96 protein-coding genes, 3 tRNA genes and 1 pseudogene (1 of these 100 running past the window's edge) are annotated in these 113,897 nt (G+C 75.4%); 25 read left to right on the top strand and 75 right to left on the bottom strand.

Going from position 1 to position 113,897, the window contains the following annotated elements:
- On the bottom strand, positions 1-687 hold the 5' end (the start) of the coding sequence (locus IPO09_07270; protein MBK9517146.1) for an N-acetylmuramoyl-L-alanine amidase. 1,137 nt of this gene lie to the left of the window's left edge; 687 of the gene's 1,824 nt are visible here — the first part of the coding sequence; it begins with the start codon at positions 685-687; its stop codon lies beyond the left edge, outside the window.
- A gap of 89 nt (positions 688-776) precedes the next feature.
- On the opposite strand from IPO09_07270, the gene elbB reads away from it, so the two are divergent.
- Together elbB and IPO09_07260 are read left to right on the top strand one after the other, a co-directional pair.
- On the top strand, positions 777-1,442 hold the full coding sequence (gene elbB / locus IPO09_07265; GenBank protein MBK9517145.1) for an isoprenoid biosynthesis glyoxalase ElbB: 666 nt from the start codon (positions 777-779) through the stop codon (positions 1,440-1,442).
- A gap of 138 nt (positions 1,443-1,580) precedes the next feature.
- Positions 1,581-1,934: a cytochrome c3 family protein gene (locus IPO09_07260; GenBank protein ID MBK9517144.1), complete on the top strand. Its 354-nt coding sequence runs from the start codon at positions 1,581-1,583 to the stop codon at positions 1,932-1,934.
- Between the two features lie 65 nt (positions 1,935-1,999).
- Here IPO09_07260 and mutS read toward each other — a convergent pair whose 3' ends face one another.
- Entirely contained in the window at positions 2,000-4,654 is a 2,655-nt protein-coding gene (gene mutS / locus IPO09_07255; protein MBK9517143.1) for a DNA mismatch repair protein MutS, read from the bottom strand.
- 51 nt (positions 4,655-4,705) lie between these two features.
- On the opposite strand from mutS, the gene IPO09_07250 reads away from it, so the two are divergent.
- Positions 4,706-6,454, top strand: coding sequence for an AarF/ABC1/UbiB kinase family protein (locus IPO09_07250; GenBank protein MBK9517142.1), 1,749 nt, complete (start codon positions 4,706-4,708; stop codon positions 6,452-6,454).
- Here the strand turns inward: IPO09_07250 and IPO09_07245 are convergent.
- A complete protein-coding gene (locus tag IPO09_07245; GenBank protein MBK9517141.1) occupies positions 6,348-7,271 on the bottom strand; it encodes a hypothetical protein in 924 nt (307 codons plus the stop codon). The two genes, IPO09_07250 and IPO09_07245, sit on opposite strands and share 107 nt — an antisense overlap.
- Before the next feature lie 106 nt (positions 7,272-7,377).
- Between IPO09_07245 and lexA the strand changes: the two genes are divergently transcribed.
- Positions 7,378-8,073 carry a transcriptional repressor LexA gene (gene lexA / locus IPO09_07240; GenBank protein ID MBK9517140.1) on the top strand — a complete coding sequence of 232 codons (696 nt, stop codon included), beginning with the start codon at positions 7,378-7,380 and terminating at the stop codon, positions 8,071-8,073.
- A gap of 39 nt (positions 8,074-8,112) precedes the next feature.
- On the opposite strand, the gene IPO09_07235 is transcribed toward lexA, so the two are convergent.
- Genes IPO09_07235 through IPO09_07225 form a run of 3 tightly spaced genes read right to left on the bottom strand, consistent with a single transcriptional unit; the run spans position 8,113 to position 11,491 of the window.
- Positions 8,113-9,657 carry a hypothetical protein gene (locus IPO09_07235; protein MBK9517139.1) on the bottom strand — a complete coding sequence of 515 codons (1,545 nt, stop codon included), beginning with the start codon at positions 9,655-9,657 and terminating at the stop codon, positions 8,113-8,115.
- Positions 9,658-9,701: 44 nt separating this feature from the next.
- The gene (locus tag IPO09_07230; protein ID MBK9517138.1) at positions 9,702-10,613 is read right to left on the bottom strand and encodes a hypothetical protein; all 912 of its coding nucleotides are present in this window, start codon (positions 10,611-10,613) and stop codon (positions 9,702-9,704) included.
- 38 nt (positions 10,614-10,651) lie between these two features.
- Positions 10,652-11,491, bottom strand: a complete 840-nt coding sequence (locus IPO09_07225) for a metallophosphoesterase (GenBank protein ID MBK9517137.1) — start codon at positions 11,489-11,491, stop codon at positions 10,652-10,654.
- Between the two features lie 209 nt (positions 11,492-11,700).
- On the opposite strand from IPO09_07225, the gene lon reads away from it, so the two are divergent.
- The 6 genes from lon (at position 11,701) to IPO09_07195 (ending at position 20,592) form a co-directional block, all read left to right on the top strand.
- Positions 11,701-14,175 carry an endopeptidase La gene (gene lon, locus IPO09_07220; GenBank protein MBK9517136.1) on the top strand — a complete coding sequence of 825 codons (2,475 nt, stop codon included), beginning with the start codon at positions 11,701-11,703 and terminating at the stop codon, positions 14,173-14,175.
- A 21-nt stretch (positions 14,176-14,196) separates the two neighbouring features.
- A complete protein-coding gene (locus tag IPO09_07215) occupies positions 14,197-15,273 on the top strand; it encodes an NAD(P)-dependent oxidoreductase (GenBank protein ID MBK9517135.1) in 1,077 nt (358 codons plus the stop codon).
- Between the two features lie 205 nt (positions 15,274-15,478).
- A complete protein-coding gene (locus IPO09_07210; protein MBK9517134.1) occupies positions 15,479-17,275 on the top strand; it encodes a serine/threonine protein kinase in 1,797 nt (598 codons plus the stop codon).
- Between the two features lie 8 nt (positions 17,276-17,283).
- Positions 17,284-18,129, top strand: coding sequence for a tetratricopeptide repeat protein (locus IPO09_07205; GenBank protein ID MBK9517133.1), 846 nt, complete (start codon positions 17,284-17,286; stop codon positions 18,127-18,129).
- A 1-nt stretch (position 18,130) separates the two neighbouring features.
- A complete protein-coding gene (locus tag IPO09_07200; GenBank protein ID MBK9517132.1) occupies positions 18,131-19,954 on the top strand; it encodes a sigma 54-interacting transcriptional regulator in 1,824 nt (607 codons plus the stop codon).
- Positions 19,951-20,592 (top strand): hypothetical protein, encoded by a 642-nt coding sequence (locus IPO09_07195; GenBank protein MBK9517131.1) that lies wholly within the window; start codon positions 19,951-19,953, stop codon positions 20,590-20,592. The genes IPO09_07200 and IPO09_07195 overlap by 4 nt, the downstream gene beginning before the upstream one ends.
- Positions 20,593-20,655: 63 nt before the next feature.
- Here IPO09_07195 and IPO09_07190 read toward each other — a convergent pair whose 3' ends face one another.
- Positions 20,656-21,180: a hypothetical protein gene (locus IPO09_07190; protein MBK9517130.1), complete on the bottom strand. Its 525-nt coding sequence runs from the start codon at positions 21,178-21,180 to the stop codon at positions 20,656-20,658.
- 127 nt (positions 21,181-21,307) lie between these two features.
- Entirely contained in the window at positions 21,308-23,134 is a 1,827-nt protein-coding gene (gene mutL, locus IPO09_07185; GenBank protein MBK9517129.1) for a DNA mismatch repair endonuclease MutL, read from the bottom strand.
- An 88-nt stretch (positions 23,135-23,222) separates the two neighbouring features.
- Between mutL and IPO09_07180 the strand changes: the two genes are divergently transcribed.
- Complete coding sequence (locus IPO09_07180; protein ID MBK9517128.1) at positions 23,223-24,461, top strand: acyltransferase family protein; 1,239 nt, start codon at positions 23,223-23,225, stop codon at positions 24,459-24,461.
- A 39-nt stretch (positions 24,462-24,500) separates the two neighbouring features.
- On the opposite strand, the gene IPO09_07175 is transcribed toward IPO09_07180, so the two are convergent.
- Positions 24,501-25,427: a fatty acid desaturase gene (locus IPO09_07175; protein MBK9517127.1), complete on the bottom strand. Its 927-nt coding sequence runs from the start codon at positions 25,425-25,427 to the stop codon at positions 24,501-24,503.
- Between the two features lie 81 nt (positions 25,428-25,508).
- Here IPO09_07175 and IPO09_07170 point away from each other — a divergent pair, with 81 nt between their 5' ends.
- On the top strand, positions 25,509-25,937 hold the full coding sequence (locus tag IPO09_07170; protein ID MBK9517126.1) for a DUF309 domain-containing protein: 429 nt from the start codon (positions 25,509-25,511) through the stop codon (positions 25,935-25,937).
- On the opposite strand, the gene IPO09_07165 is transcribed toward IPO09_07170, so the two are convergent.
- Positions 25,888-26,736 carry a hypothetical protein gene (locus tag IPO09_07165; GenBank protein MBK9517125.1) on the bottom strand — a complete coding sequence of 283 codons (849 nt, stop codon included), beginning with the start codon at positions 26,734-26,736 and terminating at the stop codon, positions 25,888-25,890. The two genes, IPO09_07170 and IPO09_07165, sit on opposite strands and share 50 nt — an antisense overlap.
- Before the next feature lie 56 nt (positions 26,737-26,792).
- Between IPO09_07165 and IPO09_07160 the strand changes: the two genes are divergently transcribed.
- Together IPO09_07160 and IPO09_07155 are read left to right on the top strand one after the other, a co-directional pair.
- Positions 26,793-27,002 (top strand): hypothetical protein, encoded by a 210-nt coding sequence (locus IPO09_07160; protein MBK9517124.1) that lies wholly within the window; start codon positions 26,793-26,795, stop codon positions 27,000-27,002.
- Between the two features lie 54 nt (positions 27,003-27,056).
- Complete coding sequence (locus tag IPO09_07155) at positions 27,057-31,799, top strand: hypothetical protein (protein MBK9517123.1); 4,743 nt, start codon at positions 27,057-27,059, stop codon at positions 31,797-31,799.
- Between the two features lie 14 nt (positions 31,800-31,813).
- On the opposite strand, the gene IPO09_07150 is transcribed toward IPO09_07155, so the two are convergent.
- The 13 genes from IPO09_07150 to IPO09_07090 form a co-directional block, all read right to left on the bottom strand.
- Complete coding sequence (locus IPO09_07150) at positions 31,814-32,560, bottom strand: competence/damage-inducible protein A (GenBank protein MBK9517122.1); 747 nt, start codon at positions 32,558-32,560, stop codon at positions 31,814-31,816.
- A 14-nt stretch (positions 32,561-32,574) separates the two neighbouring features.
- Positions 32,575-33,213 carry a dTMP kinase gene (gene tmk / locus IPO09_07145; GenBank protein MBK9517121.1) on the bottom strand — a complete coding sequence of 213 codons (639 nt, stop codon included), beginning with the start codon at positions 33,211-33,213 and terminating at the stop codon, positions 32,575-32,577.
- Positions 33,210-33,575: a hypothetical protein gene (locus tag IPO09_07140; protein ID MBK9517120.1), complete on the bottom strand. Its 366-nt coding sequence runs from the start codon at positions 33,573-33,575 to the stop codon at positions 33,210-33,212. Before IPO09_07140 ends, tmk begins: the two co-directional genes overlap by 4 nt.
- A gap of 92 nt (positions 33,576-33,667) precedes the next feature.
- On the bottom strand, positions 33,668-35,017 hold the full coding sequence (gene thrC / locus IPO09_07135) for a threonine synthase (GenBank protein ID MBK9517119.1): 1,350 nt from the start codon (positions 35,015-35,017) through the stop codon (positions 33,668-33,670).
- Between the two features lie 180 nt (positions 35,018-35,197).
- A complete protein-coding gene (locus IPO09_07130; protein ID MBK9517118.1) occupies positions 35,198-35,737 on the bottom strand; it encodes a hypothetical protein in 540 nt (179 codons plus the stop codon).
- A 179-nt stretch (positions 35,738-35,916) separates the two neighbouring features.
- Positions 35,917-38,625 (bottom strand): ATP-dependent DNA helicase RecG, encoded by a 2,709-nt coding sequence (gene recG, locus IPO09_07125; protein MBK9517117.1) that lies wholly within the window; start codon positions 38,623-38,625, stop codon positions 35,917-35,919.
- Between the two features lie 78 nt (positions 38,626-38,703).
- Positions 38,704-39,186, bottom strand: coding sequence for a transcription elongation factor GreA (greA, locus tag IPO09_07120; protein ID MBK9517116.1), 483 nt, complete (start codon positions 39,184-39,186; stop codon positions 38,704-38,706).
- 111 nt (positions 39,187-39,297) lie between these two features.
- Complete coding sequence (gene carB / locus IPO09_07115; protein ID MBK9517115.1) at positions 39,298-42,543, bottom strand: carbamoyl-phosphate synthase large subunit; 3,246 nt, start codon at positions 42,541-42,543, stop codon at positions 39,298-39,300.
- Between the two features lie 107 nt (positions 42,544-42,650).
- Positions 42,651-43,103: a cyclic nucleotide-binding domain-containing protein gene (locus tag IPO09_07110; protein MBK9517114.1), complete on the bottom strand. Its 453-nt coding sequence runs from the start codon at positions 43,101-43,103 to the stop codon at positions 42,651-42,653.
- 61 nt (positions 43,104-43,164) lie between these two features.
- Positions 43,165-43,650 carry a pantetheine-phosphate adenylyltransferase gene (coaD, locus tag IPO09_07105; protein ID MBK9517113.1) on the bottom strand — a complete coding sequence of 162 codons (486 nt, stop codon included), beginning with the start codon at positions 43,648-43,650 and terminating at the stop codon, positions 43,165-43,167.
- Between the two features lie 20 nt (positions 43,651-43,670).
- A complete protein-coding gene (gene rsmD / locus IPO09_07100; protein MBK9517112.1) occupies positions 43,671-44,207 on the bottom strand; it encodes a 16S rRNA (guanine(966)-N(2))-methyltransferase RsmD in 537 nt (178 codons plus the stop codon).
- Complete coding sequence (locus IPO09_07095; protein ID MBK9517111.1) at positions 44,204-45,181, bottom strand: hypothetical protein; 978 nt, start codon at positions 45,179-45,181, stop codon at positions 44,204-44,206. The genes rsmD and IPO09_07095 overlap by 4 nt, the downstream gene beginning before the upstream one ends.
- Before the next feature lie 64 nt (positions 45,182-45,245).
- Entirely contained in the window at positions 45,246-46,199 is a 954-nt protein-coding gene (locus tag IPO09_07090) for a cation transporter (GenBank protein MBK9517110.1), read from the bottom strand.
- A gap of 97 nt (positions 46,200-46,296) precedes the next feature.
- On the opposite strand from IPO09_07090, the gene IPO09_07085 reads away from it, so the two are divergent.
- From IPO09_07085 to IPO09_07070, 4 genes are all read left to right on the top strand, one after another.
- Entirely contained in the window at positions 46,297-47,232 is a 936-nt protein-coding gene (locus IPO09_07085; protein ID MBK9517109.1) for an alpha/beta hydrolase, read from the top strand.
- Positions 47,229-50,402 (top strand): PD40 domain-containing protein, encoded by a 3,174-nt coding sequence (locus IPO09_07080; GenBank protein MBK9517108.1) that lies wholly within the window; start codon positions 47,229-47,231, stop codon positions 50,400-50,402. Before IPO09_07085 ends, IPO09_07080 begins: the two co-directional genes overlap by 4 nt.
- Before the next feature lie 101 nt (positions 50,403-50,503).
- Positions 50,504-50,576, top strand: a tRNA-Thr gene (locus IPO09_07075).
- Positions 50,577-50,824: 248 nt separating this feature from the next.
- Positions 50,825-52,351 carry a Glu/Leu/Phe/Val dehydrogenase gene (locus IPO09_07070; GenBank protein MBK9517107.1) on the top strand — a complete coding sequence of 509 codons (1,527 nt, stop codon included), beginning with the start codon at positions 50,825-50,827 and terminating at the stop codon, positions 52,349-52,351.
- Positions 52,352-52,384: 33 nt separating this feature from the next.
- Here the strand turns inward: IPO09_07070 and IPO09_07065 are convergent, their stop codons facing one another.
- The 5 genes from IPO09_07065 to IPO09_07045 all read right to left on the bottom strand — a co-directional run bounded on the left by IPO09_07065 (position 52,385) and on the right by IPO09_07045 (position 57,436).
- A complete protein-coding gene (locus tag IPO09_07065) occupies positions 52,385-54,016 on the bottom strand; it encodes a hypothetical protein (protein ID MBK9517106.1) in 1,632 nt (543 codons plus the stop codon).
- A 4-nt stretch (positions 54,017-54,020) separates the two neighbouring features.
- Positions 54,021-54,794 carry an ABC transporter ATP-binding protein gene (locus tag IPO09_07060; protein ID MBK9517105.1) on the bottom strand — a complete coding sequence of 258 codons (774 nt, stop codon included), beginning with the start codon at positions 54,792-54,794 and terminating at the stop codon, positions 54,021-54,023.
- A 72-nt stretch (positions 54,795-54,866) separates the two neighbouring features.
- Positions 54,867-55,253, bottom strand: a complete 387-nt coding sequence (locus IPO09_07055) for a PilZ domain-containing protein (GenBank protein ID MBK9517104.1) — start codon at positions 55,251-55,253, stop codon at positions 54,867-54,869.
- 173 nt (positions 55,254-55,426) lie between these two features.
- Positions 55,427-56,938 carry a trypsin-like peptidase domain-containing protein gene (locus tag IPO09_07050; GenBank protein ID MBK9517103.1) on the bottom strand — a complete coding sequence of 504 codons (1,512 nt, stop codon included), beginning with the start codon at positions 56,936-56,938 and terminating at the stop codon, positions 55,427-55,429.
- Between the two features lie 108 nt (positions 56,939-57,046).
- The gene (locus IPO09_07045; protein ID MBK9517102.1) at positions 57,047-57,436 is read right to left on the bottom strand and encodes a (deoxy)nucleoside triphosphate pyrophosphohydrolase; all 390 of its coding nucleotides are present in this window, start codon (positions 57,434-57,436) and stop codon (positions 57,047-57,049) included.
- A 95-nt stretch (positions 57,437-57,531) separates the two neighbouring features.
- On the opposite strand from IPO09_07045, the gene IPO09_07040 reads away from it, so the two are divergent.
- Both IPO09_07040 and IPO09_07035 read left to right on the top strand, forming a co-directional pair.
- The gene (locus IPO09_07040) at positions 57,532-58,923 is read left to right on the top strand and encodes an MBL fold metallo-hydrolase (protein MBK9517101.1); all 1,392 of its coding nucleotides are present in this window, start codon (positions 57,532-57,534) and stop codon (positions 58,921-58,923) included.
- Positions 58,878-59,810: a homocysteine S-methyltransferase family protein gene (locus tag IPO09_07035; protein MBK9517100.1), complete on the top strand. Its 933-nt coding sequence runs from the start codon at positions 58,878-58,880 to the stop codon at positions 59,808-59,810. The genes IPO09_07040 and IPO09_07035 overlap by 46 nt, the downstream gene beginning before the upstream one ends.
- 18 nt (positions 59,811-59,828) lie before the next feature.
- On the opposite strand, the gene IPO09_07030 is transcribed toward IPO09_07035, so the two are convergent.
- The 24 genes from IPO09_07030 to psd form a co-directional block, all read right to left on the bottom strand.
- Positions 59,829-61,430, bottom strand: coding sequence for an OmpA family protein (locus IPO09_07030; protein ID MBK9517099.1), 1,602 nt, complete (start codon positions 61,428-61,430; stop codon positions 59,829-59,831).
- Positions 61,431-61,598: 168 nt separating this feature from the next.
- Entirely contained in the window at positions 61,599-62,423 is an 825-nt protein-coding gene (gene pheA, locus IPO09_07025; GenBank protein ID MBK9517098.1) for a prephenate dehydratase, read from the bottom strand.
- A 46-nt stretch (positions 62,424-62,469) separates the two neighbouring features.
- On the bottom strand, positions 62,470-63,150 hold the full coding sequence (locus IPO09_07020) for an HAD-IA family hydrolase (GenBank protein ID MBK9517097.1): 681 nt from the start codon (positions 63,148-63,150) through the stop codon (positions 62,470-62,472).
- Complete coding sequence (locus tag IPO09_07015; protein MBK9517096.1) at positions 63,147-64,133, bottom strand: SUMF1/EgtB/PvdO family nonheme iron enzyme; 987 nt, start codon at positions 64,131-64,133, stop codon at positions 63,147-63,149. The genes IPO09_07020 and IPO09_07015 overlap by 4 nt, the downstream gene beginning before the upstream one ends.
- 920 nt (positions 64,134-65,053) lie before the next feature.
- The gene (locus IPO09_07010) at positions 65,054-65,626 is read right to left on the bottom strand and encodes a hypothetical protein (GenBank protein MBK9517095.1); all 573 of its coding nucleotides are present in this window, start codon (positions 65,624-65,626) and stop codon (positions 65,054-65,056) included.
- Between the two features lie 114 nt (positions 65,627-65,740).
- Positions 65,741-65,812, bottom strand: a tRNA-Val gene (locus IPO09_07005).
- A gap of 45 nt (positions 65,813-65,857) precedes the next feature.
- Entirely contained in the window at positions 65,858-66,166 is a 309-nt protein-coding gene (locus IPO09_07000) for a hypothetical protein (GenBank protein ID MBK9517094.1), read from the bottom strand.
- Positions 66,156-66,590, bottom strand: coding sequence for a hypothetical protein (locus tag IPO09_06995; protein MBK9517093.1), 435 nt, complete (start codon positions 66,588-66,590; stop codon positions 66,156-66,158). Before IPO09_06995 ends, IPO09_07000 begins: the two co-directional genes overlap by 11 nt.
- Position 66,591: 1 nt before the next feature.
- Positions 66,592-68,208 (bottom strand): Hsp70 family protein, encoded by a 1,617-nt coding sequence (locus tag IPO09_06990; GenBank protein ID MBK9517092.1) that lies wholly within the window; start codon positions 68,206-68,208, stop codon positions 66,592-66,594.
- 42 nt (positions 68,209-68,250) lie between these two features.
- A complete protein-coding gene (locus tag IPO09_06985; GenBank protein ID MBK9517091.1) occupies positions 68,251-70,473 on the bottom strand; it encodes an ATP-dependent helicase in 2,223 nt (740 codons plus the stop codon).
- Positions 70,474-70,485: 12 nt separating this feature from the next.
- A complete protein-coding gene (locus IPO09_06980; protein MBK9517090.1) occupies positions 70,486-71,631 on the bottom strand; it encodes a hypothetical protein in 1,146 nt (381 codons plus the stop codon).
- The gene (locus IPO09_06975; GenBank protein ID MBK9517089.1) at positions 71,628-72,125 is read right to left on the bottom strand and encodes an HIT domain-containing protein; all 498 of its coding nucleotides are present in this window, start codon (positions 72,123-72,125) and stop codon (positions 71,628-71,630) included. Before IPO09_06975 ends, IPO09_06980 begins: the two co-directional genes overlap by 4 nt.
- Positions 72,126-72,139: 14 nt before the next feature.
- Positions 72,140-73,282 (bottom strand): signal peptide peptidase SppA, encoded by a 1,143-nt coding sequence (sppA, locus tag IPO09_06970; GenBank protein MBK9517088.1) that lies wholly within the window; start codon positions 73,280-73,282, stop codon positions 72,140-72,142.
- 92 nt (positions 73,283-73,374) lie between these two features.
- Positions 73,375-75,330 carry a PAS domain S-box protein gene (locus tag IPO09_06965; protein ID MBK9517087.1) on the bottom strand — a complete coding sequence of 652 codons (1,956 nt, stop codon included), beginning with the start codon at positions 75,328-75,330 and terminating at the stop codon, positions 73,375-73,377.
- A gap of 177 nt (positions 75,331-75,507) precedes the next feature.
- Positions 75,508-77,214: a 30S ribosomal protein S1 gene (locus tag IPO09_06960; GenBank protein MBK9517086.1), complete on the bottom strand. Its 1,707-nt coding sequence runs from the start codon at positions 77,212-77,214 to the stop codon at positions 75,508-75,510.
- 238 nt (positions 77,215-77,452) lie between these two features.
- Positions 77,453-78,289, bottom strand: coding sequence for a 4-hydroxy-3-methylbut-2-enyl diphosphate reductase (gene ispH, locus IPO09_06955; protein ID MBK9517085.1), 837 nt, complete (start codon positions 78,287-78,289; stop codon positions 77,453-77,455).
- Positions 78,290-78,384: 95 nt separating this feature from the next.
- A complete protein-coding gene (locus tag IPO09_06950; protein MBK9517084.1) occupies positions 78,385-79,068 on the bottom strand; it encodes a hypothetical protein in 684 nt (227 codons plus the stop codon).
- Positions 79,065-79,781: a (d)CMP kinase gene (locus tag IPO09_06945; protein ID MBK9517083.1), complete on the bottom strand. Its 717-nt coding sequence runs from the start codon at positions 79,779-79,781 to the stop codon at positions 79,065-79,067. Before IPO09_06945 ends, IPO09_06950 begins: the two co-directional genes overlap by 4 nt.
- Entirely contained in the window at positions 79,778-80,872 is a 1,095-nt protein-coding gene (locus IPO09_06940) for a histidinol-phosphate transaminase (protein MBK9517082.1), read from the bottom strand. Before IPO09_06940 ends, IPO09_06945 begins: the two co-directional genes overlap by 4 nt.
- A gap of 36 nt (positions 80,873-80,908) precedes the next feature.
- A complete protein-coding gene (locus IPO09_06935; protein MBK9517081.1) occupies positions 80,909-81,877 on the bottom strand; it encodes an acetyl-CoA carboxylase carboxyltransferase subunit alpha in 969 nt (322 codons plus the stop codon).
- 32 nt (positions 81,878-81,909) lie between these two features.
- A complete protein-coding gene (gene miaA / locus IPO09_06930; protein MBK9517080.1) occupies positions 81,910-82,824 on the bottom strand; it encodes a tRNA (adenosine(37)-N6)-dimethylallyltransferase MiaA in 915 nt (304 codons plus the stop codon).
- The gene (locus tag IPO09_06925) at positions 82,821-83,402 is read right to left on the bottom strand and encodes a TlpA family protein disulfide reductase (GenBank protein MBK9517079.1); all 582 of its coding nucleotides are present in this window, start codon (positions 83,400-83,402) and stop codon (positions 82,821-82,823) included. The genes miaA and IPO09_06925 overlap by 4 nt, the downstream gene beginning before the upstream one ends.
- A gap of 59 nt (positions 83,403-83,461) precedes the next feature.
- Positions 83,462-84,718, bottom strand: a complete 1,257-nt coding sequence (locus IPO09_06920; GenBank protein ID MBK9517078.1) for a histidine--tRNA ligase — start codon at positions 84,716-84,718, stop codon at positions 83,462-83,464.
- Positions 84,719-84,751: 33 nt separating this feature from the next.
- Positions 84,752-85,615 carry a phosphatidylserine decarboxylase gene (gene psd / locus IPO09_06915; protein ID MBK9517077.1) on the bottom strand — a complete coding sequence of 288 codons (864 nt, stop codon included), beginning with the start codon at positions 85,613-85,615 and terminating at the stop codon, positions 84,752-84,754.
- 65 nt (positions 85,616-85,680) lie between these two features.
- On the opposite strand from psd, the gene IPO09_06910 reads away from it, so the two are divergent.
- The gene (locus IPO09_06910) at positions 85,681-86,463 is read left to right on the top strand and encodes a class II glutamine amidotransferase (protein ID MBK9517076.1); all 783 of its coding nucleotides are present in this window, start codon (positions 85,681-85,683) and stop codon (positions 86,461-86,463) included.
- A 26-nt stretch (positions 86,464-86,489) separates the two neighbouring features.
- On the opposite strand, the gene IPO09_06905 is transcribed toward IPO09_06910, so the two are convergent.
- The 10 genes from IPO09_06905 to tilS form a co-directional block, all read right to left on the bottom strand.
- Complete coding sequence (locus IPO09_06905) at positions 86,490-88,175, bottom strand: mucoidy inhibitor MuiA family protein (protein MBK9517075.1); 1,686 nt, start codon at positions 88,173-88,175, stop codon at positions 86,490-86,492.
- A 128-nt stretch (positions 88,176-88,303) separates the two neighbouring features.
- Complete coding sequence (locus IPO09_06900; protein MBK9517074.1) at positions 88,304-89,464, bottom strand: hypothetical protein; 1,161 nt, start codon at positions 89,462-89,464, stop codon at positions 88,304-88,306.
- 49 nt (positions 89,465-89,513) lie between these two features.
- Positions 89,514-90,005: a tRNA (adenosine(37)-N6)-threonylcarbamoyltransferase complex ATPase subunit type 1 TsaE gene (gene tsaE, locus IPO09_06895; protein ID MBK9517073.1), complete on the bottom strand. Its 492-nt coding sequence runs from the start codon at positions 90,003-90,005 to the stop codon at positions 89,514-89,516.
- A complete protein-coding gene (locus tag IPO09_06890) occupies positions 89,993-91,534 on the bottom strand; it encodes an NAD(P)H-hydrate dehydratase (GenBank protein MBK9517072.1) in 1,542 nt (513 codons plus the stop codon). The genes tsaE and IPO09_06890 overlap by 13 nt, the downstream gene beginning before the upstream one ends.
- Complete coding sequence (locus IPO09_06885; protein MBK9517071.1) at positions 91,531-91,914, bottom strand: holo-ACP synthase; 384 nt, start codon at positions 91,912-91,914, stop codon at positions 91,531-91,533. The genes IPO09_06890 and IPO09_06885 overlap by 4 nt, the downstream gene beginning before the upstream one ends.
- On the bottom strand, positions 91,911-92,639 hold the full coding sequence (locus IPO09_06880) for a pyridoxine 5'-phosphate synthase (GenBank protein ID MBK9517070.1): 729 nt from the start codon (positions 92,637-92,639) through the stop codon (positions 91,911-91,913). The genes IPO09_06885 and IPO09_06880 overlap by 4 nt, the downstream gene beginning before the upstream one ends.
- 9 nt (positions 92,640-92,648) lie before the next feature.
- The gene (locus IPO09_06875; protein MBK9517069.1) at positions 92,649-94,082 is read right to left on the bottom strand and encodes a phosphoglucosamine mutase; all 1,434 of its coding nucleotides are present in this window, start codon (positions 94,080-94,082) and stop codon (positions 92,649-92,651) included.
- Positions 94,083-94,095: 13 nt separating this feature from the next.
- Positions 94,096-94,953: a dihydropteroate synthase gene (folP, locus tag IPO09_06870; protein MBK9517068.1), complete on the bottom strand. Its 858-nt coding sequence runs from the start codon at positions 94,951-94,953 to the stop codon at positions 94,096-94,098.
- 51 nt (positions 94,954-95,004) lie between these two features.
- Complete coding sequence (gene ftsH / locus IPO09_06865) at positions 95,005-96,909, bottom strand: ATP-dependent zinc metalloprotease FtsH (GenBank protein ID MBK9517067.1); 1,905 nt, start codon at positions 96,907-96,909, stop codon at positions 95,005-95,007.
- 74 nt (positions 96,910-96,983) lie between these two features.
- A complete protein-coding gene (gene tilS / locus IPO09_06860) occupies positions 96,984-98,309 on the bottom strand; it encodes a tRNA lysidine(34) synthetase TilS (GenBank protein ID MBK9517066.1) in 1,326 nt (441 codons plus the stop codon).
- Between the two features lie 508 nt (positions 98,310-98,817).
- Here tilS and IPO09_06855 point away from each other — a divergent pair.
- The 3 genes from IPO09_06855 (at position 98,818) to IPO09_06845 (ending at position 102,084) form a co-directional block, all read left to right on the top strand.
- The gene (locus tag IPO09_06855; protein MBK9517065.1) at positions 98,818-99,030 is read left to right on the top strand and encodes a TIGR04563 family protein; all 213 of its coding nucleotides are present in this window, start codon (positions 98,818-98,820) and stop codon (positions 99,028-99,030) included.
- A 90-nt stretch (positions 99,031-99,120) separates the two neighbouring features.
- Positions 99,121-100,704 carry a hypothetical protein gene (locus tag IPO09_06850; GenBank protein MBK9517064.1) on the top strand — a complete coding sequence of 528 codons (1,584 nt, stop codon included), beginning with the start codon at positions 99,121-99,123 and terminating at the stop codon, positions 100,702-100,704.
- A gap of 66 nt (positions 100,705-100,770) precedes the next feature.
- Positions 100,771-102,084 (top strand): ammonium transporter, encoded by a 1,314-nt coding sequence (locus IPO09_06845; protein ID MBK9517063.1) that lies wholly within the window; start codon positions 100,771-100,773, stop codon positions 102,082-102,084.
- Between the two features lie 98 nt (positions 102,085-102,182).
- On the opposite strand, the gene IPO09_06840 is transcribed toward IPO09_06845, so the two are convergent.
- The 11 genes and pseudogenes from IPO09_06840 to IPO09_06790 form a co-directional block, all read right to left on the bottom strand.
- Entirely contained in the window at positions 102,183-102,671 is a 489-nt protein-coding gene (locus IPO09_06840) for a PilZ domain-containing protein (protein MBK9517062.1), read from the bottom strand.
- Positions 102,672-102,944 (bottom strand): HU family DNA-binding protein, encoded by a 273-nt coding sequence (locus tag IPO09_06835; GenBank protein ID MBK9517061.1) that lies wholly within the window; start codon positions 102,942-102,944, stop codon positions 102,672-102,674.
- 123 nt (positions 102,945-103,067) lie between these two features.
- Positions 103,068-103,886, bottom strand: coding sequence for a 3-keto-5-aminohexanoate cleavage protein (locus tag IPO09_06830; GenBank protein ID MBK9517060.1), 819 nt, complete (start codon positions 103,884-103,886; stop codon positions 103,068-103,070).
- Positions 103,879-104,283, bottom strand: coding sequence for a 3-aminobutyryl-CoA ammonia lyase (locus IPO09_06825; GenBank protein ID MBK9517059.1), 405 nt, complete (start codon positions 104,281-104,283; stop codon positions 103,879-103,881). Before IPO09_06825 ends, IPO09_06830 begins: the two co-directional genes overlap by 8 nt.
- Positions 104,284-104,327: 44 nt before the next feature.
- On the bottom strand, positions 104,328-105,095 hold the full coding sequence (locus IPO09_06820) for a cobalamin-dependent protein (protein ID MBK9517058.1): 768 nt from the start codon (positions 105,093-105,095) through the stop codon (positions 104,328-104,330).
- Positions 105,092-105,634, bottom strand: coding sequence for a hypothetical protein (locus tag IPO09_06815; GenBank protein ID MBK9517057.1), 543 nt, complete (start codon positions 105,632-105,634; stop codon positions 105,092-105,094). Before IPO09_06815 ends, IPO09_06820 begins: the two co-directional genes overlap by 4 nt.
- Positions 105,631-107,201 (bottom strand): annotated as a pseudogene (locus IPO09_06810) (D-lysine 5,6-aminomutase subunit alpha). The gene IPO09_06815 and the pseudogene IPO09_06810 overlap by 4 nt, the downstream one beginning before the upstream one ends.
- 79 nt (positions 107,202-107,280) lie before the next feature.
- A complete protein-coding gene (locus tag IPO09_06805; protein MBK9517056.1) occupies positions 107,281-108,108 on the bottom strand; it encodes a HAMP domain-containing histidine kinase in 828 nt (275 codons plus the stop codon).
- Positions 108,109-108,140: 32 nt separating this feature from the next.
- A complete protein-coding gene (locus IPO09_06800) occupies positions 108,141-109,454 on the bottom strand; it encodes a tRNA cytidylyltransferase (GenBank protein ID MBK9517055.1) in 1,314 nt (437 codons plus the stop codon).
- A 14-nt stretch (positions 109,455-109,468) separates the two neighbouring features.
- Positions 109,469-109,786 carry a hypothetical protein gene (locus IPO09_06795; GenBank protein ID MBK9517054.1) on the bottom strand — a complete coding sequence of 106 codons (318 nt, stop codon included), beginning with the start codon at positions 109,784-109,786 and terminating at the stop codon, positions 109,469-109,471.
- A 35-nt stretch (positions 109,787-109,821) separates the two neighbouring features.
- A tRNA-Arg gene (locus IPO09_06790) sits at positions 109,822-109,895 on the bottom strand.
- 298 nt (positions 109,896-110,193) lie between these two features.
- Between IPO09_06790 and IPO09_06785 the strand changes: the two genes are divergently transcribed.
- Entirely contained in the window at positions 110,194-110,640 is a 447-nt protein-coding gene (locus IPO09_06785; protein ID MBK9517053.1) for a hypothetical protein, read from the top strand.
- 69 nt (positions 110,641-110,709) lie between these two features.
- Here the strand turns inward: IPO09_06785 and IPO09_06780 are convergent, their stop codons facing one another.
- Both IPO09_06780 and IPO09_06775 read right to left on the bottom strand, forming a co-directional pair.
- Positions 110,710-111,561, bottom strand: coding sequence for a hypothetical protein (locus IPO09_06780; GenBank protein MBK9517052.1), 852 nt, complete (start codon positions 111,559-111,561; stop codon positions 110,710-110,712).
- A 122-nt stretch (positions 111,562-111,683) separates the two neighbouring features.
- Positions 111,684-113,768: a hypothetical protein gene (locus IPO09_06775; protein ID MBK9517051.1), complete on the bottom strand. Its 2,085-nt coding sequence runs from the start codon at positions 113,766-113,768 to the stop codon at positions 111,684-111,686.
- Positions 113,769-113,897: the final 129 nt, after the last annotated feature.

The following is a 113,897-nucleotide window of genomic DNA, read 5'->3' as shown; positions in this document are numbered from 1 at the left end:
GACGGCCACGCGGGTGTAGTCCTCGCTGGCCCAGGTCTTCACGCCGGCCACGGTGGCGCGCCCCTCCCCGCCGGACTGGCCGAGCCGGATGGACGGGGCCGGGGCGGCCAGGTCGGCCAGCGCCGCCTCGAGCTGGGGCTCGGGCGGGGACTCCTCCACGGGCGGCGCCCCCCTGCCCTTCCGCTCCGGTCCGGTGCGGGGCGGGGGCCGGTCGTCGCCGGCCTCGCGGCGGACGGCCGCCGCGAACCCGGCGGCGGCGGGCGCACCCAGGCGGTTGGCCTTGGCGGCCAGGCGCAGGGCCTCGTCGCGATCGGCCTCGATGGCGCTCCAGCGGTAGAGGGCGTAGCGGGCCCGGGCGGCCTCCAGCGTGGCGGCCGGCGCGTCGCGACCGCGCGCCGAGGCCAGCAGCTGGCCGATGGCGCGCTCCCAGTGGTGGCGGAAGCGCCGGCGCTGCCGGTCCGCCATGAGGGCCTTGAGCGAGGCGCGGGCCACCTCCAGCCTGGGCGCCTTGGGTCGCGCCGGGGTGGCGGCGCGGGCCTGGCGGTGGGCGGCCTGCTTCGCCACCTTGGCCTGGGTCCGGCTGGCCCTCGAGGAGGTGGGGGCCGTGGCCTTCCTGGACCCGGCGCCGCCGCCCGCCGCCGGAGCGGCCAGCAGCGCGGCCAAGAGGAGCGTGAGGGCCGGACCCATGCGCCCGGACTCTCCCCCGCGCCGATATCGCGGTCCACTTTTCGGCCGCGCCGGCGCTATGATCCGCGTCCCACTCGGAGGTCCTGCTCATGGCGACCCAGAAGCGCGTTGGCGTGCTGCTCTCCGGCTGCGGCTTCCTCGATGGCGCGGAGATCCAGGAGGCCACCTGCACCCTCCTCTCGCTCGACCGTCGCGGGGCCAGGCTGGTGGCCACCGCCCCGGACGTGGCCCAGCACCACGTGGTCGACCACCTGGCCAAGCAGCCCGCGGCCGGCCAGGTGCGCGGCGTGCTGGCCGAGTCGGCCCGGCTGGTGCGCGGGAAGATCACCGCGCTGGACCGGGTCTCCGCCGCGGACCTCGACGCCCTCATCCTCCCCGGGGGGTTCGGGGTGGCCAAGAACCTCTGCTCCTTCGCCACCGAGGGACGCCAGATGCGGGTCCTGCCGCAGGTGGAGGCCCTGGTGCGGGCCATGCGCGACGCCGGCAAGCCCATGGGCTTCATCTGCATCGCGCCCGTGGTGGCGGCGCGGGTGCTGGGCGCCGAGCGGGTCGAGGTGACCGTGGGCGACGACCCGGAGACGGCCGCCGCCATCGAGTCCTGGGGGGCCCGTCACGTGGTGCGCCGGGTCGACGAGATCGCCGTCGACGAGCGGCTCAAGGTGGTCTCGACACCGGCCTACATGCTCGGCCCCTGGATCGCCGACGTGGCGACCGGCATCGACGCCCTGGTGGCGAAGGTGCTGGAGTTGGCCTGAGAGGCCGTCAAGAAGTCCCCTCACGGCCTCTGACCCGGGGCGTCAACGGCCGTTCAGCGCCTGGCCGAGGGGCAGCGGCTGAGACAGGGTCGCATCATGCCGGATTCGCGGCACAATTCTCTGGCCCTCCTCTGAATAATGGCTAGAGTGCCGCGTCCAATTGACGGGCGGGCTGGTCCGCCCCAGATCTCCAGGAGCAGAACCGTGAACAAGATCCTCGTCGCCGTCGCCGCCGCCTTCGTCCTCGTGGGCTCGGCCGTTGCCGCCGATGCCCCGGCCACCAAGACCTTCGACACCAAGAACGGCAAGGTCACCTTCACCCACAAGGCCCACGCCGACAAGCTGAAGGACTGCAAGATCTGCCACGACGACGCCAAGGGCGGGAAGATCGCCGGCTGGTCGAAGGACAAGGCCCACGGCCTCTGCAAGAAGTGCCACGAGACCGAGAAGAAGGGCCCGACGAAGTGCGCCGAGTGCCACATCAAGGGCTAGGCACCACCGCTTCGCCGCAGTGACGAGGGGCCGGGCGACCGGCCCCTCTTCATTTGTCCGGGGCCCTACCCGCCCAGGCGCTTCTTCATCCCGGCCAGCAGGTTGAGCGCGTCGAGCGGCCGCAGGGCGTCGACGTCGAGCGCCTCGAGCTCGGCCTTGAGCGCCGCCGCCGCCGGATCCGGCGGCGCGCCGAAGAGCCCCAGCTGCGCCGCCGGCTCGGCCGCCCGGCGGGCCCGCTCGCGGCGCCCGCGCGCCAGCTGGGCGTGGCCGGCCTCGTCGAGCTCCATGGCCTCCAGGTTCTTCAGGATCTCGCGGGCGCGGGCCAGCACCTCGCCGGGCAGGCCGGCCAGCTTGGCCACCTCGATGCCGTAGCTGCGCGAGGCCCCGCCGGCCACCAGCTTGCGCAGGAAGACCACCTGGTCGCCCACCTCCCGGACCGCCACCGAGAGGTTGCGCACCCCGGGCCGCTCCCGGGCCAGCTCCTGCAGCTCGTGGTAGTGGGTGGCGAAGAGGGTCCGGCAGCCCACCCGGTCGTGCAGGTGCTCCGCCACCGCCCAGGCGATGGAGACCCCGTCGAAGGTGGAGGTGCCGCGGCCGATCTCGTCGAGGATCACCAGCGAGCGGCGGGTGGCGTTGTGCAGGATGGCCGCGGTCTCGGTCATCTCCACCATGAAGGTGGAGCGGCCGCGGGCCAGGTCGTCGGAGGCGCCCACCCGGGTGAAGATCCGGTCGGCCACCCCCACCCGGGCGCGCCGCGCCGGCACGAAGGACCCCACCTGCGCCAGCAGCACGCACAGGGCGGCCTGCCGCATCACGGTGGACTTGCCGGCCATGTTGGGGCCGGTGATGACCTGGAAGGTGCCGTGGGCGGCCGCCGCCGGGTCGCCGGCCGCCGCCACCTGGACGTCGTTCGGCACGAACCCGCCCGAGTCGGACGGCAGCATGGCCTCCACCACCGGGTGGCGCGCCTCCACCAGGTCGAGCGCCTCGGAGGCGTCCACCTCGGGCCGCACGTAGCCGCGCTCGGCGGCCACCCGTGCCAGCGCCAGCAGCACGTCGCCCACCGCCACCGCGGCCGCGGCGGTGCGGATGCGCGCCCCCTCGGCCACCACCGTGAGGCGCAGCGCCTCGAAGAGCCGCTGCTCCAGCGCCAGGCCGCGCTCCTCGGCGGTGAGCACCTTCTCCTCGAAGTCCTTCAGCTCCGGGGTGATGAAGCGCTCGCCGCCCACCGTGGTCTGGCGGCGCTGGTAGTCGGCCGGCACGGCGTGCAGGTTGGCCTTGGTGACCTCGATGAAGTAGCCGAAGACCTTGTTGAAGCGGACCTTGAGCGAGCCGATGCCGGTGCGGGCCTTCTCGCGCGCCTCCAGCCGGGCGATGTATCCCTTGCCGTCCTCGGCGATGGTGGTCAGCTCGTCGAGCTCGGCCGAGTGGCCGCGGCGGATGGTGCCGCCGTCGGCCAGGGTGGCGGGGGGCTCCTGGGCCACCGCCCGGTCGAGCGCGGCGGCCAGCCCCTCCAGCCCGCGGGCCGCCGCGCCGGCCTGCCGCAGCAGCGGCGAGGCCCGCGCCTCCAGCAGGTCGGCCAGCGACGGCAGCGCCAGCAGCGCGCCGCACAGCGCCCGGGCGTCGCGCCCGGTGCCCTGCCGGAGCGTCAGGCGCGACAGCAGCCGCTCGGCGTCGGCCACCGGCCGGAGGGCCTGGGCCAGGTCCTCGCGCAGCACCGACGACCCGGCCAGCTCCTCCACCGCGTCGAGCCGGGCCATGATGGCCGGCACGTCGGTGAGGGGGTAGCGCAGCCACTCCGCCAGCAGGCGCCCGCCCGGCGCGGTGACCGAGCGGTCCAGCAGCCCGAGCAGCGAGCCCTTGCGCTTGCCGCCGTGCAGGGCCCGCTCCAGCTCCAGGTTGGTGCGGGTGGCCTCGTCGAGCAGCAGCACCCCCTCGGTGGCCAGGCGCGAGATGCGGTCCACGTGGGCCGGCGCGGCGCGCTGCGTCTCGGCCAGGTAGGCCAGCGCCGCGGCGGCGGCGGAGAGCCCCAGCGGCAGGCCGCCCACCCCGAAGCCGTCGAGCGAGGCGGCCCCCAGGTGGCGGCGCAGCTTCTCGGCGCCGCGCTCGAAGTCGGCGTCGTCGCGCAGGGCGTGCGGGGCGCCCACCAGCCGGGCCAGCGCCTCCACCCGGGCCGGCGCGGCGCCGCGGGCGAAGAGCAGCTCGCGGGCCCCGGCCCGCCGGAGCTCGTCGGCCAGGCGGGCGTCGTCGGCCACCTCGCCGCAGCGCAGCTGCCCGGTGGTGGCGTCCAGCAGGGCCAGGCCGCCGCCCGCCTCGCCCAGCGCCACCGCGCCCAGGAAGCTGGCCTCGCGCGGATCCAGCATCTGCTCGTCGAAGACCGTGCCCGGGGTGACCACCCGGGTGACCTCGCGGCGCACGATGGTGCCCTTGCCGGGCTCCTCGACCTGGTCGCAGATGGCCACCTTGAAGCCCTGCTCCAGCAGGCGGGCCACGTGGCCGCGGGCGGCGTGGTAGGGCACGCCGCACATGGGGATCTTGTCGTCCCCCTTGGAGCGCGCCGTCAGCGTGATGCCCAGCGCCTGGGAGGCCGCCACCGCGTCCTCCGAGAACATCTCGTAGAAGTCGCCCAGGCGGAAGAAGAGGATGGCGTCGGGGTGGCGCGCCTTCACCTCCAGGTACTGCCGCATCATGGGCGTGGGCGCGGCCGGGATCTCCGCCATGGCCGGGGCGTTCTACCGTGAACCACCCCCCGGTGCTAGCATCGCCCGCTCATGCTGAAGGAGGCGTTCCAGGATCTCAACCGGCTGCGGCAGATCGCGGCCGCCGCGGTGCGGCACGGCTTCGGGGCCTACCTGGCGCGGACCCGCCTGCGCGAGGTGCTGGGGCAGGAGGCGCCCGTCGCCGGCGAGCTGCCCAAGGCCGACCGGGCCACCGCCCGCCAGTTCCGCCTGCTGCTCGGCGAGCTCGGCCCCACCTTCATCAAGCTCGGCCAGCTGCTCTCCACCCGCCCCGACCTGCTGCCGGCCCACTGGATCGAGGAGCTGGAGGCGCTGCAGGACGACTGCCCGCCCCTGCCGGTGGCCGACGTCCGCCGGGTCATCGAGGAGGCGCTGGGCGCGCCGGTGGAGACCGTCTTCGCCTCGCTGGACCCGCGGCCGCTGGCCAGCGCCTCCATCGCCCAGGTGCACCGGGCCGTCACCCACGGCGGCGAGCAGGTGGTGGTGAAGGTGCAGCGGCCGGACATCCGCGAGCGCATCGACGCCGACCTGGCCCTGCTCACCTACCTGGCGCGGCTGCTGGAGGCGGTGGTGGAGGAGACCGGCATCTCCACCCCCACCGCCCTCATCGGCGAGTTCGACCGGACGGTGCACGAGGAGCTGGACTTCGAGAACGAGGCGCGCAACGCGCGGGCCATGCGCGACGCGGCCGCCGGGCGCGACTACGTGGTCATCCCGCGGGTGCACGACGCGCTCTCCTCCTCGCGGGTGCTGACCCTGGACTTCATCGACGGGGTCAAGCTCAACGACGTCACGGCCGAGTCCGGCCACGACCTCGAGAAGCTGGCCCGCACCATCATCGAGGCCTCCTTCCGCCAGCTCTTCGAGGACGGCCTGTTCCACGGCGACCCGCACCCCGGCAACATCCTGGTGCTGTCGGGCGAGCGCATCGCGCTGCTGGACTTCGGGCTGGTGGGGCGGCTGTCGCGCACCCAGCAGGAGGCGCTGGTCACCCTCATCGTGGCGGTGGCGCTGCGCGACCCGGACTCGGTGGCGCGGCTCCTCAACAAGCTGGGGGCGCCCGACTCCCGGGTCCCCTTCTCCGAGTTCCGCGGCGACGTGGCCGGCATGCTGGAGCGGTACCTGGGGCTCAAGCTCGACGAGATCCGCACCTCCTCCCTGCTGCGCGACCTGCTGGACCTGGCGGTGCGCCACCGGGTCAAGGTGCCCAAGGAGTACGCCGTGCTCGCCAAGGCGAGCATGACGGTGGAGGGGGTCATCCGGCGGCTCTACCCGCGCCTCGACATCCTGGAGGTGGGCCTGCCCTACGCCCGCGAGCTCATGCTGGCGCGGCTCAACCCGCAGGACGCCTCGGGCGTCCTCATGAAGAGCCTGCTCAAGCTGCAGGGGCTGGCCGAGGACGTGCCCACCCAGCTGCAGCAGATCCTGGCCGATCTGGAGGGCGGCAAGCTGCAGGTGAAGGTCCGCTCCGACGAGGCCGAGGCCATCGGCCGGAAGATCTCGGCGGTGGGCGTGCTGCTCTTCCTGGGGCTGATCGCCTCGTCGCTGCTGGTGGGTGGCCTGGTCATCGTGGCCACCAGCCCGCGGCCGGCGCTGGGGGTGGCCTCGCTGGCGGCCGGCCTGGGGCTGGCGGTGCTGGCGCTGGCCTTCTACGCCTCGCCCCCGCTGCGCAAGATCAGCCTGCGCCAGTTCCTTCCGCGTGGGTCGCCAGCGCGGTCAGGCTCGCCAGCCACCAGAGCTCCGTGGCCGCCGCCACCACCACCCCCAGCGCCCCCAGCATGAGCTGAGGGCCGAGGAGCACCAGCGGCGCCGCCCCGGGGGCGAAGCCGGTGGCGGCGCTGCCCAGCGACCCGAGCGCCACCCCGCCGGCCAGCGAGGCGGCGGCGAAGAGCAGCCCGCCCAGCAGGAAGGTGGCCGGGCGGCGCACGAAGCGCTCGACGGCCCCGGCCAGGGCGGTGAGCGGCCCCTCGGCCCGCACCGCCGCCCGCACCAGCGCGGCGTCGGCCACCACCGAGAGCGCCAGCGGCACCAGGAGCGCCAGCGTCAGGGCCAGCGCCACCGGCGCGGCCAGCCAGGCCTGCCCCGCCACGGCGCCGGCCGGCGCCAGCCGCAGCGCCGCCAGGGCCAGCACGACGGCGAAGCCGGCGCCGCCCAGCTCCATGAGCAGCGCCAGCAGCGCCACCGGCAGCAGGCGCGGCAGCAGGTGGGCCACCCCGTCGGCGAAGCGGGGGCTCGGATCCGGGGCCGGCCCGAGCGCCGCCGCCAGCGTGGGGAGCGCGCCGGCCAGCCAGGCCAGCCGCAGCGCCAGGCCGAGCAGCACCCCGGCCAGCCACAGGCCGACCAGCAGCGCCACCACCCGGGGGCTCCCGAGGACCACGGCCACGCCGGCCAGCGGCGCCCCGGGCGAGAGCGGGGCCAGCCGGGCCCCTGCCACCGCGCCTCGCAGCACCAGGAGCCCCCCGACCAGCAGCGCCGGCCAGCCCAGGCCGCGCCGCACCAGCGCCACCAGCAGCCCCACCCCGGTCAGCCAGGCCTGCCGGATCAGGGCGCGCAGGCCGAGCGAGGCGGCGGCGGAGAGCGGGAGGGGGGTCGTCGGCACGGGCGCCACCGTACCGGGGAGGTCCGGGGGCGGCAACGGGCCGGCCGGGCCGCGAACTTGCAGCGGACTGAACGTCGTGACAGTATACCCCCGTTCAGGAGGCGTCATGAATGGCTTGACCGATCGGCAGCTCGAGGTGCTCCGCTTCATCGCCAGCGAGATCGAGGAGCGGGGCTACCCGCCCACCATCCGCGAGATCGGCGAGGCGCTCGACATCCGCTCCACCAACGGGGTCAACGACCACCTGAAGGCGCTGGAGCGCAAGGGCTTCCTCTCGCGCGACCCGGTCAAGTCGCGGGCGCTCATCCCCACCACGGCGGCCCGCCAGGTGCTGGGGGGGGCGGCCACCGCGGCGCGCCCGCCGAGCAACGTCATCAAGTTCCCCGGCGGGGGCAAGTCCGGCTCGCGCATGGTGGACGTCCCCATCATCGGGCGGGTGGCCGCCGGCCAGCCCATCCTGGCGCAGGAGCGGATCGAGGACACCGTGCAGGTGGACTCCTTCCTGCTCGGCACGACCAAGAAGGTCTACGGGCTCAAGGTCCAGGGCGACTCGATGATCGGCGACGGCATCATGCCGGGCGACTACATCTTCGTGAAGAAGCAGCTCAACGCCTCCGACGGCGAGATCGTGGTGGCCATGATCGACGACGAGGCCACCGTGAAGCGGGTCTACTTCGAGGGGAAGCGGGTGCGCTTCCAGCCCTCCAACCCCCGCATGGCCCCTATCTACGTGGCGGAGGAGGACTTCCGCTCCACCATGATCCTGGGCGTGGTGGTCGGGGTCTACCGCAAGATCCAGTAGGGTCGGCCCGGGCGGTGGCGCCTCCCGGGCACGCGCCCGTCACCTGGTCTTGGCCTGGCGCACGTAGCGATCGAGATCCTCGCGGTCGATGAGGGAGCAGAGCTCCACGGTGTCCTGGCGCTCGCCGCGCCGGTAGATGAGCCGGACGTCGGTGGCGACGCGGACGCGGTAGTAGCCGGGCAGCCCCTCCAGCGCCAGCGCCCGCAGCGACGGGTGGCGCCAGTCCTGCGAGAGCAGGAAGGCCTGCTTCAGCGCGGCCCGCTGGATGCGCCGGTCCCACCCCTGCAGCGAGTCGTAGAACTCGGCCGAGAAGATCGGCAGGAGCCAGTTGGCCGGGGCCTCCTCCGGCTCGTCGCCCTCGACGGAGGGCGGCGGCGCGCTCCCCTCCCCGGCCCCGCCGGCGGCCGCCCTGGCCTCCGCCTCACGGAGCGCGGCCTCCGAGGCGGCGGCCCGCTCGGCGGCCCTGGCCCCACCGGCCTCGGCGGCGTGCAGCCTGACCTCGGCGTCCCGCAGGGCGCCGCGCAGCCGGGTCATCTCGGCGGCGGCGTCGCCGGCCCGCGCCGCGGCCAGGGCCACCTCGGCGGCGCGCTGGGCGCCGCGGGCGCCCTCGGCGGCCTGGCGGGCGCGGGCCGCCTCGTCCGCGGCGCGGGCCGCCTCGGCCCTGGCCTCCTTGAGCTGGGCCTGGAGCTTGTCCCGCTGCGCCTCGCCCCGGCCGCGCACCGCCTCCACCTGCGCCTCGGCCTGGGCCAGCCGCTCCTCCAGCCCGCGGGCCCGCCGCTCGGCCGCCTCGGCCCGCTGGTCGGCGTCACCGGGCGGCGCCGCGCCCGGCCGCTGGCGCGCCGGAGGAGCCGGGCCGTCCTCGATCCCCTGCCCCCCGTCGCCGCCACCCAACCCAGGCCCGCCGGCGGGCCCGTACCACTCGGCGGCCAGCTGCTCCAGCGCCGCGGCGCCCCGGGCTCGGACCGCGGGCTGCTCGTCGCACAGCAGGCGCCACAGGGCGATGGCCAGGCCGTGGTCGCTGCCGGCCACCTCCAGCAGCTCCTCTGCCGCGTGCAGGTCGAGCGCGCTGCCAGGGAAGGCCGGCTCCTTCAGCCCCTTGCGCATGGCGGCCAGCAGCGGGGCGCGCGACGGCGGGTGGGCCCGGAGCTCGTCGGCCAGGAGATCGCAGCGCTCCACCTCGCCGAGCCCCTCCGGCCGGAAGCCCGGCGCCGAGAGGCCCAGCCGCTTCACCAGCGCCAGGGTCTCCTCGGGGAGGAGCGCGGTGTAGAGGAAGGCCGAGGTGGCGTCGCGGGTGAGCTCCTCGAAGGGGATGTCGTCGGAGGCGGGGGGGTGCGCCAGGGCCGGGGCTGCGGGCTCGGCGGCCAGCGGGGCTGGGGCGGGGACGGTCGCGGCCGGGGTCGCGGCCGGGGTCGCGGCCGGGGTCGGGGTCGAGGTCGGGGTCGAGGTTGTGGCTGAGGTCGCGGCTGCCTTCTTCGCCGCAGCAGGGCGCTTCCGCGGCGCGCCGGGCGCCTTCGGAGCCGCCTTCGCGCCCCTGGCCGCCTTCGGCTTCACGGGCTTCCCTGCCTTCGGCTTCGCGGGCTTCACCTTCCCCGCCGCGGCCGCTCCCTTCTTCCTCGCCACGGCCTGGGTCACCGGGCCACCGGCTGGGGCCCCTCTCGCACCTCGGCCTTGAACTCGGCGCCGGGCGGCAGCCGCCACCCCTCCTCGATGGGCAGGGTCACGATCAGCGCCGCCGGCCGCTCGCGCCCCGAGGCGCCGCGCACCGAGGCGGTCAGCTCCAGCTCCAGGGTCACCGGCTGGCGCGGCAGCAGCTCCAGCCAGTAGGTGCCGAAGAGGATGGCGGGCGGGAAGTCCTCCACGAACCGCTCGCCGTCCAGCAGCTTCTGGTGCGGCTCGCCGCCGCCGGCCATGCCGCCGAAGAGCGCCCCCTGCTCGTCGAGCAGCCGCAGGGAGAGCTGGCGCAGGGCCACCGGCACCACCGTCCGGGCCACCGAGCGCTCGCCGGTGGCCTCGCGCTCCAGCAGGCGCGGCGCGCCCCACAGGGCGAAGTCCACCCGCAGGCCCGGTCCGCCCTCGGGCGACGGACCGGGCTGGATGGCCAGCAGGTCGAGGCGCAGCCCCTCGGCCACGGCCGAGGCCACCGGCGCGTACCGTGCGCCGCGCAGCAGCTCGAACCGCTCCTCGGCGTACCGCTGGAAGTCGAGCAGGGTCTCCCGATCCTTGGCCGCCAGCTTCTTCTCCTCCTCCGCGGCGGCCAGGGCGGTGGGCCGGGCCGGCTCGCCGGGGTGGCGGTTGCGGATGGCGGACAGCCCCTCCACGTACCAGCGCACCAGGGCCGCCGACTCGGCCTGCCAGGCCTCGGGCGGCGCGGTGGGCAGGGCCCGGGCCAGCGCCGAGCGCTCGGCGAACTCCCGCTTGAGGCGCGAGCGCTCCAGGCGGGCCTCGAAGGCGTCGCCGCGGGCGCGCCAGGCCTGGAGCAGCAGGATGGCGCCCAGCATCGCCAGGCCGGCCGGCAGGGCCACCAGCAGCAGCCGCTTCATGTCGACTCTCCCGAGGTGAGGTGCAGCGAGGGACCGCGTCAGGCCGCGCCGGAGACCAGCGCCTCGACCCCGCGCACGCCGCCGGCGTCCAGCTCGTAGACGTAGGCGCGCGCGCGGCGCACCGGCTCGTCCGAGGTGCGGGACACCGAGCCGGCGCACAGGATGGGCACCGGGCCCTTGACGCCCGGCACGTCCACCCGGAAGGCGCAGTGGCGGTGGCCGTGCAGCACCGCCGCCACCGGCAGCTCGGCCAGCAGCCGGATCACCTGGTCGGCGTCGGCCAGCGCCATGCGGGCCACGTGGACGTCGGAGGGGATGCGGTCGGGGGGCAGGAGCACGTGGTGGTGGAAGGCCAGCAGGGTGGCCTTGCCCTGCTTCTGGTGCTCGCGGCAGAGCTCGCGCACCGCCTTGAGCTGGTCGGCGCCCAGCTTGCCGGTGGTGGCGCGCGGGTCCTCGCCGTAGCGGGCGCTGTCCAGGGCCACCAGCACCACCTCCGGCCCCAGCGGCACCACGTGGGGGTAGGTCGGGGCCGGGCGGCGCATGCCCTTGCCGTCGGGCCCCACCGCCCGGAGGAACCGGCCGGTGTCCACCGCGTCGGCCGTCCAGACGTCGTGGTTGCCCGGCACCACGGTGAGCTTGCCCGCCTCGGCCCAGGGCCGGAGCAGGTCGGCCGCCCGCTCGAACTCGCGCGGCTCTGCCGAGAGGGTCAGGTCGCCGGTGACCACCAGGTGGTCCACGCCCACCTCGCGCAGCGCGTCGAGCAGCCCCTTGGCCAGCTTGGAGGAGTGCTTGTCGCAGTCCTTGGCGGAGAAGCCGTTGCGCGGGTAGCGCGCCCGGTCGGCGAGGTGCAGGTCGCTGATGTGGCCCAGGCGGACGATGGCGGACTCCGGCGGCGTGACGGGTGGCGAGCGCCCGGATGCTAACGGCCCCCCGGACCCCGGTCAAACGGTCGCGTTGACGCCCCGTTAGGCCGTGCGTGGCGCTGGGCGACCGTGAGACCATCCGGGTACATCTTGTTGCCAAGGCGGCCTCTGGTGGGTATCCCCTGTCGAGCGGCCTCCTGCATCGGCAGGCCAAGGAGAGGCAGATGTCCGAGAAGAAAGAGAAGGGCGCCGTGGGCGCGCAGGTGGCGCCGGCCATGGGGCCGCCTGGTCTCATCAACCGGGAGGACATCCCGGCCGTCCTGCCCATCCTGCCGCTCCGCAACTCGGTCTTCTTCCCGGGCGGCGTGCTGCCGCTGGCGGTGGGCCGCGCCAAGACCATCGCCCTCATCAAGGACGCGGTCCGCGACGAGCAGGTCATCGGCGTGGTGACCCAGCGCAAGGCGGAGGAGGAGGACCCTGGCGCCCCCGACCTCTACACCGTCGGCACGGTGGCCCGGGTGGTGAAGCTGCTCAAGATGGGGGAGGACAACTACTCCCTGGTGGTGCAGGGCCTGGCCCGCTTCAAGGTGCTGGAGCTGGTGCAGGAGTCGCCCTACCTGAAGGCCCGCGTCGACCCGGTCGAGGACAAGACCGACGTCGAGGACGTGGAGGTCGAGGCGCTGGCCATCAACCTCAAGAAGCTGGCGCGCGAGGTCATCGAGCTGATGCCGGAGCTGCCGGCGGCGGCCACCGAGCTGGTCGAGTCGATCACCCACCCCGGCCACCTGGCCGACCTCATCGCCGCCAACGTCGACGTGCCCATCGAGGAGAAGCAGCAGGTCCTGGAGACGGTGGACCTGAAGGCCCGCATGAAGCTGGTCCTCGAGCTGCTCAACCGCAAGCGCGAGATCCTCAAGCTCTCCAACAAGATCGACTCCGCCGTGAAGGGCGAGATGTCGAAGACGCAGCGCGAGTACTACCTGCGGCAGCAGCTCAAGGCCATCAAGGAGGAGCTGGGCGAGATCGGCGAGGAGGAGGAGGAGCTCGACGAGCTGCAGGAGCGGCTCAAGAAGGCCGGCCTGCCCCCCGAGGTCGAGAAGGTGGCCCAGAAGGAGCTCAACCGGCTCAAGGCCATCCCCACCGCCAGCTCCGAGTACACCGTCGCCCGCACCTACCTCGACTGGATCGCCGACCTCCCCTGGTCCAAGCAGACCGAGGACAACCTGGACATCGAGAACGCCCGCGGCGTCCTCGACCACGATCACTACGGCCTGCAGAAGATCAAGAAGCGCATCCTCGAGTACCTGGCGGTGCGCAAGCTGAAGAACGACATGCGCGGCCCCATCCTCTGCCTGGTGGGCCCGCCCGGCGTGGGCAAGACGTCGCTGGGCCAGTCGGTGGCGCGCGCCACCGGCCGCAAGTTCGTGCGGCTCAGCCTGGGCGGCGTGCGCGACGAGGCCGAGATCCGCGGCCACCGGCGCACCTACGTGGGCGCCCTCCCCGGCCGCATCATCCAGTCGATGAAGAAGGCCGCCACCCACAACCCGGTCATGATGCTCGACGAGATCGACAAGCTGGGCGCCGACTTCCGCGGCGACCCCAGCGCGGCGCTCCTGGAGGTGCTGGACCCGGAGCAGAACAACACCTTCTCCGACCACTACCTCGACGTGGCCTTCGACCTCTCCAAGGTGATGTTCATCGCCACCGCCAACCTGCTCGACCCCATCCCCGGGCCGCTGCGGGACCGCATGGAGATCCTCGAGCTGCCCGGCTACACCTTCGAGGAGAAGGTCCACATCGCCATCAACCACCTCATCCCCAAGCAGCTGCGGGAGCACGGCCTCTCGGCCGACGCGGTCACCTTCTCCGAGAAGGCCATCATCAAGATCGTCACCGGCTACACCCGCGAGGCCGGGGTCCGCTCGCTGGAGCGGCGCATCGCCGACGTCTGCCGCGCCATCGCGGTGGAGGTGGCCAGCGGCAAGGTGGCGGCCGGGGCCAAGCGCCAGGTGGAGGAGCCCGACCTGCCGGAGATGCTCGGGCCGGAGAAGTTCTACGACGAGACGGCCGAGCGGACCGAGCTGGCCGGCGTGGCCACCGGCCTGGCCTGGACGGCCGCCGGCGGGGACATCCTCTTCATCGAGGCCACCCGCATGCCGGGCAAGGGGTCCATGACGCTGACCGGCCAGCTCGGCGACGTCATGAAGGAGTCGGCCCAGGCCGCGCTCAGCTACCTGCGCTCCAACGCCGACAAGCTGGGCATCGCCGCCAACTTCCTGGAGAAGACCGACCTGCACATCCACTTCCCGGCCGGCTCCATCCCCAAGGACGGCCCGTCGGCCGGCGTCACCATCCTCACGGCGCTGGTCTCGCTGCTGACCGGCATCCGGGTGCGCTCCAACGTGGCCATGACCGGCGAGGTGACGCTGCGCGGCCTGGTGCTGCCGGTGGGCGGCATCAAGGAGAAGGTCCTGGCGGCCCACCGGGCCGGCATCAAGCGGGTCATCATGCCGGCCCGCTGCGAGAAGGACCTGGTGGACGTGCCCGAGCAGGCCCGCAAGGAGCTGGAGTTCGTCTTCGCCACGCACATGGAGGAGGTGCTGGCGGCGGCCCTGGAGGAGAACCCGGTGGGCCGCAAGCCGCCCACGCCGGAGCCGCCCCCCACCGCGACCCCCAAGGTCGAGGAGGCCCGCGCCTAGCGCGGGCGGGCGGACGGGGTGGTGCCGGCGCCGTCCACGCCCGGGGCGCCGGCGCGCCGCCTCGCCCTGCTGACCGGCTCGCCCGGCGCGGTGCTCGACGCCGTGTCGGCCGAGCTGGCCCGGGCCGGCTGGGACCCGCTGCCCGTCTCGATTCGCGCCGACGGCGGACCGGCGCAGGCCCCCGCGGCGGCCGACGCCGTGATCCACCTGGGCATCCGCACCCCGCGCGACCTCGACGAGCGGCGCCGCGCCGAGGCCGAGGCCTCGGCCGCCAGCGGGGCGGCGCGCCTGGCCGGCGCGGTGGGGGCGCGCCGGCTGGTGCACCTCTCCACCTGCGCCGTCTACGGTCGGCCCCGCAACCTGCCCTGCCGGGAGGGGGAGCTCAAGGCCCCGCGCACCGCCTACGAGCGCATCCGCTGGCAGGCCGAGCGCGCCAGCTGGGCGGCGCACCGGGCCGGCGCCCCGCTCACCGTCCTGCGGCCGTCCCTCCTCTACGGCCCCACGCTGCGCGGCGGGCCGGTGCGGGCCCTGGCCCTGGTGGCGCTCTTCAACCAGCGCAAGGCGCGGGTGCCCATCATCCGGCGCGGCCCGGTGGCTCACCTGTGCCACCTGGAGGACCTGGCCCGGGCCACGGTGCACGTGGTGGCCCACCCGGACGACGCCGCGGTGGTGGGGCGCGCCTTCAACGTGGCCGACGAGGCCCCCCTGCCGCTGGCCGAGCTGCTGGAGACCGCCCTCCTGGCGCTCGGCTACCAGCCCGGGCGCTTCCTCCCCAGCTTCCCCAGGCTCACCGCCCTGGTGCTCTGGCTCTTCCGCCACGTGCCGGACCGGGCGCTGCTCGACCCGGTCAACCGGCGGCTGGTCTCGGCCTGGCGGCGCTTCGCCCGCGCCCAGCCCGGCACCCTGGTGCCGCGGGTGGACCGCGAGGCGCTGCACTGGATGAGCGCCGACCACTACTACGACGTGAGCCGCCTGGCCGAGATCGGCTTCCGCCACCGCTTCCCGGTCTCCACCGAGATCCTGCCCGAGACCATCCGCACCCTGGTCTCCAGCCGGCTCCTGCCCGGCACCGGCGGGTCGGTCTTCCCGACCTGGTGAAGCGGCCGCGGCCTGGTCGCCAGGGCCGCCGCGACAGCCGCGCCCTCCTCCCTCCACCCGGCCGGCAGGCTTGGGCCCCCTGGTCGTGGCCGCCACCGCGGCGTCCGTGTCATAGTGCGGGGGCCTCCCGCGGCGGCGCTGTCGCGATCGCGCCAGCTGGCGGGAGGGCGGGAGAGCCAGGCGTGTGGAGCGGCGCGTGATCAGGATGCTCGGTCGGTACGAGCTGCTGGAGCAGGTCGGCAGCGGCGGCATGGCCGTGGTCTACCGCGGGCGCGACTCGGCCCTCGACCGCGAGGTGGCGGTCAAGCTGCTGCACCCGCACCTGGCCGGCTCGGCCGAGAGCCGGGCCCGCTTCGCCCGCGAGGCGCGCGCCGTGGCCCGGCTGGCCCACCCCGGCATCGTCGAGATCTTCGACTACGCCGGCGACGGGGCCCCCGAGGCCTACCTGGTCACCGAGTTCATCCGGGGCCGCACCCTGCGGGCCTACGCCCAGCAGGTGGGGTTCGCCTACCCGGAGGTCGGGCTGCTGGTCGGCCGCGCCCTCTGCGAGGCCCTGGTGCACGCCCACTCGGCCGGCGTCATCCACCGCGACCTCAAGCCCGAGAACGTGCTGGTGCAGGAGGGGGCGCGCCCGGCGGTCAAGCTGGCCGACTTCGGCATCGCCCGCATCCTGGCCTCCGACGAGCGCATGACCATGACCGGGGCCCTGGTGGGCTCGCCCCACCACATGGCCCCGGAGATCGTGGAGGGCCGGGAGGCCGACGCCCGCAGCGATCTCTTCTCGCTGGGCACCATCCTCTACTGGCTGGCCACCGGCCGCTTCCCCTTCGCGGCCGGCAACCCCACCGCCATCCTGCGCCGCGCCATCGAGGGCGACTTCGACGACCCCCGCGAGGTCGACCCGCGGGTCTCCAACCGGCTGGCGGACCTGGTGCGCCGCTGCCTGATGGTGGAGCCGGCCGACCGGCCGGCCAGCGCCGCCGAGGTGCGCGAGGCGCTCGATCTGGTCCTGGCCGAGGTCGGCCTGGTCCGGCCGGAGGACGAGCTGGTGGCCCTCCTCTCGGACCCGGCGGGCTTCAAGGAGGCCTTCCCCGCCCGCGCCGTGGCCGCCCTGCTGGCCCGCGGCGACGCGGCCCTGGCCGAGGGCGCCAGCGCCCGCGCGCTCTCCTGCTACGATCGGGTGCTGGCGCTCGACCCCGCCAACGCCGTGGTGCCGGGCAAGCTGCGGGCGCTGTCCCGGCGGCGCCGCCTGCGCCGGCTGGCCGGGGTGGTGGCGGCGCTGGCGCTGCTCGGCGCGGCCGGGGTCGGGGTGGCCGCGCTGTGGCGCAGCGGCGCCGCCGGCCGGGTGGCCTCCCCCCTGTCGACCCTCGGCGTGCCGGCCGGCCCGGCCGTGGCGACGTCACCGGGCCAGGTCGCTGCCACCCTGCCGGACGGCCTGACCGCGCCGGGCAGCGCCGCCAGCGAGCCCCCGCGCGCTGGTCGGCCGGCCTCGGCGGGCGGGGTCGGTCGCCCGGTGCCCGGGCCGGGCCCGTCCGCCGCGCTCACCGTCTTCGTCCGGCCGTACGCCCAGCGCGCCCTGCTCGACGGCACCGAGGTGGCCAGCGGCGCCCAGGTGGTCCGCTTCGAGATCGGGGCCGACCGCCCCCACACCATCCAGGTGGAGCACGCCTGCTGCGCGCCCTTCGTGCGTCAGCTCAGCGCCGCCGAGGCCGCCGCCATGGGCGAGCTGCGGGTGCCGCTGGTGCCGCGGCCGGCCCGCCTGCGGGTGGAGGGGGATCCCGCCACCCGGGTCCTGGTCGAGGGGGTCCTGGTGGGCACCGCCGGCGAGTCGCAGCACGCCCCGCTGGCCGTGGCGGTCCCGGCCGGAGGGGACAACCCCTACGAGGCCACCGTGCGCATCGTGCTCGAGCCACCGGGTGGACCGCCGCGCTCCGTGCCCGTCAAGCTGCGGGCCGGCGGCGAGGTGACCGTGGCCACCCCCACCGCGGAGGCGACCCCGTGACCGCTCCCCTGGCGCTGCTGCTCACCCTGGCGCTGGCCGCGCCGCCCGAGCTGAAGCGGGCCCGCGACCGCTTCGAGTTCGGCGCCTACGCCGACTGCGCCGGCACCCTGCGCAAGTACCTGGCCTCCGACCCGCCGCTCACGGACGAGCAGATGGTGGACGCCTACCGGCTGCTGGGCATCTCCGAGTTCCACCTGGGCGACCAGGCCGAGGCCCGCGCCGCCTTCGTCAACCTGCTCTCCTTCGACCCGGAGTTCGCGCTCGACCCGTTCCTGGTGCCGCCGCCCATCGTCGACTTCTTCGACCGGGTGAAGAGGGAGCACGAGCCGGCCCTGGCCCCGCTGCGCGAGCGGCGGCGCGAGCTGCGCGAGCAGCAGCGGCTGGCCGACGAGGCCAAGCGCCGCCTGCTCGCCGAGGAGCAGGCCCGCACCGGGCCCCCCACCAAGCTGATCCGCGTCCAGGAGCGGGTCTACCTCTTCAACTGGCTGCCGCTCGGGGCCGGGCAGTTCCAGAACGGCGACCGGGCCAAGGGGACGGCCATCCTGTCCGGCCAGGTGCTCCTCGGGCTGGTCAACCTGGGGGCCATCTTCGCCCACAACCAGGTGGCCGACGATCGCTCGCGCCTCTGCACCTCCAGCCAGCCCGGCTGCACCCGGCCGCCCTACTTCGACGCCGACCGGACGCTGCTGACGCGCATCGAGGTGGTCAAGTACGCCTCGGCGGCGCTCTTCTGGGGGCTCTACGGCTACGGCGTCTGGGACGCGCACGTCCACTTCGTGCCGGTGGTGGAGACCGAGATCAGCCCCGCCGGGGCGGCCACCGGCGCCACCCTGGGCCTCTCGGGGAGGTTCTGACATGGCCACCCTGGTGGTGAAGGCGCCCGACGGGAGCGAGCGGCGGGTGACCCTGTCCCGCCGGCTCACCAGCGTCGGGCGCGACCCGGAGAACGACGTGGCGGTGCCCGATCCGACCCTGCCCGCCACCGCCCTGCACCTGCACTTCGACGGGCGCGACTGGGACGCCGCCGCCCACGACGGCGCCGCCATGACCGTGAACGGCCGCAGCCGCGGCGCCTGCCGCCTCGGCCCGGGCGACCGCATCCGGGTGGGGGCCACCGAGCTGCTGTTCGACCCCGCGGCGCGCCTCGAGCCGCCCGCCCCGGCGGCCACCTCGGCGCTGGACGGGAGGCTGGCCCGCGAGGCCCTGGTCCGCTTCTCCGAGCGGCTGCTGGGGGCCACCGACCTGCCGCGCCTCCTCGACGAGCTGCTCGACGCGGTGGTGGAGGTGACCCAGGCCGACAAGGGCTTCCTCATCCTCCTGCAGGAGGGGGAGATGACGGTGCGCGCGGCCCGCAACGTGGCCCGCGAGACCATCGAGGGGGCGGTCAGCCGGGTCTCCGACACCATCGTCCGGAGGGTGGTGGAGACCGGCCGGGCGCTGGTGGTGGCCGACGCCCTGCACGACGCCGAGTGGTCCGGCTCCAGCTCGGTGGTGAACCTGAAGCTCTGCTCGGTGATGTGCGCCCCGCTCAAGTCGAAGGGGGAGGTCTTCGGCGTCCTCTACCTCGGCAACGACAACGTGGTGTCGCTCTTCGACCAGCGGGCCCTCGAGGTGCTGACGGTCTTCGCCGCCCAGGCCTCGCTGCTGCTGCAGAACGGCCTGCTGCTCGACTCGCTGCGGCGCGAGAACGTGGCGCTGCGCGAGGCCGTCACCACCCGCCACTACGGCGACCTGATCGGCTCGGGCGCCTCCATGCGCGAGGTCTTCCGGCGCATCGAGAAGGTGGCCTCCACCGACATCTCCGTGCTGGTGACCGGCGAGACCGGCTCCGGCAAGGAGGTGGTGGCCCGCGAGCTCCACCGCCGCTCGCCGCGCAGCGCCGGCCCCTTCGTGGCGGTCAACTGCGGCGCCATCCCGGAGAGCCTGCTGGAGTCGGAGCTCTTCGGCCACGTCAAGGGCGCCTTCACCGGCGCGGTGGCGGCGCGGCAGGGGCGCTTCCAGGCGGCCGCCGGGGGGACCCTGTTCCTCGACGAGATCGGCGAGATGCCGCCCGGCCTGCAGGTGAAGATCCTGCGGGCGCTGCAGGAGCGCGCCGTCACCCGGGTGGGCGAGAGCCGGCCCGAGCCGGTGGACCTGCGGGTGGTGGCCGCCACCAACCGGGTGCTGGAGCAGGAGATCGCCCGCGGCACCTTCCGCGAGGACCTCTACTACCGGCTCAACGTGGTGGCCATCCACCTGCCGCCGCTGCGCGAGCGCGGCGAGGACGTGGTGGTGCTGGCCCGCTGGTTCCTGCAGCAGTACGCCCGCGAGTACGCCGCGCGGGTCAAGGGCTTCACCCCGGGCGCGCTGGTGGCCATGAAGAAGTACGCCTGGCCCGGCAATGTGCGCGAGCTGGAGAACCGGGTGAAGAAGGCGGTGGTGCTGGCCGACCGGGCGGTGGTGTCGGCCGAGGACCTGGACCTCTCGCCGGAGGTGCTGGAGCCCACCGTGCCGCTGGCCCTGGCCACCCGCGACTTCCAGCGGCGCTACGTCGGCGAGGTGCTCGACCGCAACGGCGGCAACCGCACCAAGACCGCCAAGGACCTGGGCGTGGACCCGCGCACCATCTTCCGCCACCTGGAGCGCATGGAGGCGGAGCGGCGAGGCGAGCCGCTGCCCCCCGAGGAGGAGAGCCCGTGACCACCCTCGCCCCGGGCCGCCAGGCCGGCCCGGCGGGCGGCCCGCGCGCCCGGTCCCGCCGCGCCCTGGCCGCCCTGGTCGGCCTGCTCGGCCCCTGGCTGGGCGGCTGCCCGCTGCCGCAGTCGCTGCCCGAGTACCCCAGCACCGGGCGCATCGCCCCGCCGCGCATCGTCACCGATCAGGCCACCCCGCCGGGCACCGTCGTGGAGGTCGCGCCGGACTGCCCGGGCGCCGACACCGACCACGTCTTCTCGCTGAGCGCCGGGCTCATCGACGAGAACACGGTGGAGCCGGTGGAGGCACGCTGGTTCGTGGACTACCAGCCGGGCCGCAGCACCGTGACGCCCATTCCCCCCATCGAGATCATCCCGGGGCCGGAGGACGGCGTCACCCTGGAGCGGCCCCTCACCCCGTTCCAGTTCAGGCCCTACACCTTCGACGACGCCGCCTTCCGCGCCGGCGGCGGCCTGCACGTGGTGGAGCTGGTGGTCTCCAACGGCTTCCTGCTCGAGCCGACCAGCGGCCTGCCGCGCCCCTGGCGCACGCCGCAGGCGCAGTACGAGACCCAGGTGCACCGCTGGGTGTTCCACTACGTGCCGGCCGGGGCCGGCGGCGCCTGCGGCTACCCGGCGCCCTAGGCCGAGGTCCGGGCCGGTGAGGCGTCGGGGGGCGTCCAGCCCGACCGCGCCGCAGCGCCCCGCTCAGCGCTGCGGGGTCGCCGCCTGGCGGGCCGCCTCGAGGGCCCGATCCGCCCCGCGCGCCAGCTCGGCGCCCTCCAGGGCGAAGCGGTTCACCTGCGCCCGGTAGGCGCGGTGCAGCGCCAGCACCGAGTCGCGCGCCCGGGCCAGCTCCTCCCGCCCGCCGAAGCCCTGCGGGTCGGGGTCGGAGGCGTCGAGCCGGCAGCGCTCCGAGAGGTCGTCCACCCGCCGCTCCCACTCGCGGGCCCAGGCGTCGAAGGCCGCCAGCGCGTCCTGGGCCCCCACCTGGCCGCTGAGCCGCCAGGCCCGCTCGTTCTGCTCCTGGTGCAGGGCCTCCAGCTCGCCGACGCAGACCCGCACGGTGGCCCGCGTGGGCAGGGCGCCGGTGGCCTGCGGCCGGTGCGGCCCCGACAGGTGGCGCACGATGTTGGCCACCACCAGCCCGATGGAGAGGGCGATGGCGAGGAAGTAGGTGATCCAGAGGGCGAACCGGTAGGGCCGGTAGCGCGGATCCCGCGTCGGAGGCACGGGGCGAATCTGCCTCAAGGCCCCGTCGCCGTCCACCAGGGCCTGGCCTCCGCCGCGCCGGCCCCCTGCCCTCGCGCCGGCCGGGCGCGGCCGCCGGAGCCTGGCCGGCCCCCCGGGCCGCCTCAGGTCAGCGGCGCCCGACGCGGCGCTCCAGGTCGGCCAGCGGCAGCTCGAAGACCACCGGGCGGCCGTGTGGGCAGCGGGCCTTGAAGTCGATGGCGTCGAGGCCGTCGAGCAGCGCGCGCGCCTCCTCGGCGGAGAGGTCCTGGTTGGCGCGCACCGCGGCGTGGCAGGCCATGGTGGCGGCCAGGTCGTGCAGCGCCTCGTCCACCGCGCTGCCGCGCTCCAGCTGCTCCAGCTGCTGCGCCAGGTCGGTGAGCAGGCCGGCCAGGTCCACCCCTCCCAGGATGGCCGGGGCGCCCTTGACCGCGAAGGCGTCGCCCCCGAACGGCTCGACGTCCAGGCCGAGGCGGCCGAGCTCGTCGGCGTGCCCCTCCAGCGACCGCGCCACCGCCGGCGGCAGCGTCACCACCTGGGGCACCAGGAACGGCTGGACCGGCAGGGCCCGGGCGCGCATGGCCTCGCGCAGCCGGTGGAAGAGCATCCGCTCGTGGCTGGCGTGCTGGTCGATGACCACCAGCGCCCCGCCCGGCGCCTCGCAGAGCAGGTAGGTCCGGGCGTGCTGCCCGACGTAGCGGAGCGAGCCGAAGTACCCGGGCGGCCGGGCGGGCTCGCCGGCCGGCCCGACCAGGAAGGGCAGCGGCGCCGAGCCGCTCGAGGGGGCGGGCAGCGGCCAGGCCGCCCCGCTCTCCGGCGGCGGGTGGATGGCGCGGGCCCAGGCCAGCACCGAGGCCGCCTCCTCCCCGGCGGCCGGTGGCGCCACCGCATCGGGCGGCGCCGCCGCCCCGGGGGCGGCGGGCCAGCCCATCCCGCCGGGGCCGACGGCCGCGCCCCGGCCGAGCCACGGGGCCAGGCGCAGCGCGCCCGCCACCGCGTGGTGGAGCGCGTCGTAGACCTGCCGCGCCTCGGCGAAGCGGACCTCCAGCTTCTGCGGGTGCACGTTCACGTCCACCCGGTCGAGGGGCAGCGTGATGAAGAGCACCCCGGCCGGCTGCCGCCCCGGCGGCAGCACCCCCGCGTAGGCGCGCAGCACCGCGTGGGCGGCGGCGCGGTCGCGGATGTAGCGCCCGTTGACGAACAGGTAGAGCGAGCGGCCGGTGGCCTGCGAGTGATCCGGCGAGGTGACCAGGCCCCGCACGTGGACCTCTCCCCGCCCCGCGTCCACCTCCACCAGGTGGCGGGCCGCCTCGCGCCCCAGGGCCTGGGCGGCCCGGTCGGCCGGGGCCTCGCCGGCCCTCACCCCCATGACCAGCCGCCCCGAGGAGCGCAGCGTGAACCCGACGTCCGGCCGGGCCAGCGCCATGCGGATGACGGCCTCGGTGACGTGGCCGGCCTCGGTGGGCGCGGCCCGCATGAACTTGCGCCGGGCCGGGGTGTTGAAGAAGAGGTCGCGCACCTCGATGGTGGTGCCGCGCGGGCGGGCCACCGCCGCCACCTCGGCCACCTCCCCGCCCTCCACCACCACCCGGGTGCCGGCGCCGTCGCCGCCAGGGGCGGTGTCGAGCCGGAAGCGGGAGACCGAGGCGATGGCAGGCACCGCCTCGCCGCGGAACCCCATGGTGGCGATGGTGGCCAGGCCGGCGGCGTCCTGCAGCTTGGAGGTGGCGTGGCGCTCCAGGGCCAGCAGGGCGTCGTCGCGGTCCATGCCGCGGCCGTCGTCGGCCACCCGCACCAGCGAGAGGCCGCCCTCCTCCACCTCGATGGCCAGCGCGGTGGCGCCCGCGTCGAGGGCGTTCTCGCACAGCTCCTTCACGACCGAGGCGGGCCGCTCCACCACCTCGCCGGCGGCGATCTGGTTGACGAGCCCGGGGGGGAGCACACGGATGGTGGCCACGGGCCGTTCTAGCACGCGGGCGGCGGCGCGCGCCGGCCAGGCGCGGCGGTGTTTGACGCACCAGTGGACCGGGTCTATAGGTCGCCGGATGGCGCGTGGAAAGGCGAAGCGGGGGGCGAGGCAGGGGCCCGCGCGGAGCGCCCGTCCGGCGCTCGGCAACGACCCGTTCGTCCGCGGCGCCGCGCCACGGGAGCCGGCGAGGCCGGTCGTGAGAGAGAGAGCGACCGCAACCCCGACCTCGACCCCGACCGCAACCCCGACCGCGCCCCCGACCGCGCCCCCGACCGCGACCCCGGCCCCGACCCCGGCCCCGACCCCGGCCCCGATCGCGCCGTCCACCGTCTCCCGCGCCGCCGCCTCCCTCGACCACCTCGAGGAGCGCCTCGACGCGGCCATCGAGGAGGCCGAGGCCCGCCTGGCGGCGGCCGCCGGCGCCGCCGGTGAAGGGGCCGGCAGAGCCCGGGAGGACCTGCGCGCCGTGCTGGCCACGCTCTGGCCCGCGCTGCGGTCCCGGCTGGCCAGCGCCGGCGACCTCCTCCGGCTGCTCGAACCACCGGCGCGGCTGGAGCGCTTCGGCATGGACCCGCGGCTGGTGGAGCGGGCCCTGCCACTCGTCGAGTTCCTCTACGCCACCTGGTGGCGCGTCCAGGCCAGCGGCCTCGCCCAGGTCCCGGCGACCGGGCCGGCGGTGGTGGTGGCCAACCACGCGGGGCACCTGCCGTGGGACGCGCTGGTGCTGCGCCACGCCCTCGGGCGGGACCACCCGGCCCGCCGCGACCTCCGCCCCCTGCTCGATGACGCTGCCTGCGACCGATCGTTCCTGGGCACGGCAGCGGTCCGGCTCGGCGCGGTGCGGGCCAGCCCGGAGGCGGCCGACCGGCTCCTGGCCGACGGCAGCCTGGTGGGGGTCTTCCCGGAGGGCTCCGCCGTGGAGGCTCGCCCCTGGCGCGAGCGGTACCGCGTCGGACGGTTCGGGCGCGGCGGGTTCGTCAAGGTGGCGCTGCGCGCCGGCGCCGTGGTGGTGCCGTGCGCCATCGTCGGCAGCGAGGAGGCGGCGCCGGCCATCGCCCGCACCGGGTGGCTGGCGGACCTGCTGCGGCTGCCGCTCCTGGCCACCCAGCCGTCGTTCCGGCTGGCCTCCGCCGGGTTGCTGCCCCTGCCGTCGCGCTGGTCGGTCCGCTTCGGGCCGCCCATCGATCTCGGCGGCCGCGGACCTGAGGCGGCCGCCGACCCGGACTTCGTGGCCGACGCGGCGGCGCGGACGCGGGGCGCCATCCAGGCCATGCTCGACGAGGACGTGGCCGCGCGCCGCTCCATCTTCCTGTAGCGCCAGCCGCGGCGCGCTCGCGGGGAGCCCGGCCAGCCGCTAGGCGGCCTCGCCCACGGCCCGGGCGTCCGCTTCGGCCGCCTCGGCCGGGGCCGCGGCTCCACCCGCCGCGGGACCGGTCCGGCCGGCGTCCACCCGCAGGTGGGCGTAGCGGATGTGCGGCGGCGGCGTCCTCAGGTCGCTCACCAGGCCGGCCGCCCCGAGGAGCTTGAGCACGGCATAGGACAGGTCCACCTCCCACCAGAACCAGCCCTGGTTGGCGGTGGCTGCGTAGAAGTGGTGGTTGTTGTGCCAGCCCTCCCCGAAGGTGACGAGGGCCAGCAGGAAGGAGTTGCGCGACTCGTCGCCGGTCTCGTAGCGCCGCCGCCCCATGACGTGGGCCAGCGAGTTGATGACGAAGGTGCCGTGCCACAGCACCGCGGTGGAGAGGAAGTACCCCCAGAGCAGCGCCGGCCAGCCGCCGACCAGGAAGAGCCCGAGCGCCAGGGTCAGGCCGGGCACGGCGTGCCACCGATCGATCCAGCGAAGCTCCGGGAAGCGGGCGAAGTCCTTGATCTGATCCAGCCGGGTCTGCTCGTAGCGGGACACCAGGAACCAGCCGACGTGGCTCCAGAGGAAGCCGCCGCGCACGGGCGAGTGGAGGTCCTGGTCGGTGTCGGACCAGCGGTGGTGGTGCCGGTGATGGGCCGCCCACCAGAGGGGCCCCTTCTGGGAGGACATGGCGCCCAGCCAGGCCAGGACGAACTGGAAGACCCGGCCCGTCCGGTAGGCGCGGTGGGCGAAGTAGCGGTGGTACCCGGCGGTGATGCCGAACATCCGGATGGCATAGGTGGCGACCGCCAGCCCCAGCAGGGCTGGCGACACCGGCACCAGGAAAGGCGTGGCCAAGGCCACGGCATGCACGAACAGGAAGGGTATCGACCCTCCACCCCAGTTGATCCGGTCTGGATCTCGCAGACTCGCCATCCCCCAGTTCTGCGCCCCTCCCGTCATGGGGGTGTCATCGACTTCTTGGCACGATCCGAGGCCCTGGCGGGTGAAGGAGGCATGGACCTGAGCCGAGGCAGGGTGGACGGGACGGTGGCGCTCCTGGAGCGCGGCCGGGAGCTCTTCGTGAGCGGCCAGTACTGCGAGGCGCACGAGATCTGGGAGGCAGCCTGGCGGCTGGAGCGCGGTGACCTGCGGCGGGTCTTGCAGGGGCTCATCCAGGCCGCCGGCGCCTACCAGAAGCTGGCAGCCCGGCAGCCGGCGGGCATGTGCCGCCTGCTGGAGCTGGCGCTGGACCGGCTGGAGGCCGCGCCGGACGGGCTGGCTGGCCTGGAGCTGGAGCGGTTCAGGGCCGGGCTGCGCGGTTCCCTGGTCGAGGCCAGGCGCTGGCACCAGGGCGGCCCGGCGCCCGCCGGCCCGGCCCCGCTCGGCGCGTCGTTCAGCGGCCGGCTGGCTGCGTTCGGTCCTTCGGCTTCTGCGGCGGGGTGACCGGCTCGTCGAGGTCGAGCGGGCCGGCCAGGTCCGACGCCGCCACGAAGGCCGCCACCTGGGCCACCACCTCCTCGCGCCGCTGCAAGGCCGCGCCGACCCGCTCCGGGAGCCCGGCGTGCTCCTGCGCCCTCCGCACGAACCGGGCCTCGCCGAGCCGCCCGACCGCCCCGTCGAGGGCCGGTCCCCTCTCCCCTCCGGCGCCGTGCAGCCTGTGGCAGGCGGCGCAGCGCAGCAGGTAGTGCCCTGCGCCGACCCTGGCCTCCTCGCCGAGCCCGGGCGGCGGTCGCAGGGCGCGGCCCCAGCTCCGCTCCCAGGCCACCAGCTCGAGCGCCACCACCGGACGTAGCCACCAGAGCCCCGCCCGCGGGTCTGCCGTCAGCCCCGGCTGGTCGAGGGTGGGCCAGGCCAGCTGCAGGGGGGCGGGCCGCCCGTCCACCTGGTCGGCCAGGATCGGGCGATACTGCCGGAGCAGGCCGGCCGGTGTGGGCAGCGTCACGCCGTCCGCGGCGACCACCAGGATGGTGTCGCCGCCGTCCACCGCCTCCAGCTTCCTGGCCAGGAAGGGCACCAGCGCCACCCCGTCGAAGCGGGCCTGGCGGCCCGTGGCAGGGTCCACCGCGCGGAACCCTGCCCGCGGAAGGCCGGCCAGGTCGGAGCGCTGCAGGAAGAAGGGACCGTGCTTCACCTGGCCGCGGATGGTGAGGACCACCTCGCCCGTGGCCGCGGTCGGCAGCTTCGGCCCGGCACAGGCGGCCAGCGCGGCGCCGACCAGGGGTATCAGCCATCGCTTTGTCATCTGGCTCCGTTGGGCTATCTTCCCGGCGCCTCGCAGCAATAACCTGGGAGACCTGAATGGCGCGAGCCTTCATCGGAGCAGTCGAGTGCCGGGTCACTGTGGACAAGGACCTCGGCGACAGCTGGGCGGTGGCGGTCATCCCGGGCGGTGGCGCGGTGGTGGCGCCGCTGGTGGTGAAGCTGCAGGGCAACGACAAGGCGGCCGTGACCAAGGGCGCCCTGGAGATCCTGCTGAAGGCCGGCAGGATCGACCGCTTCGAGGCCTGAGAGGCCGTGACGAGCTCGCCTCCCGGCCTCTGAACCCCGCCGGCGCCGACGTCCATGAGCCACCGCGACCGGCCGAACGCGAGCGCCGCCCCGGAGCCCGCCGGGCCCGCGGCCGGGCTGGACGCCCTGGACTGGGCCGCCGAGGCCACCCTCCTGGAGCGCGAGGCGGCCGCCCGCGCCGTCGGCGTCGAGGCCGCGGCCCTCTTCACCGAGGCGGCCGAGGTGCAGGAGCGGCGGCTCGGCGCTCCCTCCGCCGCGCTGGCCCTGCTGCAGCGGGCCATCGCCGCGGAGCCGACCCACCTGCCTGCCTTGCGCGCGGCCCGTCGCCTGGCCGCCGAGCTCGACGACACCCCGCTGCTGGCGCAAGCCCTCGAGCTGGAGGTGCCGCTGGTGGAGGCGCCGGCAGATCGGGCCGACCTGGCGCTGAGCCTGTCCCGCGCCCTGGCCCGCCTGGGCCTCCCCGAGGCGTCGCTGGCGGCGCTGGTCCAGGCCTCCGAGGCCTCGCCGGGCCACTTCGGCGTGGCCGAGGAGTGCGCCCTGCGGGCCGCCGCCGCCGGCGACCGGCCCGGGCTGGCCAACGCCTGGCTGGCCTGCGCCGCCGCCGCCGGTGAGCCGCGGCTGGAGGCAGACTACCTGGTGTCGGCGGCCGGGCTGCTGGAGGACGCCCTGGGCGACCTCGACCGGGCCGGCGCCGCGGCGCTCAGGGCCTTCGAGCTGCACGACCAGGACCCGGTGGTGCGGGCCATGGCCCGGCGACACGCCGACCGGCTGGGCCAGCCCGAGGTGCTGGCGGCCATCCTGCGCGCCGACGCCGAGGCCGCGGCCCCGGCCGCCGGGGGCTCGGCCTGGCTGGAGCTCGCCAGGGTGCTGGGAGAGCGGCTGAACCGGCCGGAGGAGGCCCTGGAGGCGCTGGAGCGCGGCCGCGCCGACGCCCCCACCGAGCCGCTCCTGCTGGCCGAGCTGGCGCGCCTGCGCGAGCTGCGCGGCGAGTGGGTCGAGGCCGTGGACGTGCTGCGCGAGCTGTCCGGCGCCCACCTCGACCGCCACGATCCGGCCCACCTGGGGGAGGCCGTGGCCGCCCTGCTGCGCCGCGCCGAGCTCGAGGAGGAGCGGCTCGGCCGCACCGACGAGGCCATCGCCTGCTGCCGCGGCGTGCTGGCCCTCGTCCCGGGCCACCGATCGGCCCTCTCCACGCTGGGGCGGCTGTGTGCCCGCGTCGGGGACTGGGATGGCCTGCTGGAGGCCTTCGTGGGCGAGGCGCAGATCGCCCGCGATCCGCGCGAGCGGGCCCAGAAGACCTTCAAGGCCGCCGAGGTGCTCGAGGAGCGGCTGGGCGCCCCCGACCAGGCCATCGAGCTGTACCGGGAGGCGCTGGCCATCGACCCCGAGCTGCTGGCGCCGCGCGCGGCGCTGCAGCGCCTCCACGAGCAGCAGGGGCACTGGCCCGACCTGCTGGCCCTGCTGGACGCCGACCTGGCCGAGCTCTCCGCCTCCCCGGCGCAGGCCGCCCGGCGGCGCCGCCTCTCGCTGCTGCAGCGGCGCGCCGAGCTCCTGGAGGAGCACCTCGACGACCCCGAGCAGGCCCGCGCCTCCTGGGAGGAGGTGAAGGCGCTTGCGCCCGGCCACCTCCCCGCCCTGCGGGCGCTGGGGCGGCTGCACGCCCGCGCCGGCCAGTGGGAGGCGCTCATCGGCCTCTTCCGCGCCGAGGCGGACGCCGCCGGCGACGCCGAGGCCGCCGCCGAGCAGGTGCTGCGCATCGCCGACCTGCTCGATCGGCGCCTGGGCAGCGCCGACGAGGCCACGGCCGCCTACCGCGAGGTGCTCACCCTCTCCCCCACCCACCTGCCGGCCATGGCCGCGCTGTCCCGCCTCTACCGGGCCCGCGGCGACCACGAGAGCCTGGTGGAGCTGCTGCGGGCCGAGGCGGCGGCCCGCGCCGCCCCGGACGACCGGGCGGCGGTGCTCACCGAGGTGGGCCGTCTCTGGGAGGGCCCCCTCGGGCAGCCCTCCAGCGCGCTGGAGAGCTACCAGGAGGCGCTGCGGGCCTCCCCGGCCTACGCCCCGGCCTGCCGCGCGCTCGACCGGCTCTACGCGGCGCTGGGCTGCTGGACGGACCTGGCCGTACTGCGACGCGAGGAGGCCGACGGCGCGGTGGACCAGGCTCCGGCGCTGCTCGGACTGGCCCGCCTGGCGCTCGATCGCGACGCCGACCCGGGCGCCGCCCGGCGGCTGGTCGGCGAGGCCACGGCGGCCGCCCCCGGCCACCCCGGCCCGCTGATCCTCGACCTTCGCCTGGAGGCGGCCGTGCCGGCCCGGCGCGGCGCCTTGCGCCTGGCCCTGGCCGACGCGGCGCCGCCGCGGGCCGCGGCCGCGCTGCTGCTGGCGGCCTCGGACGACCTGCCGCGCCGGGCGCTCGAGCCCGGGTTCCTTCCGCACGCCGCGGCGCTCGACCCCGACAGCGCCATCCTGGCGCCCGAGGTGGACCGGGCCGCGAGCCTCGGTCCGCCGGGCGACGCCGCGCGGCACGCCGAGGCCCGCGCCGCCGGGGCCACCTCGGGCCTCGAGCGGGCCCACTGGCTCACCCGCGCCGCCGAGGGCTGGCGCGAGGACGGCGCCACCGACCAGGCCGCCGAGGCGCTGGACGGCGCCCTGGCGGCTGCCCCAGGCTGGCTGCCGGCCCTGCGCGCCTCCCGCCGCCTGGCCCTGGGGCGCTGCGACCTGCCGCGGGCGCGCGAGCTGCTCCGCGCCGAGGCCAGCGCCCTGCGCCACGGCCCGGCGGCCGCCATCGCCTTCGTGGAAGCCGGCCGGCTCTCCGAGCGGCTGGGGGATCCGGCCGACGCCGCGCTCGACTACCGACTGGCCGCCGAGCTGGATCCAGGCACGCCCGGCCCGCTCACCCGGCTGGAGGGGCTGCAGGCCGGCGGCGGCGAGGCGCTGCTGGCGGCCCGCCAGGCGCGGGCCCGCGCCGAGCAGGAGCCTGCCCGCGCCGCCGACGCCTGGCTGGCCGTGGCGCGCGCCGCCCTGGTCGGCTCCGGCGGCAGGCCGCTGGCCCGCGGCGCGCTCGACCGGGCGCTGGAGGCCCGGCCTGGGATGGCCGAGGCCCTGGCGCTGCGGGCCCGCCTGCGCTCGGAGGACGGCGAGCACGAGGCCGCGCTGGTCGACTACCGGGCGGCCGCGGACGCCGAGGGCACTCCGGCCGCCCGGGTGCCGTACCACCTGGCGGCCGCCGCACTGGCCCAGGACCACCTCCAGGCCGGGGGCCCGGCCCGCCACCACCTGGAGGCGGTGCTGCAGGACGACCCGGAGCATCGCGAGGCGCTGGCCAGGCTGGCGACGCTGCACGAGGCCGAGGGCCGGCCCCAGGTGGCGGCCGACGCCCTGCGGCGCCTGCTCACCCTGACCGGGCTGCCGCCCGACCAGTCCGCCTCCCACCACCTCGGCCTGGCTCGCCTGGAGGCGCAGGCCGGCGACCAGACCACCGCGCTGGCCCACGCGGCCCGGGCCCTGGAGCTGGTGCCGGGCCACGCCGAGGCGCTGCGGCTCATGGTGGAGCTGGAGCGCCGCCGCGACGATCCGCGGGCGCTGGCGGTGGCGCTCGAGGCCGCGGCGGCTGTGGCCACCGATCCGGCCTTCCGCGCCGAGCTGCGGGTGGAGGCGGCCCGCCTGCTGGGAGGCCCCCTGCAGCAGCGCACCCGCGCGGTCGAGCAGCTGCGCGCGGCGCTGGCCGAGGCCCCCGGGCGGGCCGACGCCCGGGCGCTGCTGGCCGCGGCCTACGAGGAGAGCGCCCCGGCGCTGGCGGTGGAGGAGCACCGACGCCTGCTGGAGCTCGATCCGCTCGCCGAGGAGAGCTGGGGGGCGCTCTTCCGGCTCTTCGAGCGGCTCCGGGCCCACGACCGCGCCTACGTGGCCGCCAGCGTGCTGCGGTGGCTGGGAGCGCCGGCCCCCGGCCCCGCCGCCGAGCGGCTGCTGCGCGAGGGCGACCAGCAGGTGCTGGGCTCCCCGCCTGCGCTGGCGGAGGACGAGGTGGCCACGCTGCGCGCGCCCGGCGACCGCGGCCCGCTCTCCGAGCTGGTGGCCGCCGCGGGCGACGCCCTGGCCGAGGCCCTGCGCGGCCCGCCGGTGGCGGGCGCCGAGGTGGCGCGCGACGATCACCCGGCGCGCCGCCTGCTGTCCGAGCTGTGCCGCGCGGTCTGCGCCGGCGACGAGTGGGACCTCGACCCGGGGGCCTCGGGGCGCCTGCTGGTGGACCCCGGCGAGCGGCCGGTGGTGCGCTGCGGGGTGGACCTGCTGCGGCGCGCCACGCTGCGGGAGCAGCGCTTCCTGCTGGGGCGGATGGCCATCCGCCTCAAGCTGCGCAGCGGCCTGGCCGAGGTGGTGGACGAGGGCACCCTGGGCGACCTGGTGGCCGCGGCCGTCCGCCAGGTGGTGACGGCCTGGTCGGCCACCGGGCTGCCCTCCGAGGCGCTGGTCCGTCAGGTGGGGCGGTCCCTGCCCCGCCGCGCCCGCAAGCTCATGGAGCCGGCGGCGCGCGCCCTGGCCGCCGGCCCGGACCCCGACCTGGCCGCCTGGCGCGGGGCCGCGACGCAGACCGCCGACCGGGCCGGGCTGGTGCTGTGCGGCGACGTGCCCACCGCCCTCGACCTGGTGCTGCGCGAGGGGCCCGACGGCACCCCGGCCGTGCTGGCGCCGCCGCGCCAGGCCCTGCGGGAGAACCCCCGGGCCCTGGCCCTCCTGGCCTTCGCGGCCAGCGAGGACCACTTCACCCTGCGCCAGCGGCTGCGGGTGGCCATCGCCTGAGCCCGCGGCGCGGCTCAGGGCCCCTCGACCCGCAGCACCGCCCCGGCCGGCAGCGCGCCCAGCAGCGCCCGCAGCGCCGCCTCGACCGCCGGCAGGTCGCGCGACTCCACCGTCAGGCGCACCAGGTGGTCACCGTCGTCGAACTGCGGATAGCTCCCGAGCTCCACCCCGGGGTGGGCCAGGGCCACCTCGGCCAGCGACCCGGCGATGCGCTCCTCGCGCACCACCAGGTAGACCTGCGCCAGCCGGAAGGGCGCGCCGGCCAGCAGCGTGGCCACCCGGTCGAACTGGTAGCGGAAGAAGCGCGGCACCCCGGGCAGCAGCACCACGTTGCCGCACACCAGCGTCGGGTAGCCCTGATCGCCCACCAGCTCGGTGCCCACCGGCACGTCGGCCATGCGCAGCGCCGCCTCGGGGGCCGCCTCGCCGCCGTGGTGGCGGCGGTGCAGGGCGTCGATGGCCAGGGCCAGCTGGGCGTGGCGCGCCAGGGGCCGCCCCAGCGCCCGCGCCACCGCCGCCACGGTCAGGTCGTCATGGGTGGGGCCGACGCCGCCCGAGGTGAAGAGCCAGCCGGCGCGCCGCCGCTCCCGGTCCACCGCCTCGACGATGTCGTCCACCCGGTCGGCCACGGTGGCGATGGCCCGCAGCTCCACGCCCAGCTCGCGCAGCCGCCGGGCCAGCCAGGGACCGTTCTCGTCGGCCACCTTGGCGGAGAGCACCTCGCTGCCGACGACGACCAGCGCGGCGGTGGGGGCTCGCATCCGGGTCCTCGTCCCTAGCGACGGCGCAGGCGCGCCACCAGCCCGCCGACCGCCTCGGCCACCGCCTCGACCGGGGCCTCGCCGTCGAGCACCTCGACCCGCTGCCCGGCGCGCACCAGCCGGGCCAGCGCCCGCTCGTAGGCGCGCGCCACGCGGCGCTGGAAGGCCGCCACCTCGTAGAGCTCCGGGGCGGTGGCGGCGGCGCGGCGCCGGCCCAGCGCCAGGCCCGGCCGCACCCTGAGGAAGATGGTCAGGTCCGGGGCCCGGGCCCGGGCGTTGATGGCCTCGACCCAGCCGAGGTCGCCGGTGGTGAGCCCCTGGTAGGCCAGCGACGAGAGGGTGTAGCGATCCGAGATCACGTCGCTGCCCTCGGCCAGCCGCGGCGACACCTCGGCCGCCAGGTGGTCGAGCCGATCGGCGGCGAAGAGCAGCGCCACGGCGTGGGCGTCGAAGTCCCCACCGGCGCCGCCGCTGACGCGCCGCTGCAGCACCTGGCGCAGCAGCGCCCCCACCGGCCCGCCCGAGGGCTCGGCGGTGACGTGCGCGGCGCGCCCGCCCGCCCGCAGCCGCTCGCCCAGCAGCCGGGCCTGGGTGGTGGTGCCCGCACCGTCCAGCCCCTCGATGACGACGAAGCGCCCGCGCCGCCGGCTCACGTGTCGAGCCCCAGCCGGGAGCGCAGCGCGCGCAGCCGCTCGAAGCCGGCGGCCTCGTCGGCGCGCAGGGCAGCGGCGCGCCGGAAGGCACGCACCGCGGAGGAGAGCAGCGCCAGGGTCAGGAGGGCTCCCAGCAGGAACCACAGCGGGTACTGCCCCTCCGGCGCGGGCCTGTTGGCCGGCAGCCAGCCCCAGCGGTCCCAGGCCAGCTTGCAGGTCATGCCGAACGCCAGCACGGTGAAGAAGGCCAGGACGCCGCCGGTCTGCACCTGGTCCACCGAGGTGCGGGTGGCCAGGCGCCCGGCCAGCGCGTCGTGCTCGGCGCGCAGGGCGTCCTGCCCGGCCGTGGTGGCGGCCAGCACCCCCGTGGAGGGGGCGGCCACCAGCGCCGGGGCCGGGCCGGCGGGCGCGCCGGGATCCTGCTGGCGGATGCGCTCGGTGGCCACCGCCGCCCCTAGCCGCGCCCGAAGCGGGCGGTGATGGCGTCCTGCACGGCGCCCAGCGTGGCGGGCAGCTGCACGCCAGGGTTTCGCAGCGGCGAGACCAGGCCCGGCAGCGTGCCCTCGTGGTAGCCGACCTTGAAGTCGGAGAACTTGAGGCCGTGGGCGGTGGAGATGACCACCACCCGCTCGCCGCGCTTGACCACGCCGCGACCCGCCAGCTTCTCCAGGGCCGCCAGCGCCACGCCGGTGTGCGGGCAGGTGAAGAGCCCGGCCCGGTCGGCCCGGGCGCAGGCGTCCGCCAGCTCCTGCTCGGAGGCCTGCTCCACCAGGCCGTCCATGGCCGCCAGCGCCCGCAGCGCCCGGCTGGCCGACACCGGCGCCCCGATCTGGATGGCGGAGGCCAGGGTCCTGGTGGCCGAGATGGGCTTCACCGTCACCCCCGGGGCGGCCCTCAGGCCGGCCGCGGTGGTGGCCCGGAAGAGCGGGTTGGCGTGCTCCGCCTGCGCCACCACCAGCCGCGGCACCCGGTCCACCACCCCCAGCGCCTTCATGAGCTCGAAGCCCTTGGCCACCGCGCTGGCGTTCCCCAGGTTGCCGCCCGGGATGACGATCCAGTCCGGCGCGCTCCAGCCGAGCTGCTGCACGATCTCGATGGAGGCGGTCTTCTGCCCCTCGATGCGCAGCGAGTTCATCGAGTTGGCGAGGTAGATGTCCTTGGTCTCGGAGAGCTGCTGCACCACCGCCATGCAGCCGTCGAAGTCGGTGTCCAGCTCCAGCACCAGGGCCCCGTTGGAGATGGGCTGGACCAGCTGGGCGGTGGAGATCTTGCCGCGCGGCAGCAGCACCACGCTGGGGATGCCGGCGGCCGCGCAGTAGGCCGAGAGCGCCGCCGAGGTGTCGCCGGTGGAGGCGCAGGCCACCGCCCGCACCGGCACGCCGCGCGCCTGCATCTCCCTGACCGCCGAGACCAGCACCGTCATCCCCAGGTCCTTGAAGGACCCGGTGTGGGTGACGCCACACTCCTTGACCCAGACGTCGTCGAGCCCCAGCTCGCGGGCGTAGCGGTCCACCTTGAGGAGCGGGCTGCCCCCCTCGTACATGGAGACCACGTTGGGGAGCGCCAGCTGCGGGTAGACCCACTCCTTCTTGCCCCACACGCCCGAGCCGAGGGGCCACGGGCCGACCTTGAAGCGGGTGTCGAAGAGCGCCTTCCAGTCGTCGGCCGAGCGGGCCCGCAGGGCCTCGAGGTCGTGCTCGACCTCCAGCAGGCCACCGCACCTCGGGCAGCGGTAGATGACCTCGGTGAGCTCGGCGCGCACGTCGCAGCCCTCGCCGCAGCGGTAGGTCGCGCGGAAGCTCATGAGGCGCGCCCCGCGGGCGGGGAGGCAGGGGCGGCGAGGCGGCGGCCCTGGGCGAGCCGGTGCTGGCGTGGGGTGGTCATGGGGCGGCGCCACTTTGCGATCCCCGGCCCACATTTTCAAGCGCCGCGCCGCCCGCGCCTCGGCCCGGCAGCGTCCGCTGGAGCGGCCGGCCCGCCGCGCTCAGGGCGTGGCGTTGCGGGCGCCGCAGGCCGGGCAGGTGGAGCGGGTCACCGGGGTGCCGCAGCTGCAGAGCCGCGGCGCCGCGACGACCGCGCCCGGCCGCGGCGGCGTCACCGGCAGGCGCATGCCGCAGCGGGCGCAGAGCCGGTCGGAGGGGTGGGCCTCGGTCCGGCAGTAGCGGCACACCAGGGTCAGCGGCAGGACGGTCGGGCCGTCCTCCGGCAGGCCGGCCTGCACGCGCTCCAGGTCGGGCGTCGGGTCGGAGACGGCCTCCACCGGCGCGGCTCGGGTGGGCTCGAGGTCCGCCACCAGCTCGGCCGGGGGCGCCGCGGAGGGCGCGAAGCGGGTCGCCTCCAGGTCCGGCACCGGCTCCAGCGGCGCCCCCCCCGCCAGCCCGCCGGCGTCGAGGGAGGTCAGCTCCAGCCCCTCCAGCGCCGGCACCGGCGCGTCGGTCCCGCGCCCCTCCTCGAGCCGCCGCCCGCAGACCTCGCACTCGGATCCGGCGGCCTGCTGGTGCTCGCAGAGGGGGCAGGTGATCATCCGGCGAGTCTATCAGTTGCCCCCTCACCCCGGGCCCTCTCCCCGGAGGGGAGAGGGGGCGGACGAGGGCTGCTCCGGTCCAGGCGGAAGTGCGTGCAGGGCGCGTCCGCTCGAGCCCCCTCTCCCCCAGCTGGCTGGGGGAGAGGGATGGGGTGAGGGGGCTCCCGGGGCGGAGGGCCCTACCCGACCTGCGCCAGCGACAGCCGGGAGGCCCAGCGCCCGCGCAGCGCCTCGGCCGCGGCGGCGTGCTCGGGGCTGGCCAGCGACGGATCGGCCTCCACCAGGGCGAAGGCCTCCTCGCGCGCCTCCTCCAGGATGGCCTCGTCGCGGTAGAGGTCGGCCACCTCCAGCAGCGCCTGGCCCGACTGCCGGGTGCCGAGCATCTCCCCGGGCCCGCGCAGCTTCAGGTCCACCCGGGCCAGCTCGAAGCCGTCCTGCGTGGCCACCAGCGCCTCCAGGCGCTCCCGCGCCTCCGGGCCGGCCTGGCGGAGCCTGGCCAGCAGCAGGCAGCGGCTCCTGGCCGCGCCGCGGCCCACCCGGCCGCGCAGCTGGTGCAGCTGCGACAGGCCGAAGCGCTCGGCGTGCTCCACGATCATGACGCTGGCGTTGGGCACGTCCACGCCCACCTCGATGACCGTGGTGGCCACCAGCACCTGCACCTCGCCGCGCCGGAAGGCCTCCATGACCGACTGCTTCTCCTCGGGCTTCATCTTGCCGTGCAGCAGGCCCACCGCGTGCGGCGCGAACACGCCGCGCAGCGCCTCGGCGCCGCTGGTGGCGTCGGCCAGGTCGGACTTCTCCGACTCGGCCACCAGCGGGTAGACCACGTAGACCTGCCGGCCCAGCCCCAGCTCCTGGCGCGCCAGCTCGTGGACCTTCTTGCGCTGCGAGTCGCCGAAGAGCCTGGTCTCCACCGGGGTGCGCCCGGGCGGCAGCTCGGTGATCTTGGACTGGTCGAGGTCGCCGTAGAAGGCCAGCGCCAGGGTGCGCGGGATGGGCGTGGCGGTCATGACCAGCACGTCGGGGAGCCGTCCCTTGCCGATGAGCGCGGCCCGCTGCAGCACGCCGAAGCGGTGCTGCTCGTCGACCACCACCAGGCCCAGCCGGTCGAAGCCCACCTCGGCCTCCAGCAGCGCGTGGGTCCCCACCACCAGCCGCGCCGCGCCGCTGCGCACCAGCTGCCGGGCCGCCTGCTGCCCCTTGCCGCGCGCCGCGTTGCCCACCAGCGCCACCTCCAGGGTGGTGCCGGCCAGCCAGCGCGACAGGGTGCGGGCGTGCTGCTCGGCCAGGATCTCGGTGGGCGCCATCAACACCGCCTGGTAGCCGGACTGGACCGCCAGCAGCATGGCGGCGAAGGCCACCGCGGTCTTGCCGCTGCCCACGTCGCCCTGCAGCAGGCGGTTCATGGGCTCGGGGCTCGCCATGTCCCGGGCGATCTCGCCCAGCACCTTCTGCTGCGAGCCGGTCAGCGCGAAGGGCAGGCGCGCCAGCGCCCGGTCGAGCGCCTCGGGCCCGGCCTCGAAGCTGATGCCGGCCTTGGACTTGACGCCGCGGCGCTGCAGGGCCACCGCCAGCTGCAGGAAGAAGAGCTCCTCGAAGACCAGCCGGCGGAAGGCGGGGGTGGCGCGGGCCGCGGCGGCGGCCAGGTCGGTGCCCGGCGGGGGGAAGTGGGCCTGGCGCAGCGCCTGGGCGCGGGCCAGCAGGCCGCGCCGCGCCCGGACCGGCGCGGGCAGGTCGTCCACCGCCAGCGGCGCCAGCTCGTCGCAGAGCCGCTTCATGAGCTTGCGCAGCGCCGGGTGCTGCCAGTCGGCCGGGCCCGGGTAGATCGGCACGATGCGGCCGAAGTTGGCCGAGTCGCCCGGCTGGTGGACCTCGACCTCGGGCTGCGTCATCTGCCGCCGCCCGCCGAAGCCCTCGGTCACCTTCCCGGAGACCAGCAGGGTGGCCCCCGGCGGCAGCTGCTTCTCCTTCCAGGGCGGGGCGTTGAAGAAGACCAGGCCCAGGCCGCCGGTCTCGTCGGCCACCGCCACCTCGAGCAGGACGCGCCCGTTGCGGGTGCGGCGCGAGCGGGCCGACTTCACGGAGGCGAGCACGATGGCCTCGTCGCCCACCTGGAGGTCGCGGATGCGCCGGAGGGTGGTCCGGTCCTGCCAGGCGCGCGGCCAGAACTCCAGCGCCTGCTCCACCGTGGCGCGCCCGCGCTCCTCCAGCAGGCCGCGCGGCGAGGCGTGGGCGCGCGGCACGGCGGCCAGGGGGCAGGCCAGGGCGGCGCGCCGGGCGGCCCGCTCCTCCGGCGTGCGCGGCTCGGGCGGCGGGGGGCGTGGGGTGGCGGCCTCGGGGAGGTCCTCGTCGGGCGCTGGCGGCGAGCCTCCCCTCACCCCGGCCCTCTCCCCGGAGGGGAGAGGGGGAGCGGAACCGGAGGTCGTGGAGGAGGTGCCCCTCACCCCGGCCCTCTCCCCGGAGGGGAGAGGGGGAGCGGGGACTGTGGGCCGGGCCCGAGGGGTTGCTCCCTCTCCCCCACGAAGTGGGGGAGAGGGTCGGGGTGAGGGGGCGCCGCTCGAGCCAGCCGCCGCCCCCGGCTTGGCCGGCTTCCCGCCCAGCAGCTCGGCCCGCGCCGCCCTGGCCACCACGGCGATCTCCTCCGGCACCTGCACCAGCGACGCCAGGTGCACGGCCAGCCGGCCCACCGCCAGGCGCCGCGCGGCCGGGGCGCGGCCGTCGAAGGCCTCTCCCTCCGCCGCCAGGGCCCGCAGGGCCGGGGTGTCGGCGGCCCCCAGCGCCCGGGCCCGGGCCACCGCGCCGCGCACCGTCTCGCCGAAGCCGGCCAGGCGCGCCAGCCCGGCGAAGCCGTCCTTGACGGCGAAGCGGAGCGGCGGCACCAGGGCCATCAGGGCCTGGGCCGCCGCGTCGCCGGCAACGTCTCGTGGTCGGCCGTCCCGCTGGGTCACGCCGGGCAGCCTAGCGGATCACTCCGACTCCGCGATGTCGTCCTCGACGAACTTGATGGCCTGGATCTCGAACTCGCGGCTGCCGCCCGGGCTGCGCACCGTCACGGCGTCGCCCTCGCTGCGCCCGATGAGGGCCCGGGCGATGGGCGAGGTCACCGAGATCTTGCCCTGCTTCAGGTCGGCCTCCAGCTCGCCCACCAGGCGGTAGGTCACCTCGTCGCCGGAGTCGGTGTCGGAGAGGGTCACGGTGGCGCCGAAGATCACCTTGTCGCCGGCGTGCTTGGTCACGTCGATGACCTCGGCCGAGGCGATCCAGTGCTCCACCTGGAGGATGCGCCCCTCCACGTGCGACTGCTTCTCCTTGGCGGCGTGGTACTCGGCGTTCTCGGAGAGGTCGCCGTGGGCGCGCGCCTCGGCGATCTCCTTCACGATCTTGGGGCGCTCCACGGCCTTGAGCCGCTTCAGCTCCTCCTTCAGCCGGACCAGCCCGGACTTCGTCATCGGCACGCGCTCGGACAAGAGCCACCTCCCTCAAAAAAGCCGGCGGCCGTCCCGGGGTCCCGGGGCGGCCGCGCTGTCGCCACAAAGTATTGGAGAACCGCGGGGCTCCTGTCAACGACTGGTGACGGGGGCGTGGTACTCCTGCAGCGAGCGGACGCCGATGGGCCCGGAGCGGGCCGCCTCCATGGCCGCCACGGCGGCGCGGGCGCCGGTCATGGTGGTGAAGTAGGGCAACTGCTTCATCAGGGTCTCGCGCCGGATGGGGAAGCTGTCGGAGACCTCGCGCTTCCCGTCGGTGGTGTTGACCACGAAGTGCACGTCGCCGTCCTTGATCCGGTCCACGATGGAGGGGCGCCCCTCCTTCACCTTGCGCACCGGGGTGCTGGCGATGCCGCGGGCCGCCAGGAAGGCGTGGGTGCCGGCGGTGGCCAGCACCTCGAAGCCCAGCCCGGCCAGGCGGCGGGCCACGTCCACCAGGCCCTCCTTGTCGCCGTTGCGCACCGAGACGAAGGCCCGCTTGCCGGCGCCGCCGGTGGGCAGGGTGTTGCCGGCCGCCGCCTGGGCCTTCCAGAAGGCGCGGGCGAAGTCGAAGTCCACTCCCATGACCTCGCCGGTCGAGCGCATCTCAGGGCCCAGCATGGTGTCCACGCCGCGGAAGCGGGCGAAGGGGAAGACCGCCTCCTTCACCGAGACGTGGCGCGGGTGGGCCGAGGCGGTCACCCCGGCCTCGGCCAGGGTCTTGCCCACCATGCACAGGGCGCCGGCCTTGGCCAGCGGCAGGCCGGTGGCCTTGCCCACGAAGGGCACGGTGCGGCTGGCGCGCGGGTTCACCTCCAGCACGTAGACGTCGCCGCCCTGCACCGCGAACTGCACGTTCATGAGGCCGACCACGCCCAGCTCGCGGGCCATGGCGATGGACTGCCGCTCGATCTCGGCCACCAGCGCCGGGGCCAGGCTGAAGGGGGGCAGCGAGCAGGCCGAGTCGCCGGAGTGGATGCCGGCCTCCTCGATGTGCTCCATCACCCCGCCCACCACCACGTCGCGGCCGTCGGAGACCACGTCGACGTCCACCTCGGCGGCGTCCTTGAGGAAGCGGTCCACCAGCACCGGCCGGTCGTTGGAGGCCTGCACCGCCTCGGTCAGGTAGCGCTTCAGGTCGGCGTCGTCGTAGACCACCTCCATGGCCCGGCCGCCCAGCACGTAGCTGGGGCGCACCATGACCGGATAGCCGATGCGGTGGGCCACCGCGAAGGCCTCCTCGGGGCTGCGCGCCATGCCGTTCTGTGGCTGGCGCAGCCCGAGCTTCTCGATCATGGCGGAGAACCGCTCGCGGTCCTCGGCCCGGTCGATGGCGTCCGGGCTGGTGCCGAAGATGGGCACGCCCAGCTCGTGCAGCGGCACCGCCAGCTTGAGCGGCGTCTGGCCGCCGTACTGCACGATCAGCCCCTTGGGCTTCTCCTTGTGCACGATCTCCAGCACGTCCTCCAGCGTGAGCGGCTCGAAGTAGAGCCGGTCGCTGGTGTCGTAGTCGGTGGAGACGGTCTCCGGGTTGCAGTTGACCATGATGGTCTCGAACCCGGCCTGCGCCAGCGCGAACGAGGCGTGGACGCAGCAGTAGTCGAACTCGATGCCCTGGCCGATGCGGTTGGGCCCGCCGCCCAGGATCATCACCTTGTCCCGCCCGGTCGGCTCGGCCTCGCACTCCTCCTCGTAGGTCGAGTAGAGGTAGGGCGTGTGGGCCTCGAACTCGGCGGCGCAGGTGTCCACCCGCTTGAAGACCGGGCGCACCCCGGCCGCCCAGCGGGCCTGGCGGGCCTCCTGCTCGGTGGCGCCGGCCAGCTGGGCCAGGCGCTTGTCGGAGAAGCCCATGCGCTTCACGGCGTACCACCCCTCGCGCCCCTGCGGCAGCTTCCCGCCCAGGGCCGCCTCGGTGGCCACCAGCTCCTCGATCTCCCGCAGGAACCACGGGTCCACCGCGCTGGCGCCGTGCACCTCGTCCACCGTCATGCCGGCCCGGAAGGCCTCGCCCAGCCAGAAGAGCCGGTGGGCGCGGGGCACCCGGATGGTGGCGTCCACCAGCGCCTTCTCGGCGGGGGTGTAGGCCTCGCCCGGCTTCTTCCCCAGCGTGGACTCCAGGCCGCAGCGGTCGATCTCCAGCCCGCGGATGGCCTTCTGCAGGGACTCCTGGAAGGTCCGGCCCATGGCCATGACCTCGCCCACCGACTTCATGGCGGTGGTCAGGACGTCGTCGGCCCCCTTGAACTTCTCGAAGGCGAAGCGCGGGATCTTGGTGACCACGTAGTCGATGGTGGGCTCGAACGAGGCCGGGGTGACCCGGGTGATGTCGTTCTTGAGCTCGTCGAGCGTGTAGCCCACCGCCAGCTTGGCGGCGATCTTGGCGATGGGGAACCCGGTGGCCTTGGAGGCCAGCGCCGAGGAGCGCGAGACGCGCGGGTTCATCTCGATGACCACCAGCCGGCCGGTGCGCGGGTGGGTGCCGAACTGGATGTTGGAGCCGCCGGTGTCGACGCCGATCTCGCGGATGATGCGGACCGCGGCGTCCCGCATCACCTGGTACTCCTTGTCGGTGAGGGTCTGGGCTGGCGCCACCGTGATGGAGTCACCGGTGTGCACGCCCATGGGGTCGAAGTTCTCGATGGAGCAGATGATGACGACGTTGTCGTTCTTGTCGCGCATCACCTCCAGCTCGTACTCCTTCCACCCGATGATCGACTCCTCGCAGAGGATGGTGTGGGTCGGGGAGAGCACCAGGGCGCGCCGCGCCATGGGCTCGAACTCCTCCCGGTTGTAGGCGACGCCGCCGCCCTCCCCGCCCATGGTGAAGCTGGGGCGGATGATGATGGGGAAGCCGATCTCGTCGGCGGTGGCGGAGGCCTCCTCCCAGGAGGTGGCGTAGCCGGACTTGGGCATCTCCACGCCCACCCGCTTCATGGCCTCCTTGAAGAGCAGCCGGTCCTCGGCCTTCTCGATGGCCTCCAGCGAGGCGCCGATGAGCTCGACGCCGTGGCGCTTCAGGGCCCCGTTCTTGGCCAGCGCCACCGCCAGGTTGAGCGCGGTCTGGCCGCCCAGGGTGGGCAGCAGCACGTCCGGCTTCTCGCGGGCGATGATCTGCTCCGCCACCGCGGGCGTCATCGGCTCGACGTAGGTCCGGTCGGCGAAGCCCGGATCCGTCATGATGGTGGCCGGGTTCGAGTTGAGCAGGACGATCTGGTAGCCCTCTTCCTTGAGGGCCTTGCAGGCCTGCGTCCCGGAGTAGTCGAACTCGCAGGCCTGCCCGATGACGATGGGCCCGGACCCGCAGATCATGATCTTCTTGATGTCTGAGCGGCGCGGCATGGGGCCCGGGCATAGCACGAAACGGGCCGTCGCCGAGGCGCCTCCGTGACCCTCCGGCGGCCGCCCCGCCCTCCCCCATCCAGGCCCCGCCGGAGGCCCGGCAGGCCCTACCCGCCGAGGCGGTGGGCCGCGTCGCGCTCCCGGGCCGCCTTGACGGTCTCCAGCAGCCTCAGGAGCTTGGGGAAGCGGGCCGCCAGCGCCGACACCACCGGCGCCGGCAGGGTCACCACCGAGACCTCGGTGCGGGCCACCAGCGCCCCCACCACCGGGCTGCCCAGCACCCGCCCCTCGCCGAAGACCGCGCCCTTCTCCAGCACCGCCACCTCGGCCGCCGTGCCGGCCCGATCGAGCAGCACCGCGGCGCGCCCCTCACGCACCAGGTAGACCAGCTCGTCGCCGGCGTCGGCGGCGATCAGCTCGCCGGCCTCGTAGTCCTCCACCCGGGCCAGCGCCAGCAGGTCGGCGCGCGCCTCGGCGTCGAGGGAGCGGAAGAGCAGGTTGGCCTCGACGAAGGCGACGGCGGCCAGGTCGCCGAGGACCTCGCGGGGCAGGGAGGGCATGTGCCGGTGACGCTAGCACGGGTGGTGCGCCCCGGGCTGTCCCGGGGGCGCGGCACGGCGGCTACGGCCGGGGCAGCTTGGCGCGCAGGGCGGCGGCCACGTGGGGCGGCACCAGGCCGGTGACGTCGCCGCCGAAGGTGGCCACCTCGCGCACCAGCCGGGACGACACGTAGAAGTAGTCCTCGCCGGTCATCACGAAGACCGACTCGAACTCCGGCAGCAGCTTGCGGTTCATGTTGGCGAGCTGGAACTCGTACTCGAAGTCGGACACCGCCCGCAGGCCGCGCAGCACCGTGTGGATGCCGCGGGTGCGGGCGTACTCGACCATCAGCCCGTCGAAGCTGTCCACCTCGACGCGTGGGTCGTGGCCCACCGCCTCCAGGATGGCGGCCCGCCGCTCGGCCACCGTGAAGAGCGGTGACTTCTGCGGGTTGTTGGCCACCGCCACCACCAGGCGGTCGAAGAGGTTGAGCCCGCGCTGGATGATGGCGACGTGGCCGTTGGTGAGCGGGTCGAAGCTGCCGGGGTAGATGGCGAGGCGGGCCATGGGAGGTCGCGGAGTATCGCTCACTCGCGCCGGTAGATCGAGAGGCCGGTGCCGCCGTAGGCCCGCCGGTCCACCAGGGCCAGGGGGCCGATCCGATCCGGCGGCGGGCTGCGGGCGTCGTGCTCCGCCACCACCCTCCCCCCGGGCGCCAGGAGCGGCCCCACCAGCCCGAGCGCCACCTCGGGCCCGGCCTGGTAGGGCGGGTCCACGAAGGCCAGGCTGAAGCCGGGCGCCAGCCTCGCCGCCAGGTCCTCGACGCGCCCGTGGCGCACCTCCACCCGCCCGGCGAACCCCAGCGCCTCGGCGTTGGCGCGGATGGCCTCCACGGCCCGCCGGTCGGCCTCGACGCACACCGCCGACGCGCAGCCGCGCGACAGCGCCTCCAGGGCCAGCGCGCCCGAGCCGGCGTACAGGTCGAGCACCGCGCCGCCGTCGAAGAACTGGCCGAGCAGGTTGAAGGTGGCGGCCCGCACCTTCTCGCCGGTGGGGCGGGTGCCCTGCCCGGGCGGCACCACCAGGCGCCGCCCGCGGGCGGTACCGGCCACGATGCGGGTCACGCCCCCGGCTCGGCCAGGGTCCGGGCCAGGGCGCGGCCCAGCCGCTGCGCGCTGCCGGCGGCCCCCAGCCGCTCCAGGAAGTCGAGCACCTCCAGGTAGGCGCGGGTCTCCAGGCGGGCCCGGCCGGCCTCGCCGAGGCGCGCCTCGGCCTCGGCCAGCCCCTCGCTCGGCGTCCCCGCCGGGGGCTCGCTCTCCGCGGGCAGGCTCAGCACCGCCGCCTCGGCGGCCGCGCCCCCGTCGTCGCAGCCGGCCACCGGGGAGCCCTTGAGCGAGCCGAGCAGCTCGGAGGTGACCGGGCCGCGCCGCAGCACCGGGGTGCCGGCCAGGGCGGCGCACAGGGCCAGCAGCTCCTTCACCTGGGCCCGGGCCGCCGCCAGGTCCTCCGGCGCCAGGCAGCGCAGGCTGGCCATGTCCGGCGCCGCGTCGCGCCGGGCCAGCGCCGCGAAGAGCGGCCGCGCCGCGGCGGCGCCGCCGGGCTCCACCAGGCAGTCGAGCCCCAGGCCGCGCTCCAGCGCTGGCGCCGCCACCTTCTCCAGCACCTCGGCGCGGGCCTCGGCCGGCACCAGCGTGAGGTCCAGGGTCAGGTGGGTCAGCCCGGCGTCGGCCAGGCGCCAGGCCGCCTTGAACGCGGCCTCCACCTCGCCGTCGCGCCGCCCGGCCACCACCACCTCGCCCACCAGGAAGATGGGCAGGCCGGCGGCCAGCTCGTCGGCGGCGGCGGTGACGGCGGCGAACCAGGCCTCCGGGGCCGGGCCCTGGGGCAGCGCCAGCCCGAGCACGCTGTGCAGCTGCTTGGCGGCCACCAGGGCGGCGCGCGCCACCCCGGCGCTGGGGGCCCGCACCAGCGGCAGGGTCAGGCGGAGGGCCGCGGCGGACGCCAGCAGGTCCTTCGAGGAGAGCGGGCAGGCGGCGCTGCGCGGCGGCAGCCGCTCCACCACGCGCGCCGGGCGGAAGGCGAGGACGGGGGAGAGCACGGACCGACCATACCACGCGCCGGGGCGCGCCGCCCCCCGCCCCGGCCGGCCGCCTGGTTCACCTCTAGTGTGAGTGGGCGCAGATGTCGTTGACGTCCGAGTAGGCCGCCGACTCGATCTGGATGGTGGCGTGGTCGATGTGGAAGCGCCGGCGCAGCGTCTCCTTCACGGCCGTGAGGATCTCGTCGTTGCGCCCCACCGCCACGGCCTCCACCACCACGTGGGCCGAGAGGGCGTAGAGCCCGCTGGAGATGGTCCAGATGTGCAGGTCGTGCACCGCCACCACCCCGGGGGCGGCGGCGGCCATGCCGCGCTCCACCTCGCCCACGTCGATGTGCCCGGGCACGCTCTCCATGAGGATGTCGGTGATCTCGCGGATGAGCCGGAAGGCGCCCCAGGAGATGAGCGCGGCGATGCACAGCGAGAGGACCGGGTCGATCCAGGTCCAGGCCGGGCGCAGCCACATCACCGCGGCCCCCACCAGGATGGCCACCGAGGAGATGGTGTCCGAGAGCACGTGCAGGAAGGCCGAGCGGGCGTTGAGCCCCTGCTCGTGGCGCAGCACCGCCAGGATGGCCAGGTTGGCGCCGAGGCCCAGCCCCGCCACCCCCGCCATCAGCCCCAGCTGCACCGGCTGGGCCGCCCCGCGCAGCCGGTCGATGGCCTCCCAGGCGATGAAGCCGGTCAGGCCGATGAGGGCGCCCACGTTGACCTGGGCGGCCAGCACCTCGGCCCGGCGCCACCCGTAGGTCCGCCGGTCGTCGGGCAGGCGCGTGGCCAGCCAGGCCGCCACCAGGGCCAGGAAGAGCGCCCCCGAGTCGGTGAGCATGTGGCCGGCGTCGGAGATCAGGGCCAGCGAGCCGGAGAGCCAGCCGCCCACCGCCTCCGCCACCATGATGGTGGCGGTCAGCGCCAGCGAGACCGCCAGGCGGCGCACGCTGCCGCCCCCGTGGACGTGCCCCAGGCCGTGGTGGTGACCGGCGTGGTCGCCGTGCTCGTGGGAGTGGTCTTCCGACATGCCGCTTGAACCTCCGGGGCCAAGGAGTCTACGACACAGGGGCACACCGCCGCACCCAGCCCCCCCGGGCCGGGCCTGGCGTCCACCCCGAGGATCGATGCCGCGCACCGAGCACTACGCCACCGCCAGGGACGGCACCCGCCTCCACTGGACCAGCGCCGGCCAGGGCCAGGCGCCGGCCCTGGTGCTGTGCGACGGCATCGGCTGCGCCGGCTACATCTGGCGCTTCCTGGAGCCGGAGCTGGCCCGGCAGCGCCGGGTCATCCACTGGAACTACCGCGGCCACGGCCAGAGCGAGCGCCCGGCGGACCCCACGCAGGTCTCGCTGGCCGAGTGCGTCGAGGACCTGTTCGCGGTGCTCGACGACGCCGGCGAGCGCTCGGCGGTGCTGGTGGGCCACTCCATGGGGGTGCAGGTGGCGCTGGAGGCCCACCGCCACTCGCCCGGGCGGGTGGAGGGGCTGGTGCTGGTGTGCGGCTCCCCGGGCCACCCGCTCGACACCTTCCACGACGTGCCCTTGCTGGCGGCCGCCTTCCCCTACGCCCGGCAGGTGGTGGAGCGGTTCCCGGCCGCGGCCAGGCTGCTCTTCCACGCGGTGGTGCCCACCGAGCTGTCGCTCCGGCTGGCGCAGACCTTCGAGGTCAACTCGGAGCACGTGGCCCGCGAGGACCTGGTGCGCTACCTCGACGACCTGGCCGACGTGGACACCAGCCTGTTCGTGCGGCTGCTGGGCTCGGCGGCGCAGCACGACGCCTCCGACCACCTGCCCCGGGTGGGCGTGCCCACGCTGATCCTGGCCGGCGAGAAGGACTCCTTCACCCCCATGTGGCTCTCGGTGAAGATGCACGCCGCCATCCCCGGCAGCGAGCTGCTGGTGCTGCCCGGGGGCACCCACGTCGGCCCGCTGGAGCACCCGGACCTGGTCGCCCTCAGGGTGGAGAAGTACCTGCGGGATCACTTCGGCGAGGCGCCGGTGGCGCCGGTGCGGCAGCGCGCAGCGGAGCGCCGCCGGCGCACCGGGGGTGCCGGGTGAGCTGGCCCTGGCGCGGGCGGGCCGGCCAGCCGCGGTCGGCCGGCCGCGCCCTCGTGGCCGGGCCCGGTCGCGCCGCCCTGGTGGCCTGCGCGGCGGCCTTCCTGCTGCTGGCGCCGGCGCCGGCCCGACCGCTCTACGACCCGGCCTACCGCTGGCGCACCCTCCTCACGCCCCACTTCCAGGTCCACTTCCACCAGGGCGAGGAGGCGCTGGCGGCCCGGGTGGCCGAGCTGGCCGAGGCGGCCCACCAGCGGCTGGTGCCGCTGCTCGGCCACGCGCCGGCCGGGCCGACCCACCTGGTGCTCTCCGACGATCAGGACGAGGCCAACGGCTCGGCCACCCCGCTGCCGCGCAACCTCATCCGGCTCTATGCCGTGCCCGCCTCCTCGGCCTCCGAGCTGCACGACGCGCGCGACTGGCTGGCGCAGCTGGTGGACCACGAGTACGTCCACGTGCTCCACCTCGACCAGGCGGGCGGGCTGCCGGCCGCGGTCAACGCCGTCTTCGGCAAGCTCTGGGTCCCCAACGGCCTGACCCCGGGCTGGCTCATCGAGGGGGTGGCGGTGGCCCACGAGGCGCGCGACGGCGCCACCGGCCGGAACCGCAGCGCGCTCTTCGAGATGTACGCGCGGGCGCTGGTGGTGGAGCCGCCCGGGCTGCCCTCGCTGGCCCAGGTCAGCAACCCGCTGCTCGACTGGCCGCGCGGCCACGCCCCCTACCTCCTGGGCGGCCGCTTCGTGGAGTTCCTGCTGGCCCGCAGCGGGCCGGAGGCGCTGCGCGGCTTCCTGGCCGAGCAGGGGCGGCAGGTCTGGCCCTGGGCGCCCTCCTGGGCCGGCCAGGCCTGGTTCGGCGCCGGGTTCCCCGAGCTGTGGGAGGAGTTCGGCGCGGCCCTGGCCGACCGCGCCGCCGCCGACCTGGCCGCCCTCCGGACCCGGCCGGTGACCAGGCCGGCGCGGCTGACCTGGCGCGGCGGGCAGGTGGAGCGCCCCCGCTTCACGCCCGACGGGGCCTCGCTGGTCTACCTGGACCGCGGCCCGCACGAGCGGGCCGGGCTGCGGCGGGTGGCGCTCGACGGGCGCGATCTGGGCCGGGCGCTGCCGGTGGACCAGCACGGGCGCTTCGACCTCACCCCCGACGGCCGGGCGGTGCTCTCCCGCGCCGAGGTCTGGCGCGAGTTCCGCGTCTACGACGACCTCTGGCTGGCCGACCTGGCCACCGGCCGGGCCGAGCGGCTCACCGACGGCGAGCGGGCCACCGACCCCTCGCTGGCGCCGGGCGGCGCCGCGGTGGTCTACGTGGCGCGCAGCGGCGGCGGCGAGCACGAGCTCCGGCGACGGGCGCTCCCGACCGGCCAGGCCGAGCTGCTGCTCCACCGGCCCGGGGCCCAGCTCTACGACCCCGCCGTCTCGCCGGACGGCCTGGCCATCGCGCTCTCGCTCCAGGAGGGCGGACGGCGCGACCTGGTGGTGCTGCGGCAAGGCCAGGTGGAGCGGCTCACCGACGACGACGCGCTCGACCTCCAGCCGACCTGGACCCCGGACGGCGCCCACCTGCTCTTCGCCTCCGACCGCGGCGGGGTCTTCAACCTGTACGCCTGGGAGGCCGCCACCGGCCTGATCCGCCAGGTGACCAACGTGGAGACCGGCGCGCTCGACCCGGCGGTGTCGCCGGACGGGAAGACCATCGCCTTCGTGACCTACGGGCGCGAGGGCTACGACCTGGCGACCATGCCGTTCGAGCCGGCGTCCTGGCTGGAGGCGACCCCGGTCGAGACGCCGTCCGCGACGCCGACCGCGACATGGGCGCCCCCTCACCCCGGCCCTCTCCCCCAGCAAGCTGGGGGAGAGGGTGAGCAGGGCAACGCGACCCCGACGGCGACCCCGACCGCGACTCCGACCGCGACTCCGACCGCGACCCCGACTGCGACCCCGACCGCAGCCCCGACCGCGACTCCGACCGCTACTCCGACCGCAGCCCCGACCGCAGCCCCGACCGCAGCCCCGACCGCAGCCCCGACCGCGACCTCCTCCCCCTATCGTCCCTGGACCGCCCTCCCCACCTTCTGGCTCCCGATCTGGGGTGCCGACGACGCCGGCGACCTGTTCGGCGCCTACACCGCCGGCCAGGACGTGGTGGGCCAGCACACCTGGCAAGCGCAGGCCTGGTGGAGCGCCGGGGCCCGCACCGCCGGGTACGCCGCCAGCTACGTCGGGGCCTGGTCCTGGCCGGCGCTCGACCTCGCCTCCGAGCGGCTGTTGGTCCGCTCTCCCGGCGAGCCGGACCGGCTCACCGCGGCCTGGACGCCGCTGGCCGGCGGCGCCACCTTCACGTTCAGCCGGCTCGACCGGGCGCTGCAGCTGCGCCTCGGCTGGTCCGCCACGCGCTGGGACACCCTGGGCGATCCCGGCGACGCGGCCGCGGCGCCGCCCGGGCAGCGCTTCGTGGACGGCCTGCTCTCCGAGGCCAGCCTGGGGGTGGCCTGGAGCAACGCCCGCCGCTACGCCCGCTCCATCTCGCGGGAGGAGGGGCGCACGCTCTCCCTCCGGCTCCGGGCCGCCGGCGCCACCACCGGCAGCGACTACGACCTGTGGCGGGCCCGCGCCGCCTGGAGCGAGTACCTGCGGGTGCCCGGAACGCGTCACGTGGTCCTGGCCGGCCGGCTCTCCGGCGCCCTGGCCCACGGCTCGCTCGGCGGCAGCCCGCCCTTCAGCCTGGGCGGGCTGTCCCAGCCCAACCCGGTGGACCTGCTTCTGCTGCAGGCCTTCTCGGCCTCCGACCAGCTGCGCGGCTACCCGGCCGGCCTGCAGCAGGGCAACGGCACCGCGCTGCTCAACCTGGAGCTGCGCTTCCCCCTGGCCTCGCCCGAGCTGGGCCGGTCCACCTGGCCCATCTTCCTCAGGCGCCTGCACGGCGCCGTCTTCGCCGACCTGGGCGAGGCCTTCGTGAAGGGCATCGAGCGCGGCTACGCCGGCAGCGGCTTCCGCTGGGACCGGCTGCGGCTCGGCGCCGGCGTCGAGCTGCGCCTCGAGACCGCCCTGGCCTACTGGCTCCTCACCGACCTCCGGCTCGGCGTGGCCCGCGGCCTGGGGAAACCGCTGGCGGGCCTGGGCCCGGGCGACGATCCGCTGGCCGAGTGGCAGGTCTACCTGACCTTCGGGCCGAGCTTCTAGCGAGGGTCCGGCGGCCGGCGCGTCGGGCCCCCGAGGGCCGCCCCGGACCGCCACCGGCCGCTTGCACGGCCGATCCGCGAATGCTAAGGAAACGCGCCTTCGCCGACATAGCTCAGTTGGTAGAGCAGCTGATTCGTAATCAGCAGGTCAACGGTTCAAATCCGTTTGTCGGCTCTCGGCAGCACCCCAGGAAGCACACGGAGCGGGCGCCCTCGAGGCGCCCGTTTCCGTTCCCGGGAGGGCCGCCGCAGCCGCCGGTGCCGCGGCCGGCCGCGCCCTGACCCTGGGCCGCCCCGACCCTCGGCGGTGGACGCGCGACGGTCCAGACGTGGACGCCGCCCGGGGGCGCCACTAGAGTCCCGCCACGCTCCACGGGCCCGGCCCGGGGCCGGCGCGATCCACCTCCAGGAAAGGGCGTCGTCATGGCCAGGGGAAGCTCGAGGAAGGGGTTCTGGGAGGGGGCGGTGGAGACCTTCGATCGGGCCGCCGACCTGATCCACCTCAACCCGCGGGTGCGGATGGAGATCGAGGAGCCGGACTTCGAGCACATCTTCTACGTCACCATCGAGGTGCGGGACCGGCTGGTCCCGCTGGCCCCCGCGGACCTCGGGCCCTTCCGCGACCTGCCGCCCTCCGGCGTCGAGGCCGGCGAGGCGCTGGAGCCCCTGGCCGACGGCAAGTTCATCCTGCACCGCCGGGCCCTGCTGGACGCCGACCTCACCATGCGCCAGGGGGTCCTCAACATCCCGGGCAAGGGGTTCTTCCGCGTCGAGAAGGGCGGCCCGCGCAAGTTCAAGGCCTACCGGGTCCAGCACAACCAGGTGCGCGGCCCGTACAAGGGCGGCATCCGCTACCACCAGGAGGCGTCGCTCGACCTCTTCAAGACCCTGGCGGCCGACATGACCTGGAAGACCGCCATCGCCGAGATCCCCTTCGGCGGGGCCAAGGGCGGCATCCGCTTCGACCCCATGCGCTTCTCGCGGGAGGAGCTGGAGGCCATCTCGCTCCGCTACGTCTACAAGCTGAAGAACCTGATGGGGCCGTTCCTGGACATCCCGGCGCCCGACGTCGGCACCAACGGCCAGACCATGGCCTACATGATGCGGCAGTACACCGACGGTGAGCGCGACCACCACGCCCTGCGCGGCGTGGTCACCGGCAAGGACGTGCGCATCGGCGGGTCGGAGGGGCGGCTCAAGGCCACCGGCCAGGGCGTGGTCTACTGCATCGAGGAGTGGGCCCGCGAGAAGGGCTTCTCCCTCAAGGGCGCGCGGGTGCTGGTGCAGGGCTTCGGCAACGTGGGGTCGGCCACCGCCGAGATCCTGGCGGCGCAGGGCGCGCGCATCGTGGCCGTCAACGACGCCTTCGGCACGGTGCACGCCGAGGCCGGCCTCGACGTGGACGCGCTGGCCAGCTACGTGCACGCCAACCCGGCCAACCTGCGCCGCACCGTGGCCGGCTTCCCGGGCGCCGCCGCCATCTCCAAGGCCGACTTCTGGCTGGTGGACGCCGACATCCTGGTGCCGGCGGCGCTGGGCGAGGAGATCGACGGCGAGGTGGCCGAGAAGCTGACCGTCCGGCTGGTGGCCGAGGGCGCCAACGGGCCCACCACCCAGGAGGGCGACCGGGTGCTGCAGGCCCGCGGCATCGACCTCATCCCGGACATCATCTGCAACGCCGGCGGCGTCACCGTGAGCTACTACGAGTGGCTGCAGAACCAGAAGCTGGAGAAGTGGACCGAGGCCGACGTCAACCAGCGCCTGGAGCGCGCCATCAAGTCGAACTACGCCATCATCCGCGACGTGGCGCGCGACACGCCCCGGCGCACCCCGCTGCACAACTCGCGCCCCTACTGCATCGGGGCGCCCACCGACGTGCGCACCGCCGCCATGTGCCTGGCCCTCCGCCGCGTCGAGTCCCACTACCTGCTGGAGGGGTTCTCGCAGTAGGTGGCGACGCGCGGGGCGCTCCTCGCCGCGGCGTCAGGCCTCGTCGCCGGTCACCACCCCGAGCAGCAGCTCGCGCCGGGCCTCCAGCAGCCGCCCCATGCGCGGCAGGGTGCCCCGGTAGAGCGCCAGCCCGGCGGCGCCCAGCGCCAGCCAGGCCCCCGGCAGGATCCAGGCCTGGTCGAGCCGCAGGGCCAGCAGCACGGGCAGGGCGAAGAGCCCGGCCACGCCCGAGACGATGGCCATCCCCAGCAGGCCCGAGAGGGCCGGCAGGTTGCCGCTGCGCTGCAGGGTGGCAGAGGCCACCCGCGGGTTGAGCACCGACAGGAGGTTGCCCAGGCCGTGCAGCCAGGGGGCCACGCCGGCGTGCAGCGCCAGCGCCGCCAGCAGCGCCCAGCCCGGAGGCGCCCCGACCAGCGCCACGGTCAGGAGCACGCAGCCCAGGTAGAGCAGGGCCGCCAGGGCGTAGGTGGCCAGGTTCTTGGCGGCCAGCACCTCTCCCAGGTCGAGGGGGGCCAGGTAGTGCTGGCGCGCCCCGCCGCGATCCCAGCCGAAGGCGTTGAGCCAGAACACCTGGGTGGCCAGGTGGGTGTAGAGGGCGAACCCCAGCAGCGGCAGGGCCCGCAGCACCTCGCCGGCCTCGGCCGGGATGAGCGGCGAGGCCTGCCAGGCCACCACGCCCGCCATGGCGGGGATCACCAGCAGCAGCACCCCTGGCAGCGGGTGGCGGGCCAGGTGCTTGACCTCCCGCTCCAGCAGCGGTCCGAGCAGGCCGGGCAGCCACCCACCGGCCCACCCGGCGCCGCCGGACGAGCCGCTGGCCGCCCCGCCCGCGCCGCCGGAGGTGGCGGCCGAGAGCGTCAGCCGGTAGGCGGCCCACCCGGAGGCCGCCACCGCGGCGGCCTGCCCGGCCAGCCAGGGCAGCGCCGCCGCCACCTCACCCGAGAAGAGCCGGCGGGCCGCGCCGGCCCCCAGCGCCGCCGGCCAGGCGAGCCACTGGACCAGCCCGAGCACCTCCCTGGCGCGCGCCAGGTCGATGCGACCGCGCAGGCCGGCCAGCGCCGCGCCGCCCATGGCGAGCCCCACGTAGAGCAGCGCGATGGCCACCTCGCGGGTCCGCTTGCCGCGCAGGATCCGCCCGGAGACCTCCTGCAGCAGCACCACGGAGCAGGCCACCGAGGCGGCGAAGAGCAGCAGCGCCAGCGCCAGCGGGAGGAGCCAGGCGCCCGGCCGCCCCACGGCCGCGCCGCCCCAGGCGCCGGCCAGCAGCACGCACCAGAAGAGCGCGAAGGGATCCCCCACCACCGAGGCCACCAGGCCGTAGGTGAAGACCCGGCCGGCGGCCAGCGGGTAGACCAGGAAGCGGCGCAGGTCCACCCCCTCCCGCTCGTGCAGCGACATGGCCACCGCGGTCCAGGCCTGCCAGACGCCGAACAGGACGGCGCTGACCGGCAGGTCCACCTGCACGCCGCGGCCGGACCGGGCCGCCCGGTACATGCCCGCCCCCACCAGGCCGGCGAACACCACGCCCAGCGGGAGCAGCACCAGGTAGCTGAGCGCCTTGGCCACCAGCTCGGGCACCCCGCCCCGGCCGCGCAGCCGGCGCAGCCCGAGGCGCAGCCTGAGCTCCACCAGCGCCGCCAGCGGCGTGTCGCGCCAGGCCCCCACCCGCTCAGCCGCCCGCGCCGCTGGCGGGCCCGCCCAGCCAGGAGAGCCGGTGCGCCACCCGCTCCTCGCCCACCGTGCGGATGAAGGACTCCTCCAGCGAGCCGGCGCCGCGCACCTCGTCGAGGGTGCCCTGCGCCACCAGCCGCCCGCCGTGGATGATGCCCACGTGCGTCACCAGGCGCTCCACCACCTCCAGCACGTGGCTGGTGAGGAAGATGGTCATCTGGCCGCCGGCCACCAGCCCCTGCAGCATGCGCCGGATGCCGTTGACCGCCACCGCGTCGATGCCCTCGAAGGGCTCGTCGAGGAAGAGCAGGCGCGGCCCGTGGATGAGGGCGCAGCCCAGCGCCAGCTTCTTCTTCATGCCGTGGCTGTAGTCGCCCACCAGCTTGCCGGCGTCGCCGGTCAGCTCCATGGCCGCCAGCAGCTCCTCGGCGCGGCGCGCCGCCTCCCGCCGCGGCAGCCCGTAGAGCTGCCCGTGCAGCCGCAGCTGCTCGGCGCCCGAGAGCCGCTCGAAGAGCGCCAGCCCGTCGGGCACCACCCCCACCAGCCGGCGCACCTCCAGCGAGCGCTCGCCCAGATCGTGCCCCAGCACCGTGGCCCGGCCGGCGCTCGGCGCCAGCAGCCCGGTCAGGAGCTTCATGGTGGTGGACTTGCCGGCCCCGTTCGGCCCGAGGAAGCCGTAGAAGGCGCCCTCGGGCACGGTGAGCGAGAGGTCCAGCACCGCGGGCCTCCCGTCGAAGAGCCGGGTCAGCCCGTGGGTCTCGATGGCCTGCATCCTGGGATCGGGTAACACGGCGCCGGACGGGGCGCTACCCGGTCGTGCGGACCGGCTGGCCCGAGGCGCGCCTCAGTGCAGCGCGCCGGCGCGGGCCGGGATGGCCTGTCGGACCTCGGGGGCCGCCTCGAAGTAGAGGAAGCGCAGCCCCATGCCGCGCACCCCCACCGGCCCACGCCCCGGCGACGCCGGCTGGCCGGTCAGGGCGCAGACGTAGCGGACCTCGCCCACCCCGACCATCTCGGCCGGTCCGCCCTCGAAGGTGACCCGCACCTGCGAGCCGATGGGCTGGGTCACCGGGGTCTCGACGAAGAGGCCGCCGGGCGAGATGTTGCGAGCCACCCCGTGGGCGCCCCCGCGGTCTCCCTCGAGCCAGACCGGGAAGACCTTGTCGAGGCGCGCGCTGGCGCGCCGCTCGGCCTCCTCGTTCCCTGGCGTTCCCTTCCACGGCCAGACCATGATGCGGCCTCCCCTGCAGGTCTGAGCAAGGTAGGACGGTAGGGGCATGTAGGCAAATAAACGACACCTACCCACCCTGGGGCCGCGCTCGGATGCACCGACGCCGCCGGAGCGTGAGCCCCGGCGGCGTCGCGGTGGCCAGCCCGAGGCTGGCCGGGGTGGCGAAGCGCCGGCTACTGCCGGCCGCCCACCGGCACCGCCAGGAAGAGCGCCCCGTCACCGCGGCGAACCCGCAGCAGCACCAGGTCGCCGTCGGCCAGCTTGCCGATGACCTCCCCCACCTCCGCCGGCCGGGTCACCGGCTGCCGGTTCACCTCCAGGATGAGATCGCCGCGCACCAGCCCGGCCCGCTCGGCTGGGCCACCCTCGGTGACGTCGGCCACCAGCACGCCCTGGTCGCCCTCCAGGCCGAGCTGCTTGCTGAGCTCCGGCGTGAGCGGCTGGAGCCGCACGCCCAGCTTCGGGCTCTTGCCGGCCTCCCCCACCCCGCCCTCCCCGTCGGCCTCGGCCTGCGCCAGCTCGTCGGGCCGCTGCGCCACCGGGAAGGTGAAGGTCTTCTCCTTGCCGCGGCGCAGCACCACCAGGGTCACCTTGTCGCCCGGGGCGATGAGCGCCACCGCGCGGGTCAGCGCGCTGCCGGACTCGAGCGGCTTGCCGTTCAGGGAGAGCACGATGTCGCCCGGCTCCAGCCCGGCCACCGCAGCCGGCTGCTTGGGCACCACCTGCTGCACCAGCGCCCCCCGGGTGCCGCCCGGCAGGCCGAAGGCCTTCTGCAGGTCAGGGGTCAGGTCGCCCACCGCCACCCCCAGGTAGCCGCGGGTCACCCGGCCCTTGGCCTGCAGCTGCGGCAGCAGGGACTTGGCCAGGTTGATGGGCACCGCGAAGCCGATGCCCGAGCCGATCTGCGGCGACACGATGGCCGTGTTGATGCCGACGACCTCGCCCCGCAGGTTGAAGAGCGGCCCGCCCGAGTTGCCCGGGTTGATGGCGGCGTCGGTCTGGAGGAAGTCGTCGTACGGGTTGCCCGAGTTCACGCCGCCGCGGTGCTTGGCCGAGACGATCCCCAGCGTGGCGGTCTCGCGCAGGCCGAAGGGGCTGCCCAGGGCCAGCACGAAGTCGCCCTGGCGGAGCGCGTCGGAGTCGCCCAGCACCACGGTGGGCAGCCCCTTGGGCGGCGCGTTGAGCTTGATGAGGGCCACGTCGGTGGCGGCGTCCTTGCCGACCACCCGGGCCGAGTACTCGGCGTTGTCGGGGAGGCGGACGCGGATGTCGGTGGCGTCCTTGATGACGTGGTGGTTGGTGAGGATCAACCCCTCGGCGTTGAGGATGAAGCCCGACCCGAGCCCCTGCCCGCGCTGCCCCTCCGGGCCGTCTGGGGTGGGCTGGCCGAAGAACCGCTCCAGGGGGTCCTGGCCGCGCCCCAGGCCGCGGCCGTGCGGGGAGCGGGTCATGGTGGTGGTCGAGATGTTGACCACCGCCGGCTTGAGCCGCTCGATGAGCGGCGCCAGCGTGGTGCCGACCGGCACCTCCGCGGCGGGCGCGGCGGCCACCGCCTCGCGGAAGATGGCGCCGGCGGCCGCCTCGGCGGCGCGGGGCTCGGCGGTGGCGCGGCCCTCGCCGGAGCAGGCGACCACCAGGGCGACGGCGGCAGAGGCGGCGATGAAGGTCAGGATGATGCGACGCATGGGCGCTTCTCCTCGGGGATGCCGGACATGGGGTGCAGGTAAGACGCCGCTCCGGGGCTGTCTATTCCCTGTCCCCCGCCCGCCCCGGGAGGGGTGAAGCGCCAGAGCCTAGAGCCCGAGCAGCTGGGCGATCGACTTCTCGTCGGCCGGCGGGAACTCGTACTGGTCGAGCTCGTCCGGGCGCACCCATCGGTGATCGTGGATGCGGGTGTGCGCCACCTCACCCGAGACCAGGCGGCAGCGGTAGACGCAGAAGTCGATGTCGTAGCCCTCGTAGGCGTGCTCCACGTGCAGGACCCGGTCGCCGACCTCGACGAGCACGCCCATCTCCTCGCCGAGCTCGCGCGCCAGCGCCGCCTGATCGGTCTCGCCGACCTCGACCCGGCCGCCCGGGAACTCCCACAGCAGCGGCAGGGAGGCGCGCGGGGGTCGCTGGGTGATGAGGTAGCGGCCGTCCTGCTCGATCATGGCCCCGACGACGCGGATCTTCCGGCGCATGCCTGTGTCCCCTTCACGTTCGCCGCGCCCTTGACGGGGCGCGCGACCTCCGGTCGCCTCGGCGCACGGCCCGGGGATTGTAGGATTGGGCCGAGATGGCGTCCATCCGCTTCCTGGGTGCAGCCGGCACCGTCACCGGCTCCCGCTTCCTGGTCGACACCGGCGCGGCCCGCGTGCTGGTGGACGCCGGCCTGTTCCAGGGGCCCAAGGACCTCAGGCTGCGCAACCGGGCCCCCTGGCCGGTCGCCCCGGACTCCATCACCGCGGTGGTGCTGACGCACGCCCACATCGATCACACCGGCGCGCTGCCGCTGCTGGTGCGGCAGGGCTACCCCGGTCCGGTGCACGTCACGCCCGCCACCCGCGACCTGCTGGCCCTGCTGTTGCCCGACTCGGGCCGGCTGCAGGAGGAGGAGGCCTCCTGGGCCAACCGGCGTGGCTACTCGAAGCACGCCCCCAACGCCGCCCCGCTCTACACCGAGGACGACGCCCTGGCCGCGCTGCCGCGCCTGGCGCCGCTCGGCTACGGCCGGCCCAGGCTGGTGGCCCCGGGGGTCACCCTCACCTTCCACCGGGCCGGCCACATCCTGGGCAGCGCCACGGTGCTGCTGGAGGTGGCCGGGCCGCCGCCGGTCCGGATCCTCTTCAGCGGCGACCTGGGCCGCTACGGCGCCCCCATCCTGCCCGACCCCGAGCCCGGGCCGGCGGCCGACGTGCTGGTGCTGGAGAGCACCTACGGCGGGCGGCGCCACCCGGCAGGCCCCGGCGCCGCCGGCCTGCGAGCGGAGGTGCTGGCGGCGGTGGAGCGCGGCGGCGCCCTCCTCATCCCGGCCTTCGCCATCGGGCGCACCCAGGAGGTGCTCTTCGCCCTGCGCGAGCTGGAGCAGCGCGGCGAGATCCCCGAGCTGCCCGTCTTCGTCGACTCGCCCATGGCGGTGGACGCCACGCCCATCCACGTGGCCCACCGCGAGGACCACGACGACGAGATGGTGCGGCTGCTGGCGGCCGGCATCGAGCCCCTGCGCCCGCGGCGGCTCCAGTTCGCCCGCAGCCCCGAGCAGTCCAAGGCCATCAACCGGGTCGAGGGTCCCTGCATCATCCTCTCGGCCTCGGGCATGGCCACCGGCGGCCGGGTGCTGCACCACCTGGCGCGGCGCCTGCCCGACGAGCGCACCACCGTGCTGCTGGTCGGCTTCCAGGCGGCCGGCACCCGCGGCTGGAGCCTGCAGAGCGGCGCCGCCACGGTGCGGCTGCACGGCCAGGACGTGCCGGTGCGCGCCCGGGTGGCCAGCCTCTCCGGCTTCTCGGCGCACGCCGACGAGGCCGAGCTGGCCCGCTGGCTGTCGGCGCGGCCCGCGCCGCCGCGGCGCACCTTCCTGGTGCACGGCGAGCCGGTGGCGCTCGAGGCGGCCCGGGCACGGCTCGACGCCATGGGCTGGCCATGCCTGGTGCCGCGGCACCTCGAGACCCACGCCCTGGCGCCGTGAGCCCGCCGGGCCCCGCCGCCCCGCTGCCCGCGGCCCTGCGCCGCGCCCTGCGGGCCGGCCCGGTGCTGCTCGACGGCGCCATGGGCACGGCGCTCCAGGCGCGGGGCCTGCCGCCCGGCGAGCTCCCCGAGGCCTGGCTCGGGGACCACCCGGAGGAGATCGCCGCGGTGCACCGCGCTCACGCCGCGGCCGGCGCCCGGATCCTGCTCACCTGCACCTTCAACGCGGCGGCGCCGCGCCTGGCCGGGCGCCTGGCGTCCGGGCGGGCCACGGCGCTGTGCCGCCAGGCCGCCGGGCTGGCCCGGGCCGCAGCCGGCGGCGGCTGGGTGGCCGGCGCCCTCGGGCCGCTGGCGCTGGCCACGCCGGGTGGGGCGGCGCCGCCGGCCTCCGAGCTGGAGGGGCGGTTCGCGGAGGCGGTGGCGGCCCTGGCGGGGGCCGGGGTGGACCTGCTCTGGCTGGAGAGCCAGTACGACCGGCGCGAGGCCACCGCCGCGCTGCGGGCCGCGCGCGCCTGCGGCCTGCCGGTGGTGGTCACCTTCACGCTGGCCGAGGCCGGGGGCCGCCTGCTGGCCGCGGACGGCGGGGACGCCGGCCCCATGCTCCTGGAGGCCGCAGCCGGCGGGGCCGCGGCGGTGGGGGTGAACTGCGTCCTGGCCGGGCCCGCGCTCACCGCCCTGGCCAGCTGGGCCCTGGCGTCGCTGCCGGTGCCCCTGGTGGCGAAGCCCAGCCCGGGCCTGCCGGGCCAGGTGCTGCCGCCCTCCGCCTTCGCCGCGGCCCTGGCGCCCGCGCTCCGGGCCGGCGCCCGCCTGGTGGGCGGGTGCTGCGGGGCGGACTCCGGACACGTCGACGCCCTCGCCGCGATGGTCCGCGACGAGGGCGCCAGGTGAGACGGGCTGCGTCGGCCGCTACGGGATGGTGAACTCCACGCGGCGGTTCGAGTCGCGGCCAGCGGCGGTCTGGTTGTCACCCACCGGCCTCGACGAGCCGAAGCCCTTCGAGTCCAGGCGGGCGGCGTCGGTGCCCTTGCCGACCAGGTAGGCGGCCACGGCCTTGGCGCGGTCGGCCGACAGCTTGGTGTTCAGCCTGGCCGAGCCGGTGCTGTCGGTGTGGCCCTCGACCACCACCTTGGTGAGCTGGGGGTTGCGGGCCAGCACCTGCGCCACCTCGTCGAGCAGCGGGAAGGACCGATCCTGGATGGTGGCCTTGCCGGTGTCGAAGTAGACCTTCTCGAGGATGTCGATCTTGCCGGTGGCGACGTTCAGCACGGCCTTGGCCGGCGGGCAGCCGGCGTTGTCGGCCACGCCCGCCACGTCGGGGCAGCGGTCCTTGTGGTCGGGGATGCCGTCGGCGTCGCCGTCCTTGGCCGGGCAGCCCTCGAGCTCGGCGATGCCGGCCACGGTGGGGCACTTGTCCTTGTGGTCGAAGATGCCGTCGGCGTCGCTGTCCTTGGCCGGGCAGCCCTTCTCCTCGGCGATGCCGGCCACCAGCGGGCAGACGTCGTCCCTGTTGAGGATGCCGTCCTTGTCGTCGTCGAGCGCCGGGCACTGGGCCGGCGTGTGGACCATGCCAGCGGCGCAGGGATCGGCCGGGGGCGGCGGCGGGGCCTTCTTGGCGACCGGCACGTAGGCCAGGCCGATCAGGCCGCGGAAGCGCGGCGTGCCCGGGGCCTCGAAGAAGCCGGGGCCGCCGAGGGCGAAGCCCTCCCAGTCGGTCGCGAAGGTGTAGCGCGCGCCGGCCAGCACCTCCATGGTGCGCTGGGCCTCGTAGCCGAGGTTGCCGCGGACCGACAGCTCACCGCGGAGCGGGGCGCCGGTGGTGGCGGCCACGGCGCCCACCTGGAACTCGCTGCCCAGGACGGCCCCGTCGGGGAAGGCGGCGAGCTGGCGGCGCATCAGCATGCCGGCCTGCCCGCCCACCACGAAGCCCTCGAAGTGACGGCCGACCTCGAGGCGGGGCGTGAAGGCCCAGCGGTCCGAGCCGGCCAGCGCCTCGGTGGCGCCGAACGGCAGGAGCGCCTCGGAGGCGACGGCGATGTTGAAGGGGCTGGCGCTGCCCTGCGCCATCAGCGCGTAGCGCAGGCCGAAGGCCGGGGTGCCGAGGCCGGCCGAGGTCACCGGGGCCAGGCCCGGGATGGTGGCGCCCTCCTGCCAGGCCACCACGGGGACGCGGAGGCTGACCTCGAGCTTGCTGGTCAGCGACACGGAGGCGCCCAGGTGGGCGGTGACCCGGTTGCCGACCACGTTCTGCAGCCGGGTGCCGGGGGTGCTGGTGCCGCCGCCGCGGATGGTGTCGTCGTCGTTGAGCACCAGCGGGCGGTTCTCGTAGTGGGCGGCCAGCGACAGGCGGGTGTCGCCCTTGGCGCGCACCTCGCCGGTGCCGATCACCATCGAGGAGACCGCGGCCGGGTCGAGCGAGAGCCGCTCGAGATCGAACAGCGGGACCTGGGCGTAGGCGGCCGAGGCGCCGAGGAGGCTGGCCACCAGGGCCGCCTTGAGGACGTGCTTCATCGGTGTGTTCTCCCCCACCCTGCGAATCGAGGTGGCATGACGTGATGGAACGGCGATCGGGTACTGCGCTGCACCGGAAACGGCGTTGTACATGGGTTTGCGTGGTCTCGCCAGCACCTTGCTCGGTTCGGAGGCCGTACTCCGGGCGTGACCTGGGCGGATCCCGGCTCACGCCCCGCGCGGGTACGATCCGAGCAGGTAGAGCCGGTGGACCCGGGCCCGAACGCCCTCCAGCGCCGCGGCCCCGGCCGGATCGAGGCGGTGCCCCTCGAAGTCGATGAAGAACACGTAGTGACCCAGCGCCTGCTTGAGCGGCCGGCTCTCCACCCGCGACAGGTTGATGCCGCGTGCCGCGAACTCCCCCATCACCTCGTAGAGGCCGCCCGGGCGGTCCCGGTCGAGCGTGAAGGCCACGCTGGTCTTGTCCCGGCCGGTCGGCGCCTCGTCGGCGCCGGTGAGCAGGACGAAGCGGGTGGTGTTCTCCTCGGTGTCCTGGATCGACTCGACCAGCACCTCGAGCCCGTAGCGGGTGGCGGCGGCGCGCGACCCGATGGCGGCCGCGCCGGCGGCCCCCTCGGCCACCTGGCGGGCGGCGTCGGCGGTGGAGTGGGTGGGCTCGAGCGCGGCGCCGGGGAGCCTGGTGCGCAGGAAGCCGGCGCACTGGCCGAACGGCTGGGGGTGCGAGAGGACGCGCCGCACCTCCTCCAGGCGGGTCCCCGGGCGGACCAGCAGGTGCTGGCGCACCGCCAGCAGGACCTCGCGGCGGATGAGCGGCCCGGGCCGGTGCACCAGCAGGTCGAGCACCGTGCCGATGGCGCCCTCCAGGGAGTTCTCGATGGGGAGCAGGGCGCCGTCGGCGCCGCGCGACAGGACGGCCTCGTAGGCCTCGGAGAAGGAGGCGCAGGGGAGCGGCGCCTCCGGCCCGGCGAGGTCGCAGCGGGCCACGGCCTCCTCGCTGAAGGTGCCGGGGGGGCCGAGGTAGGCGACGCGCATGGGGCGGCACCTTAGCAGCCGCCGGGGCCGGGCGCGCGGGCGGCGCTCAGCCGGCGGGGCGGGCCGCCTGCAGGCGGGCCACCAGCGGCACGATCTGCCTGGGGTCGTCGAGCAGGTGGTCCGCCAGCGGCGCCAGCACCTCGCGCGAGGCCGCGCCCCACAGCACCCCGGCGGTGGCCGTCCCGGCCGCCCGCCCGGCCGCCAGGTCGTGGTTGGAGTCGCCGATCATCACCGCCTCGGCCGGGGTGCGCCCCAGCCGCTCCAGCGCGTGGCGCACCGGCATGGGGTCGGGCTTGCACCGCGCCACCGTGTCGGCCGCCACCACCAGGTCCACCTGATCGCGCAGCCCCACGTGGCGCAGCGTCCGCTCGGCCCCCGCCTCGATCTTGGCGGTGATGATGGCCAGCGGGTGGCCGGCCGCGCGCAGGGCCCGCACCGCCTCCCCCGCCCCGGGGAACAGGCGCGTCATGGCGTCGTGGTGCTGGAGCCAGTAGGCGCGGTAGCGGTCGAAGAGGGCCGGCACGTCGTCCGGCTGCCGGGCGAAGGAGGCCAGCTGGTCGCGCAGCGGGGTGCCGATGCCGGCGATCCACTCGGCGTCGGTGGGGCACCGGCCGTAGCCCTGGAAGGCGTGGCGCACCGCGGCCAGGATGAACGGCACGGTGTCCACCAGGGTGCCGTCCAGGTCGAGCAGGACCGCGATGGGCCGGGCCGGAGCCGCAGCGCTCATCGGCGGTCCGCGCCGGGCAGCGACAGGATCCGGATCTCGCCGAGCTCGAAGGCCGGCCTGGGCGCGGCGGGGTCCTTCGGCGCAGGTGCGGGCGCAGGCGAAGGGGTCAGCGGGGTGCGGCTGGCGGCCAGCACCGGCGGCGGCGGGATGTCGCGTATCGGCGGCCTCGGCGGGAGCACCGCCGGCCCGGCGCCCGCGGGCACGGGCGCGCCGGGGTCGGCGGCGCAGCGGAAGCCGGTGATCTCGAACCGCTCGTCGGGCGCGTTCATCCCGCGGAAGCCGGCCGCCAGGAACTCCGGCAGGCTGTCGCCCCAGGAGCCGCCGCGCACCACCCGGTCCTTGCCGATGCGCGACGCCGTCCACTCGCGCACGTTGCCGCCGAGATCGTGGAAGCCGTCCGGGCTGTCGCTGGCCGGGTGGGCGCCGGCCGGGCAGGTCTGGTTCCGGCCGCCCTTGCCGAGCGAGTTGCCGGCGCCGTCCCAGCAGGCGCGGTCCGCCGGCGGCGCCTCGCCCCACGGGTAGGTGAGCCCGCGCAGCCGGCCGCGGGCGGCCCACTCCCACTCGGCCTCGGTGGGGAGCCGCTTGCCGTGGGCGCGGCAGAAGCGGTCGGCGTCGGTCCAGGCCACGCAGTTGACGGGGTGGCCCTCGCGGCCCGGGGCGCCGAAGGTGGCCGACTTGCCGCAGCGCACCCCCGCCTCCGGGCAGGCGCCGCGGGCCACGCAGGCGGCGTACGCGCCGGCGGTCACCTCCGACTCGTCGAGGCAGGTCGCCTGCACCGAGGCCACCTCGCTCCCGTCGGCCAGGGTGAAGCGGCCCCCGGGGACCAGGCGCATCCCCTCCGGGCAGCCCTGCGACGAGGCGGTGGACGGCGCCGCCGCGGCCGCGACCAGGGCGGCGCCGAGCAGCCAGCGGAGCGAACCCGCCGCGGCGCGCGGACTCGGGGCACGGCTCGGGCTGCGGCGAGGGAGGTTGGTCAGCGGCACGGACTCGTCGTGGTGGGAGGCGCCTGGCTGGACGGCAGGCCCCGAGGGGGTGTCGTTTCTAGCAAGGCCAGTGCGACGAAGGCAACGCCAGCACAGGAAGGCAAGCTGACAGGGCTTCCGCGCTCCGCCAAAGCACCTATCCGACGCGGATTCGAGCGGATGTGTCATCCGCCACATGGCGCCCGGGACGGCCTGCTGTACCTTGTTCCCAGGACCCGCGGCTTGCGCGACCCCGACGCGCCCCCCCCGCACGGACTTCCGCAGCAGGCCGCGGGTCCTAGTTTTTCCCGCCGCATCTATCCCACCTCCGTGCCACCTCTCGAGGTGCTGCCGCTCCGCGCTGGTGGGCCGCCAGGCATTCCTGGGGTATTTACCCACTGTGCGCTCTCCACCGCCTCCCGCCTGGTTCCTCGTGCTCCCGGCGCTCCTGATCGGCTCCTCGTCTTGCGCCAGGCCCCTCAGGTTCTACCCGCCCCTCCCGGTCCCTGACGCCACCCAGTTCCCAGCCGAGCCTGACAAGAACTCCGTTTCGCTCTTTGCCCTGACGAAGGCCGACGACCTCGTCCTGTGTCACCGGGCCTTCGTGCGGACCAAGACGCCTTCGTCGGGTCGCACTGTCATTCAGTTCAGCATTCGCCCGGATGGCGGCGTGGAGGGCGCCCGCGTGGTCGAGACCACGCTGGAGGACCCGAAAGTCGATCGACTGCATGGTCGAGGCCGTGTCGCGCTGGAAGACACCGTTCAGGCCAGCGGCATCGAGGACCTTCCGATACCCCTACACCGCCGTCGCCGAGGACTACGCCCGCCCTGTCGCGCCCAGGTAGCGCCACGCTGGGCTGCCACGAGGTGGGACGGGCTGGCCTGCGACCTCGCAAGTCGCTGCCTGGCCTGGGCCGTGCCCAGGCAGACGCCATCCATCGCTATGGCGCCAGCGGCTTCATCGGTTCAGGCGGGGAGTAGAAGATGGTCAAACTGAACGGGCGTGTGGCTATCCCCAGGGCAAGGTGCTGCTTAGGGGCGATGAGGGACTGAGCGAGCGTCACCTTGGATGATGGCGCGCTCCAGTTGCAGTGGACTTGGACGTTCCTGATCACACCCTTCGATTTGTCATCTGTCGAGCAGGCCTCAGGGGCACCATACCGACCGGAAAGCATCTTCAGCAGGAAGTCATACCGACCGACCGCCTCGGGCTCGGCAAGCGACCGCGCCGCGACCAGAATCCTGGCAAGCTTCTCTTTCGTGAAGACGAAATAGACCTTGTAGCTGCCGTCACCGATCTCGAAGCTTGGGATCTCGGCCAGGACCGGCCCGTCGTCGGCCCAGTTCGGCTTCAAGGGACTCCGGGCCTCGCCAGGGAACGCGGCGAGTACCTCTGCTGGGGCCATGCCCCAGCGAGCCTCCCTCCAGGCGGGCGGTGGTACGTCCGCCGGCTCCCCCGCCAACACCTGGACCGCTCCAAGGCAGCACACCAGCGTGGCGATCGCTCGAATCATGCCGGCAGCCTATCGCACCCTGGGTATGCCCCGCCGCTGAATCCTTCCACCCCAGCGAAGGCTCAAGAAAGAAGCAGGGGGCCAGCTTCTCCGCCGACCCCCTGCTCTGCTTCTTGGGCGCTGTAGGGCTTGAACCTACGACCCTCGCCGTGTGAAGGCGATGCTCTACCACTGAGCTAAGCGCCCGGCTGCTTGAGAGGGCGCGGAGTATGCCCACGGGCCTTCCCGCTGTCAACGCTCGCGCGCACCGCTCGCGTCGCGCCGCTCCTCCAGCTTCTTCCCGAGCTCGCGGGCCTTGCGCTTGACCCGGGCCAGCTGCTTCGCCAGCTCCTGGTAGTCCTGCCGGCCTGGGATCCCGGCGGCCTTCATGGCCTCGGCCTGCAGCGCCTCCAGCCGCTGCAGGGTGCGCTGCGCCAGCCCGACGGCGCGGGCCACCGCCTCCTGGCCCCGCGGGTCGGCCAGCACCTTGCCGGCGGCCTGGGCCGCCAGCGTGGTGGCCTCCTGCAGCAGGGCCTGCAGGCCCGGCAGCTCACGCCTCACGGCCACCTCCGGCCTCGTCGGGGAACTCGGTGGCCACCGAGGCCAGCGCGGCGTCGGCCACCGCGCGGTGGCCGGCCCGGCGCACCAGCGCCTCGAGGTCCCCGGTGACGCGGACCTGGCCGGTGAGCGCCGCCCGCACCGGGTCGGCGCCGCGCAGCAGCGCCTTCCAGGTGGCGTAGGGGGCGCGCAGCAGGTAGGCCGGCTCCAGCTCCAGCAGCTCGTCCTCGTCGTCCAGCAGGCGCCACTCGATGATGCGGCCGCCCTCCTGCCGGCCCCAGGCGGCCAGCGGCCGCGGGAAGCCGGGGGAGGCCTCCACCACCAGCCCCAGGGCGGGGGCCAGCCCGGCCAGCGCCGCCGCCAGCCCGGGCTGGGCGTTCAGGGCCGCCACCACCGCCGAGCACCAGGGGCGCGAGCCGAACTCCACCCTACCCCCGCTTCAGCCAGCCGAAGAGGCCGCCGCGCTTGGTCGTCTCGGCGCCCGCCTCGGCCGCCTGCGCCTGCTGGCGCGCCGTGGCGGTGTCGGCCAGCGCCCGCCTGAGCGCCTCCGGCGTGTCGCGGGTGGCCAGCTCCAGCGCCGTCATGCCGCGCGCCGGGTCGTCGAAGCTCACCTTGAGCAGGCACTCCTCGTCGAGCTTGAAGTCGATGCGCCGCCCGGTGGCGGCGGCGGGCAGGCGGATGGAGCCGAGGAACTCGTTGTCGATGATCAGGTCCGAGTCGCCCTGGTAGATGTCGATCTCGATGGGCTGGCCCGGCTCGCGCGGCGGCGGCAGCCGGAACGACTTGACCGCCGGGATGGGGGTGTTCTTCTCCAGCACCCGCCGCATGTGGCTGGTGGGGGTGGCGATGCCGATGGGCATGGAGAGCACGTCCACCAGCGTGACCGAGTCGATGCTGTCGAGCGAGTCGCCCAGCAGCGCCGCGCCCAGCGCCACGCACTCGTCGGGGTGGACGCCCTTGCGCGCCGGCCGCCCGAAGTGCTGGCGGATCTTCTCCTGCACCAGCGGCATGCGCGACTGCCCGCCCACCAGGATCACCTCGTCGATGTCCTTGGGGCGCAGGCTGCGCTCGCTCAGCACCTGGTCGCACAGCTCGAAGGTCCGGTCCACCAGGTCGCGGGTCAGCTCGTCGAGCCGCGCCCGCGACAGCGGCACCCGGATGTCGAGCGGCCGCCCCTTCTTCTCCTCGATGTAGGGCAGGTCGATGACCACGTTGGGGATGAGCGACAGGTCGATCTTGGCCGCCTCGGCGCCGTTCTTGACCCGCTGCATGGCGATGGGCGACTGCGCCAGGTCGATCTTGTGCCCCTGCCAGAACTCCTCGAGGACGTAGTCGATGATGCGGTTGTCGAAGTCCACCCCGCCCAGGAAGGTGTCGCCGCCGGTGGCCAGCACCTCGAAGACGTTGCCGGAGAGCTGCAGCACCGAGACGTCGAAGGTGCCGCCGCCCAGGTCGTACACCAGGATCTTCTGGTCCAGCCCGCGCGAGAAGCCGTAGGCCAGCGCCGCCGCGGTGGGCTCGTTGACGATGCGCTTCACCTCGAAGCCGGCCAGCTTGCCGGCCTGCCGCACCGCCTGCCGCTGGGCGTCCGAGTAATAGGCCGGCACCGAGATGATGGCCTCGGGGATGTCCTTCTGCAGGAAGGCCTCGGCGATCTTCTTGATGTGCGCCAGCACCATGGCGCTGATCTCCGGCAGCGTGGTGACCTTGCCGCCCAGCAGCACCGCCGCCTCGCCGGCCGGCCCCTCCACGATGTCGTAGCTGTAGTAGCTGCGCAGCTCCTGGACCACCCGCGAGTTCCACTTGCGGCCGATGAGCCGCTTGGCGCCGTAGATGGTGTTCTTGGGGTTGGTGACCAGCTGGTCCTTGGCCACCCCGCCCACCAGCAGGTCGCCCTTCTCGGAGAGGGCCACCACGCTCGGCAGGATCAGCGTGCCGCGGTCGGTGGGGACCACCCGCGGGATGCGGTTGCGCACGTGCGCCACGCAGGCGTTGGTGGTGCCGAGGTCGATGCCGATGATGGGCTTCTCGCGCGCTCCGGCCATGGCCCGGATCTGTAGCACGGATCCCGCCGCGCCTCCGCGACGCTAGAACGGCACGTCAGGGTCCTGGCCGTCCCCGTCACCGCCCGCTCCCTCGCCCTCGCCGCCGCGTGGCGCCGGCCCGGCCGGCGGCCGCCGCGGCGCCACCCCCGGCACGCCGCCCCCTTCACCCGGCCCCGGCGTCCCGAAGAGCGACGGCACGCTGCGCGGGTCGCGCGGCCCCACCGCCGCGGGCGAGGGCGCCGCGTCCAGCCCGGGCAGCCCGCCCCCCTCGTCGAGCTGCCAGCGCTCGCACAGGGCCGGCTCCCCCGGCAGCTCCTCCAGGAAGCGCGAGGCCTTCATGACCACCCGCTCGCGGTCGCGGGGCGTCGAGACCACCGGGTAGGTCAGGTAGAGCTCGTCCTTGGCCCGGGTGCAGGCCACGTAGAAGAGCCGCCGCTCCTCCTCCTCGCCGTCGCGGTCCTTGAGGGCCTGGGCCGAGGGGAAGCGCCCGTCGGCCAGCCAGACCACGAAGACGGCGCGCCACTCCAGCCCCTTGGCCTGGTGCACCGACGAGAGCACCATCTTCTCGTCCGGCGCCTCGGCCTCGCTGACCGTCTCGGCGGTCAGCTCGGAGAGCAGCGCGATCTCGGCCAGGAAGGTCTCGGTGTCGGCCCAGCCGCGGGCGTAGTCGGCCAGCTGGCGCAGGTCCTCGATGCGCGAGTCGGCGTTCATGAACTCGGCGCGCAGGTACTCCTCGTAGCCCGAGGCCAGCACCTTCTCGATGGCCTCGCCGGGCAGGTCCCGGGTGGGCGGCCGGTCCAGCGCCTGCAGCAGCGCCGCCAGCGCCTGGTAGCCGGGGCGCCCCTTGGCCGGCACCTGCCCGGCCACGTCCGGCGCCGTCAGGTCGGCCACCGTGCCGCCGCCCACCCGCCGCCGCGCCGCCAGGGCGCGCCAGACGGCCTCGGCGGTGGCGGTCCCCACGCCAGGGGTCACCTTGAGGCAGCGCTTCAGCGCCAGCTCGTCGCCCGGGTTGCGGGCGAAGCGCAGGTGGGCCAGCACGTCCTTGACGTGGGAGGCCTCGAAGAAGCGCACCCCGGAGCGCACCACGAAGGGGATGCCGCGCCGCGCCAGCTCGAACTGGATCTCCATCGAGTGGTGGTGGGCTCGGTAGAGGACGGCCATCTCCGGCAGCGGCACCCCCTCGTCGCGCAGCTCCAGCACCCGCTGGGCGGTGAAGGCCGCCTGCTGGAAGACGTCGCGGCAGGGCACCAGCGCCGGCAGCGCCCCCTCCGGCCGGACGCTGCGCAGCTCCTTCTCGAACTGCTTCAGGTTGTTGGCGATGGAGGCGTTGGCCAGCGCCAGGATCTGCGGGGTGGAGCGGTAGTTGACCGTCAGGGCGAAGCGCCGCGCGCCGGGGTAGCGCCGCTCGAACTCCAGGATGTTGGCGAAGTGGGCGCCGCGGAAGGCGTAGATGGACTGGGCGTCGTCGCCCACCACGCACAGGTTGCGGTGGTCCAGCGCCAGCAGGTCCACCACGTCGCCCTGCAGGCGGTTGGTGTCCTGGTACTCGTCCACCAGCAGGTGCCGGTAGCGCTCCGCCAGGGCCCGGCGCACCGGCTCCCGCTCCGCCAGCAGGATCTTCCAGTTGAGCAGCAGGTCGTCGAAGTCCATGGCGTTGAGCGCGTGCTTGCGCTCGGCGTAGCGCCGCGCCACCCGCAGGATCTCGTCGGTGAGCGGCGCGAACTGCGGCCGCCGGGTCGCCACCAGGTCGGCCAGCGGCGTCTGGGTGTTCACCGCCATCGACACCAGGTCCACCAGCACGTCGGCCTTGGGGAAGCGGCGCGCCCCCACCGCCTGGCCGCAGTCGGCCACCGCGGCCGTCATCACGTCGCTGGAGTCCTCGCGGTCCAGGATCGAGTAGCCCGGCGCGTAGCCCAGCTCGCCGGCGTGCTGGCGCAGGAGCTGGTGGGCCACGTGGTGGAAGGTGCCGCCGGTGAGGCGCCGCGTGTCGATGCGCGCCACCTCCTCCACCCGGCGCAGCATCTCCTTGGCCGCCTTGTTGGTGAAGGTGAGGAGCAGGATCGACTCGGGCTGGACCCCCTCGTGCAGCAGCCGCGCCACCCGCCAGGTGAGCGTGCGGGTCTTGCCCGAGCCGGCGCCGGCCACCACCAGGATGGGCCCCTCGGGGGCCTCCACCACCGCCACCTGCTCCTCGTTGAGGAGCCCCTGGTAGTTCAGGGCGCCGCCGCCGCGGGCGGCCGGGCGGAGCTGGTAGGTCCGTGACATGCGTTCAGGCTATCACGGGAAGCCGTCGAAGGCGCCGCAGGCGCGGCAGCGCCAGGCCCGCGCCGGGGCCTCGGCGCCGCACCGCACGCAGCGCACCGCGTGGACCCGCCGCCCCAGGGCGAGCACCAGCAGCTCGTGGCGCGCCGCCAGCTCGGCCCCCTCGGCCGGCGTGGCCTCCACCTCGCGCAGCAGGTCGCGCAGCGCCAGGGTGACCTCCCCGCGGGCGTCCAGGTCCAGCGCGGTCCGCAGGGCCACCAGCGCCTCGGCCGGCCGCTCCAGCCGGTGGAGCAGGCGCCCCAGCAGCATGTGCAGGCCGGCGTCGTCCGGGGTGGCCGCCGCCCGGGCCGTGAGCGGCCCCAGCGCGGCCGCGCGGTCGGCCAGGGCCGCGAGCACCGGCCAGGCCAGCACCGCCGCCCGGGGGGTGGCGTCCAGCCCGCGGCCCAGGGCCGCCAGCGCGGCCTCGGGCTGCCCGGCCGCCGCCGCCGCCTCGGCCACCGCCAGGTGGGCGGCGGCGCAACCCGGGTCGGCCTCCACCGCTGCCGCCGCCGCCCGCTGCGCATCCTGCAGCGCCGCCGGCCCGCCCCCGCCGGCCACCGCCCCGGCCACCTCGGCCCGCGCCGCCGCCGCCAGCAGGTGGGCCCGCAGCCGGTCTGGCCCGGCGCCGGCCAGGCCGAGCTGCACCTGGGCGGCCTCCCGCCAGGCCCCCTGGTCGGCCAGCACCTCGCGGTAGGCCTCGGCGCTGGCCCGGTCCAGCGGTGCGCCGGGCGCCAGCAGCTCGAGCGCCTCCGCCAGCATGCCGCTGCGCCGGTAGTCCTCGGCCAGCTCGCGCAGCACCTCGCGCCGCTCGGCCGGGTCCGGCCACTGGCCGGCCAGCATGTTGCGGTGCAGCCGGATGGCCCGCGCCAGGTCGCCGGTGCGCCGCAGCAGCGCCCCCAGCGCCAGGTAGGACTCCTTGGCCTGCGGCGTGCCGAGGCGGGCGGCGTCGGAGAGCGCCTCGATGGCGGCGTCCGGGTCGCCGGAGATCATCGAGCGGACGCCCTTCAGGTAGGCCTTGGCCTCGGTGCGGCGGCGCCGGTGCCGGCTCACCGCCACCCCCAGCGCCGCCAGGACGCCGAGGGCCGCGGTGGCCGCCACCAGCTGGAGGTGGGCCTCGGTCACGGCGGCGACGCGGCGAACCCGGCGTGCACCTTCTCCCAGGTGGTCTCGAGGTGATCGACCATGACCCGGATGTCGGCCAGCACCGGCATGAAGTTGTTGTCGCCGACCCAGCGCGGCACCAGGTGCCAGTGCAGGTGGTCCACGATGCCGGCGCCCCCGGCCCGGCCCAGGTTCATGCCGACGTTGATCCCCTCGGGGCGGTAGACGGCCCGCAGCACCGCCTCGGCCCGCCGCACCTCGTCCATCAGGCCGGCCCACTCGACCGGCGGCAGGGCCTCGAGCGCGGCGCCGTGGCGGCGCGGCACCACCATGAGGTGGCCGGAGTTGTACGGGTAGCGGTTGAGGATGGTGAAGGCGTGCGGGGCGCGGTGCACGATGAGGGTGCGCCGGTCCTCCGCCTCGGCCTCCGCCGGGTACTGGCAGAAGATGCACCCGGTCGGCTTCTCCGCGGCGATGAACTCCATCCGCCACGGCGCCCAGAGCGGCCGCTGCATGGTCCCCTCCCCCTTCAGCGCGCCAGCAGGTAGAGGCCCGGCTGCCGGGCCTCCGCCACGCCGCGCTCGACCCCGGCCGTGGCGCCGCGGGCCAGGGCGCCGGCGGCGCCGCCCAGCAGGTTCTCGAGGAGGTGGGCCCCGTCCTCGGGCGGGTACACCAGCGTCGGCTCGCCGGAGAGCTTGGCCTCCGCCTTGGCCAGGTCCACCGCCACGTAGAAGTTGCCCAGCACGTCCACCAGCCCCAGGTCCCTGGCCTCCAGGCCGGTGATGACCCGGCCGTCGGCCACGGCGCGGACCTTCTGCTCGTCGAGCTTGCGCCCGGCCACCACCGCGCCGAGGAACTGCTCGTAGATGCCCATGGTGGTCCGCTCCCAGTAGGCGCGGTCCTCCGGCGACAGGTCGCGGAACGGGTTGCCCAGGTCCTTGAGCTTGCCGCTCTTGATGGTCTCCACCTTCACGTCGAACCGCTCGGCCAGCCCCTTGACGTTGACGAACTGGCTGACCACCCCGATGGAGCCCGTCAGCGTGCCCGGCAGCGCCACGATCTTCGGGCAGGCCACCGCCACGTAGAAGCCGCCCGAGGCGGCCAGGTTGCCCAGCGAGCAGACCACCACCTTCTTCTTGGCCAGCCGCACCACCTCGTCGTGGATCTCCTGCGAGGGGGCCACCGCGCCGCCGGGCGAGTCGATGCGGATCACCACCGCCTTGATGCCGTCGTCGTCGTGGAAGCGGCGCAGGTGCTTCATGATGGGCTCGGACTCGGCGCCGCCGCCGCCGCCCATGCCGATGCCGCCCTTGACCTCCACCACCCCGATGCGCGGGCCGGTGGAGAGGCTGGGCGACTCGCCCCGCACCACCGTGTAGGCCAGCAGCAGGAACCCGAAGAACACCAGGAACAGGCCGCCGAAGATGAAGGCCACGATGCCCATGGCCAGGCGGTCGCGCCGCGGCGGCGAGGGCGGGGGCACGGCGGCCTGGGCAGGGCCCCAGCCCGGCGGCGGCCCTCCCCAGCCCGGGGCGCCGGCCCACCCCGGCGTGGCGGCGTAGCCCGGGGGCGGGGGCGCGGCGTGCGGAGCGGGGGGCGGCGCTGCGGGCGGCGCGCCCGTGGGCGCCACCGGCGTGGTCGGCAGGGGCTCGTCGGGATCGATGGGGGACATGAGGGGTCGAGGTAATCACGCGGGGGGCGGGGTCGCAAGCCGCGGCGGCCTGGCTCAAGGGGGCGCCGCACCCGGCCGGCCTCCGCGCCGCGTCAGGCCGGTCCGTCGAGGGCCTGGCGCACCCGCGCCAGGAGGTCCTCGGGCGCGAAGGGCTTCGGCAGCAGGTTCACGGCGGCGTCGAAGACGCCGCGGCGGGCCACGGCCTCCTCGGCGTGGCCCGAGACGAAGAGCACCCTGAGGCCGGGCCGCTGGCGCGCCAGCGCGGCGACCACCTCCGGCCCGGACTGGCCGGGCATGACCACGTCCGAGACGACCAGGTGGATGGCGGCCGTCTCCTCGCGCGAGGCGGCCAGCGCGGCCGGGCCGCTCTCGGCCACCAGGACCCGGTACCCGGCCTTCCGCAGGGTCCGCACCGTGACGCTGCGCACCTGGGCGTCGTCCTCGACCACCAGGATGGTCTCGGCGCCGGTCGGGGTGGCGCGTTCGGCGGCGGGCCGGTCCGGCGGCGGCTCGTCCGCGGGGCTCGCCGCTCCTCGCGGCAGGTAGACCAGGACGGCGGTGCCACGGCCCGGCTCGCTCTCCACGAGGAGCTGCCCGCCGCTCTGCTCGACGATGCCGTAGACCGTCGCCAGCCCCAGGCCGGTCCCCTGCCCCACCGGCTTGGTGGTGAAGAAGGGCTCGAAGAGGTGGGCCCTGGCCTCCGGGCTCAGGCCGGTGCCGGTGTCGGCGACCGTCAGCTGCACCCACTCCCCCGCCCGCAGGCCGCCCTCGCCCGGGCCGTGCCGGGTCACCAGGGCGTTGGCGGTGGAGATGGACAGCCGCCCGCCGGTGGGCATGGCGTCCCGGGCGTTGACGGCCAGGTTCATCAGCACCTGCTCCAGCTGCCCGGCGTCGCCGAGGACCGGCCAGAGCCCGGGGGCCGTCTCCACCGAGAGCTCCACGTCCTCGCCGAGCACCCGGCGCAGCAGCTTCTCGCTGGCCCGCACCAGCTCGTTGAGATCGAGCCGCACCGGGGTGATCACCTGCTTGCGGGCGAACGCCAGCAGCTGACGGGTCAGGTCGCGGGCCCGCAGCCCGGCGGCGCGGACCTCCTCCACCTCCTCCAGGCCGGCCGCCCGCCCGGCCAGGGCGTCCTCCCGCAGCGCCGAGGCGCAGCTCAGCACCACGGTGAGCAGGTTGTTGAAGTCGTGGGCCACCCCGCCCGCCAGCCGCCCGATCGACTCGAGCTTCTGGGCCTGGCGCAGCTGCGCCTCGGTCCGCCTCCGGTCGGTGACGTCGCGGATGAAGGCCACGATGCGGCCCGGGGCCCCCGGCACCAGGGTGAGGCTGGACTCGACCTCCACCAGCGTCCCGTCCTTTCGCCGGACGCGGCTCTCGAAGCGATCGAACCCCTGCTGGCGCAGGCGGACGATGCGCGCCTGGACGGCGGACTGGTCGTCCACCGCGTCGACGTCGGAGACGCGCAGCCGCAGCAGCTCCTCGCGGGTGTAGCCGGTCATGGCCAGGGTGGCCTCGTTGGCGTCCACCAGGCGGCCGTCCTCCGTCAGCTCCCAGAAGGCGTCGATGGAGGCGGCCAGGACCGCGCCGCGGTGTCGCTCCCGCTCGACCAGCGCCTGCTCGTCCCGGCGGGTGTCGGTCACGTCCCGGGCGGTGCCGATGATCCCGGCCACCCGGCCGGCGGCGTCGCGCCAGGGCGCCTTGGTGGAGGCGAACACCCTCGGCCCCGAGGGGGTGCCCATCACGTCCTCGCCGGTCACGACCTGGCCCGACGCCAGCACCCGCTCGTCCACGGACCGCACGGCGGCCGCCTGGCGTGGGTCGGCGACCAGCTCCTCGTTGCAGCGCCCCAGCACCTCCTCGAGCGGTCGCCCGAGGACCCGCAGCGCCGCCGCGTTGGCGAAGAGGTAGCGGCAGGCCGCGTCCTTGAGGAAGACCGGCTCGGGCACGGCGTCGAGGAGGGCGCGCAGCACCGACGCGTCCACGAGGAGGGCGCTGGCCTTCACCGCCCCGCCCGCGGCGTGGGCCTGGTCCGACTGGTCCCCGCTCATACCGCTCCACCTCGGGCCCGGGTTCTCGGGCGGGATGATAGCGGATCCCGGCGCGCCCGGCGCCACCGGCGAGGGCCCCGTGGGGCGCGCTCCCCGGACGCGAAAGCGGGCGGCCCGCGTGCTCGCGAGCCGCCCGCCGGTGTCACGCCGCGCGCCCGGTGCGGGCGCGGGACCGGACTACTTCCTCCGGTTGAACTTCTCCATCAGGTCGCCGAGGCGGGCCCGGCCGTCGCCCTGCTTGCGCAGGTACTCGCGGTAGTCGTCCTCGCCGCCGTCGCGGTTGAGCGCCTTGATCGAGAGCGCCACCTTGCGCTCCTGCAGGTCCATGTCGATGACCTTGACGTCGATCTCGTCGCCCTCCTTGACCACGTCGCGGGGGTTCTCGACCCGCTCGTCCTTCATCTCGGAGACGTGCACCAGCCCCTCGATGCCCGGCTCGAGCTCCACGAAGGCGCCGAAGTCGGTGACCTTGGTGACCTTGCCCTTGGCCTTGGAGCCGACCGGGTGCCGCTCGGCCAGCGTGGTCCACGGATCCGGGTTGGCCTGCTTGATGCCCAGGCTGAAGCGCTCGTTCTCGACGTCGATGTTGAGCACCACGGCCTCGACCACGTCACCCTTCTTGAACTTCTCGCCCGGGTGCTTGATGCGCTCGGTCCAGGAGATGTCGGACACGTGCACCAGGCCGTCGATGCCCTCCTCGACGCCGACGAAGATGCCGAAGTCGGTGACGTTGCGGACCTCGCCGCGGATGGTGGTGCCGATGGGGTACTTGTCCTCCAGCAGCGTCCACGGGTTGGCCTCGATCTGCTTCATGCCGAGGCTGATCCGCTTGGCCTTGGGGTCGATGTCGAGCACCACGGCCTCGACGGCGTCACCCTGGTTGACGAGCTTGGACGGGTGCTTGACCCGCTTGGTCCAGCTCATCTCGGAGACGTGCACCAGGCCCTCGACGCCCTGCTCGAGCTCGATGAACGCGCCGTAGTCGGTGAGGCTGACCACCTTGCCCTTGACCCGCGTGCCGACCGGGTACTTCTCGTCGGCGCGGTGCCACGGGTCCTCCTGGATCTGCTTGAGGCCCAGGCTGACGCGCTCGGAGGCGGGGTCGAACTTGAGGACCACCACGCGGAGCTCGGCGCCCACCTCGAACATCTCGCTCGGGTGGCCGATGCGGCCCCACGACATGTCGGTGACGTGCAGCAGGCCGTCGATGCCGCCCAGGTCGATGAACGCGCCGTAGTCGGTGAGGTTCTTGACCACGCCCTTGAGGATGGCCCCCTCCTTCAGGTTCTTGAGGGTCTCCTTCTTGAGCTCCTCGCGCTCCTTCTCGAGGAGGACGCGGCGCGACAGGACGATGTTGCCGCGCTTCTTGTTGAACTTGATGACCTTGAACTTGAACTTCTCGCCGATCAGCTTGTCCAGGTTGCGCACCGGGCGGATGTCCACCTGGGAGCCCGGCAGGAAGGCCTTCACGCCGATGTCGACCGAGAGGCCGCCCTTGACGCGGCCCACGATGACGCCCTCGACGAGCTCGTCCCGCTCACAGGCGGCCGAGATCTCGTCCCAGATGCGCATCTTGTCGGCCTTCTCCTTGGAGAGGACGACCATGCCCGTGTCGTTCTCGCGCGACTCGACGAGAACCTCGACCTTGTCACCGACCTTGACGCCTGGCTCGCCGCCGGGACCCGGGGCGAACTCGTTCATCGGCACCTGACCCTCGGACTTGTAGCCGATGTCGATGACCGCGTAGTCCTTGGTCAGCTGGATGACGGTGCCGTGGACGACCTTGCCTTCCTCGACGGGGCCCTGCTGCAGCTCGCTGGCTGCGAACATGGCGGCAAAATCTTCGACCTCGGCCTCGGCCGTGACGGGAATCTGATTCTCCATTCGGGTGGACTCTGTGCTTTCTGGTGGGCGCCCGCTCTGGGGTCCTTCGCTGCGGGCGGCGCCACGTGTTGCCCCTGGTTGGTCGTTCGCGCCGCGGCCCGGGGATCGAGGCCAGGTGGCGCTCGCCGGGCACATCCCGGCGAAGTCCTGGAAAACGGAAGGCGCACCCTACACGCCCGTTTTTGAAGCGTCAATGCGCCGCGGGCCCCCTCGGGGGAGGCCCGTCCAGCCTGGCGCCTCAGCGCAGCTGGCGCAGCCAGCCGGCCACGCCTTCCACCACCCAGTCGGGGGTGGAGGCGCCGGCCGACAGGCCCACCGTCTGGCAGCCCTCGAACCAGGCCGGCTGGAGCTCCTCCTCGGTCTCGACGTGCCAGGTGCGCGGCTGGATGTCCCGGCAGATCTCGGCCAGGTGGCGGGTGTTGGCGGAGTTCTTCCCACCCACCACCACCACCGCGTCCACCTCGGCGGCCAGCGCGCGGGCGTCGGCCTGGCGCTCCTCGGTGTCGCCGCAGATGGTGTTGACCGCCCTGACCTCCTTGTGGCGCAGGGCCAGCGTCCCCACCACCCGCTCGAAGTCGGCGCCGATGCAGGTGGTCTGGGCGATGACCGCCACCTTCTTGTCCTTGAGCTCGGGCACCGGGCCGCCCGGCTTGACCACCGTGCAGGGGCCCACCGCGTAGGAGACCACGCCCTTCACCTCGGCGTGGTTGGCGTCGCCCACGATGACCAGGTGGTAGCCCTCCTTGGAGAGCCGCTGCGCCATGGCCTGCGGGTACTTCACGTAGGGGCAGGTGCCGTCCACCACCTCGAGGCCGCGGGCCCGGGCCGCCTCCAGCTCGCTCTGCACGGCGCCGTGGGTGCGCACCACCACGGTGGTGCCTTCGGCCACCTCGGCGATGGCGTTGACGGTGCCGACGCCCTTCTCCCGCATGCGGGCCACCGCCTGGGGGTTGTGGATGATGGGGCCCAGGGTCACCACCGGGCCGACCGCCTGGTCGGCCACGCTCATCACCTGGTCCACCGTGCGGCGCACCCCCCAGCAGAAGCCGGCGGTGCGGGCGATCTTCACGTCCATCGTGCCACCTCGCGGGCCCTCATATAACGGGGGCGCGCGGCGGTTCAATCCAGCCGTACCTCGGCCCCGCTCCCCACCGGGGTGAGGGGCGGTGGCTACCCGCCCGTGCCCTTCTCCCCCACGAACTTGTCCTTCTCGTCCTTGAAGAGGACGTTGAAGGTGGTCAGCGACCCGTAGCAGCGGGTGACGTACTGCTGGAAGTCCACCTTCTCGGCGTCGCTGAGCTTGTCGTGGGCGTTGATCTTCGCCTCCAGCACCCGCAGCCGGTCGCGGATCATGATCACCTTGTGCAGCAGGGCGTCGAGCGGCAGCTCCTTGGGGGCGGTGTTGGGATCGCCCGGCCGGAGGACGATGGCGCCGCCCTCCCACTTGTTGGCCAGGCGGACCTCGGCGGCCTCCTCGCGCAGCGCCTCGCGGATGGCCAGGGCGAACTCCTCGCGGGTCATGTCGGTCAGCTCCTCGGGCAGGGGTGGCAGCGGCGCCGGCGCCGGGCGGGCGACCGGGACGTAGGTGGTGACGGGCACGGCCTCGCCGGCCCGGTGGACCAGGACCGGCCTGAGGTCGCGGGCGCGGCGGCGGCGCTCCGGCTCGACGGGCGGCGCTGCCGGGATGGCGGCGTCGCGCGGCATGAAGCGCTCGCAGACCGGGGCGGTGCCGGGGAAGTCGCCGGTGCGCACCTGCAGCCGGCAGGGGCCGATGGGGCCGCGCTCGTCCTCCAGGATGGAGCGCCAGAGCCGGCAGCTGCCGCACTCCCTCGGGCCATAGGCCCGGTCGCTCACCGGCCGGCCCCGCGGCTGGCCAGGGCCAGCTCGACCTCGCGGGCCAGCGACTCGACCACCTCGACGAGCCCGACGCCGGAGGAGTCGAAGAGGCGGGCGTCGTCGGCCGGCTTGAGCGGCGCCACCTCCCGCTCGCTGTCGTTCTTGTCCCGCCGGCGCTGGTCCGCCAGCACCTGCTCGTAGCTCGAGGGGTCGCCCTTCTGCTCCAGCTCGACGAAGCGGCGCCGGGCCCGGCAGTCCTCGGTGGCGGTCAGGAAGACCTTGAGGTCGGCGTCCGGGAAGACCACCGTGCCGATGTCGCGGCCCTCCAGCACCGCGCCGCGGTTCTCCGGCGAGAGGGCCAGCCGGCGCTGCAGCTCCAGCAGCCCGGCCCGCACCACCGGGCGGGCCGACACGGCGCTGGCCCCCAGCGACATGGGCGGGGTGCGGATGGCGGACGAGACGTCCTCGGCGCCCAGGAAGACGTGCTGGGCGCCGCCCGGCTCGGCCGGCGGGGCGAAGTGGATGGTGAGGGACTCCAGCAGCGGCCCGAGCCGCGCGTCGTCGTCCAGGGCCACGCCCTGCCGGGTGGCCGCCAGGGCCACGGTCCGGTAGATGGCCCCGGTGTCCACCAGGGCGAAGCCGAGGCGCGCCGCCAGCAGGCGGGACGCGCTCGACTTGCCGGCCCCGGCGGGGCCGTCGATGGCGACGATGAACGGGCGGGGTGCGCTCACCGCGCCAGCACCCTCTCCAGCGCGGCCAGCAGCTTCTCGTTCTCGGCGCGCAGCCCCACCGTGACCCGCTGGCAGGTCGGGAAGCCGTAGCCCGCCACCGGCCGCACCACCACCCCCTGCCGCAGCAGCGCCTCGAAGACCTGCTTGCCGTCGGTGCCCGGGAAGTCGGCCAGGAGGAAGTTGCCCTGGCTGGGCACCACGGTGGCGCCCAGGGCGGACAGGCCGGCCGCCAGGAAGGGGCGCTCGCTGCGCACCAGCGCCCGGCTCCGCTCCACGTGCTCGAGGTCGCCGAGCGCGGCCGTGCCGGCCGCCTGCGCCACCAGGCTGGTGTTGAAGGGGGCGCGCACCCGGTCGAGGAACCCGACCAGCTCGGCCCGGGCCACGCCGTAGCCCAGCCGCAGCCCGGCCAGCCCGTAGATCTTGGAGAAGGTGCGCAGGATCACCAGGTTGGGGAAGCGGCGGCGCAGCGCCAGCGAGTCCGGGTAGCCCGGGGCCTCCACGAACTCGGCGTAGGCCTCGTCGAGCACCACCAGCGCGGTGGACGGCACGGCCTCCAGGAACGGCACCAGCTCCGCCTCGGTGAAGGAGGTGCCGGTGGGGTTGTCCGGGTTGGCCAGGAAGACCACCTTGGTGCGGGCCGAGAGGCGCGCCTGCAGGGCCGCCAGGTCGTAGTGGAAGCGCTGCTTCATGGGCGCCTCCACGAAGGTGCGCCCGTGGGCCTGCGCCGCCAGCCGGTAGGCCACGAAGCTCTGCGCCGAGGTCAGCACCTCCTCGCCGTCGCAGGTGAAGGTGCGGACCATCAGCTCGATGAGCTCGTTGGAGCCGTTGCCGACGAAGACCTCCTCGAAGGCCACGCCCAGCTTGGCGGCCAGCGCCTGGCGCAGCAGGTAGGCCGAGCCGTCCGGGTAGAGGTGGATCCGGGCGGCCGCCTCCCGCGCCGCCGCCAGCGCCTTCGGCGAGGGGCCCAGCGCGTTCTCGTTGGAGGCCAGCTTGGCGACCCCCGAGATGCCGAGCTCGCGCTCGACCTCCTCGATGGGCTTGCCGGGGACGTACGGCGTGAGCGAGGCGACGTTGGCGGGGACGAGGGCCATGGCGTGGCGGTTTTCTTACCACACCGGGGACGGCCGCTAGTCGTCGGAGGTGTACACGCCGATGGCCCGGAACTTCCGGTACCGGTCGGCCACGATCTGCGCGGGCGTCATGGCGTCGAGCTGCTTGAGGTGGCGCCGCACGGCGTCCCCGACGTTCTTGATGGTGAGGGCCGGGTCGCGGTGCGCGCCGCCCGGGGCCTCCTGCACGATCTCGTCGGTGATGCCGAAGCCGGCCAGGTCCTTGGCGGTCAGCTTGAGGGCGTCGGCCGACTTCTTGGCCTGCCCGGGATCGCGGTAGAGGATGGCGCTGCAGCTCTCCGGCGAGATGACGTTGTACCAGCTGTACTCCAGCATCAGGATGCGGCTGGTGACGCCCACGCCGAGGGCGCCGCCGGAGGCCCCCTCGCCGATCACCACCGAGATGCTGGGCACGCCGAGCCCGGACATGACCTCCAGGTTGACGGCGATGGCCTCGGCCTGCCCGCGCTCCTCCGCGCCGATGCCGGGGTAGGCGCCGGGGGTGTCGATGAAGACCAGCACCGGCATGCGGAAGCGGTCGGCCAGGTCGAAGAGGCGGCGCGCCTTGCGGTAGCCCTCGGGGCGGGGCATGCCGAAGTTGCGCAGCATGTTCTCCTTGGTGGTGCGCCCCTTCTGGTGGCCCATCACCACCACCGGGCGGCCGTCGAAGCGGGCGAAGCCGCCCACGATGGCCCGGTCGGCGGCGAAGCGCCGATCGCCCTCCACCTCGAAGAAGTCGGTGAAGAGCGCCTTCAAGTAGTCGAGCGTGTAGGGCCGCTGCGGGTGGCGGGCCACCTGCACGGTCTGCCACGGCGTCAGGTCGCTGAAGATCTCGGCCTGCAGCCGCTTGGCCTTGCGCTCCAGCTTGGTGATCTCGTCGGAGAAGTCGACGGTGGCGCCGGAGGAGAGCTCCTTCAGCTCGGCGATCTTCGACTCGAGGGCCATCAGCGGACGCTCGAAGTCGAGCGCGAACGTGGGCTTTTGCACGGTGGGGCTTTTATCACGAGCCCCGGCCGATTTCACGGCGCCCGCCACCAGGCCGTGACGCGCCGCGCCACCTCGTCCGGGTCGACGGGCGGCGCCAGCCACTCCACGCCGCGCTCGCGCCGCAGCCAGACCACCTGCCGCCGGGCGTACTGCCGGTGCGCCGCCTGGACCCGCCGGACGGCCTCGTCGAGCGGCAGCCGCCCCTCCACCACCTCGGCCGCCTCGGCGTACCCGATGGGCAGCCGCGCCGGCAGCGGCGAGCCGAGCCGGGCCAGCAGGGCCCGGGCCTCCTCGAGCAGCCCCTCCTGGAAGATGGCCTCCACCCGGGCGTCGATGCGGGCGCGCAGCACCTCCCGCGGCGGCGCCAGCGCCAGGAAGAGGCACGGGTAGCGGTCCTGCCGGAAGGCGTGGGCGTCGCGCAGCCCGGAGGGCAGCGCCCCGCCGGCGGCGATCTCCAGCGCCCGCACGATGCGCACCAGGTCGTTCTGGCCGATGCGGGCGGCCGCGGCCGGGTCGAGCGCCGCCAGCCGGGCGTGCAGCGCCGGCCTCCCCAGGGCGGCGGCCTCCGCCTCCAGCCGGGCCCGCAGCGCCGGGTCGCGCCCGGGGGCGTCCACCACCCCGTGCAGCAGCGCCCGCAGGTAGAGGCCGGTGCCGCCCACCACGATGGGCAGCGCGCCGCGGGCCGCGATGCCCTCGATGGCCTGGTCGGCCAGGGCCACGAAGCGGGCCGCGTCCATCCCCGCCCCGGGCTCTGCCACGTCGAGCAGGTGGTGGGGGGCGGCGGCCCGCTCGGCCGCGGTGGGCTTGGCGGTGCCCACGTCGAGCGTCCGGTAGAGCTGCTGGGAGTCGGCGCCGACGATCTCGCCGCCCACCCGCCCCGCCAGCGCCACGCCCAGCGCCGTCTTCCCGGAGGCGGTCGGCCCTCCGATGACCAGCAGCCGGGTCACGGCGCGGCCGCGGCGCCGCGCGGGCACGCCAGCGCGGCCTGCACCTCGCCGGCCAGCGAGGCGGCGGCCTCCCGGGCGTAGCCCTTCTCGATGCGCAGCACGGCGCCGTCGCGCGCCACCAGGAAGAGCGAGGGCAGCGGGGACTGCTCGCCCAGGTACCGGCGCGCCAGCACGTTGAAGCGGTCGGAGAGCACCGGGAAGCGGACCCGCGCGGCCACCGCCATGCGGCGGGCCGCCTCCAGGCCGGCCTCGTCGCGGTCGATGCTGACCGAGACCACCCGCAGGCCGCCGGCCCGGAACCGGGCGTCGAGGTCCACCAGCGCGGCCAGCTCCTTCTGGCAGGGGCCGCACCAGGAGGCGAAGAAGCTGATCAGCACCAGCCGGGCGTCGGGGTCGTCGGGCTCGTCTCCCACCCACTGGTCGAGCCGGAACCAGGCCGCCCCGGCCACCTCGGGGTTGAGGGTCTTGAGGGAGAAGCCGGGCGCCGGTTGGCCCAGCTCCAGCTCCTCGTCGGCCCGCGCCGGGCCGGCCAGGAGCAGCAGGGCGGCCAGGGCGCCGGCCAGGGCGGGAGCGGTCACCCCCGGATGGTGCCCGAGCCCCGGTCCGCCGCGCAGCCCCCCTGATCCAGGGACGCGGCTCACGTCTGCCGGGTCAGGGCGGCGGCCAGGTCGGCCAGGGCCACCGGCCGCTCCTCGCGGGTGGCCAGGTCCTTCAGCTTGGCCTGGCCGGCGGCCACCTCGTTGCCGCCCAGCACCAGCGCGTAGCGGGCCCCGACCCGCTCGGCCTGCTTGAACTGGCGGGGCAGCTTGCCGCCGCGCCCGTCCAGGTCGCAGGCGATGCCGGCCTTGCGCAGGCCGGCCGCCAGGGTCAGCGCGGCGCGGGTGCCCTGCTCGTCGATGGCCACGAAGAAGACCTCCGGCCGCCGCACCGGCACCGGGCGCTTCAGCGCCTCCAGGATCAGCGCCAGCCGCTCGGCCCCGAGGGCGAAGCCGATGCCCGGGGTGGGCGGCCCGCCCAGCGTCTCCACCAGCCCGTCGTAGCGCCCGCCGCCGGCCACCGCCGACTGCGCGCCCAGGGCGTCGGAGGTGAACTCGTAGGCGGTGCGGACGTAGTAGTCGAGCCCGCGCACCAGCCGCGGCTCCACCTGGTAGCGCACCCCGAGGGCGTCGAGCCCGGCCTTCACCGCGGCGAAGTGGTCGCGGCACCCCTGGCAGAGCCGGTCGGCCAGGCGCGGCGCCTGCTCCAGCACCGGCTGGCAGGTGGGCACCTTGCAGTCGAGCACCCGCAGCGGGTTCTTGGTGGTCCGCTCGCGGCAGTCGGCGCACAGGGCGGCGGCGTGCTCGCCGAGGTAGCCGCGCAGCTCGGCCAGGTAGGCCGGGCGGCAGGCCGGGTCGCCCACCGAGTTGAGCTTGAGGGTGGCCACCACGCCCAGGCGAGCCAGGTAGTCCTCCAGCATGGCGATCTGCTCGGCGTCGATGAGCGGCTCGGCCACCCCGAAGGCCTCGCAGCCGATCTGGTGGAACTGCCGGTAGCGCCCCTTCTGCGGCCGCTCGCGCCGGAACATGGGGCCCATGTAGAACCACTTCTGCGGCCCCTCCACGTAGACGCCGTGCTCGATGAAGGCGCGCACCGTGCCGGCCGTCCCCTCGGGCCGCAGCGCCAGCCGCTCCTCGCCCTTGTCCTCGAAGACGTACATCTCCTTGGAGACGATGTCGGTGGCCTCGCCCACGCCGCGGGCGAAGAGGGCGTGCGGCTCCACCACCGGGGTGCGCACCTCGCGGTAGCCGTACAGGGCGAAGACCTCGCGGGCCACCGCCTCCAGCTCCTGCCAGCGCCCCACCTCGCCGGGCAGGACGTCGTTCATCCCCTTCACGCCGCTGATCTTCGCGCTCATCCTGGCCTCACCTGTCCCGGCGCGTCCGGCCGGTCACCGCGCCCCGCCGGCCGCCGGGCCGCCGATGGCCTGGCCCACCCGCACCCGGGCGCCCGGCGCCAGCCGCGGGTCGAGGGCCACGCGCCCCGGCGAGAAGACCAGGATGACGGTGGATCCCATCTCGAAGGCGCCCAGCTCGGCGCCCTTCTCCACCGGCAGCGGCTCGGCGTAGCGGCCCGCCTGCACCACCGCGCCCGGCCGGTCGGTGCAGGGCACCGCGGGATCGAAGGTGGCGCGCACCCGGCCCACCACCGTGGCCCCCACCGCGACCACCGCCACGGCGCCCAGCGGCGTGTCGAGCAGCGTCACCAGCCGCTCGTTCACCGTGAAGAGCCCGGGCACGCTGCGCACCGAGGCGGCGTTGACCGGCCAGAGCTGGCCCGGCACGTAGCGCCAGCCGGTGACGCGGCCGCCCAGCGGGAAGTGGATGCGGTGGTAGTCCTGCGGCGAGAGGTAGAGCGTGGCCCAGGCCCCGCCCTCGAAGGCCTGGCCCAGCGCGGCGTCGCCCAGCAGCGCGCCCACGCCGTAGTCGATCCCCTTGGCCTGCACCAGCCGCCCGGCGGTGGCCAGGCCCGCCTCGGAGACCAGCGCGTCCACCGGCGAGACCACCACCTGCTCGCCCGGGGCGATGGGCCGGAGGCCAGGCAGGAGCGGCCGGGCGAAGAAGCGGCCGAAGGTGGGGTAGGTCTCGAGCGGCGGGCTCTCGCCGAGGTCGATCCGGTAGGCGCGGGCGAAGGCCCGCATGGCGCCCTGCAGCACCGGGCGCGGCAGGGGCGCGTCGGTGAGCCGCCCCACCAGCCGCGACAGGGCGTTCTTGGGGAGGAGGCGCAGCGCCGCGATGAAGGCCCGGTCGGACATGAGGGGCGCGCATCCTAGCAGACGTGGCGCGGCGGGCCAGCGCCGCTGCTATGGTGGGGGCCTCCATGTGCCGCCTCTTCGGCCAGCATGCGCCGCCCGACCTCGACCGCTGCGAGGCGCTCTGCAGCGGCCACAACGCGCTGCGCTTCCAGAGCCACCGGCACCCGCACGGCTGGGGCGTCGGCTGGTACCGCGGGGCCCGCGTCGAGGTGCGGCGCGGGCTGCTGCCGGCCCACGCCGACCAGGCCTTCGTGGAGGCGGCCCGGGCGGCCCGCTCGCGGGTGGTGGTGGCCCACGTGCGCGACGCCAGCGTGGGGCCGGTGGCCGAGGTGAACACCCACCCGTTCGTGTTCGGCCGCTGGCTCTTCGCCCACAACGGAACGGTGGCCCGCTGGCGGCGCTCCGCCAGCGTCCGCGCCGCCGTGGAGGCCGAGATCGACCGCCCGCTGCGCGCCGCCCTGCGCGGCGAGACCGACAGCGAGCGCTGCTTCCTGGTCTTCCTGTCGCGCCTCTCGGCCCGCTGCCGCCTCGACCGCGCCACCCTGGCCGACGTGCGCGCCGCCCTGGCCGCCACCACCGCCACCGTGGCGCGGCTGGCCGACGCGGGCGCCGAGCGGCCCTCCTCGCTCAACTTCCTGGTCTCCGACGGCCGGGTGCTGGCCGCCTGCCGGCGCGGCCGCGACCTCCACCTGGCGGCCGGCCTCGGCCCGGAGCACGCCTTCGTGGTGGCCAGCGAGCCCATCGGGCGGGTGGCCTGGCGGGTGGTGCCGGAGGGCGGCTTCGTGGGGACCGACGACGGCCAGCGGGTGGTGCGGGGCGCCCTGCTGCCGGCCGGCCGGAGGCGCTGAGGCCGCCTCCCGGCCGGCCGCGGCCGCTACTCCAGCCCCTGCACCACCATCCCGCGCGGGAACCGGACCTCGTAGCGCAGCTCCAGCACCTGCTCCGCCTTGGGCCCCAGGGTCACCTCGGTGACGCGGACGCCCGGCCGCTCGGGATCCTCCCGGGTGGCGGGGGTGGTGCCGTCGAGCACCTTCACCTTGATGGCCTCGTCGCGGCTCACCGGCACCAGGTCGAGCAGGCGCACCACGGTGGCGGCGGCGTAGCGGTTCTTCACGGTGGTCCGCACCCGGTAGCGGATGACGTCCTCCTTGGAGATCAGGCCGGCCGTCTCGTGGCGGCGCTCCACCACCCGCCGCTCCACCTCGACCCGCCCGTCGGCGCCGAAGGCCAGCTTGAGCTCGCCGCCCGGCGGGGTGGCGTCGAGCGGCGCGCGCCCCACCAGCTCGTCGCCCACCGAGACGCGGGCCAGCCCGGGCAGCAGCGGCACGCCGGTGTCGTTCTGCACGGTGGCGGTCAGGTAGGCGGCCGGGTCGACCCGCGGCGCCGCGGTGCGGCTCACCTGGGCGGCCAGGGTGTAGCGGGCCAGCGTCACCGTGCGGGCCCTGCCCGCTCCGTCCACCGTCTCGCGGCGCGGGGCGGTGAAGGTGGCCGCCAGCAGCCCCTGGGCCACCTCGGCCACCGGGGCCTCCAGCGCCACCTCCTCGCGCGCCACGGCGTCGGCCTCCGCCAGCTGGCCCATCGCCTTGTCGCGCCTCAGCTCGGCCGGGGCGGCGGCCATCGGCATGGGACTGCGCAGCGGGCGCGGCGGCGGCGCCTTCTGCAGCCAGAGGGACTCGAGCTCGGGCACCCACAGGCCGCGCGAGGGCTCGGCGGTCGACAGCGTCAGCCGGGCCTCGGCCCAGTCCTCGCCGGTCTGCTGGCTCACCGTGCCGAGGAAGGTCAGCTCCACCTGCCCGGCCTCGGGCAGCAGCCTTGCGTCGTAGGTCGGCTGCCAGGAGGCGCTGCCCACCAGGTAGCTCACCGCCACCTCCAGCGACCCGGCCCGCTCGGCCGAGACCTCCACCGCCACCACCTTGGTGGTCTCGCCGCGCTTGGCGTTCAGCTTCTCGAGGTCGGCGCGGGCCGCCGCCAGCCGGCGCGCCAGGTCGCGCTTGCCGGCCTCGGCCTTGCGCACCTCGGCGGCGGCGCCGGCCAGCTGCCCGTCCACGAAGGCGAGCAGGTCGGCCCACTCGCGGGCGCTGACGCCGCGCACCGCCAGGTTCTTGGCCCGCTCCTCCGAGTAGCTGGCCCGCAGCGACTCGGCGAACTTGCCGCGGGCCCGCGCCGCCGCGACGCGGTCGTCGAGGGCCCGGTCGTCGGCCTCCAGCGCCTCGACCCGGTCCTCGGCGGCGCGCACCTCGGGGGCCGCCGCCTCGGCGGCGGTGAAGGGCTCGGCGGTGACGCCGAAGACCCTGGCCCGGGCGGTCCCCTTCCCCTCCACCCGGATCGACTCGTCGTCCAGCCCGGGCGGCAGGCCGGTGAGCAGCACCCGGGAGTCGCCGGCCGGCAGCTCGACCCGGGCCAGGCGGGTCACCCGGGCCCAGGCGCGGTAGACGGTGACCGCGTCCACCCGCGAGGTGGCCCTGAGGTCGGCGGGGCGGGCCGGCGCGGGCAGCGCCAGGCAGGTGACCAGGGCGGCCAGGGTGAGGCGGCGGGCGAGGGCGGGCAGCGGCGGGCGCATGGGTGCTCCTCCAGGGGTGGCGAGGGGGATCTACGCACGAGCCCGGGAATCGATCTATCGCGGCGTCGGCCCCCCGGCGGGGTGGCAGGCGGGGCAGGCGGGGTGGGCCGGGTCGGCCCGCGGCGCGGTCAGGCGGCCCCGCTGCCCTCGGGCCCCTGCAGGATCTCGTCGCCGCTCATCCGGAGCCACCCGCCCGCCGTGGTGGGCCGCAGGATGCCGTGCACCTTGAGCGGGGCCCGGGTGGAGCGCGGATCACCCTCGTGGTGCAGCGGCAGGTTGAAGTAGTAGAGGCGGGTCGCGGTGCCGAAGCGGAGGCGGTAGAGCGGGGCCCCGCCGTAGTCGTCGGTGCTGAACTCGGACAGCTCCACCCTGGCCAGGCGGTGGCGGCTCCCGATGACCGCCGACGAGACGCCGAAGGTCGCCTCCCCGCTCGTCCCCTCGATGACGCTCTCGGCCGAGCAGTTCCCGAACACGGTCACCGTGCCGCGCACGCCGGGCGTGTCCTCGAGGTACTCGCCGTAGAACCCGCTCAGGATCTCGCGGTAGGCGCGGTGCTCCGGCTTCGGGTTGCACTGGATCACGAAGAGCGCGTCGAGCGTCTGCCGGGTGGCGAAGAACCGCTGATCGGCGTGGTCGATGATGCGCCGGATGTTGGAGCCGTAGAGGTCCCGGTACAGGTAGTCGAGGCAGATCAGGACCATGAAGGTGTAGGCGGAGCGGCACTGGAAGGCGTAGACGTGCTGCCCCTGGTAGAGGTCGCGGTTCTTGTCGAGGAACTCCTCGCCGTGGAACGGGTGGCCCTTGGCCTCCAGGAAGACCCGCAGGCGGCCGCCCTCCTCCTTGACGGCCACGCAGCAGAGGTTGACCGGGGCCTCCTCGGCGCTGCCGCCCGCCAGGTCGCGCTGCACCCGCTCCAGGGCCGCCGGGTTGTCCTCGCGGAACCGCTCCAGGAGCGCCCGGTAGGTCCGCAGCGTCACGTGCTCCAGCCCGAACATCGTCACGGTGCTGGGGCGGAAGCGCTCGCCCAGGAAGGCCAGCAGGTCGTCGAGGTGGGCCAGCGGCAGGCAGCCCTCGGGCAGGACCAGGAAGTGCAGCTTGCCCAGGCCGCCCTCGCCGCTGGCGACCGCCTCGAGCACCGAGCGCGCCGAGCGCCACTGCGCCGCCGGATCGGCCACCTGGAAGCCGACCTCGGAGCGCCTGAGCCGGTTGGGGAGCTGCGCCACCAGGCAGTGCGGGTGCTGGCCCACCGGCAGGACCACGTCGAGGTGGCAGTCGAGGATCTCGATCATGGCGGGTGGAGCTATAGCCGCGGCGCCCAGCGCGGGCCCGGCCGCCGCCTCAGCGCCCCGCCAGCCCCGCCGCCAGCGCCTGGTGCCGCGCGCCCGCCGCCCGCAGGGTGAGGCGGCGCGACGAGGGGTGGCCCGCGACCTCCTCCAGCGTCACCAGCAGGTGCCCGGGCGGCAGCCAGCCAGCCACCCGGTCGGCCCACTCCACCAGCAGCGCCCCCTCGCCACCCACCAGGTCCATGAAGCCGGTGGCGTAGAGCTCGTCGAGGTCGCCCACCCGGTACAGGTCGGCGTGGTGGATGGGGAGCCGGCCCCGGTAGGTCTGCACGATGGCGAAGGTGGGCGACGACACGTCGCCCGGCGCCACGCCCGCCCCCTCGCAGGCGCCGCGGCTCAGCTGGGTCTTGCCGGCGCCGAGGTCACCCACCAGCGCCACCACGTCGCCGGGCTGCAGCAGGGCCCCCAGCCGCCGCCCCAGCCGCGCCGTGGCCGCGGCGGAGCGGGTCAGCAGCGGGATCGGCGCGCCGGAGGCTACCGGCCCCATCGCGCCCACACCTGGCCGATGGCCTCGCCCAGGTCGCCGGCCACCAGGCCGCGCTGCCCCACCCGCGCCGCCACCAGGTCGCCCGCGGCGCCGTGCACCCAGGCCGCGGCCCGCGCCGCGTCGAGGGCCGGCAGGCCGCCCGCCAGCAGGGCGCCGCACAGCCCGGCCAGCACGTCGCCGGTGCCGCCGGTGGCCAGCCCCGCGTTGCCGGTCGGCACCACGGCCGCCGGCCCGGTCGGGCCCGCCACCACGGTGCCCGCGCCCTTCAGCACCACCACCACGCCCCAGGCCCGCGCCCGCGCCGCCGCCAGGCCGATGCGGTCGGCCTGCACCGCGGCCACCTCCAGCCCGCACAGCCTGGCCATCTCGCCGGGGTGCGGCGTCAGCACCAGCGGCGCCGGCAGCGCCGCCAGCCGGCCCAGCGACCCCGGCAGCTCCGCCAGGGCGTTGAGGGCGTCGGCGTCGAGCACCGCGGGCACCGCCAGCGCCTCCAGCAGGGCCAGCAGGAGCGCGCCGGTCTCCTCGCCGCGCGGGATGCCGGGCCCCACCACCAGCGCGTCGGCGTCGCGCCCGGCCGCCAGCAGCGCCGGCAGGTCGGCGTGGCCCAGCGCCCCCTGTCCCGCCAGCGCCGCGCTCATCGCCTCCGGCCGGCCGGCCAGCGCCGGTCCGAGCACCTCGGCGCGGGCCGCCAGGGTCACCAGCCCGGCGCCGCCGCGCAGGGCCCCGAGCAGCGCCAGGTGGGCCGCGCCGGCCTTGCCGGCCGAGCCGGCCACCACCAGCAGCCGCCCGGCGTCGCCCTTGTGCGCGTCGGCGCCGCGCGCCGGCACCAGCGCCCGGGCCGCCGCCTCCTCCAGCAGCTCGCAGCCGATCTCCACCTGGTCGGCCGCCGCCGCGGGGAGGCCGATGTCCGCCACCGTGACGGCCCCCGCCAGCGCGGCCCCGGGCTGCAGCACCAGCCCGCGCTTCTGGAAGGCGAAGGTCACGGTGGCGTCGGCCGCCACGCAGGGGCCGAGCGGGCGCCCGGTGTCGGCCGACAGGCCGGAGGGGACGTCCACCGCCAGCACCCGGGCCCCGGCGGCGCGGGCCTCGGCGATGCGGGTGATGGCGGCGGCGAAGGCCCCCTCCAGCGGCCGGGCAAGCCCGGTGCCGAGCAGGGCGTCGATCACCACGTCGCCCGGCCCGGCCGGGAGCGGCGCGCCGGGGACCAGCGGCGCCCAGGGCACGCCGGCCTGCTGCGCCTGCGCCGCCACCGCCGCGGCGTCGCCGCCGAGCGCGCCGGGGTCCATCACCGCCAGCAGCCGCACCGCGCGGCCGGCCTGGTGCAGCAGCCTGGCCGCCACCCAGCCGTCGCCGCCGTTGTTGCCGCCGCCGCTCACCACCACGCAGCGGCCGGCGGAGCCCGCCAGCGCCGCCGCGGCCGAGGCCACCGCCGCGCCGGCCCGCGCCATCAGCGCCAGCGAGGGCACGCCCAGCCCCTCGATGGCGGCGCGGTCGATGGCCCGCATCTCGGCGGCCCCCACCAGCCTCACGGCGCCTCCAGGATCACCGTGGCCGCCGCCATGCCCCCGTCGTGCGTCAGGGTCAGGTGCTGCCGGGTCGCGCCGATGGCCCGGGCGGCCTCGGCGGCCGCGCCGGCCAGCACCAGCCGCGGGGCGCCGCCCTCGGCCCGCACCACCTCGAAGTCGGTCCAGCGGGCCCCGGGCGCGCCGCCCAGCGCCTTGTAGGCCGCCTCCTTGGCCGCCCAGCGCGCCGCGTAGGCGGTGGCCCGGTCGCGCCTGGGCTCGCAGGTGGCCCGCTCGGCCGGGGTGAAGATGCGCTGCAGGAACCGCTCGGCCCGGCCCGGCGGCCCGTCCAGGATGCGGGCCAGCCGCCCGATCTCCACCAGGTCCATGCCGAGGCCGACGATCACGGGCGCGCCTGCCGCAGCAGCCCCTTCATCTCGCGCACCGCCCGCTCCATGCCCACCAGCACGGCGTGGGCCACGATGGCGTGGCCGATGTTGAGCTCCTCGATCTCGGCGATGGCCGCCACCGGCAGCACGTTCTGGTAGTTGAGGCCGTGGCCGGCCGCCACCTTGAGCCCCAGCTTGGCGGCCGCCTTGCACGCGTCGAGGATGCGGTTCAGCTCGCGGCGCCGGTCGGAGGCCAGCCGGGCGTCGCAGTAGCGGCCGGTGTGCAGCTCCACGGCGTGGGCCTCGGCCCGGTGGGCCGCCTTGACCTGGTCGAGGTCCGGATCGATGAAGAGCGAGACCTCGATCTCGGCGTCGCGCAGCGTCTTGACCGCCTTGCGGACCGGCTCCCGCCCGCTCACCACGTCCAGGCCGCCCTCGGTGGTCAGCTCCTCGCGCCGCTCCGGCACCAGGGTCACCATGTCCGGCTTCACCTCGTAGGCGGTGCGCAGCATCTCCTGCGCCACCGCCATCTCCAGGTTGAGGCGGGTGGTGACGGTGCGCCGCAGCACCTGCAGGTCGCGGTCCTGGATGTGCCGCCGGTCCTCGCGCAGGTGGATGGTGATCTGGTCGGCGCCGGCCAGCTCGGCCATGAGCGCGGCCGCCACCGGGTCCGGGTAGGCGGCGCGGCGCACCTGCCGCAAGGTGGCCACGTGATCGACGTTGACTCCCAGTCTGGCTGGCATGATCGGATCCTACCCCATCGCCCGGCTGATCTCGGCGGCGATGGCCTCGGCGTGGGCCTTCACCCGGGCCGCGTCCGGGCCCTCCACCAGCACGCGCAGCTTGTTCTCGGTGCCGGAGGCGCGCACCAGCACCCGCCCCGAGGCGCCCAGCGCCTTCTCGACGGCGGCGATGGCCTTCTGCACCGCGGGCAGCTCGCCGAGCGGCAGCTTCCGGCTCACCGGCACGTTCACCAGGGTCTGCGGCATGGGCTCGAAGCAGGTGGCCAGCTCGGAGAGCGGCCGGCCGCCGCGGGCCATCACCGCCAGCACGTTCAGGCCCGCCGCCACGCCGTCGCCGGTGGTGACGTGGTCCAGGAACACCAGGTGCCCCGACTGCTCGCCGCCGAAGTTGTAGCCGTGGGTCCGCATGGCCTCCACCACGGCCCGGTCGCCCACCGCGGTGCGCACCACCTTGCCGCCCACCGGCCGGAGCGCGCGCTCCAGCCCCAGGTTCGACATCACCGTGGCCACCACCGTCTTCTTGGCGAGGGTGCCGCGGGCCAGCATGGCCCGGCCCACCACCGCCATGATGGCGTCGCCGTCCACGATGCGGCCGCGCTCGTCGGCCAGGATGACCCGGTCGGCGTCGCCGTCGAGCGCCATGCCGAGGTGCGCCTTGTGGCGCAGGATGGCCCTGGCCATGCCCTCGGGGTGCACCGCGCCGCAGCGGTCGTTGATGTTCTTGCCGTCCGGCTTGACGTTGAGCGCCACCACCCGGGCGCCCAGCTCCTCCAGCACCGCCGGGGCCACGTGGTAGGCGGCGCCGTGGCCGCAGTCCACCACCACCGTGAGGCCGTCCAGGGTCAGGTCCTTGGGGAAGAGCGACTTGAGGAAGACCACGTAGCGCCCGATGGCGTCGTCCACCCGCTTGGCCTTGCCGATGCGGGTGGCGGTGGGGCGCAGGGCCTGGAAGTCCTCGGCGCCGTCGCCGCCGGCGGCGCCGTCCAGCACCAGCCGCTCGATCTGCAGCTCGGTCTCGTCCGGCAGCTTGAAGCCGTCGCGCGAGAAGAACTTGATGCCGTTGTCCTGGTAGGGGTTGTGGCTGGCGCTGATGACCACCCCGGCGTCGGCGCGCATCGACTGCGTCAGGAAGGCGATGCCCGGGGTGGGCAGCGGCCCGGACAGCATCACGTCCACGCCCATGGAGCAGATGCCCGAGGCGATGGCGGTCTCCAGCATGTAGCCGGAGAGGCGGGTGTCCTTGCCGATGACGATGCGGTGGCGGTGCGGCCCGCGGCGCACCACGTAGGCCAGCGCCCGCCCCAGCTGCAGCGCCATCTCGGCGGTCATGGGGTGGACGTTGGCCACGCCGCGGACCCCGTCGGTGCCGAAGAGGCGGCGCGGGGCGGCGGCGGGGGTCGTGGCGGCGGGGGAGCGGCGGGGCGTGGGAGGTCGGGCGGCCATGGGGTGCCGCATGCTACCGCAGCGCCGCCGGACCGCCAGCCCGCCGGTCGCGCAGCGCCGCCGCCAGCAGGGCCGCCTGCCGGGCCGGCGCCACGTCGTGCACCCGCAGCAGCTCCACGCCGGCCAGCACGCAGGCGGTCACCGCCGCCAGCGTGCCCGGCAGGCGCGCCTCCACCGGGGCGCCGGTGGCGTGCCCGATGAAGCGCTTGCGCGACGGCCCCACCAGCAGCGGCCGGCCCAGGGCCCGGAGCTCGCCCACCCGCGCCAGCAGCTCCAGGCTCTGCTCGGGCGTCTTGGCGAAGCCCAGGCCGGGGTCGAGGATGATCCGCCCGGCCGGGATGCCGGCCGCCTCGGCGCGCGCCTGCGCCGCCCGCAGCTCCGCCGCCACCTCGCCCATGAGGTCGGCGTAGCCGGCCAGCCCGTCCATGGTGGCCGGGGTGCCGCGCAGGTGCATGAGCACCACCGGCACGCCGGCCTCGGCCACCACCGCGGCCAGCGCCGGGTCGGCCAGCCCGGCCACGTCGTTCACCAGGTCGGCCCCGGCCTGCAGCGCCGCCCGGGCCACCTCGGCCTTGCTGGTGTCGATGGAGATGGGCAGCGTGAAGCCGCGGGCGCGCAGCCGCTCGATGACCGGCACCACCCGCCGCCGCTCCTCGGCCGCCGCCACCGGGGCCGCGCCCGGCCTGGTGGACTCGCCGCCCAGGTCCACCAGGTCGGCCCCCTCCTCGGCCAGCCGCTCGGCCTGCGCCACCGCGGCGTCCGGGTCGAGGAAGCGCCCGCCGTCGGAGAAGGAGTCCGGGGTGGCGTTCACCACCCCCATGAGGAAGGGGCCGGGCCCCTCGAAGAGCCTGGCCCCGATCCGAAGCCGCATGTGCGCTCCCTCGCCGCCGCCCCGCGCGACCGCCGCGGGGCGGGGCGCGCCTCAGGCCTTGCCCGCCGCCGGCACGCCGCCGACCGGGTCGAGCAGCCCGCCCTTCTTCTTGTCGCCCACCACGGTGGTGGCCATGGGCTTGGCCGGGGGCGGGCGGGTGATGGTGCCGCTGCCCATCAGCACCTCGATGTCGGCGGTGTCGAGCGTCTCGTACTCGATGAGCGCGTCGGCGATCTTGGCCAGCACGTCGCGGTGCCCCTCCAGGATCTTCCGGGCCCGGTCGTACTGCTCCATGACGATGCGGTGCACCTCGGCGTCGATGTCGCGCGCCGTCTCGGCCGAGAAGGCCTGCACGGTGGACATCTCGCGGCCCAGGAAGACCTCGCCCTCCTTCTTGCCGAAGGCCAGGGGCCCCATCTTCTCGCTCATGCCCCACTCGCAGACCATGCTGCGGGCCAGGCCGGTGGCCACCTCGATGTCGTTGCCGGCGCCGGTGGTCTTCTGGTTGAAGGTCAGCTCCTCGGCGATGCGGCCGCCCATGAGGATGGCGATCTGGTTGAGGGCGAACTCCTGGTTGATGTTGAGCCGGTCCTCCTGGGGCAGCTGCTGGGTCAGCCCCAGGGCGCGGCCGCGCGGGATGATGGTGACCTTGTGGACCGGGTCGGTGCCCGGGATGATGCGCGCCACCAGCGCGTGGCCGGCCTCGTGCACCGCCGTGGTCCGCTTCTCCCGGTCGGAGATGACCATGGAGCGGCGCTCGCTGCCCATCAGCACCTTGTCCTTGGCGTACTCGAAGTCGGGGCCGGTCACCTTCTCCTGGTTGCGGCGGGCCGCGAAGAGGGCCGCCTCGTTGACCAGGTTCTCGATGTCGGCGCCGGAGAAGCCGGGCGTCCCCTTGGCGATGGAGAGCAGGTCCACGTTGGGGTCCATGGGGACCTTCTTGGTGTGGACCTTGAAGATGCCGAGCCGGCCGTTGACGTCCGGGCGGGGCACCACGATGCGCCGGTCGAAGCGGCCCGGGCGCAGCAGGGCCGGGTCGAGCACGTCGGGCCGGTTGGTGGCGGCCACCAGGATGACGCCCTCGTTCGACTCGAAGCCGTCCATCTCCACCAGCAGCTGGTTGAGGGTCTGCTCGCGCTCGTCGTGGCCGCCGCCCAGGCCGGCGCCGCGGTGGCGGCCCACCGCGTCGATCTCGTCGATGAAGATGATGCAGGGGGCGTTCTTCTTGCCCTGCTCGAAGAGGTCGCGGACCCGGCTGGCGCCCACGCCCACGAACATCTCCACGAAGTCGGAGCCGGAGATGGAGAAGAAGGGCACCCCGGCCTCGCCGGCCACGGCGCGCGCCAGCAGGGTCTTGCCCGTGCCCGGCGGGCCCATCAGCAGCACGCCCTTGGGGATGCGGCCGCCCAGGCGCGTGAACTTCTTCGGGTCCTTGAGGAAGGAGATGATCTCCTCCAGCTCGTCCTTGGACTCGTCGATGCCGGCCACGTCGGAGAAGGTGATCTTGTTGTGGTGCTCGGTCATCAGCTTGGCGCGCGACTTGCCGAAGCTCATGGCCTTGCCCCCGCCCGACTGGAGCTGCCGCATGAAGAAGAAGAAGAGCAGGAAGATGAAGACCAGCGGCAGCCACTGCAGGGCCACCTGCACCCAGAGCGAGCCCTGGTCGGGCTTGGCGTAGCTGAGCGTGACGCCCTTCTCGAGCAGGTCCTTGGCGATGGTGGCGGAGGCGTCGAGCGGGCCGGTGGTGGTGAACTCGGTGCCGTCGGCGAGGTGCCCGCTGTACTCGAGCTCCTTCACCACCACGTCCTTCACCTGGCCCGCCTTCACCTTGGCGTCGAACTGGGACCAGTTGTAGGTCTTGATCTGCGTCCCCTTCTGGTCGAACACCTTCCACAGCGCGATGAACATCACGATGAGGAAGACCCAGAGCAGGGCGGTCTTGTAGGACTGTTTCAAGGGGCTCGGACCTCGGCGGGGAAGGTGAAGGACAGGGAACGGTTATAGCAGCCCGGGCCGGCCGGCGCAGCACGTCACGTCGCCGGGACCAGCCGGACGGCGACGCCGGCGGGCAGGCCGGCGGCCAGCACCCCGAGCGCCGGGATGGCCAGCACCGCGCCGCCGGCGTCGGCCAGCAGCACCAGCCGGTCGCGCGCCTCCCGCGGCACCTTCCGGTCGATGAGCCAGGCCTTGAGCTTCTTGCCGCCGGCCCCGCCGGCCGGGCGCAGGCGGTCGCCCGGGCGCCGGGTGCGCAGCCAGAGCGGCCATGGCAGCGCGGCGGCGGCGGGCGCGGCCACCTCGGCGGCGAGCCCCAGGCCAGGCAGAGGGTAGGTGCCCGGGCCCGGCACCTCCACCGGCGCCAGCGCCGGCCCGGCCGGCGCGGCGACGGGCCGGATCCGCAGCAGGCCCCCGGCCACCACCGCCTCCAGCCCGCCGGGCAGGCCGGCGCGACCCGCGCGCTTTCGCCGCAGGAGCGCCAGCACCACCTCCACGTGGGCCGCCCCGAGCTCGGCCCGCCGGCCGACCAGGCGGCGCACCACCCGCCGCCGCACCGCCCGGGGCTCCGCCAGGAGCCGGGCCACCGGCACCCCGGCCGCCGGCCCACCTGCGCCCTCCACCACCGCGCGCGCCCGCCGCGCCAGCGCCCGCTCGTCGTCCCGCAGCAGCCCGGCGGCGCGCCCCAGGGCGGCCTCGGCCGCCGGGTTCAGCTCGAGCAGCAGCGGCCAGAGCCGCTGGCGCACCCGGTTGCGGGCGAAGCGGGGGGTGGCGTTGCTGGGGTCCTCCCGGAAGGCCAGGCCCAGGCGGGCCAGGTAGGCCAGCCCCTCGGCGCGTGGGCGGTCGAGCAGCGGCCGCACCAGCGCCCCGCGACGGGCCGGGATGCCGGCCAGCCCGCGCGCCCCGGCGCCGCGCGCCAGGCGCAGCAGCACCGTCTCGGCCTGGTCGGTGAGGGTGTGGCCGGTGGCGATCCGGTCGGCTCCCACCCGGGCCGCCTCCCGCGCCAGCGCGGCGTAGCGCGCCCGGCGGGCCTCGGCCTGCACGTTGCCGGGGGCCACCTGGACCCGCACCGAGTTGAAGGGCACGCCGAGCCGCTGGCAGGCCTCCTGGCACGCCGCCGCGTCGAGCGCGCCGTCCGGCCGCAGGCCGTGATCCACGTGGAGGGCGGCCAGGGGCCCGAGCGCCCCGCGGTCGCGCAGGGCCGCCAGCGCGGCCAGCAGCGCCGTCGAGTCCGGGCCGGCGGAGGTGGCGACGAGCAGCGAGGTCGCCGGGGAGGCGAGGCGCCGGGCACGGATGGTGGCGAGCACCGCGGCCGGATACGGGTCGAGCGGTGCCCCCTCGGCCGGGCTCGCGCCGGCGCGCATTTTGCGCCGCGTACGGGTCACGCCCGCACCGCGACCGGCCCCGCCCGAGGTCGACGAGTCCGGCGGAAATCGGCGGAATCACAGGGGTCAGCAGGCGCTGAAAGTCCGGGGCGCCGGCCCGGCCGGCCCGGGGCCGGACTCTCCGAAATACCCCGGCGGAATAAATGGATCGCCTTCACTTGTTCCCACCCCGACAGCAGATTAGAGTCTTGGTCGTAGGGCCTAGGGGTCCCCCCCCTCCCCCTCTGGGCCCACGGGGAGCCGGCAGCAATGCCGGCTCCCTTTTTTTGTCCGCCAGCCCACGGCGCAGCGCAGCCGTTGCGCTCGGACCGCCGTCACTGGCTCCAGTCGCCGTCCCGTGGGTCAACGACATTCCTTTGTGTTGCAGCAGGTTGCGCCGTCCTGGCGGCCGCCGGATCGTCGCCCGCCGAGGTCGGCATACCTTGACCGACCACGACACCCGTCGTACAAGTCCCGGACTATCTATCCCACACTGCAGGGAGCATCGATGGCCGGCACCGACAAGCGCAAGCAGTCACTCTACTTCCCCGAAGACATGCTGAACGAGATCCAGGCCGAGGCGAACCGGCAGGACCGTTCCCTCTCGTGGATCGTGCAGCAGGCCTGGCGGATCGCGCGTGGCGAGATCATGCGCTTCCCGTCGGTCAACGACGTGCTCTCCGGCGTGGCCCGCCCGGACGAGAAGGAGGAGAAGGCCTAGCACCTTCCTCCACCGCGAGCGCAGTGGACGCGCCCGAGCCGGGTCTCCCGGTTCGGGCGTCGTCGTTTCACCTGCGGTAGGATGCCGCCGATGCCCACGGACCTCCCGCCCGGCGAGCCGGACGACACGCTGGAAGACGACGGCTACGGCCCCCCCGCAGCGCTGGACGAAGGACGGGCGCCCCGGCGCCGGTCGGGCCGCACCGCGGCGGTGGGACCCGAGGAGGACCCGGGCGAGCCGGGCCAGGAGCCAGCGACCAGCCCGCCGGGACGGCAGCGAGCGCTGAAGGTTGGCCTGGGCCTGGCCGCGCTGGCCCTGGCCGTGGCGGCCCTGCTCGGCTACCGCAGCCTGCAGCGCGGCCGCGCCCTCGCCGAGGGGCTCCCCAAGGCGGAGGCCATGCTGCGGCTCGACACCGCCGCCGGCTTCCGCGGCGCCGCGGACCTGCTGCAGCCGCTGGCCAAGCTCGATCCCCTGCAGGCCGGCTCCATGCGGGCCTTCGCCCTGGCCATGCTGGCGGCCGACTACCGCGACCCCGAGGCGGCCGACCGCGCCGAGGCCCTGCTGGTCGAGCCGAGCCGGGCCGCCGAGGTGCCGGACTACGCCAACCTGGCCACCGCGGCCAACTTCCTGGGCCGGCGCATGGTGGCCGACGCCGCCACCTACGCCGGCCGCGCCGGCCGCCACCCCTGGAACGGCGCGCTGCAGGGGCGCATCGCCTTCCTGGCCGGCAACCTGGCCGCCGGCGTCGAGCCGCTGGACGCGGCCACCACCACCGATCCCGGCCTGGCGGCCGCGCAGGCGCTCCAGGGCGACCTGGCCCGCCGCCTCCACCGCGATCCGGCGGCGGCTCGCGCCGCCTACCTCGCCGCCCTGGCCGCCTCGCCGCAGAACCCGCGCTCCGCCTACGGGCTCTCCAAGCTGGCGCTGGCGTCCCAGGTGCCGCTGGCCGAGGCCCTGGCCCCGCTGCGGCGGCTGGTGGCCGACGCGCAGACGCCGGTGAACGAGCGCGCCCGCGCGGCGCTCCACCTGGCGGCGCTCGAGCTGCGCAGCGGGGATCGCGCCGCCGCCACCGCCGCGCTCGGCACGGTGGCGGACCTGGACGCCAGGGCCCGCACCTGGGCCGAGCAGGCGGCCGTGGCCATGGCGGGCGACCGGGCCGGCTACCGGGCCATCCTCGACGCCCCGGCGCCCTTCCAGAGCGCCAGCGACGACGACCCCCCGGCGCTCTCGGCGGTCCCACCGCCCCCGCCGCCGGCGCCCGCCCCCGCCGCCAGGCCTTCCAGGGCCGCCACGGCCAAGGCCGTCAAGGCCGTCAAGCCCGCCCGCCAGGGGCGCCAAGCCCACCGCGGCCAAGGCCTCCGCGTTCGGAAAGGTGACCAAGCCGGCCAAGGCGCCGGTCCGCAAGGTCGCTGCACCGAAGGCTGGCAGCGCGGCGGCCAAGAAGGCCATCACGTCCCGGAAAGCAGCCACCGCCACCCCCAAGAAGCCTGCGCCGGCGAAGAAGCCGGTCCGCTGAGCCTCCTGCCCGCGCGGCGGCGCGCCGGGATCGCCCGGACACCAGGCAGCAGACCCGCGGCGGGGTGCGCCTGCGCGAACGGGAGGCAGCTTGCTGCCGCGTGGTCGGGCAGCACGGGCCAGGGCGCCGCGAGAACACGGGAAACTCCGGCCGGGTGAGGTCGGCACGGTGGCTGCACAGGAGCAGGGGACCCGCTGCGCCACCCCCCAGTTCCCGGAGGTCCCGTGAGAAAGCTCTTCGCCGCCCTGGCCATCGCCGCCCCCGCGCTCGCCCTGGCCCAGGCCGACGCCCCGCCCCCGCTCGACAGCGGCGCCACCGCGCTGGTGCTGGTCTCCGCCGGGCTGGTGCTGCTCATGACGCCGGGCCTGGCCTTCTTCTACGGCGGCCTGGTCCGCGCCAAGAACGTCGTCCACACCATGAACATGTCCATCGTCTGCATGGCCATCGTGGGCGTGCTCTGGACGCTGGTCGGCTACAGCCTCTCGTTCTCCCCGGGCGGCAGCCTGAACGCCTTCATCGGCGGCCTCTCCTGGGCCGGGCTGGGCGGCGTCACCGGCGCGGCCGAGCCGTCGCTCTCCGCCACCATCCCGCACCTGGCCTTCATGCTCTTCCAGGCCATGTTCGCCGTCATCACCCCGGCGCTCATCTCCGGCGCCATCGTGGAGCGGGTGCGCATCAAGGCCTACGTGCTCTTCGTGGCCCTGTGGAGCCTGGTGGTCTACACGCCGGTGGCCCACTGGGTCTGGGCCCCCGGCGGCTGGCTGCGCGACCTGGGCGCGCTCGACTTCGCCGGCGGCACGGTGGTGCACATCAACGCGGCGGCGGCGGCGCTGGTCGGGGCCATCCTGCTCGGCAAGCGGCGCGGCCTGCGCGCCCCGGTGGTGGTGCCGCACAACGTGCCCTTCGCCATCCTGGGCGCCGGCCTGCTCTGGTTCGGCTGGCTCGGCTTCAACGGCGGCAGCGCCCTGGCGGCCGACGGCCTGGCGGCCTACGCCTTCACCAACACCTTCGTGGCGCCGGCCGCCGCGGCGCTCACCTGGGGCCTGGTGGAGCTCTTCAAGCACGGCAAGATGTCCGGCGTGGGCCTGGCCTCCGGCGCGGTGGCCGGCATGGTGGCCATCACCCCGGCGGCCGGCTTCGTCACCCCGCTCTCCAGCCTGCTGCTCGGCTCCCTGGCGGCCCTGGCCTCCTTCGGCGCCGTCCGGCTGCGCCCCAAGCTCGGCCTGGACGACTCCCTGGACGTCTTCGCGGTGCACGGCGTGGCCGCCACGCTGGGCGCGCTGCTGACCGGCGTGCTGGCCAGCAAGGCGGTCAACGGCGCCGGCGCCGACGGCAGCCTGGGGCTGCTGGGCGTGCAGGCGCTGGGCGTGCTCGTCACCTTCGCCTGGTCCGGCGCCCTGTCCTTCGTCCTCTTCAAGGTGGTGGGCTTCATCACCCCGCTGCGCGCCGAGGAGCAGGACGAGTGGACCGGCCTCGACCAGTCGGACGCCGGCGAGCGCGGCTACGTGCTGGCCGACGACAGCAGCTCGGCGGGCTGAGGTCCAGGGCGGCCGTCCCCCGGCCAGCCCCGCCTGGAGCGGGCCCCGGTCGCCTGGAGCGGCCGGGGCGTGACCCAGGCGCCGCGCCGGCCCGGCGCCTACCGGCCGATCAGCGCCAGCACGGTGTCGAAGACGAACACCTCGAGCCGCTCGCGCTCGCTGGCCGGGAGCCCGGTGAAGCGGGCCGACACCCGGGCCTGGCCGCCCATGGCGCGCACGTCGGTGACCCGCGCCCGGCAGGCCAGCGGATCGGTGGCGGGGAGGCGCAGCGTGACCCCCACCTCGTCGCCGAGCGGCGGCGCCTTGGAGAGCGCCGCCGAGAAGCCGCCGGTGCTCAGGTCGAGCGTGACGGTGCGCTCGTGCACCTCGGCCACCACCAGCTCGATCTGGAGGGCGCGGGCCACCCGCAGGGTCTGGCGCGGCGTCTGCCCGGCCGCCAGGGTGAGCTGCTGGCCCACCAGCAGCGCCCGGGCCAGCTCGTCGCGCCCGGACCGGTAGGCGGCCAGATCGCCGGCGCCCAGGGCGCCGCGCCGCGCCTTCTCGTGCGCCTCGCGGAAGGCCGCCAGCCACTCGGCCAGGCCCTGCACCTACAGGACCTTCTTCAGCTCGGGCGCCGGCTTGAAGCCGACCGTCTTGGTGGGCGCGATCTTGATCTCGGCGCCGGTGCGTGGGTTCCGCCCCACCCGGCCGGCCCGCTTCTTCACCGAGAAGGTGCCGAACCCGGGCATGACGAACCGCTTGTCCTTGCGGATCCCCTTGCCCAGCTGCTCGAAGATCGCGTCAACCACCTGGGCCACTTGCCGCTTCGAGAGGTCGGCGTGCGCCGCCTGCACCTTCTCGATCAGGTCCGCCTTGGTCATGTCGTGTCGCCCCTCGATTGGCTGCCGGAAGCTAGCGAGCCCACCATGGGCCGTCAAGGACGACGCCAGGGTCGGCGCCCATACCATGAGTCGGGCCGGCCGCGGGGAGACAATCGCGCCGGCTCACCGGATCCCCAGCAGCGCCCGCGCCTGGGCCGGGGTGGCCAGCGGCCGGCCGGCCCGGGCGGCCAGGGCGGCCGCGGCGGCCACCAGCTGGTCGCTGCCGCTGGCCAGCACCCCCTTCGACACGAAGAGGTTGTCCTCCAGCCCCACCCGCACGTGCCCGCCCAGCCGCAGCGCCACCTCGGCCAGCGGCAGCTCGGCCCGCCCGACGCCCGCCACCGACCAGTGGACCGCCTCGGGCAGCCCCTCGACCAGGAAGCGCAGGTTGCGCTCGGTGCCGGCCATGCCGCCCGGCACGCCGAGCACGAACTGCACGTGGTAGGGCTGGGCCAGGTGGCCCTGCGCGAGCAGCCAGGCCAGGGTGTCGAGCATGCCGGCGTCGTACACCTCGCACTCCGGCACCAGGCCGCGCTCCCGCAGGCGGGTGGCCACCCGCACGATGTCCCGGCGCGAGTTGACGAAGACCTCGTCGCCGAAGTTCAGCGTGCCCATGTTGAGGGTGCCCATCTCGGCGCCGGCCACCAGGGAGCCGAGCCGCTCCTCGAGCGGCATGCCGACCGCGCCGCCGGTGGAGCACTGCACCACCAGGTCGCTGCCGGCGTCGCGGATCAGGTCCACGATGCGGCGGAAGTGGGCCGCCTCCTGCGAGGGGCGGCCGTCCGGCCAGCGGGCGTGCAGGTGGACCACCGCCGCGCCGGCGCGCCAGGCCGCCACGGCGGCCGCGGCGATCTCCTCCGGCGTGTAGGGCACGGCCGGGTTCTGCTCGCGGGTGACCTCCGCGCCGACCACGGCGGCGGCGATGATGACCGGCTCACCCATAGGACGCCCCCCCGGACTGGCCGCGCTGCCGCTCGCGGAGCACCACGCAGGTGCCGCTGGCGCGGCACACCACCAGCGGCGTCGCCAGCACGTCGGCGGCGCTGTCGTTGAGATCGGCCCGCGGGCTGATGACCTTGCGGGCCTCGAAGCGCATGGCGCGCGAGGTGGCGCCCACCCGGACGATCTCCCCCTCGGCCTCCACGAAGTCCCCGGCGTGCACCGGGGCCAGGAACTCCACCGAGTCGTAGGCCCGGAACAGCCCCTCGTCGCCGTCGTGGCGCACCAGCAGCTCGGTGGCCACGTCGCCGAAGAGGGCCAGCAGCCTGGCGCCGTCCACCAGGGCCCCGCCGTAGTGGGCGTCGGCCTGGGACATCCGCAGCCGCAGCGTCACCTTCATCCCGCACCTCCTGGGCCGGCCCGCCCGTCCCCGGGCGGCCGCCCTCAGTGGAAGACCTTCCCCATGCGCCGCAGCACCTCGGCCACCAGGTAGTTGGCCACGTCGGAGGGGCGCGTGCCGGGCCCGAAGCCGGCGTCGAAGCCGAGCTCCAGCGCCAGCGCGTGGTCGATGCGCGGCCCGCCCAGCAGGGCCACCACCTGGCGGCGCACCCCCAGCCGCTCCAGCTCGTCGAGCAGCTGGCGCGCGTTCTCCTTGTGCACGTCGCGCTGGGTCACCACCTGCGACACCAGCACCACGTCGGCCCGGCGCTCCAGGCAGGCCCGGGCCAGCGTGGCGTTCTCCACCTGCGCGCCCAGGTTGCTGGCCTCGAAGCAGGGGTAGCGCTCCAGCCCGTAGTCGCCGGCGAACCCCTTCATGTTCATGATGGCGTCGATGCCCACCGCGTGGGCGTCGGAGCCGGTGCAGGCCCCCAGCACCACGATGCGGCGCCCCACCTCGCGCAGCGAGAGCTCGTTGAGCTCGTCGAAGCCGCGCTTGCGGGTCAGCACCTCCGGCACCACCAGGGCGCCGTAGTCCACCGCCGCCGCGGTGTGGGCGTAGACCACGAAGAAGGTGTAGCCCTCGGCGGCGGCCTCCATGGCCGCCACGTGGACCCGCTCCAGGTTCATCTGGCGGGCCACCTCCAGGGCGGCCTGCCGCGCCCGCTCGCCCGGCGGGACCGGCAGCACGAAGGAGAGCTGCACCACCCCGTCGTCGCGCCGGTCGCCGTAGGGGCGGACCAGCTCGCCGGGCCCGGGTCCGCGGGCGCTCACGTGGCACCTCCCAGGCGGGCCGACTTCACCACCAGCCGGAAGTCCTCCAGCAGCGCGGCCGGGATGGGGGAGCGGCCGGTGAAGAAGAGACGGTGCTGCACCGCCCCGTGGCAGGCGGCGTAGGCCCAGCCGTGCCACCCCCCGGCGTCGGCCTCCTGCATCAGGGCCGGCCGCCCGCCCAGGGTGGAGGCGTGGCGCCGCACCCGGGTGAGCTGGGCGGCGCCGCGCTGCAGCGACTCCTCGGCGCCGGCCAGGCAGGCCAAAGCGTCGTCGAAGGTGGCGTCCACCACCCAGGCGTCGAGCCGGGCCTCCCCGGCCGCGCCGAGCGTGACCCGCCGCAGCCCCCCGGCGGCGCTCCAGGCCGCCGGCGCCTCGAAGCTGAGGGCGCCCACCGTGTAGCGCAGCCAGCCCTCGCGGCCGGCCGGCGCCACCACCGGCGCGCCGGCGTCGGCGTCGGCGAAGCTGCCCGGCGGTCCGCCGGCCCCGCCCAGCCCGGCGCAGCCGGAGAGCAGCAGGAGCCCCAGCGCCGCGGCCCTCACCGCCCCTCCAGCGCGTCGAGGAAGGGGTTGAAGTAGGCGGGGTCACGCGCCACCACGCCGGAGAGCCCCTTGCCGCCCTCCGGGGTGCGCGCCACGTCCCCGAAGCGGGCCTTGCCGATGGCCACCATCAGCCCGTCGGCCGCCACCTCCTCCAGGAGCGCCCGGGCCTTGGCCAGGGTCTCCCGGGCGCGGGCCTCGATGCGGCCGCCCGGCTTGAGCCGGAGCTCGCCGCCCATGGAGCGCCAGGCCCGGTCGACGTAGCCGGCCACCTTGAGCGCCGCGTAGCGGTCCATCAGGAAGGGGTTGTGCATGGCCTCGGTCATCATGCCGAGGAGCTGGATCCCCTGCCCGGTCACCTGCCCGACCACGTCGGCCATGACGTCGTAGGCGTGGCTGAAGAAGATGTCGCCCTGCTTGTGCTTGGTGGGCGGCATGTACTTGATGGGCGCGTCCGGGAAGAGGGTGCGCACCAGCAGCGCCTGGGCCAGCTCGCGCAGGATGGTGTCCTCGCGGGCCGGGTCGATCTCGAAGGAGTGGCCCAGGCCGATGAGCCGGTCGGGCAGCCCGGCCCGGTGGGCGAAGGACTCGTTGACGAACTGCGAGGCGATGACCGTGTGGGCCGCCTCGTCGGCGTCGGCGGTGGTGATGTAGTTGTCCTCGCCGGTGTTGATGACGATGCCCGCCAGCGCGCAGATGCGGCGCGAGAAGTGCTGGTCGCACAGGGTCCGCTTCATGTTGATGTCGCGGAAGAGGATCCCGTACATGGCGTCGTTGAGCAGCATGTCGAGCCGCTCCCAGGCCGCCGCGAAGGCGATCTCCGGCATGGCCAGGCCCGAGGAGTAGTTGGTGAGCTGCAGGTAGCGCCCCAGCCGCCGCGACTCGGCGTCCAGCGCCTCCCGCATGATGCGGAAGTTCTCCTGGGTGGCGTAGGTGCCGCCGTAGCCCTCGGTGGTGGCGCCGTGCGGCACGTAGTCGAGCAGCGACTGGGCGGTGGAGCGGATGACGGCGATGACGTCGGCGCCGGCCTGGGCGGCGGCCCGGGCCTGCTCCACGTCGTCCCAGATGTTGCCGGTGGCCACGATGAGGTACTTGTGCGGCCGGGGGCCGGTGCCCAGCTCGGCCTTGAGGGCGTCGCGGGCGGCCACCCGGCGGCGCAGCTCGGCCACGGCGGCGCGGGCCTCGCGGGTCAGCAGCTCGCGGATGGCCGCGTCGTCCGCCGCGCCGACGGAGGGGGCGCCTCCGGCAGCGAGGCGATGCGCTCCACGATGGCCAGCGGCTCCGAGGCCCCCTGCCGCATGGCCCAGCCCAGCCACCAGGCGGCGCCCCGCCCGAGCAGCCGGCGGCGGTGCAGCTCGTCCACCAGCAGGTTGACGTGCGGGATGCCGCGCGGGCCGGCGTCGTGCAGGCCGAAGAGCCGCAGCACGGTCCGCTCGATGGCCACGGTGGTGTGCCCGCCGACGAAGCCGAGCACCTGCGCGGTGACCTGGTCGGCCAGCGCCCGGCAGCGCGCCACCTCGGCCTGGTCGAGGGGGAGGTCGGGGACCTCGCGGCCGTCGGCGAGCATCATGCGCGAGGTGTAGGCCCGCGCGGGGGCGATGGGCAAGCGTCCCGAGGGGGCGGGAGGTCCCCTCGAGGCCGCCGGCGCGCTACCTCGGCCCGGCCGGCGGCGCGGCGGCCTCGGCCGGCGGCGCCTGGTCCGGGCGGATGTCCGGGATCTCGATGGTGAAGCGGCAGCCGGCGAAGTGGCGCAGGGCCACCGGCGGCTGGGTGCGCGGCGGGCTCTCCAGCCAGACCCGGCCGCCGTGGGCCTCGGCGATGCGGCGCGCCACCGGCAGGCCCAGGCCGGAGCCCGGGTGGTGCCGCGCCTCGTCGCTGGCCCGCACCTGGGCGTGGTGGAAGGGCTCGAAGATGGCGGCGGCCTCCGCCGCCGCGACGCCCGGCCCCTGGTCGTAGACGGCGAAGCGGAGCCGCCCGCCCTCGCGGGACACCTCCACCAGCACCTCGGCGCCGTGCGGGGAGAACTTCACGGCGTTGCCCACCACGTTCATGAGCGCCTGCTTGAGCTTGCGGGCGTCGGCCAGCACCGGCCCGCCACCGGCGCGCGCCAGCACCACGTTGAGCCGGGCGTCCTTGATGAAGGGGCGCAGCTCCTCGATGACCAGCTCGGCCAGCAGGTCCGGATCGACCGGCCCCGGCGTGAGCGGCGCGCGCTCGGAGCCCAGGCTGGCGAAGTCGCCCAGGTTCTCGACGATGCGGGTGAGCCGCGCCACGCACACCGCCATGGTCTCCATGACCCGCCGCTGCTGGGCCGAGAGGGGCCCGAGCTTCTCGGTCTGGAGGATCTTGAGGTAGCCGGCCAGCGGGGTGAGGGGCGTCGAGACCTCGTGCGCCAGGTCGCGGATGAAGGCGGCCCGGGCCCGGAGGCGCTCCTCGTGCTCCCGTGACTCCGCGCCCCCGTCCGGCTGCTCCGTCATGCCGCCAGTATAACCGGGCCAGGCCGGCGGGCTCACCGCGTCCTCCTGGCCCACCAGGCGCGGGCCAGCCCGGCCAGCCGCTCCGGCGTGTCGAGCGACGGGTCGTCGAGCACCTCGTCCAGCAGGGCGCGCAGCCCTTCGCCGACGTGCGGCCCGGGCGGGCAGCCCAGCAGCCCCATGAGGGCCCGGCCGTCGAGGGACAGCGCGGCCGTGCCGAGCGGCGCGCCCGAGGCCAGGGCCGCCGCCACGCGGCCGCGGTGCGCCTCGGCCGACGCCAGCGCCGCGGGGCGATCCCCTGGCGGCGCCACCGCCGCCTCGGCCAGGCGCAGGGCCAGCAGCGCCGGCGCCCGGGCCGGCCCCATGCCCGCCAGCCAGCGGCGCACCGCCGCGGGGGCGTGCGGATCCTCCGGCGGCCCATCCAGCAGGCAGGCCTGGCGCGCCGCCAGCGCCGCCGCCTCCTCCACCACCCGGCGAGGGAACCGCAGCCCGGTCAGGAGCGGCTCGACCTCCACCTCCGGCGCCTGGTGCAGCAGCGCGGCCAGGCGCCGCTCCGGGCCGCCAGCCGCGGGGTCCACCGCGGCCACCACCGCGCCGGCGTGGCGCAGCGCCTCGGCCGGCAGCGCCGCCAGCGGCGGCAGGATCACCGCCAGGAGCCCGGTCTCCGCCAGCAGGACCAGGGCGGCCTCGACGAACGGGGCCGCCACGGTGCGGCCCAGCTCCTCGCCGACCCGCTCGGCCGAGACCTTGCGGACCACCGGCAGCGCGCCGCGGATGGCGCCCCTGGTGTCCGGGTGGAGGGCGAAGCCGAGCTGGGCGGCGAAGCGGACCGCCCGCAGCGGCCTGAGGCCGTCCTCGCCGAAGCGGTCCTCGGCCCGGCCCACCGCGCGGATGAGGCGCGCCGCCAGGTCGGCCTGGCCGCCGAAGGGGTCCACCAGCACCTGGTCGAGCGGGTCCCAGGCCATGGCGTTGATGGTGAAGTCGCGGCGGGCCAGGTCCTCGGTGAGGTCGGTGAGGAAGGTCACCGAGGTGGGCCGGCGCCCGTCGAGGTAGGCGCCCTCGCCGCGGTAGGTGGTCACCTCCACCGCCAGGCGGTCCGGCGTGAGCACCGTGACCGTGCCGTGGGCGATGCCGGTGTCGATGACCTTGGGGAAGAGCGCCTTCACCTCGAGCGGTCTGGCCGGCGTGGCCAGGTCGAAGTCGGCGTCCGGGTGGCCGCGGCCCAGCAGCCGGTCGCGCACCGCGCCGCCCACCAGGTAGGAGCGGTGGCCGGCCCGCCGCAGGGTCTCCAGCACCGCCAGGACCGAGGGCGGGTAGGCGTGCTGGCGCAGGGCGTCGGGCGGCGGCATCGACCCCGTGCCCCTCAGTGCGTCGGCGCGGCGGCCCGCTTCTCGGTGTGGGCGCGGTCGAGCAGGCGGAAGTAGAGGCGGATGAGCGAGGTGCGGGCGCTCGGGGTCAGCGCCTCGACGGCGCCGCGCGCCAGGCGCGGCGAGTCCCGGCAGATGGAGAGGAGCGCCTGCCCCACCTCGTTGGCGTCCTCGCGGGCCACCGGCGCGTCGGCGTCCGGGGCGTCGAACGCCTCGCGGATGGCGTCGGCGTCGAAGAGCGGGTGGTGGCCTCGCAGCCCCTGCACCAGCAGGCCGGAGAGGCGCCCTGGCGCCAGCGTGGACAGCTTCTCCATCCCCTGCCCTCCCTCATCCCCCACGGCGGCGAAAGTGGTCCCGGCGGGATTCGAACCCACGGCCCCCGGTTTAGGAAACCGGTGCTCTATCCAGCTGAGCTACGGAACCAGGCGCTGGTACGGCGGGCGGTATACCACGGGGCCCTGCCGTGGGAGGGAGGGAGAAACGCCGCGCCCGTGCCGGAGATCGCGGCGGATATCGCGGGCCTCGACGGAGGTGCGCTGGCCCGGTCCCCTGATCGGCCCGGCCGGTAGGCGGCGGGCCGCGTGGTGGGGCGCCGGGCGCCGGTGCCGTCCTGGGCGCCGCCTCCACGCCCCAGGGAGGCCGTGCGCCCTGGCCGGTGGCCGGGTACGGACCCCGCTGCAGCCGTGCTGCGGCCACGGAGCGCGCCGCGGGAGCCGGGACCGTGACCCTCCGCACCCTCCTCGTCGCCTGGCTCTCGATCTCCGCCGCGGCCTGCGGCGGGGGCGGTGAGCCAGGTGGGACCGCGACCGTCACCTTCGTCTACCAGGCCGCCACCACGCTCGACCCGGCGGTCGCAGCGCAGTTCCCCGCCTGCGTCGGGGAGGTGGGCGCCACCCACCTCCACCCGAGCTGGCTCGGGTTCGAGCTGGTCTCCATGACGGCGGAGGGGAACCAGTGGGTGGCCACCTTCGACGACGTACCGGTGGGCGGCCGCCTGCGGATCCGGGTGAGCGATCCGAACGCCTGCGCCTCGAGCCCGACCGGCGCGGCGACGCAAGGCGTCCTCGCCAACGGGGTGCTCCTCACCGACGTGGTCGGCACCCCGGGGATCGGCACCGAGCCCGGCCTGGCCTTCACGCTGGCGGCGGGTGGCGCGGTGACGCCGTGAGGCCCGCGGCGCGGGCCGCCGCTCCCCGGGGCGACGGGCCCGGCCGCCCCTGCGCGGCGCGCCGCCCGCTCACCCCTCGCCGTGGCGCGGCGCCGTCGCCTCGAACACCCCGGCGAAGCGGTTGCACGTCAGCGTCACCGCCAGGGCGAAGAGCCCGGCCGCGGCGCCCAGGGCGGCGCTCCAGGCGGGCGGCGCCGTCAGCGCCAGCCGCAGCACCACCGTGGAGGCCGCCAGCCCGGAGTTGCGGAAGATGAGGTGGTAGGCGCCGGAGTGGCGCAGGGCCGCCAGCACCAGGAACACGTCGGCCAGCACCAGCACCGTGTAGAAGCTGCTGAAGAAGCGCGGGTCCTCCTGCAGCGCGGCCCGGATCGCCAGCGCGGCGTAGATGGCCAGCAGGGTCAGGGCCACCAGCTTCTTGAGCGCCACGAAGGAGACCCGGCCGTCGTCGCGGCCGGGGAGCGCCGGGTGGCGCTGCGCCGCGTAGTAGGCGCCCAGCGTGACGAAGAGGGCCAGCGCCCCGGCGCCGTACCAGCCGATCTCCAGGACCACCGTCTGGGCCTGCGCCCAGGAGATCGGCTCGTCGAGCTTGCCGAAGGCCTCGAAGGCGTGGCGCAGCAGGATGAGCGAGAAGACCTCGAACTGCTTGCCGGCGGCGTTGGCCACCGAGGCGGCCAGGCCGATGGCCAGCGCCGCCACCTCCCACGCCAGCACCAGGTAGAAGGCCAGGTCCACCGAGCGGAAGTGGTTGCGCGGGACCAGCGCCGCCAGGCGCTCGGGCAGCCAGCCCTGCCGCGCCAGCTCGATGCCCGCCACCGAGCAGACGAAGGCCGAGGCCACCACCGTGGCGAAGGCCCGCCGGGTGGCGGGGCGCTCGAAGCGCTCGGAGATGGCGTCGAAGAGGCGGAGCAGGAAGGCCAGCATGTGTGATCGGTCGTACCGCCGCGGCCACGCGCCCGGAAGCCGCGGCGGCGCGGTGAAAGGCCGCAACCCGCGCGAGGCCTCGGCGTGGCCGGGGGGGGGGCCGCTCCGCCCCCGCGTCACCGTCAGGGCCGGCTGGCCACCCACCAGAGCGTGTTGGCCTGGCCGTTCCCGTCGTCCCAGGCGGCCAGCTGGTTCACCTCGGCCCAGGCCGAGGCCGGGTCGACGGTGGCGTTGGCCATGGAGAGGAGGCCACGCCAGCCCGGGGGCGCCCCGGCGGCGGCGGCCGCCATGCGCGGCCAGGCGTCGGCGATCCAGGCGGGCGAGACCAGCGCCTCGCTCACCGGCGTGAACGGCAGGAGCTGGATCCCGTAGACCTTGTAGGGCTCGGCGCCGAAGAAGGTGTCGAAGGTGGCCTGGGTCTGGAAGAGCCTGCCGACGCAGCGGTTCTGCGCGAAGGGCTCCTGGTAGACGGCGCTGGCCGCCGGGATCTGCCAGTAGGTGCGGGCGGCGTCGAGCTCCAGGGCCAGCAGCACCCGGCCCAGGTCCCGCAGGCGGGCGTCGCCGCTGGCCTCCCCCAGCAGCTGGATGGCGTACCAGGCGTTGACGGCCTCGGAGCTCGACTCCTGGTCCTGCCCGTCGGCGTGCTCGGTGAGGCCGCCGGCCCAGGAGTGGCCGCGGAAGAAGTCCATGTGGCGGAAGCGGGGGAAGCTCGGATCGGCCGAGCTGGGGTTGGCGATGTCGCGCACCAGCGCCATCAGCCCGGGGCGGTGGGCGGCGGCGAAGCCCGGGTCGGCCCGGGCCACGGCGGCGGCGGCGTAGAGCAGGTAGCCGAAGTGGAAGTGGTGGTCGTTGTAGTGGCCCTGGCCGAACTCCGCCGAGGGGTTGGCCAGCGCCGCGGCGGTGACCACGCCGCCCCAGGTGGTGTCGTGGACGAACGGGTTCGTGCCGGTGCCGTCGAGCCAGGCGGCCACCAGCGGCGCCAGGCGCGCCCGCAGGGCGGCGGCGGTGGCCACCTCGCCCAGCTCGTCGGCGATGAGGGCCAGCCTCCCCAGCTTGGCCAGCTGCTTGCCGCCGAAGTAGGTGTCGCGGGCCACGCCCGGGTCGGGCACGAACCCCGCCTCGGCCAGCAGCGCGGCGCGCACCGCCGGCACCCGCGCCGGCGCCAGCGGGCGCGGCGCCCCCCAGGTGATGGTCGAGAGCGGCAGCGCCATGGTCCAGCTGCTGCCCGACACCGCGGTGAGCGTGCCGCTCATGGTGCGGTAGGCCAGGGCGGTGGTGCTGGGCGCCACCAGCCGGGCCAGGTGGTGCGGCAAGGCCGCCACCAGCAGCGGCCCGGCGCCGGTGGTGGCCCAGGTGAAGCGCAGCGTGGCCACGTCGCAGTCGATGGCGGCCTCCACCACCCCGCCGCGCGCCACCGCGCCGGCGTGGGCGTCCAGCACCGCGGCCGCCCCGGCCACGGCCGGGAGGCTGGCCACCCGCAGGGTCCCGGTGAACGCGGCGGCGGCCACCAGGTTGCCGCGGGTCCAGTTGAAGGTCACCGGGCCGGAGGTGTAGAGGAGCCAGCTGCTCCCGTCGCTCAGCGCCAGCTCGAAGCGGCTGCCGCTGGCCGCGCCCGGCGAGGAGACGCCGTTGACGCTGCTGAACGTGAAGGTGCCGGGCAGGAGCATGGGGCGCAGCGCCCCGGCGTAGTCCACCGTGACGTAGGGCATGCCGGCCACCAGGGGCGCGGTCATGGTGCCGCCGGCGGCGCTGTACCGCAGCGTCACCGAGAGCAGGTCGTGGGCGGTCACGGCGTGGCTGGTGGCCCCGCCGAACTCCAGCGCCCCCAGCATGAGCTGCTTGCGGTCCGGCACCGAGACCAGGGTGGCGGTGGTCACCGGCTCGGCGGCCGCCACGTCCAGCCAGACCGGCTCGGCCCTCACCTGGTAGGGGAGGAAGTCGACGCGGTTGCCCCCGGCGCCGAGCACCAGGTTCTGCCAGGGGGCGTTGGTGGGCAGCGGGGCGGCGGCCGAGGCCCACAGGGCCGTGGGCGCCTGCTGGCCGGCCCGGGCGGCGTACGGGGGCGGGGCGGTCGAGAGCGGGGTGTCCAGGTCCAGCGGAGAGGCGACCCCGCAGGTGCGAGGCGGCTCGTCGCCGCCACCGCCGCCGCAGCCCGCCAGGGCGGCCAGCACGGCGACGAGGGGCCAGGTGGTCTGCCCGAGGGACATGTGGTGCTCCAGGGCGCCTGGCCTGACGCGCCGCGACGGCGGGTGGTGCGCCGCTCGACCTTGACAACTCGCCGGGCGCCTCGCTAGTTTGTTCGTGCGCCGAACAAAGTCAAGCCCCCCAGCCCGCAC

Source organism: Anaeromyxobacter sp., from assembly GCA_016718565.1.
Lineage (GTDB): Bacteria > Myxococcota > Myxococcia > Myxococcales > Anaeromyxobacteraceae > JADKCZ01.
The sequence above is the reverse complement of the archived record's forward strand: the minus strand, read 5'-3'. Positions and strand labels throughout refer to the sequence as shown.

Excerpts from the sequence above, each read along its gene's own strand:
- elbB (MBK9517145.1), top strand. The coding sequence starts at position 777 with ATGGCGACCCAGAAGCGCGTTGGCGTGCTGCTCTCCGGCTGCGGCTTC.
- IPO09_07260 (MBK9517144.1), top strand. The coding sequence starts at position 1,581 with ATGGCTAGAGTGCCGCGTCCAATTGACGGGCGGGCTGGTCCGCCCCAG.
- mutS (MBK9517143.1), bottom strand. The coding sequence starts at position 4,654 with ATGGCGGAGATCCCGGCCGCGCCCACGCCCATGATGCGGCAGTACCTG.
- IPO09_07250 (MBK9517142.1), top strand. The coding sequence starts at position 4,706 with ATGCTGAAGGAGGCGTTCCAGGATCTCAACCGGCTGCGGCAGATCGCG.
- lexA (MBK9517140.1), top strand. The coding sequence starts at position 7,378 with ATGAATGGCTTGACCGATCGGCAGCTCGAGGTGCTCCGCTTCATCGCC.
- IPO09_07230 (MBK9517138.1), bottom strand. The coding sequence starts at position 10,613 with ATGAAGCGGCTGCTGCTGGTGGCCCTGCCGGCCGGCCTGGCGATGCTG.
- lon (MBK9517136.1), top strand. The coding sequence starts at position 11,701 with ATGTCCGAGAAGAAAGAGAAGGGCGCCGTGGGCGCGCAGGTGGCGCCG.
- IPO09_07210 (MBK9517134.1), top strand. The coding sequence starts at position 15,479 with ATGCTCGGTCGGTACGAGCTGCTGGAGCAGGTCGGCAGCGGCGGCATG.
- IPO09_07200 (MBK9517132.1), top strand. The coding sequence starts at position 18,131 with ATGGCCACCCTGGTGGTGAAGGCGCCCGACGGGAGCGAGCGGCGGGTG.
- IPO09_07180 (MBK9517128.1), top strand. The coding sequence starts at position 23,223 with ATGGCGCGTGGAAAGGCGAAGCGGGGGGCGAGGCAGGGGCCCGCGCGG.
- IPO09_07175 (MBK9517127.1), bottom strand. The coding sequence starts at position 25,427 with ATGGCGAGTCTGCGAGATCCAGACCGGATCAACTGGGGTGGAGGGTCG.
- IPO09_07170 (MBK9517126.1), top strand. The coding sequence starts at position 25,509 with ATGGACCTGAGCCGAGGCAGGGTGGACGGGACGGTGGCGCTCCTGGAG.
- IPO09_07165 (MBK9517125.1), bottom strand. The coding sequence starts at position 26,736 with ATGACAAAGCGATGGCTGATACCCCTGGTCGGCGCCGCGCTGGCCGCC.
- IPO09_07160 (MBK9517124.1), top strand. The coding sequence starts at position 26,793 with ATGGCGCGAGCCTTCATCGGAGCAGTCGAGTGCCGGGTCACTGTGGAC.
- IPO09_07155 (MBK9517123.1), top strand. The coding sequence starts at position 27,057 with ATGAGCCACCGCGACCGGCCGAACGCGAGCGCCGCCCCGGAGCCCGCC.
- IPO09_07150 (MBK9517122.1), bottom strand. The coding sequence starts at position 32,560 with ATGCGAGCCCCCACCGCCGCGCTGGTCGTCGTCGGCAGCGAGGTGCTC.
- thrC (MBK9517119.1), bottom strand. The coding sequence starts at position 35,017 with ATGAGCTTCCGCGCGACCTACCGCTGCGGCGAGGGCTGCGACGTGCGC.
- IPO09_07130 (MBK9517118.1), bottom strand. The coding sequence starts at position 35,737 with ATGATCACCTGCCCCCTCTGCGAGCACCAGCAGGCCGCCGGATCCGAG.
- recG (MBK9517117.1), bottom strand. The coding sequence starts at position 38,625 with ATGGCCCTGGTGCCGCCGCTCCGCTTCGCCGTCAAGGACGGCTTCGCC.
- greA (MBK9517116.1), bottom strand. The coding sequence starts at position 39,186 with ATGACGAAGTCCGGGCTGGTCCGGCTGAAGGAGGAGCTGAAGCGGCTC.
- carB (MBK9517115.1), bottom strand. The coding sequence starts at position 42,543 with ATGCCGCGCCGCTCAGACATCAAGAAGATCATGATCTGCGGGTCCGGG.
- IPO09_07110 (MBK9517114.1), bottom strand. The coding sequence starts at position 43,103 with ATGCCCTCCCTGCCCCGCGAGGTCCTCGGCGACCTGGCCGCCGTCGCC.
- coaD (MBK9517113.1), bottom strand. The coding sequence starts at position 43,650 with ATGGCCCGCCTCGCCATCTACCCCGGCAGCTTCGACCCGCTCACCAAC.
- IPO09_07090 (MBK9517110.1), bottom strand. The coding sequence starts at position 46,199 with ATGTCGGAAGACCACTCCCACGAGCACGGCGACCACGCCGGTCACCAC.
- IPO09_07085 (MBK9517109.1), top strand. The coding sequence starts at position 46,297 with ATGCCGCGCACCGAGCACTACGCCACCGCCAGGGACGGCACCCGCCTC.
- IPO09_07070 (MBK9517107.1), top strand. The coding sequence starts at position 50,825 with ATGGCCAGGGGAAGCTCGAGGAAGGGGTTCTGGGAGGGGGCGGTGGAG.
- IPO09_07060 (MBK9517105.1), bottom strand. The coding sequence starts at position 54,794 with ATGCAGGCCATCGAGACCCACGGGCTGACCCGGCTCTTCGACGGGAGG.
- IPO09_07055 (MBK9517104.1), bottom strand. The coding sequence starts at position 55,253 with ATGGTCTGGCCGTGGAAGGGAACGCCAGGGAACGAGGAGGCCGAGCGG.
- IPO09_07050 (MBK9517103.1), bottom strand. The coding sequence starts at position 56,938 with ATGCGTCGCATCATCCTGACCTTCATCGCCGCCTCTGCCGCCGTCGCC.
- IPO09_07045 (MBK9517102.1), bottom strand. The coding sequence starts at position 57,436 with ATGCGCCGGAAGATCCGCGTCGTCGGGGCCATGATCGAGCAGGACGGC.
- IPO09_07040 (MBK9517101.1), top strand. The coding sequence starts at position 57,532 with ATGGCGTCCATCCGCTTCCTGGGTGCAGCCGGCACCGTCACCGGCTCC.
- IPO09_07035 (MBK9517100.1), top strand. The coding sequence starts at position 58,878 with ATGCCTGGTGCCGCGGCACCTCGAGACCCACGCCCTGGCGCCGTGAGC.
- IPO09_07030 (MBK9517099.1), bottom strand. The coding sequence starts at position 61,430 with ATGAAGCACGTCCTCAAGGCGGCCCTGGTGGCCAGCCTCCTCGGCGCC.
- pheA (MBK9517098.1), bottom strand. The coding sequence starts at position 62,423 with ATGCGCGTCGCCTACCTCGGCCCCCCCGGCACCTTCAGCGAGGAGGCC.
- IPO09_07020 (MBK9517097.1), bottom strand. The coding sequence starts at position 63,150 with ATGAGCGCTGCGGCTCCGGCCCGGCCCATCGCGGTCCTGCTCGACCTG.
- IPO09_07010 (MBK9517095.1), bottom strand. The coding sequence starts at position 65,626 with ATGATTCGAGCGATCGCCACGCTGGTGTGCTGCCTTGGAGCGGTCCAG.
- IPO09_06990 (MBK9517092.1), bottom strand. The coding sequence starts at position 68,208 with ATGGCCGGAGCGCGCGAGAAGCCCATCATCGGCATCGACCTCGGCACC.
- IPO09_06985 (MBK9517091.1), bottom strand. The coding sequence starts at position 70,473 with ATGTCACGGACCTACCAGCTCCGCCCGGCCGCCCGCGGCGGCGGCGCC.
- IPO09_06975 (MBK9517089.1), bottom strand. The coding sequence starts at position 72,125 with ATGCAGCGGCCGCTCTGGGCGCCGTGGCGGATGGAGTTCATCGCCGCG.
- sppA (MBK9517088.1), bottom strand. The coding sequence starts at position 73,282 with ATGTCCCCCATCGATCCCGACGAGCCCCTGCCGACCACGCCGGTGGCG.
- IPO09_06965 (MBK9517087.1), bottom strand. The coding sequence starts at position 75,330 with ATGAGCGGGGACCAGTCGGACCAGGCCCACGCCGCGGGCGGGGCGGTG.
- IPO09_06960 (MBK9517086.1), bottom strand. The coding sequence starts at position 77,214 with ATGGAGAATCAGATTCCCGTCACGGCCGAGGCCGAGGTCGAAGATTTT.
- ispH (MBK9517085.1), bottom strand. The coding sequence starts at position 78,289 with ATGGACGTGAAGATCGCCCGCACCGCCGGCTTCTGCTGGGGGGTGCGC.
- IPO09_06940 (MBK9517082.1), bottom strand. The coding sequence starts at position 80,872 with ATGGCCCTCGTCCCCGCCAACGTCGCCTCGCTCACGCCGTACGTCCCC.
- IPO09_06920 (MBK9517078.1), bottom strand. The coding sequence starts at position 84,718 with ATGAGCGCGAAGATCAGCGGCGTGAAGGGGATGAACGACGTCCTGCCC.
- psd (MBK9517077.1), bottom strand. The coding sequence starts at position 85,615 with ATGTCCGACCGGGCCTTCATCGCGGCGCTGCGCCTCCTCCCCAAGAAC.
- IPO09_06910 (MBK9517076.1), top strand. The coding sequence starts at position 85,681 with ATGTGCCGCCTCTTCGGCCAGCATGCGCCGCCCGACCTCGACCGCTGC.
- IPO09_06905 (MBK9517075.1), bottom strand. The coding sequence starts at position 88,175 with ATGCGCCCGCCGCTGCCCGCCCTCGCCCGCCGCCTCACCCTGGCCGCC.
- IPO09_06900 (MBK9517074.1), bottom strand. The coding sequence starts at position 89,464 with ATGATCGAGATCCTCGACTGCCACCTCGACGTGGTCCTGCCGGTGGGC.
- tsaE (MBK9517073.1), bottom strand. The coding sequence starts at position 90,005 with ATGGGGCCGGTAGCCTCCGGCGCGCCGATCCCGCTGCTGACCCGCTCC.
- IPO09_06880 (MBK9517070.1), bottom strand. The coding sequence starts at position 92,639 with ATGCCAGCCAGACTGGGAGTCAACGTCGATCACGTGGCCACCTTGCGG.
- IPO09_06875 (MBK9517069.1), bottom strand. The coding sequence starts at position 94,082 with ATGGCCGCCCGACCTCCCACGCCCCGCCGCTCCCCCGCCGCCACGACC.
- folP (MBK9517068.1), bottom strand. The coding sequence starts at position 94,953 with ATGCGGCTTCGGATCGGGGCCAGGCTCTTCGAGGGGCCCGGCCCCTTC.
- tilS (MBK9517066.1), bottom strand. The coding sequence starts at position 98,309 with ATGCGCGCCGGCGCGAGCCCGGCCGAGGGGGCACCGCTCGACCCGTAT.
- IPO09_06855 (MBK9517065.1), top strand. The coding sequence starts at position 98,818 with ATGGCCGGCACCGACAAGCGCAAGCAGTCACTCTACTTCCCCGAAGAC.
- IPO09_06850 (MBK9517064.1), top strand. The coding sequence starts at position 99,121 with ATGCCCACGGACCTCCCGCCCGGCGAGCCGGACGACACGCTGGAAGAC.
- IPO09_06835 (MBK9517061.1), bottom strand. The coding sequence starts at position 102,944 with ATGACCAAGGCGGACCTGATCGAGAAGGTGCAGGCGGCGCACGCCGAC.
- IPO09_06830 (MBK9517060.1), bottom strand. The coding sequence starts at position 103,886 with ATGGGTGAGCCGGTCATCATCGCCGCCGCCGTGGTCGGCGCGGAGGTC.
- IPO09_06825 (MBK9517059.1), bottom strand. The coding sequence starts at position 104,283 with ATGAAGGTGACGCTGCGGCTGCGGATGTCCCAGGCCGACGCCCACTAC.
- IPO09_06805 (MBK9517056.1), bottom strand. The coding sequence starts at position 108,108 with ATGACGGAGCAGCCGGACGGGGGCGCGGAGTCACGGGAGCACGAGGAG.
- IPO09_06800 (MBK9517055.1), bottom strand. The coding sequence starts at position 109,454 with ATGCCGCCGCCCGACGCCCTGCGCCAGCACGCCTACCCGCCCTCGGTC.
- IPO09_06795 (MBK9517054.1), bottom strand. The coding sequence starts at position 109,786 with ATGGAGAAGCTGTCCACGCTGGCGCCAGGGCGCCTCTCCGGCCTGCTG.
- IPO09_06780 (MBK9517052.1), bottom strand. The coding sequence starts at position 111,561 with ATGCTGGCCTTCCTGCTCCGCCTCTTCGACGCCATCTCCGAGCGCTTC.
- IPO09_06775 (MBK9517051.1), bottom strand. The coding sequence starts at position 113,768 with ATGTCCCTCGGGCAGACCACCTGGCCCCTCGTCGCCGTGCTGGCCGCC.